The organism is Micrococcus sp. CH7, from assembly GCF_001595485.1.
Lineage (GTDB): Bacteria > Actinomycetota > Actinomycetes > Actinomycetales > Micrococcaceae > Micrococcus > Micrococcus luteus.
In genome coordinates this window covers 1-112,954 of sequence record NZ_LOSQ01000001.1, presented here as the reverse complement: position 1 = coordinate 112,954, position 112,954 = coordinate 1, and the positions used below count along the sequence as shown (strand labels likewise).

Annotated in this window: 103 protein-coding genes, 2 tRNA genes and 1 riboswitch (1 of these 106 cut by a window edge); of the genes, 39 read left to right on the top strand and 66 right to left on the bottom strand. The window is 72.7% G+C overall.

The window, feature by feature from the left end:
- The 10 genes from AUV08_RS00525 to AUV08_RS00480 form a co-directional block, all read right to left on the bottom strand.
- Nucleotides 1-96: the beginning of an SCO6880 family protein gene (locus AUV08_RS00525; protein ID WP_060973428.1), read on the bottom strand. It extends 1,494 nt beyond the left edge of the window; 96 of the gene's 1,590 nt are visible here — the first part of the coding sequence; it begins with the start codon at nt 94-96; its stop codon lies beyond the left edge, outside the window.
- Nucleotides 96-1,136 carry a hypothetical protein gene (locus AUV08_RS00520; RefSeq protein ID WP_060973427.1) on the bottom strand — a complete coding sequence of 347 codons (1,041 nt, stop codon included), beginning with the start codon at nt 1,134-1,136 and terminating at the stop codon, nt 96-98. Before AUV08_RS00520 ends, AUV08_RS00525 begins: the two co-directional genes overlap by 1 nt.
- 32 nt (nt 1,137-1,168) lie before the next feature.
- On the bottom strand, nt 1,169-1,474 hold the full coding sequence (locus AUV08_RS00515; RefSeq protein WP_060774791.1) for a hypothetical protein: 306 nt from the start codon (nt 1,472-1,474) through the stop codon (nt 1,169-1,171).
- Nucleotides 1,475-1,657: 183 nt separating this feature from the next.
- The gene (locus AUV08_RS00510) at nt 1,658-2,320 is read right to left on the bottom strand and encodes a hypothetical protein (RefSeq protein WP_060973426.1); all 663 of its coding nucleotides are present in this window, start codon (nt 2,318-2,320) and stop codon (nt 1,658-1,660) included.
- A gap of 86 nt (nt 2,321-2,406) precedes the next feature.
- Complete coding sequence (locus AUV08_RS00505; protein WP_036340685.1) at nt 2,407-2,703, bottom strand: hypothetical protein; 297 nt, start codon at nt 2,701-2,703, stop codon at nt 2,407-2,409.
- Entirely contained in the window at nt 2,700-3,545 is an 846-nt protein-coding gene (locus AUV08_RS00500) for an RNA polymerase sigma factor (RefSeq protein WP_227449005.1), read from the bottom strand. The genes AUV08_RS00505 and AUV08_RS00500 overlap by 4 nt, the downstream gene beginning before the upstream one ends.
- Entirely contained in the window at nt 3,545-4,603 is a 1,059-nt protein-coding gene (locus AUV08_RS00495) for a helix-turn-helix domain-containing protein (RefSeq protein WP_061873033.1), read from the bottom strand. Before AUV08_RS00495 ends, AUV08_RS00500 begins: the two co-directional genes overlap by 1 nt.
- Nucleotides 4,600-5,733 (bottom strand): DUF2637 domain-containing protein, encoded by a 1,134-nt coding sequence (locus tag AUV08_RS00490; protein ID WP_036340683.1) that lies wholly within the window; start codon nt 5,731-5,733, stop codon nt 4,600-4,602. The genes AUV08_RS00495 and AUV08_RS00490 overlap by 4 nt, the downstream gene beginning before the upstream one ends.
- A complete protein-coding gene (locus AUV08_RS12110; RefSeq protein ID WP_231865114.1) occupies nt 5,730-6,212 on the bottom strand; it encodes a hypothetical protein in 483 nt (160 codons plus the stop codon). The genes AUV08_RS00490 and AUV08_RS12110 overlap by 4 nt, the downstream gene beginning before the upstream one ends.
- A 368-nt stretch (nt 6,213-6,580) precedes the next feature.
- The gene (locus AUV08_RS00480; RefSeq protein WP_060974140.1) at nt 6,581-6,808 is read right to left on the bottom strand and encodes a helix-turn-helix transcriptional regulator; all 228 of its coding nucleotides are present in this window, start codon (nt 6,806-6,808) and stop codon (nt 6,581-6,583) included.
- A gap of 110 nt (nt 6,809-6,918) precedes the next feature.
- On the opposite strand from AUV08_RS00480, the gene AUV08_RS12365 reads away from it, so the two are divergent.
- On the top strand, nt 6,919-7,233 hold the full coding sequence (locus tag AUV08_RS12365; RefSeq protein ID WP_084776563.1) for a helix-turn-helix transcriptional regulator: 315 nt from the start codon (nt 6,919-6,921) through the stop codon (nt 7,231-7,233).
- Here the strand turns inward: AUV08_RS12365 and AUV08_RS00470 are convergent.
- Nucleotides 7,195-7,266: transfer RNA gene (locus AUV08_RS00470), tRNA-Asn, on the bottom strand. The genes AUV08_RS12365 and AUV08_RS00470 overlap by 39 nt on opposite strands.
- A gap of 203 nt (nt 7,267-7,469) precedes the next feature.
- On the opposite strand from AUV08_RS00470, the gene AUV08_RS00465 reads away from it, so the two are divergent.
- Nucleotides 7,470-8,144 carry a PepSY domain-containing protein gene (locus AUV08_RS00465; protein ID WP_061867445.1) on the top strand — a complete coding sequence of 225 codons (675 nt, stop codon included), beginning with the start codon at nt 7,470-7,472 and terminating at the stop codon, nt 8,142-8,144.
- 81 nt (nt 8,145-8,225) lie between these two features.
- On the opposite strand, the gene dnaG is transcribed toward AUV08_RS00465, so the two are convergent.
- The 3 genes from dnaG to AUV08_RS00450 form a co-directional block, all read right to left on the bottom strand.
- Nucleotides 8,226-10,136, bottom strand: a complete 1,911-nt coding sequence (dnaG, locus tag AUV08_RS00460; protein ID WP_061867368.1) for a DNA primase — start codon at nt 10,134-10,136, stop codon at nt 8,226-8,228.
- 30 nt (nt 10,137-10,166) lie between these two features.
- Nucleotides 10,167-10,412: a hypothetical protein gene (locus AUV08_RS00455; protein WP_049146142.1), complete on the bottom strand. Its 246-nt coding sequence runs from the start codon at nt 10,410-10,412 to the stop codon at nt 10,167-10,169.
- A gap of 62 nt (nt 10,413-10,474) precedes the next feature.
- Complete coding sequence (locus AUV08_RS00450) at nt 10,475-11,236, bottom strand: bile acid:sodium symporter (RefSeq protein ID WP_369814506.1); 762 nt, start codon at nt 11,234-11,236, stop codon at nt 10,475-10,477.
- A 53-nt stretch (nt 11,237-11,289) separates the two neighbouring features.
- On the opposite strand from AUV08_RS00450, the gene AUV08_RS00445 reads away from it, so the two are divergent.
- The 5 genes from AUV08_RS00445 (at nt 11,290) to AUV08_RS00425 (ending at nt 17,847) form a co-directional block, all read left to right on the top strand.
- The gene (locus AUV08_RS00445; RefSeq protein WP_061867369.1) at nt 11,290-12,873 is read left to right on the top strand and encodes an anthranilate synthase component I family protein; all 1,584 of its coding nucleotides are present in this window, start codon (nt 11,290-11,292) and stop codon (nt 12,871-12,873) included.
- A 112-nt stretch (nt 12,874-12,985) separates the two neighbouring features.
- On the top strand, nt 12,986-13,864 hold the full coding sequence (locus tag AUV08_RS00440) for an NAD-dependent deacylase (RefSeq protein WP_061867370.1): 879 nt from the start codon (nt 12,986-12,988) through the stop codon (nt 13,862-13,864).
- Between the two features lie 106 nt (nt 13,865-13,970).
- Entirely contained in the window at nt 13,971-15,062 is a 1,092-nt protein-coding gene (locus AUV08_RS00435; protein ID WP_036317448.1) for an iron ABC transporter substrate-binding protein, read from the top strand.
- 77 nt (nt 15,063-15,139) lie between these two features.
- Nucleotides 15,140-16,687, top strand: a complete 1,548-nt coding sequence (locus AUV08_RS00430) for an iron ABC transporter permease (protein WP_010079202.1) — start codon at nt 15,140-15,142, stop codon at nt 16,685-16,687.
- Between the two features lie 5 nt (nt 16,688-16,692).
- Complete coding sequence (locus tag AUV08_RS00425; RefSeq protein WP_231862088.1) at nt 16,693-17,847, top strand: ABC transporter ATP-binding protein; 1,155 nt, start codon at nt 16,693-16,695, stop codon at nt 17,845-17,847.
- Nucleotides 17,848-17,865: 18 nt separating this feature from the next.
- Here AUV08_RS00425 and AUV08_RS00420 read toward each other — a convergent pair whose 3' ends face one another.
- The 3 genes from AUV08_RS00420 to AUV08_RS00410 form a co-directional block, all read right to left on the bottom strand.
- Nucleotides 17,866-19,272 carry a deoxyguanosinetriphosphate triphosphohydrolase gene (locus AUV08_RS00420; RefSeq protein ID WP_084776560.1) on the bottom strand — a complete coding sequence of 469 codons (1,407 nt, stop codon included), beginning with the start codon at nt 19,270-19,272 and terminating at the stop codon, nt 17,866-17,868.
- Nucleotides 19,265-20,560 carry a tRNA dihydrouridine synthase DusB gene (gene dusB, locus AUV08_RS00415; protein WP_231865113.1) on the bottom strand — a complete coding sequence of 432 codons (1,296 nt, stop codon included), beginning with the start codon at nt 20,558-20,560 and terminating at the stop codon, nt 19,265-19,267. Before dusB ends, AUV08_RS00420 begins: the two co-directional genes overlap by 8 nt.
- A 119-nt stretch (nt 20,561-20,679) precedes the next feature.
- On the bottom strand, nt 20,680-21,096 hold the full coding sequence (locus AUV08_RS00410) for an ankyrin repeat domain-containing protein (protein WP_061873031.1): 417 nt from the start codon (nt 21,094-21,096) through the stop codon (nt 20,680-20,682).
- A gap of 139 nt (nt 21,097-21,235) precedes the next feature.
- Between AUV08_RS00410 and AUV08_RS00405 the strand changes: the two genes are divergently transcribed.
- Together AUV08_RS00405 and AUV08_RS00400 are read left to right on the top strand one after the other, a co-directional pair.
- Nucleotides 21,236-22,258: an LLM class flavin-dependent oxidoreductase gene (locus tag AUV08_RS00405; protein ID WP_061867373.1), complete on the top strand. Its 1,023-nt coding sequence runs from the start codon at nt 21,236-21,238 to the stop codon at nt 22,256-22,258.
- Nucleotides 22,255-23,616 (top strand): MFS transporter, encoded by a 1,362-nt coding sequence (locus tag AUV08_RS00400; RefSeq protein ID WP_061867374.1) that lies wholly within the window; start codon nt 22,255-22,257, stop codon nt 23,614-23,616. Before AUV08_RS00405 ends, AUV08_RS00400 begins: the two co-directional genes overlap by 4 nt.
- Nucleotides 23,617-23,742: 126 nt before the next feature.
- On the opposite strand, the gene AUV08_RS00395 is transcribed toward AUV08_RS00400, so the two are convergent.
- On the bottom strand, nt 23,743-24,879 hold the full coding sequence (locus tag AUV08_RS00395; RefSeq protein WP_061867375.1) for a GNAT family N-acetyltransferase: 1,137 nt from the start codon (nt 24,877-24,879) through the stop codon (nt 23,743-23,745).
- The gene (locus AUV08_RS00390; protein ID WP_061867376.1) at nt 24,876-26,258 is read right to left on the bottom strand and encodes a glycine--tRNA ligase; all 1,383 of its coding nucleotides are present in this window, start codon (nt 26,256-26,258) and stop codon (nt 24,876-24,878) included. Before AUV08_RS00390 ends, AUV08_RS00395 begins: the two co-directional genes overlap by 4 nt.
- A 129-nt stretch (nt 26,259-26,387) precedes the next feature.
- On the opposite strand from AUV08_RS00390, the gene AUV08_RS00385 reads away from it, so the two are divergent.
- Complete coding sequence (locus tag AUV08_RS00385) at nt 26,388-26,642, top strand: RNA-binding S4 domain-containing protein (RefSeq protein ID WP_197459302.1); 255 nt, start codon at nt 26,388-26,390, stop codon at nt 26,640-26,642.
- Between the two features lie 52 nt (nt 26,643-26,694).
- Here the strand turns inward: AUV08_RS00385 and AUV08_RS00380 are convergent, their stop codons facing one another.
- Nucleotides 26,695-27,387 carry an alpha/beta hydrolase gene (locus AUV08_RS00380; RefSeq protein WP_061867377.1) on the bottom strand — a complete coding sequence of 231 codons (693 nt, stop codon included), beginning with the start codon at nt 27,385-27,387 and terminating at the stop codon, nt 26,695-26,697.
- Between the two features lie 80 nt (nt 27,388-27,467).
- Between AUV08_RS00380 and AUV08_RS00375 the strand changes: the two genes are divergently transcribed.
- Nucleotides 27,468-28,361, top strand: coding sequence for an SGNH/GDSL hydrolase family protein (locus AUV08_RS00375; protein WP_061867378.1), 894 nt, complete (start codon nt 27,468-27,470; stop codon nt 28,359-28,361).
- Between the two features lie 75 nt (nt 28,362-28,436).
- Here the strand turns inward: AUV08_RS00375 and AUV08_RS00370 are convergent, their stop codons facing one another.
- Both AUV08_RS00370 and AUV08_RS00365 read right to left on the bottom strand, forming a co-directional pair.
- Nucleotides 28,437-29,567, bottom strand: a complete 1,131-nt coding sequence (locus AUV08_RS00370) for a homoserine O-acetyltransferase (protein ID WP_061867379.1) — start codon at nt 29,565-29,567, stop codon at nt 28,437-28,439.
- Nucleotides 29,564-30,931, bottom strand: a complete 1,368-nt coding sequence (locus tag AUV08_RS00365) for a bifunctional o-acetylhomoserine/o-acetylserine sulfhydrylase (RefSeq protein ID WP_061873030.1) — start codon at nt 30,929-30,931, stop codon at nt 29,564-29,566. Before AUV08_RS00365 ends, AUV08_RS00370 begins: the two co-directional genes overlap by 4 nt.
- Before the next feature lie 130 nt (nt 30,932-31,061).
- Nucleotides 31,062-31,177, bottom strand: a riboswitch (SAM riboswitch).
- A gap of 178 nt (nt 31,178-31,355) precedes the next feature.
- Here AUV08_RS00365 and AUV08_RS00360 point away from each other — a divergent pair.
- Nucleotides 31,356-31,991: a VOC family protein gene (locus tag AUV08_RS00360; RefSeq protein WP_369814505.1), complete on the top strand. Its 636-nt coding sequence runs from the start codon at nt 31,356-31,358 to the stop codon at nt 31,989-31,991.
- Between the two features lie 18 nt (nt 31,992-32,009).
- Here the strand turns inward: AUV08_RS00360 and AUV08_RS00355 are convergent, their stop codons facing one another.
- Entirely contained in the window at nt 32,010-32,906 is an 897-nt protein-coding gene (locus tag AUV08_RS00355) for a CPBP family intramembrane glutamic endopeptidase (protein ID WP_061867382.1), read from the bottom strand.
- A 141-nt stretch (nt 32,907-33,047) separates the two neighbouring features.
- Here AUV08_RS00355 and AUV08_RS00350 point away from each other — a divergent pair, with 141 nt between their 5' ends.
- Complete coding sequence (locus AUV08_RS00350) at nt 33,048-34,124, top strand: phosphotransferase (RefSeq protein ID WP_061867383.1); 1,077 nt, start codon at nt 33,048-33,050, stop codon at nt 34,122-34,124.
- Nucleotides 34,125-34,139: 15 nt separating this feature from the next.
- Here AUV08_RS00350 and gatB read toward each other — a convergent pair whose 3' ends face one another.
- The 11 genes from gatB to AUV08_RS00295 form a co-directional block, all read right to left on the bottom strand.
- Nucleotides 34,140-35,645, bottom strand: coding sequence for an Asp-tRNA(Asn)/Glu-tRNA(Gln) amidotransferase subunit GatB (gatB, locus tag AUV08_RS00345; RefSeq protein WP_061867384.1), 1,506 nt, complete (start codon nt 35,643-35,645; stop codon nt 34,140-34,142).
- On the bottom strand, nt 35,642-37,258 hold the full coding sequence (gene gatA / locus AUV08_RS00340) for an Asp-tRNA(Asn)/Glu-tRNA(Gln) amidotransferase subunit GatA (protein WP_197459303.1): 1,617 nt from the start codon (nt 37,256-37,258) through the stop codon (nt 35,642-35,644). Before gatA ends, gatB begins: the two co-directional genes overlap by 4 nt.
- A gap of 8 nt (nt 37,259-37,266) precedes the next feature.
- Nucleotides 37,267-37,563: an Asp-tRNA(Asn)/Glu-tRNA(Gln) amidotransferase subunit GatC gene (gene gatC, locus AUV08_RS00335; RefSeq protein ID WP_049146890.1), complete on the bottom strand. Its 297-nt coding sequence runs from the start codon at nt 37,561-37,563 to the stop codon at nt 37,267-37,269.
- A gap of 204 nt (nt 37,564-37,767) precedes the next feature.
- On the bottom strand, nt 37,768-38,292 hold the full coding sequence (locus tag AUV08_RS00330) for a GNAT family N-acetyltransferase (RefSeq protein WP_061867386.1): 525 nt from the start codon (nt 38,290-38,292) through the stop codon (nt 37,768-37,770).
- Nucleotides 38,289-38,771 (bottom strand): hypothetical protein, encoded by a 483-nt coding sequence (locus tag AUV08_RS00325; RefSeq protein WP_061867387.1) that lies wholly within the window; start codon nt 38,769-38,771, stop codon nt 38,289-38,291. The genes AUV08_RS00330 and AUV08_RS00325 overlap by 4 nt, the downstream gene beginning before the upstream one ends.
- Nucleotides 38,768-39,685, bottom strand: a complete 918-nt coding sequence (locus AUV08_RS00320) for an inositol monophosphatase family protein (RefSeq protein WP_061867388.1) — start codon at nt 39,683-39,685, stop codon at nt 38,768-38,770. The genes AUV08_RS00325 and AUV08_RS00320 overlap by 4 nt, the downstream gene beginning before the upstream one ends.
- Nucleotides 39,682-42,075, bottom strand: a complete 2,394-nt coding sequence (gene ligA, locus AUV08_RS00315) for an NAD-dependent DNA ligase LigA (RefSeq protein ID WP_061867389.1) — start codon at nt 42,073-42,075, stop codon at nt 39,682-39,684. The genes AUV08_RS00320 and ligA overlap by 4 nt, the downstream gene beginning before the upstream one ends.
- Nucleotides 42,076-42,115: 40 nt before the next feature.
- On the bottom strand, nt 42,116-42,874 hold the full coding sequence (locus AUV08_RS00310; protein WP_061867390.1) for a PP2C family serine/threonine-protein phosphatase: 759 nt from the start codon (nt 42,872-42,874) through the stop codon (nt 42,116-42,118).
- An 11-nt stretch (nt 42,875-42,885) separates the two neighbouring features.
- The gene (locus tag AUV08_RS00305) at nt 42,886-44,025 is read right to left on the bottom strand and encodes an adenylate/guanylate cyclase domain-containing protein (protein WP_061867391.1); all 1,140 of its coding nucleotides are present in this window, start codon (nt 44,023-44,025) and stop codon (nt 42,886-42,888) included.
- Nucleotides 44,022-44,549: a PH domain-containing protein gene (locus AUV08_RS00300; RefSeq protein WP_061867448.1), complete on the bottom strand. Its 528-nt coding sequence runs from the start codon at nt 44,547-44,549 to the stop codon at nt 44,022-44,024. Before AUV08_RS00300 ends, AUV08_RS00305 begins: the two co-directional genes overlap by 4 nt.
- Before the next feature lie 30 nt (nt 44,550-44,579).
- Nucleotides 44,580-45,416, bottom strand: coding sequence for a biotin--[acetyl-CoA-carboxylase] ligase (locus AUV08_RS00295; RefSeq protein ID WP_061867392.1), 837 nt, complete (start codon nt 45,414-45,416; stop codon nt 44,580-44,582).
- Between the two features lie 189 nt (nt 45,417-45,605).
- Between AUV08_RS00295 and AUV08_RS00290 the strand changes: the two genes are divergently transcribed.
- The 6 genes from AUV08_RS00290 to AUV08_RS00265 all read left to right on the top strand — a co-directional run bounded on the left by AUV08_RS00290 (nt 45,606) and on the right by AUV08_RS00265 (nt 53,524).
- Nucleotides 45,606-47,189: an acyl-CoA carboxylase subunit beta gene (locus tag AUV08_RS00290; protein WP_020625510.1), complete on the top strand. Its 1,584-nt coding sequence runs from the start codon at nt 45,606-45,608 to the stop codon at nt 47,187-47,189.
- On the top strand, nt 47,186-47,479 hold the full coding sequence (locus tag AUV08_RS00285; RefSeq protein ID WP_084776561.1) for a hypothetical protein: 294 nt from the start codon (nt 47,186-47,188) through the stop codon (nt 47,477-47,479). Before AUV08_RS00290 ends, AUV08_RS00285 begins: the two co-directional genes overlap by 4 nt.
- A gap of 35 nt (nt 47,480-47,514) precedes the next feature.
- Entirely contained in the window at nt 47,515-49,203 is a 1,689-nt protein-coding gene (locus AUV08_RS00280; RefSeq protein WP_061873028.1) for a DUF885 domain-containing protein, read from the top strand.
- On the top strand, nt 49,200-49,895 hold the full coding sequence (locus AUV08_RS00275; protein ID WP_061867395.1) for a nucleoside triphosphate pyrophosphatase: 696 nt from the start codon (nt 49,200-49,202) through the stop codon (nt 49,893-49,895). Before AUV08_RS00280 ends, AUV08_RS00275 begins: the two co-directional genes overlap by 4 nt.
- Nucleotides 49,896-50,059: 164 nt before the next feature.
- Complete coding sequence (locus tag AUV08_RS00270; protein WP_061867396.1) at nt 50,060-51,916, top strand: biotin carboxylase N-terminal domain-containing protein; 1,857 nt, start codon at nt 50,060-50,062, stop codon at nt 51,914-51,916.
- Between the two features lie 171 nt (nt 51,917-52,087).
- A complete protein-coding gene (locus AUV08_RS00265) occupies nt 52,088-53,524 on the top strand; it encodes an MFS transporter (RefSeq protein ID WP_061867397.1) in 1,437 nt (478 codons plus the stop codon).
- A gap of 123 nt (nt 53,525-53,647) precedes the next feature.
- Here the strand turns inward: AUV08_RS00265 and AUV08_RS00260 are convergent, their stop codons facing one another.
- A complete protein-coding gene (locus AUV08_RS00260) occupies nt 53,648-55,078 on the bottom strand; it encodes an NAD(P)H-quinone dehydrogenase (RefSeq protein ID WP_084785984.1) in 1,431 nt (476 codons plus the stop codon).
- A gap of 73 nt (nt 55,079-55,151) precedes the next feature.
- Here AUV08_RS00260 and AUV08_RS00255 point away from each other — a divergent pair, with 73 nt between their 5' ends.
- The 8 genes from AUV08_RS00255 (at nt 55,152) to AUV08_RS00220 (ending at nt 62,295) form a co-directional block, all read left to right on the top strand.
- Complete coding sequence (locus tag AUV08_RS00255; protein ID WP_002854392.1) at nt 55,152-55,997, top strand: purine-nucleoside phosphorylase; 846 nt, start codon at nt 55,152-55,154, stop codon at nt 55,995-55,997.
- On the top strand, nt 55,997-57,727 hold the full coding sequence (locus AUV08_RS00250) for a phospho-sugar mutase (protein ID WP_061867399.1): 1,731 nt from the start codon (nt 55,997-55,999) through the stop codon (nt 57,725-57,727). The genes AUV08_RS00255 and AUV08_RS00250 overlap by 1 nt, the downstream gene beginning before the upstream one ends.
- A gap of 20 nt (nt 57,728-57,747) precedes the next feature.
- Complete coding sequence (gene deoC, locus AUV08_RS00245; protein WP_061867400.1) at nt 57,748-58,437, top strand: deoxyribose-phosphate aldolase; 690 nt, start codon at nt 57,748-57,750, stop codon at nt 58,435-58,437.
- Between the two features lie 58 nt (nt 58,438-58,495).
- Entirely contained in the window at nt 58,496-58,801 is a 306-nt protein-coding gene (locus AUV08_RS00240) for a hypothetical protein (RefSeq protein WP_061867401.1), read from the top strand.
- Nucleotides 58,802-58,879: 78 nt separating this feature from the next.
- On the top strand, nt 58,880-59,947 hold the full coding sequence (locus AUV08_RS00235; protein WP_061867402.1) for an acyltransferase family protein: 1,068 nt from the start codon (nt 58,880-58,882) through the stop codon (nt 59,945-59,947).
- Entirely contained in the window at nt 59,944-60,783 is an 840-nt protein-coding gene (locus AUV08_RS00230; RefSeq protein ID WP_061873026.1) for a low molecular weight phosphatase family protein, read from the top strand. Before AUV08_RS00235 ends, AUV08_RS00230 begins: the two co-directional genes overlap by 4 nt.
- A gap of 302 nt (nt 60,784-61,085) precedes the next feature.
- Entirely contained in the window at nt 61,086-61,973 is an 888-nt protein-coding gene (locus AUV08_RS00225; protein WP_061867404.1) for a nucleotidyltransferase family protein, read from the top strand.
- Nucleotides 61,963-62,295, top strand: coding sequence for a PqqD family protein (locus tag AUV08_RS00220; protein ID WP_061867405.1), 333 nt, complete (start codon nt 61,963-61,965; stop codon nt 62,293-62,295). Before AUV08_RS00225 ends, AUV08_RS00220 begins: the two co-directional genes overlap by 11 nt.
- A gap of 6 nt (nt 62,296-62,301) precedes the next feature.
- On the opposite strand, the gene mfd is transcribed toward AUV08_RS00220, so the two are convergent.
- Complete coding sequence (gene mfd, locus AUV08_RS00215) at nt 62,302-65,958, bottom strand: transcription-repair coupling factor (RefSeq protein WP_061873025.1); 3,657 nt, start codon at nt 65,956-65,958, stop codon at nt 62,302-62,304.
- A complete protein-coding gene (locus AUV08_RS00210) occupies nt 65,955-67,001 on the bottom strand; it encodes a MauE/DoxX family redox-associated membrane protein (protein ID WP_061867407.1) in 1,047 nt (348 codons plus the stop codon). The genes mfd and AUV08_RS00210 overlap by 4 nt, the downstream gene beginning before the upstream one ends.
- A gap of 184 nt (nt 67,002-67,185) precedes the next feature.
- Here AUV08_RS00210 and AUV08_RS00205 point away from each other — a divergent pair, with 184 nt between their 5' ends.
- The gene (locus AUV08_RS00205; protein ID WP_061867408.1) at nt 67,186-67,713 is read left to right on the top strand and encodes a DUF2505 domain-containing protein; all 528 of its coding nucleotides are present in this window, start codon (nt 67,186-67,188) and stop codon (nt 67,711-67,713) included.
- Nucleotides 67,714-67,796: 83 nt separating this feature from the next.
- Nucleotides 67,797-68,372, top strand: a complete 576-nt coding sequence (locus AUV08_RS00200; protein WP_061867409.1) for a low molecular weight phosphatase family protein — start codon at nt 67,797-67,799, stop codon at nt 68,370-68,372.
- Between the two features lie 43 nt (nt 68,373-68,415).
- Here AUV08_RS00200 and pth read toward each other — a convergent pair whose 3' ends face one another.
- From pth to AUV08_RS00185, 3 genes are all read right to left on the bottom strand, one after another.
- On the bottom strand, nt 68,416-68,991 hold the full coding sequence (gene pth / locus AUV08_RS00195) for an aminoacyl-tRNA hydrolase (protein WP_010079281.1): 576 nt from the start codon (nt 68,989-68,991) through the stop codon (nt 68,416-68,418).
- Nucleotides 68,992-68,998: 7 nt separating this feature from the next.
- Nucleotides 68,999-69,622, bottom strand: a complete 624-nt coding sequence (locus tag AUV08_RS00190; RefSeq protein WP_061867410.1) for a 50S ribosomal protein L25/general stress protein Ctc — start codon at nt 69,620-69,622, stop codon at nt 68,999-69,001.
- Between the two features lie 185 nt (nt 69,623-69,807).
- Nucleotides 69,808-71,118: an O-antigen ligase gene (locus tag AUV08_RS00185; protein WP_231862090.1), complete on the bottom strand. Its 1,311-nt coding sequence runs from the start codon at nt 71,116-71,118 to the stop codon at nt 69,808-69,810.
- Nucleotides 71,119-71,286: 168 nt separating this feature from the next.
- On the opposite strand from AUV08_RS00185, the gene AUV08_RS00180 reads away from it, so the two are divergent.
- Nucleotides 71,287-72,690, top strand: coding sequence for a polysaccharide biosynthesis tyrosine autokinase (locus tag AUV08_RS00180; protein WP_061867411.1), 1,404 nt, complete (start codon nt 71,287-71,289; stop codon nt 72,688-72,690).
- Between the two features lie 60 nt (nt 72,691-72,750).
- On the opposite strand, the gene AUV08_RS00175 is transcribed toward AUV08_RS00180, so the two are convergent.
- Nucleotides 72,751-74,166 (bottom strand): bifunctional dTDP-4-dehydrorhamnose 3,5-epimerase family protein/NAD(P)-dependent oxidoreductase, encoded by a 1,416-nt coding sequence (locus tag AUV08_RS00175; RefSeq protein ID WP_061867412.1) that lies wholly within the window; start codon nt 74,164-74,166, stop codon nt 72,751-72,753.
- Between the two features lie 13 nt (nt 74,167-74,179).
- A complete protein-coding gene (rfbB, locus tag AUV08_RS00170) occupies nt 74,180-75,175 on the bottom strand; it encodes a dTDP-glucose 4,6-dehydratase (RefSeq protein WP_061867413.1) in 996 nt (331 codons plus the stop codon).
- 67 nt (nt 75,176-75,242) lie between these two features.
- On the opposite strand from rfbB, the gene AUV08_RS00165 reads away from it, so the two are divergent.
- Nucleotides 75,243-76,241, top strand: coding sequence for a glycosyltransferase family 2 protein (locus AUV08_RS00165; protein ID WP_061873024.1), 999 nt, complete (start codon nt 75,243-75,245; stop codon nt 76,239-76,241).
- Between the two features lie 41 nt (nt 76,242-76,282).
- Nucleotides 76,283-77,428, top strand: coding sequence for a glycosyltransferase (locus tag AUV08_RS00160; RefSeq protein WP_061867415.1), 1,146 nt, complete (start codon nt 76,283-76,285; stop codon nt 77,426-77,428).
- A 45-nt stretch (nt 77,429-77,473) separates the two neighbouring features.
- Here the strand turns inward: AUV08_RS00160 and AUV08_RS00155 are convergent, their stop codons facing one another.
- Nucleotides 77,474-78,505, bottom strand: coding sequence for a glycosyltransferase family 4 protein (locus AUV08_RS00155; protein WP_143739764.1), 1,032 nt, complete (start codon nt 78,503-78,505; stop codon nt 77,474-77,476).
- Nucleotides 78,506-78,848: 343 nt separating this feature from the next.
- On the opposite strand from AUV08_RS00155, the gene AUV08_RS00150 reads away from it, so the two are divergent.
- On the top strand, nt 78,849-79,733 hold the full coding sequence (locus AUV08_RS00150; RefSeq protein ID WP_170079817.1) for a glycosyltransferase family A protein: 885 nt from the start codon (nt 78,849-78,851) through the stop codon (nt 79,731-79,733).
- A 55-nt stretch (nt 79,734-79,788) separates the two neighbouring features.
- Here AUV08_RS00150 and galE read toward each other — a convergent pair whose 3' ends face one another.
- Nucleotides 79,789-80,748: a UDP-glucose 4-epimerase GalE gene (galE, locus tag AUV08_RS00145; protein ID WP_061867418.1), complete on the bottom strand. Its 960-nt coding sequence runs from the start codon at nt 80,746-80,748 to the stop codon at nt 79,789-79,791.
- A 120-nt stretch (nt 80,749-80,868) separates the two neighbouring features.
- Here galE and rfbA point away from each other — a divergent pair, with 120 nt between their 5' ends.
- The 4 genes from rfbA to AUV08_RS00125 all read left to right on the top strand — a co-directional run bounded on the left by rfbA (nt 80,869) and on the right by AUV08_RS00125 (nt 84,437).
- Entirely contained in the window at nt 80,869-81,759 is an 891-nt protein-coding gene (gene rfbA / locus AUV08_RS00140) for a glucose-1-phosphate thymidylyltransferase RfbA (RefSeq protein WP_061867419.1), read from the top strand.
- A gap of 42 nt (nt 81,760-81,801) precedes the next feature.
- Nucleotides 81,802-82,635: a glycosyltransferase family A protein gene (locus tag AUV08_RS00135; protein WP_061867420.1), complete on the top strand. Its 834-nt coding sequence runs from the start codon at nt 81,802-81,804 to the stop codon at nt 82,633-82,635.
- Between the two features lie 75 nt (nt 82,636-82,710).
- Entirely contained in the window at nt 82,711-83,559 is an 849-nt protein-coding gene (locus AUV08_RS00130) for a glycosyltransferase family A protein (protein ID WP_061873023.1), read from the top strand.
- 50 nt (nt 83,560-83,609) lie between these two features.
- The gene (locus tag AUV08_RS00125) at nt 83,610-84,437 is read left to right on the top strand and encodes a glycosyltransferase family A protein (RefSeq protein ID WP_061867422.1); all 828 of its coding nucleotides are present in this window, start codon (nt 83,610-83,612) and stop codon (nt 84,435-84,437) included.
- A 24-nt stretch (nt 84,438-84,461) separates the two neighbouring features.
- Here the strand turns inward: AUV08_RS00125 and AUV08_RS00120 are convergent, their stop codons facing one another.
- From AUV08_RS00120 to AUV08_RS00075, 10 genes are read right to left on the bottom strand one after another with little or no spacing between them, the layout of a single operon-like run.
- Nucleotides 84,462-85,580: a glycosyltransferase gene (locus AUV08_RS00120; protein WP_061867423.1), complete on the bottom strand. Its 1,119-nt coding sequence runs from the start codon at nt 85,578-85,580 to the stop codon at nt 84,462-84,464.
- A 9-nt stretch (nt 85,581-85,589) separates the two neighbouring features.
- Nucleotides 85,590-86,552, bottom strand: a complete 963-nt coding sequence (locus AUV08_RS00115) for a glycosyltransferase family 2 protein (RefSeq protein ID WP_061873022.1) — start codon at nt 86,550-86,552, stop codon at nt 85,590-85,592.
- A gap of 16 nt (nt 86,553-86,568) precedes the next feature.
- Nucleotides 86,569-87,606: a glycosyltransferase family 4 protein gene (locus AUV08_RS00110; RefSeq protein ID WP_061867425.1), complete on the bottom strand. Its 1,038-nt coding sequence runs from the start codon at nt 87,604-87,606 to the stop codon at nt 86,569-86,571.
- A complete protein-coding gene (locus AUV08_RS00105; RefSeq protein ID WP_061867426.1) occupies nt 87,603-88,748 on the bottom strand; it encodes an acyltransferase in 1,146 nt (381 codons plus the stop codon). The genes AUV08_RS00110 and AUV08_RS00105 overlap by 4 nt, the downstream gene beginning before the upstream one ends.
- A complete protein-coding gene (locus AUV08_RS00100; protein WP_231862093.1) occupies nt 88,745-89,884 on the bottom strand; it encodes a glycosyltransferase in 1,140 nt (379 codons plus the stop codon). Before AUV08_RS00100 ends, AUV08_RS00105 begins: the two co-directional genes overlap by 4 nt.
- Nucleotides 89,875-92,118, bottom strand: a complete 2,244-nt coding sequence (locus AUV08_RS00095; RefSeq protein ID WP_061873021.1) for an N-acetylneuraminate synthase family protein — start codon at nt 92,116-92,118, stop codon at nt 89,875-89,877. Before AUV08_RS00095 ends, AUV08_RS00100 begins: the two co-directional genes overlap by 10 nt.
- A complete protein-coding gene (locus AUV08_RS00090) occupies nt 92,115-92,906 on the bottom strand; it encodes a cytidylyltransferase domain-containing protein (protein ID WP_061867428.1) in 792 nt (263 codons plus the stop codon). The genes AUV08_RS00095 and AUV08_RS00090 overlap by 4 nt, the downstream gene beginning before the upstream one ends.
- Nucleotides 92,903-94,024 carry a hypothetical protein gene (locus AUV08_RS00085; protein ID WP_061867429.1) on the bottom strand — a complete coding sequence of 374 codons (1,122 nt, stop codon included), beginning with the start codon at nt 94,022-94,024 and terminating at the stop codon, nt 92,903-92,905. The genes AUV08_RS00090 and AUV08_RS00085 overlap by 4 nt, the downstream gene beginning before the upstream one ends.
- A complete protein-coding gene (locus AUV08_RS00080; RefSeq protein WP_061867430.1) occupies nt 94,021-95,082 on the bottom strand; it encodes a glycosyltransferase in 1,062 nt (353 codons plus the stop codon). The genes AUV08_RS00085 and AUV08_RS00080 overlap by 4 nt, the downstream gene beginning before the upstream one ends.
- A complete protein-coding gene (locus AUV08_RS00075) occupies nt 95,079-96,002 on the bottom strand; it encodes a glycosyltransferase family 2 protein (RefSeq protein WP_061867431.1) in 924 nt (307 codons plus the stop codon). The genes AUV08_RS00080 and AUV08_RS00075 overlap by 4 nt, the downstream gene beginning before the upstream one ends.
- Nucleotides 96,003-96,172: 170 nt before the next feature.
- Here AUV08_RS00075 and AUV08_RS00070 point away from each other — a divergent pair, with 170 nt between their 5' ends.
- Nucleotides 96,173-97,297 carry a PqqD family peptide modification chaperone gene (locus AUV08_RS00070; RefSeq protein WP_061867432.1) on the top strand — a complete coding sequence of 375 codons (1,125 nt, stop codon included), beginning with the start codon at nt 96,173-96,175 and terminating at the stop codon, nt 97,295-97,297.
- A 21-nt stretch (nt 97,298-97,318) separates the two neighbouring features.
- Here AUV08_RS00070 and AUV08_RS00065 read toward each other — a convergent pair whose 3' ends face one another.
- From AUV08_RS00065 to AUV08_RS00055, 3 genes are all read right to left on the bottom strand, one after another.
- A complete protein-coding gene (locus AUV08_RS00065; RefSeq protein WP_061867433.1) occupies nt 97,319-98,194 on the bottom strand; it encodes a glycosyltransferase family 25 protein in 876 nt (291 codons plus the stop codon).
- Nucleotides 98,195-98,266: 72 nt separating this feature from the next.
- The gene (gene lepB / locus AUV08_RS00060; RefSeq protein ID WP_061867434.1) at nt 98,267-99,013 is read right to left on the bottom strand and encodes a signal peptidase I; all 747 of its coding nucleotides are present in this window, start codon (nt 99,011-99,013) and stop codon (nt 98,267-98,269) included.
- 2 nt (nt 99,014-99,015) lie between these two features.
- Entirely contained in the window at nt 99,016-99,996 is a 981-nt protein-coding gene (locus tag AUV08_RS00055; protein ID WP_061867435.1) for a ribose-phosphate diphosphokinase, read from the bottom strand.
- Nucleotides 99,997-100,301: 305 nt separating this feature from the next.
- Here AUV08_RS00055 and AUV08_RS00050 point away from each other — a divergent pair, with 305 nt between their 5' ends.
- Nucleotides 100,302-101,150, top strand: a complete 849-nt coding sequence (locus tag AUV08_RS00050) for a DUF3800 domain-containing protein (RefSeq protein WP_197463612.1) — start codon at nt 100,302-100,304, stop codon at nt 101,148-101,150.
- 37 nt (nt 101,151-101,187) lie between these two features.
- Here the strand turns inward: AUV08_RS00050 and glmU are convergent, their stop codons facing one another.
- From glmU to AUV08_RS00005, 9 genes are all read right to left on the bottom strand, one after another.
- Nucleotides 101,188-102,669 (bottom strand): bifunctional UDP-N-acetylglucosamine diphosphorylase/glucosamine-1-phosphate N-acetyltransferase GlmU, encoded by a 1,482-nt coding sequence (gene glmU / locus AUV08_RS00045; protein WP_061867437.1) that lies wholly within the window; start codon nt 102,667-102,669, stop codon nt 101,188-101,190.
- 37 nt (nt 102,670-102,706) lie between these two features.
- Nucleotides 102,707-102,778: transfer RNA gene (locus AUV08_RS00040), tRNA-Gln, on the bottom strand.
- Nucleotides 102,779-102,842: 64 nt separating this feature from the next.
- Nucleotides 102,843-104,336: a sugar transferase gene (locus tag AUV08_RS00035; RefSeq protein ID WP_061867438.1), complete on the bottom strand. Its 1,494-nt coding sequence runs from the start codon at nt 104,334-104,336 to the stop codon at nt 102,843-102,845.
- 140 nt (nt 104,337-104,476) lie between these two features.
- Complete coding sequence (locus AUV08_RS00030; RefSeq protein WP_061867439.1) at nt 104,477-106,318, bottom strand: ABC-F family ATP-binding cassette domain-containing protein; 1,842 nt, start codon at nt 106,316-106,318, stop codon at nt 104,477-104,479.
- A 65-nt stretch (nt 106,319-106,383) separates the two neighbouring features.
- Entirely contained in the window at nt 106,384-107,352 is a 969-nt protein-coding gene (locus AUV08_RS00025) for a 4-(cytidine 5'-diphospho)-2-C-methyl-D-erythritol kinase (protein WP_061867440.1), read from the bottom strand.
- Nucleotides 107,349-108,272: a 16S rRNA (adenine(1518)-N(6)/adenine(1519)-N(6))-dimethyltransferase RsmA gene (gene rsmA, locus AUV08_RS00020; RefSeq protein ID WP_061867441.1), complete on the bottom strand. Its 924-nt coding sequence runs from the start codon at nt 108,270-108,272 to the stop codon at nt 107,349-107,351. Before rsmA ends, AUV08_RS00025 begins: the two co-directional genes overlap by 4 nt.
- 60 nt (nt 108,273-108,332) lie before the next feature.
- Nucleotides 108,333-110,153, bottom strand: a complete 1,821-nt coding sequence (locus AUV08_RS00015; RefSeq protein ID WP_231865112.1) for an ABC transporter ATP-binding protein — start codon at nt 110,151-110,153, stop codon at nt 108,333-108,335.
- A gap of 24 nt (nt 110,154-110,177) precedes the next feature.
- On the bottom strand, nt 110,178-111,134 hold the full coding sequence (locus AUV08_RS00010) for a TatD family hydrolase (RefSeq protein WP_061867443.1): 957 nt from the start codon (nt 111,132-111,134) through the stop codon (nt 110,178-110,180).
- 118 nt (nt 111,135-111,252) lie between these two features.
- Entirely contained in the window at nt 111,253-112,740 is a 1,488-nt protein-coding gene (locus AUV08_RS00005; protein ID WP_060775308.1) for an NAD-dependent succinate-semialdehyde dehydrogenase, read from the bottom strand.
- Between the last annotated feature and the right edge of the window lie 214 nt (nt 112,741-112,954).

Sequence of the window (112,954 nt, the reverse complement as noted above, 5' to 3'; positions counted from 1 at the left end):
CAGGGTCAGCCCCAGGATCAGTCCCTGAGTCCGTTCCTGGGGGAATCGGACGTCGTCGTACTCCGAGTCCATCGACTCCTGAATCATCGTTGCCATCAGCGGCCTCCTCGCATCACCATCGCCCCGGCACGCTGGCGCATCCGGCCAGCCCGCGCCGAAACGCCCCGCATCGAATTCATTGCTCCACGCCCGGCCCGGCTCGCGGCCATCACGCCCGCCTGCTCAGCCTGGCCAGCACCGCCGGCCAGCCACGCGGTGACTGCAAGCATGAAGATCGGCATGGCCGCGGCCACGAACACCAGCACCATGCCAGCCACGGTCTGCACCCAATCCGTGGACAATGCCGCCATCGCCATGCCCAGCCGCACAACGGCGGCTGCGAGTGGCCCGGCCATGATCAGCCCCAGCATCATCGACAGCCACCGCCCCGCCAGCGCCTTGGCCGGCTCCAGGGCCAACGAGAAGATCGCCGGGGCCGCGAACGAGGCCAAGATCAGAATCAGCACCAGACGGAAGATCATCATCGCCATCAGCACGAAGCAGGCGAAGAAGATCACCAGCGCGATGATCACCGCGACCACGATCATCCCGTTCTCCGAGTTCTCGCTGGCCATCTCCCACTGCGCGAAGTTCTCATCCAGCAGGATCTTGTCGTTGGCGGCGTCGTAGGTCAGACCGAACAGCCCCAGCACGCCGGCCACCGCCTCGTCCTGGCCATCGGTGCCACCGGAACCGACCCGCAAGATCCACAAGGTCAGCTGCTGGGTCGCCCCCATCGCCATCCACACCAGCCCGACCACCACGTAAGTCGCCGGGATGCTGAACACCGCCGCCAGGAACGCGCGCACCATGCCGGCCGTAGACCCGCGCACCGCCGAGAGCACGACCTGCACGGCCACGAAGATCATCAGCAGCGGGATCATCGCCACCACGATGATGTTCAGCATCCCCGGGTGGTCGATCACCGTGCTCTCGCCACCGGCCACCGTCGTAGTGACCTGCCCGCCGACGACCGTGACCCACCACTCCGGGGTCAGCGCACCCACGGAGAAAGCCTGCTCGAGCAGCCCGGAAGCGGCCTTCGCCAGCCCCAGGATCGAACCCCGCATGAACTCCTCGAAGTCCTTCTCCCACATCGTTCTCTCCCTCCGTGAGTGCGCTCAGGACCTCAGAACAGCGGCAGGCCAGCGCCCCAGCCGATCAGGCTCGCAGCACCGGCGATCAGGGCCGCAGCAACGATGCCCCAGACCACGAAGCTGATACCCACGTCCTGCGCGCGGCCGCTCGAGGAGAGCTTGCCGAAGATCCAGACCAGCACGCCGATGCCGACGGCGACGATCAGGATGACCAGGAAGGTGCCCAACGCCAGGCCCGTGATGTTCTGGATGGTGGGCATCCACGGCCCGTTGAAGCTCGGTGCGATGTCCGGGACACCGGCAGCCACCGTGGTGGCCGCGTGAATCAGATTGCTCATCAGAGGTCCTCCCGTAGGGATGTGATGTGACGACGGCCTGGATACCTTCCGGGCCGAACGGGCAACTCCCGCCCGCTGCCAGATGTACGACGCGCCCCACCGCCACGCATGTCACCTGGCCCGCACACGAGAAAGCCCCCACCCGCTGCATCCGCAGCAGGTGGGGGCAACTCGCAGATCAGATTAAGAGCAGTTCTGACCCCGCGTCAGCGTCAGGGTCCGCCCGGTCTGAGCACCGTTGGTCAGCGACTGACGCGCCACGTGCACCTCGACCGGCGAGCACTCGGCCGTGGCCTCGTTCTGTGCCGAGCAGTCCGGCTCACCCGACCCGTTCACCTCGCCCGTGGCGTACCACTTCACCGATGTGACGACCGTGTACGAGGATTCCGTGCCCGTAGCCTCCTTGCCCCACTCGTACCCGTCCAACGCGGGCTGTCCACCGAGCAACGCACTGATCACACGCTCACGCTCTGCCCGATCCGGCGACGGCTCCTCCTTGTCGAAGTCCCGCACCGCCTGCCGGTTGCAGGTCTGCTTCGGGGCGTTCTTCTCGATCGCGACCGACTGTGGCCTGGCCCCGGCGGGCATCAGCTCGCTCGTGCCCAGCCCAGCCCCCCAGCTCGTGCCGGCCGTGCCAGCGCCCAGCACCGTCGCCCCCACCGCCGCCAACGCGACCATCGTCCACCCCTTGCGCATCCCGCCAGGTGAGAACAAGGCCCTGCCCCACACCGCCAGCGCCACGCCAGCCCCCACCGCCAGGATCAGCACGACCAGCGCCGTCCCGACCACCCATCCACTGATCTGTGACCACCCCGACAGCCCGTCCGGGTTGATTCCGTTCAACATGTCCGACTCCTCGCCGCTCGTCTGGCCCGCTCTTGCTTCGTTGCCGTGTCTCGTCCTGGGTTCGCGGTCCCCACCGCGAAGGTCTGTCAGCGCGCCATCGCCTGCACCACCAGCACCCACACCACGAGCACCGCCAGCGCCACGGCCGCGATCACCCACCGACCCCGCGCCGAGTCCCACGCGTCCGGTACCCGCTCCTGCCACGACGTCGGCAGCGGCGCGTCCACGGACTCCGCCACCCACCGCCGCCCGGCCTCGCCTGCGCGCTGGCGCAGTCGCCGCACGGACGCGACCAGTCCCCGGTCCCGCTCTACGTAGACCACGCGCGGCTCCTGACCCTCCGGGACGTCATGGCTCTGCTCGAACTCCGTCTGCTCGCTCACTTCTCTGCCCTCTCGTTTCGGATCACCGTTGTCGCCACCCTCAGCAGGTGCCGTGTCTCGGCCAGGTACTGCCGACTCGTGGAGTGGCTGAACCCGGTGGCCTGCATGACGTCCTCGACCGTGACCGCTTCCATCCGGCCCCCCGCCTGCGCGCAGGCCAACGCGACCTGCCGCGCCCAGTCCCCCGCGTCCCCGTCGTCGGGAAGGCAGCTGATCAGCACACGCATCGTCACCGCCTGCCCCGAACGGGCCACCTCCTGCGCCGCCCGGACCACCCGGGCACAGCGCACCAGCTCACGCCGGGCCTGACGCAGTGCGGTCACCGAGACGCCCATCGCCTCCGATGCCGCCACGACGTCATCCCCGAACGCCAGCACCACGGCCAGGGCACGGGCCGTCATCTCCGAGGACTCCATGACCGACTCGACCACCCGCATCACCTCCGCGACTTCCCGGTGTGCAGCCAGCGCTTCAACCACAGCCTCGGCCGGGTCCTCCATGACCGTCGACACCGCGGTCTTCTCCCGCGCCACCGCGGAAGCCTCCAGCGCCTCCTGGCCCGCCCGCGACCGGCCGACCGCCCGCAGATGATCCACCGCTCGGTTCCGGGCGATGGTGCCGACCCAGGTCCGCAGGGAACCCCGGTCCGGATCGAACCGCTCCCGGGAGTGCCACGCGGACTCCCACGTGCTCTGGAGCACGTCCTCGACGACGTCGCCGTTGCCCGAGGGTCCGAGTACGGCCACCACCGTGCCTCGCACCGAGGCCACCGCTTCCGCCAGCTCGTCACCGGTCACCAGCACCATCCCCGCCGGAGCCACCCGGTCCGCCTGCCCGGTCATCAGTCCACCGCCTCCATCAACGCCCGTGGCATCGCCCGCCGCTCCAGCCGGCAGTGCGGGCAGTCTGCAAGCACGGCCTGCCCGTACGCCGGGATGTGCACGTCCGGGTCCTGGCACGGCTCACCGGTCCGCAGCTCACGCACCTGCCCCGAAGCAGCCGGAGCCTGAGTCACGGCGACCGGCCGGGGCCGGGTCACAGCGACCAATTCCTCGAACTCCGAGGCCAAGGACCGCGCCACGAAGGCCGTGGGCTTGCGCACCGGCCCCGAGGCCCGCGCCAAGACCACGTCCACGATGGACCGCAGCTGCCCGTCTCCGAGGTCCGCAGCCGCCGGCACCCGCTGAACCAAGTCCGCCAGGACCACACCCCGATGGACCAGCCCCACGCCTTCCCCACCGTCGATGACCTGATCGGTCCGTCGTCCGTCGTCCGTCGTCGTCTCCGCGCGCACTGCACCGGACTGACGGACTGACGGACGGACAGATGAGGGTTCTTGAGGGTTAGTCCGCGCGCGATCCTTATAGTCGGCAAAGTCGTGATTGTCGGGTGAGTCCGCCGAAATTGTCGGGTGAGTCGACTCACCCGACAGATTGTCGGGTCGCGTGTTCATGCGGGTCTCAGATTTACCCGACAGATTGTCGGGTCGCGTCTTCGTGCGGGTCTCAGATTTACCCGACAGATTGTCGGGTCGCGTCTTCGTGCGGGTCTCAGATTTACCCGACAGATTGTCGGGTCGCGTGTTCATGCGGGTCTCGGCGTCTTGGACAAGGTCGTTCAGGGCCTCTTCGCGGAGGTAGTACCTCAAGCCGATCCGCCCGCGCCCGTCCCCGTAGCGAGACTCGGTGTCCACCAGGCCCAGGTCTCGCAGGCGGGCGATGTGCCGCTCCACCGAACGCACCGTCTGGGCCGACCGCCGGGCCAACAACTCCTGGCTCGGGTGGCACGACCACGCCTCGTCCGCATGGTCACCCAGCAGCAAAAGCACGAACGCCTGGCCGGTGTTGAGTTGGCCTGTCTCCGCGACTTTCTGCGCCCACTTCATCGCTTCGATGCTCATGCCTGCTCCTCCTCGGTCCCGAATGCCTCGGCGTGCGCCTCACGGGCATCGGCCAAGCGGCGGCGCCCGGTGCGCTCTGAGCACCCGAACTTCTCTGCGACCTCCGCCGCCGAGGGCACCTGGCCCTCCTGCGCGCGGGACACGATCCATGCGGTGATGTCCGCACCCGATGCCTTCTCCACCGTCTTCGTCTCTGCGGCGACCGGCTCTGACGACGCCACGGTCTCGACGACCTCGATCCCCTGGGCGACCTGCGATTCCTCGACCACGGCCTGCGGAACCTCGCGGGCCTCGCGTTCGGTCTCGAGTTTGGCTTGACGCTCCATCCGTTCCAGCTCCTGCCGGTGCCGAGCCTCGGCCACCTCGGCCTCCCGCTCGGCCTCGCGCCGCTGGGCCTCGATCTGCCAGCGGCTCGCTGCGAGTTCGGCCTCCAGCTCCGCGCGCTGACGATCCAGCTCCGCCTGAGCCTTCAGCTGCTCTGCTTCCTCCGACACCTGCGATGCGCGCTCGGCCCGCCGCGAGTCCGGGTTCTCCACCGCGACCCGCGCCAGCTGATCCGTGGCCACGAACACCGCCACCGGAACCATCACCGCGATGAGCGCACCCACCACGGACTGCCACACGCTCGCGTTCTCAGCACTCCACGCATGCGCCCCGTTGGCGATCATCGACAGCCCCGTGAACGCCCCCAGCGCCCACCACGACGCCCGCGCGGACTCCCCTCGAGACTCGTGCACCAGTACGGAGCCTGCGTAGACCAGGATCGCCAGGTCTATGAAGACCGGCACTGCCCAATGCATGAACGGCGGCAGCCCCAGCCACGCCGCGACCTCGTACAGCGCCGCGAACGAAATGGAGAACGCCACCAGCCCGGCCACAGCGGTCCCGGCCACCACGGCCCGGATGAACCGCCCATCGTTCGGGTTGACCCGGCGCGGAAGCGTCCGAATCCCACTGTCCGTGGGCCGCGCCCCGGTGCTATCCTTTGAGTGCTCGACCAGCGTGTTCTTTGGAATGTGCACCGTCTCGGATTGAGCGTTTTCGGAAGCCCCGACAGCCTGCCCGCTGGCCGGGGCTTCCGCCCTTTTCGGCCCAGACGTTCGGGCCTCCCACATCTGCTGCGCGCTCATCGCGTGCCCTCCTCGATCTTCTTCAGCACCTCATCCAGGTCGTCCACCGCGTCCCGCAGCGTCGACCGGATCTCCGCCTGGGACTCGCCCTCGACATGCCCCACGGACCGGATCACGTGCGCCAGCGTCCGCACGCACCGCACCGAGTCCCACACGACCCCGTGCAAGTCCTCGTCTTCGACCAGCGCCTTACCCGTCGCCGGAGACACCAGCGAGGCCACCGGGGTAGCCGCCTTGATCAGCGCTGGCACCGCGGCCGCACCCGACCCGTTGAACGCAGTCAGCACACGACGCGCGCGGTTCTTCTGTTCCTCGTCGTGCCGGACCAAGTCCAGCGGCTCGATCCCGAAGTCTTCGGCCGGCATGTCCAGCACCGAGTCCAGGCCCATCTGGCCCTCGAGCACCGCCTCTGGCCCTTCGGACGACGTCGCGGCTCGCTCGCGCACCGGCTGATAGGTCTTCCCGTCCGTGCCAGTCACCCGCCGAGCGTTTCCAGGTGTCCCATTTGGGACATCTCGACCCGCCGTCGCGTCGAGTTCCCGGTGCACGGTGCTCTTAGACAACTGAGTGGCGGTTGCGATGGCGCGTGCGCTCATGCCGGCCTCACGAAGTGAGAGGACCACGTCCTGCCGATATTCCAAGGGCGGACGGAGGTGGAGGTTTCCGAACTCACGGGTCACGTAGTCGTCCCAGCTGCGGTAGCCAAGAACGGCCCAGGCCCGTCCTCGATATGCCGAACGGATGAGGTGGTAGACCGACTCCATGCCAGTCTTAATCTGGTCCGTGAGGTCACGCGCTGCCGCAGCAGTCATGGACGCGCCGTGGTCAGGGTCAACCACTGTCGCCGTCACGGCTTCCCCTCCTCGGCCTCGAACACGAAGAGGTCTCGCATCGACAACCCAAGAAAGTCAGCGACGGTCTCGAGTTCCGTGAAGGTGAAATCGCGGTGCCCGTTCATACGTGCTGACACCGATGCGCGGCTTAGACCGAGGGCTTCGCCCAGGTCCCCCATGCTTTTGTCGGCCAGGGCCAACCTGGAGCGGATTTGCAGAGTTAACTGCTTCTGTCTCGTCATGGCCACCAGTGTTGTGCTACCCGCAACACTGGTCAAGCCGTATGTTGCTTATGTAGCAATTTTTTTTCGTATCCCATGACGACTGGCCTGCCCTTCGCTACGCTGGACACATGGATGAGTCAGAAATCAAGACCGCGCTCCTCGCGGAAATCCGCGCCTGGATGGGCCGCCGGCAGGTCAACCAGTCCGACATGGCCCGGCACATGGGCCTGACACGCAGCGCGGTCAGCCGGCGGATGAGCGGACAGCAGGACTTCACGTTCCCCGAACTGGCCTCGATCGCGGGGTGGCTCGACATCACGCTCGCTGAACTGTTCGGCCCGGTCGTCCTCCAGGCACGAAGAAGCCCCCGCACCGACATGGTCGGTGCAGGGGCCTCTGCTCGGCTCCCCCGGTTGGATTCGAACCAACAACCCTTCGATTAACAGTCGAATGCTCTGCCGTTGAGCTACGGGGGAATGTGCCGCGAACCGCCGGAGCCGTTCGGACAACGGATGGAACTCTACCAGAGCCCCTGCCTGCGCGCCACCCGCCCGCGGGGCGCCGTCGTCGTCCTACCCACGCCCGGGGACCGGGCCCTTGCCAGGCACGGTTCCGGCGGGCCTACGGTGCGCGGACACCCCAAAACCATCAGGAACGGACCCGAAGGAGAGACGTGTCCATGACCATCACGACCCTCACACGCAAGACCGCCCTGACCGGCACGGGCATGCTCGCCGCCCTCGCCCTCGCGGCCTGCGGCACCACCTCCGACAACGGCGACGACGGCTCCGTCTCGCCGGAGGTCGACGCCTCCTCGGCAGTGGCGAGCACCCCCGCCACGGACGACGCCTCGACCACGTCGGCCTCGGCGTCGTCGTCGGCCTCGTCGACGTCGGCGTCGTCGACGGCCGCCGCGGCCAGCAGCGGCTCGGGCACCGGCCAGGCCGACGACCCCGCCTACGCGGTGATCGACGCGGTCCTGGAGAAGCACGGCGACGGCATCATCGTCGAGGTGGACGCCAACGATGACGACACGACCTGGGAGGTCGACGTCGTGGTGGGCGAGGAGGTGAAGGAGCTGGACGTCACCGCCGACGGCGACATCACCGAGACCGACCGCGAGTCGGATCTCGAGGACGTCCAGAAGGCGAAGGACGCCGAGGTCACCGCCCAGCAGGCACTCGACACCGCCCGGGAGGGCCGTGACGGGGTGACCCTGGACGAGATGGACCTGGAGGACGACAACGGCACCCTCCAGTGGGAGGTCGGGTTCGATCGCGAGGACGGCTCCGACGGCCCCGAGGTCGAGATCGACGCCACGTCCGGCGAGGTGCTCACGGTCGACGAGCGCTGACGCCGCGCGGCCGACGGGCCGCCGTTTCCCGAACGAAAACGCGCCTGGAGCCGCCGTTTCCCGAACGAAAACGGGTGGGGGTCAGTCGTCGGCGCGGAGGGCCCGGCGGCGCGCCTCCAGTTCCATGAGCTCGCTGTTGAGGCGGGTGAACTCGGCGGGGTCGCCCTCGGGGCCGAGCCGCTGCAGGCGCCCGAGCAGCTCCTCCTTGCGGTGCACGATCTGCAGGGCGAACAGGCGGTTCATGATGTCCCGGCAGTACCGGTCCACATCCTCGGGAGTGCGGGCGGGCAGGTCGCGGACGGCCAGTTCGGACACGACGCCGGCCACCTCCTGGGGCACGGCGTCCCGCACGGCGTCCACCCAGCGCTGCGGCGTCGCCCCCGCCGACCCGGCCATCTTCACGCCCTGGTGGACGGCGGCGTACTGCGGGACCGTGAAGCGGGCGGCGTACAGCGCGGTCCACTGCTCCGCGGAGAGCAGGGTCGGATGCTGCAGCACCACCTCGAGGGACTCCCGCTCCCGGCGGGCGACGGGGTCGCGCGGATCCACCGGCACCACGATCCGCGGCGCCGGGGCGGCGGCCTCCCCGTGGTGGCCTTGGGGCCCGAGCGCCTGCCCGTCGTCCGCCGGGGCCGGCCGCGCCTCGGGCTCGGGCCCCCGCCGCGGCGCGCGCCCGGCCGCGGCCACGGCGCGGTGCACGGCGTTCGGGTCCAGGCCGAGCCAGCCGGCCAGCTCCCGCTCGTAGCCGGGACGCAGGACGGCGTCCTTGATGCCCGCCACGATCGGTGCCGCGTGGCGCAGGGCCCCGGCGCGGCCCTCCACGGTGTCGAGGTCGTAGTCCTTGAGCCCGGCCCGGATCGCGAACTCGAAGAGCGGGCGCCGCGAGGCGATGAGCGCGCGCACCGCCTCGTCGCCCTTCTGCATGCGCAGATCGCACGGGTCCATGCCGCTGGGCTCCACGGCCACGAACGTCTTGGCGAGGAAGCGGTGGTCCTCGTCGAACGCCTTGAGCGCGGCCTTCTGCCCGGCCTCGTCGCCGTCGAAGGTGAAGATCACCTCGCCGCCCGTGCCGTCGTCGGAGATCAGGCGGCGGGCCACCTTGATGTGGTCCGCGCCGAACGCGGTGCCGCACGTGGCCACCGCCGTCCCGACGCCGGCCAGGTGGGCCGCCATCACGTCCGTGTAGCCCTCGACGAGCACCAGCTGACGCTCCTTGGCGATGGTCCGCTTGGCCAGGTCGATCCCGTAGAGCACCTGCGACTTCTTGTAGAGCGGCGTCTCGGGGGTGTTGAGGTACTTGGGCCCGGGGTCGTCGTCGTACAGCTTGCGCGCGCCGAAGCCGATGGTCGCGCCGGTCATGTCCCGGATGGGCCAGAGCAGACGGCCGCGGAACCGGTCGTACAGGCCGCGCTGCCCCTCGGACACCAGCCCGGAGGCGCGCAGCTCCTCGTCCCGGAACCCCTTCTGCCGCAGGTGGTCCAGCAGATGCGACCACCCCTGCGGGGCATATCCGAGGCCGAACTGCGCCGCGTGCTCCTGTGTGAATCCCCGCTGGGTGAGGAAGTCGCGGGCGGCCTGCGCCTCGGGCGAGCCGAGGGCACGACGGAAGAACTCGTCCGCCACCTTGTTCGCCTCGAACAGGCGACGACGGCGTCCCGTCTCCGCCTTGTCCGGGCCGGTGCCGCCGTCCTCGTAGTGCAGCTCCACCCCCACGCGGGACGCCAGTCGCTCCACGGTCTCCGTGAAGGTGGTGTGCTCGAGTTCCATCAGGAAGCTGATGACGTCCCCGTGCGCGCCGCAGCCAAAGCAGTGGTAGGTGCCCACGCCGGGGCGCACGTGGAACGACGGCGTCCGCTCGTCGTGGAACGGGCACAGCCCCTTGAATGAGCCCACGCCCGCCGAGCGGAGGGTGACGAACTCCTCCACGACGGCCTTCAGATCCGTGCGCTCGCGGACGAGGTCGATGTCCTTGCGCACGATCAGTCCAGCCATGCGGACCATTCTAGGGACGGGGCGGGGCGGTCAGCCCCGAGCGGAACCGGCCTCCGTGGACGGCTCGGCATCCGCTGCGGCCTGTGCAGGACCGGTCCCCGTCGCGCGGGACGCTTCGGTCCGCGCCGCGCCCGCTCCCTCGGACGCGGGGCGCCCGGTGGCGGGGTCGATGACGGGCAGCGCGCCGGTGGCCGCCTCGACCAGCGGATGGAACAGCGCGGCCGAAGCCAGGCCGCCGTGACGGCGGCGCGCCGAGGACACGAACGAGAGGCTCATGTCGCCCACCATAGCGACCCGGGACCGTGATTCCGGTCACGGGAAGGCAACATTCTGGGCGGTCAGGTCACGGTTCGACGCGCGCCCGCCCCCGCGGACTGCCCGTGCAGCGGCAGCAGCCGGGGCACCAGCCGGACGAGGCTCACCATCGCCCCGAGCTCCACGAGCGTCTGCGTTACCACCACGAGCGGGGCCGGGTCCAGGCTCGCCGGCAGGGCCAAGGCCAGTGGGAGCACCACCAGGGAGTTCCGCGTCGCGCCCGAGAACACGAGCGCCCGCCCGGCGGGCACGTCGAGGCGCGCCCACCGCGCAGCCACCACGCCGAGGGCCACCATCACGGCGGCGAACGCCGCGAACAGGGGCACGACGACGCCCAGCGCGGGCAGCCGCTCCCCCACCCCGCGGATCTGTGAGGCGACCACCGTGAACAGCGTGACGACCATGAGCGGGACCATCGCCGCCGTGAACCCGCGCACCACCCCGGCCGCCGCGCACCGCACCCCACCGCGGCCGCGCGCCGTGCCCCACTGGAGCAGCGCCGCGAGCGCGAGCGGCGCCAGGATCAGCAGGACCAGCGCACGGACGAAGGGCCCGACGTCGACCGCGGCCACGGCAGCCTCGCCGGCGACGACGCGCAGCAGCACGGGCAGCACGACCAGCTGGACGAGCATGAGCAGCGGAGCCGCCGCCAGCAGCCGCTCGGCCGCCCCGCCCGCGAGCGCGGTGAACGCGATGACGTAGTCCACGCACGGGGCCAGCAGCACGAGGAGCACGCCCACGAGCAGCGCGGCGACCAGGGCGCGGCGGGGCGGGGAGGACGGCATGCCGCCAGCGTACGGAGCGATCCGGGCGGGGGCTGACCCCTACGCTGGGGGCCATGCCCACCGCCCCCGCACCGTCCGTGGCCGCTGCCACCCCGTTGCACGTGGCCGTGCGCACGCTCGACGCCGCGGCGCTCGCGGCGGCCGGACACACGGCGGCGACCGCCGTGGCGGCGGTCTACGCGCACGCCGTCGTGCGCGGGGCGGCGTCGTTCTGGCTGGACTCGGCCCTGCCGGACCCGGCCGAGGCCCGCTGGTCCGTGGCCGGAGACGGCCTGGACGTGCTCGGCGAGGAGCAGGGCCGCACGCCCTCCCCCGGCCCGCGGCTGGTCCGGCACGACGACCCTGCCGATCCGGACCGCGCGTGGGCCGACCTCGCGGCCGCGGCCGCGCCCCGGCCGGTGGTCGGCGGCGAGGGGCTGCCGCTGCGCGGCGGCCTGGTCGGCTGGCTCGGCTACGAGCTCGGCCTGGCGGATCTGGGGGTGACACCGCCCTCACCCCGACCCGGGGACCCCGCATCCCTGCCCGCGCAGTTCTGGGTGCGCCCGTCCCGCTACGTGGTGGCGGACCACGCGGCCGGGGTGCTGCACTGCTGCGTCGTCTCCCTCGCTCCGACCGCCGCGGAGACCGGGGCCGACCGCTGGGCGGCGGACGTGCGCCGCGCCCTCGCCGCGGCCCGCCGCGCTCTCGAGACGGCGTCGGGCGACGTCGTCGTGCCCCCGCCGCGGGACGCCGGCCCGGGACCACAGGCCGACGAGGAGGCGCCGGGCACGTGGCGCGAGGACCGGGCGGCGTACGCCGAACAGATCGCCCGCTGCCGCGCCGCGCTGCACGCCGGCGACTCCTACGAGCTGTGCCTGACCACCCGCTTCGACGCCGATCCCGGGCTGCGCGTGGACCCGCTGGTCCTCTTTCACGAGCTCGCCGCGCACCAGCCGGCCCCGTATGCGGCGCTGCTGGAGCACGGCACGGGCGCCCGCCGGTGGGCCGTGGTCTCGGCCTCACCGGAGCGGTTCCTCGCCGGGCGCGCGGGCCGGTACAGCACCAAGCCGATCAAGGGCACCGCCGCCCGCCTGGCCGACCCGGTCGCGGACGCCGAGGCCGCCCGCGCGCTCGCCGCCGACCCCAAGACGCGCGCCGAGAACCTCATGATCGTGGACCTGCTGCGCAACGACCTCTCCCGGGTGTGCGAGCCCGGCTCCGTGCAGGTGCCCTCCCTCATGGCGGTGGAGAGCTACGCGAGCGTCCACCAGCTCGTCTCCACGGTCACGGGGACCGCGCGGGCCGGCGTCGAACCCGTGGACGTGGTGCGGTCCCTGTTCCCCGGCGGGTCGATGACGGGCGCGCCGAAGCGACGCAGCGTCGAGCTGCTGGCCGCGTGGGAGGCCTCCCCACGGGGGGTCTACTCCGGGGCGCTGGGGATGCTGAGTGCGGACGGGACGACGTCGTTGTCCGTCGTGATCCGCACGGCCGTGCTCGCCGGGGGCCGCTGGTCCGTGGGGACCGGCGGGGCGATCGTCGCGGACTCGGACCCGGCCGCCGAACACGACGAGGTCCTCCTCAAGGCCCGCGGCCTGCGCCGGGCCCTCGCCCGCGCCGCCGGAACGGGCCTGCCGACGACGGCGCCCGACGTCGCCTGACCCCACCCTGTGGTTCGGGGGCGATATTCGGCGGTATTCCGACGGAATAACGCCGCAAACCGCCCCCAAACGAGGGGGGCGCCCACCCGTGCGGCCTGCCTAGGCTGGGGACATGGCCGATCCGCACCCCGTCCTCGCCGCCTCCGCCCCCGACCTCGACCCTGACGCGCTGGACGCCGTCCGCGCGCTCGTGGCCGCCGCCGAGCGTCCCGTGGTGCTCTCCGGGGCGGGGATGAGCGCCGAGTCCGGCATCCCCACGTTCCGTGACGCCCAGACCGGCCTGTGGGAGCGCTTCTCCGCGGAACAGCTCGCCACGGAGGAGGCGTTCCTCGCCGATCCCGCGCTCGTGTGGTCCTGGTACCGGTGGCGTGCCCGGATGGTGCGGGCCCGCCGACCGAATCCGGGGCACGACGCCGTCGCCGCCTGGCAGCGCCGCACACCCGACCTGGAGGTGGTCACCCAGAACGTGGACGACCTGCACGAGCGGGCCGGCGCCCGCGTGCTCGCGCACCTGCACGGCTCGCTGTTCGAACACCGCTGCGCCGAGTGCGGGGCCCCGGCGGACGTGGACCCGGGCGCGCCCTCGGACGTGGACGCGGCCGGCTCGGAGGCGGACCTGGAGGCGATGCTGCGTGAGGCGCCGCCGGCGTGCCCGGCGTGCGGGACGGGACGGATCCGGCCGGGCGTGGTGTGGTTCGGCGAGATGCTGCCGCAGGAGCCGTGGGAGCGCGCCTACGAGGCGCTGGAGCGCTGCGACCTGGCCCTCGTCGTCGGCACCTCGGGCCTGATCCAGCCGGCCGCGTCCCTGCCGTTCGTGGCGCTGGGAGCCGGGGTCGCCGTCGTCGAGGTGAACCCCGTGGAGACCGAGCTGAGCGGCGCGGTGACGCACGCGCTGCGCGGCTCGGCCGGGGCGGTGCTGCCCGCGCTCGTCGCCGGCGTCTGGCCCGGGCCGTCGGGGGCCTTGTCGACTGCGAGGCACGTCACATGGTGACGCAATAGACAACACACGCATGACTTAATAGGCTCCCCTTGCCGGCCCGCCAGGAACCCCTGGCCCGCGGCGCCGCCCCCGCCACTCCTCCCGAATCGAGATTGCCATGCCCCAGTCCCGCGCCCTCTCGCGTGGTGTCCGCCTCTCGGCCGTGTCCGCCACGCTGCTGCTCGCCCTGACCGCCTGCGCCGGCGGCACCGGCGGCTCCGGCTCGGACTCCGCGTCCGGCGCGGCGTCCGGCTCCGCCTCCGCCGCCGAGTCGGACAAGAAGGTCACCCTGTACTCGGGCCGCAGCGAGGACCTCGTCCAGCCGATCCTGGACGAGTTCACCGACGAGACCGGCATCGAGGTGGAGGTCCGCTACGACAAGACCCCCGCCATGGCCGCGCAGCTGATCGAGGAGGGCGAGGGCTCCCCCGCCGACGTGTTCCTCTCCCAGGATGCGGGCGCGCTCGGCGCCGTCGCCAAGGAGGGCCTGTTCACGCCCCTCGCCCAGGAGACCCTGGACCGCGTGCCCGAGACCTACCGGGACGACGAGGGCGACTGGGTCGGCCTGACCGGCCGCGTCCGCGTGCTGGCCTACAACGAGGAGAAGGTCCCCGAGGCCGACCTCCCGACGTCGGTCGACGAGCTGACCGATCCGAAGTGGAAGGGCCGCGTCGGCGTCGCCCCCACCAACGCGTCCTTCCAGACGTTCGTCACCGCCCTTCGCCTGCAGAAGGGCGAGGACGAGGCCCGGACCTGGCTCGAGGACTTCGCCGCCAACGACCCGCAGCGCCGCGAGAAGAACGGCGAGATCCTCGCCGACGTGGACGCCGGCACCCTGGACACCGGCCTAGTCAACCACTACTACCTGTTCGAGCTGGCCCGGGAGAAGGGCGTCGCCCCGGAGGAGCTGGGCGCGTCCCTGCACTTCTTCCCCGACGGCGACCTCGGCTCGCTGGTGAACGTGTCCGGCATGGGCCTGGTGGGCGAGCAGGAGGACGGCGACGCCGCCGCCCTCGTGGAGTACCTTCTCTCCGAGGACGGTCAGTCGTACTTCGCCGAGGAGACCGGCGAGTACCCGCTCGTGGAGGGCGTGGAGCAGCCGGCCGGCTTCCCGGAGCTCTCCGAGGTCAAGGCCCCCGACGTGGACCTCAACGACCTGGACGACCTCCAGACCACCATCCAGATGATCCAGGAGGCGGGCCTGCTCTGACCCCCCGAGCACCGGAGCCGGCCGTCCGCCGCACGCGCGGACGGCGCGCTCCCGCGGCGCTGACCGCCGCGGCCCTCGTGGCCGCGGCGGTCGCGCTCGTCCCCATCGGCTACCTGTTCCTGCGCACCGCCCAGGGCGGGTTCGGCCCCTGGCTGGACGCCGTCGTGAGCCCGCGCGTGGGCGCCCTGGCCGCCACCTCGCTCGCGCTCACCGCCGTGGTGACCGCGCTGTGCCTGGTGATCGGCGTGGGCGCCGCCTGGCTCGTCACCCGCACCGACACGCCCGGCCGCGGCCTGCTGGCCGTCCTGCTGGCGCTGCCGCTGGCCGTGCCCTCCTACGTGGCGGCGTTCACGTGGGTGTCCGTCTCGGACCTGCTGCCCGGCGTGGAGGCGGGGCGCTTCGAGGGGTTCTGGGCCGCGGTGACGGTGATGACCCTCTACACGTACCCGTACGTATACCTGCCGGTGGCGGCCGCGCTCTCCCGCATCGACCCCGGCCAGGAGGACGTGGCCCGCTCGCTCGGCCGCGGCCCCGCCGCCACGCTGTTCACCGTCACGCTCGCCCAAGTGCGCCCGGCGATCGCCGGCGGCGCCCTGCTGGTGGCCCTCTACGTGCTCTCCGACTTCGGCGCCGTGGCCATCCTGCGCCTGGACACCTTCACCCGGGCGATCTTCACGGCGCTCGAGGTGGGCTTCAACCGGCAGCTCGCCCTCACCCTGGCCACCGTGCTCGTGCTGCTGACGGTGCTGGTGCTCTGGGGCGAGTCCCGCACCCGCCGGGCCGACGACGGCGTCCGCTCCGGTCGCACGGTCCGCCGGGTCAGCGTGCACCGGCTGGGCCGGTCCCGCTGGGTCGGCACCGGGCTCCTCGCCGTGGTCACGGGCGCCGCGCTGGGCGTGCCCGCGGTGAGCCTGGTCCGCTGGATGGGCGAGGGCACGTCCCTGTCCGCCGTCCGGGACCGCTGGCTCGACGCCGTCTCCGGCTCCGTGGTCCTGGCGGGCGCGGGCGCGGCGCTCACCCTCGCCCTCGCCCTGCCGATCGGCATCCTCGCCGCCCGCCACCCGGGGCGCGTCTCCCGGATCGCCGAGCGCGCCGCGTTCCTCGCGCACGGGCTGCCCGGCGTCGTCGTGGGGCTCTCCCTCGTGTTCCTCGGGGTCTCCCTGGTCCCGGCGCTCTACCAGACCACGTGGATGGTGGCCTTCGCCTACGCCACCCTGTTCCTGCCGCTGGCGGTCACGTCGGTGGCCGGGGCCGTCGCCCAGTCCTCCCCTGCCCTCGAGGAGGCGGCCCGGTCCCTGGGCTCCTCGGGCGCCGAGGTGCTGCGCCGCGTGACCCTGCCGCTGGCGCTGCCGGGGGTGGGCGCCGGCGTCGCGCTGGTGGCCCTCACCGCCATGAAGGAGCTGCCCGCCACGCTGCTGCTGCGGCCCACCGGCATGGACACGCTCGCCACCCGCCTGTGGAACGCCACCAGCGTGGGCCGGTACGCCGAGGCCGCCCCCTACGCGCTCACCCTCGTGCTGCTCGCCGCGGTGCCCACGTGGGTGGTGGTCCACCGCACGGGGATCGTCGCGGCCGTGCGCGGCCGCTCGAGCGCCCCGTCGACCCCGAACGAGGTGTCAGAATGACCGCCATGCCCTCCCCCGCCGCCTCGACCCGCGCGTCCCGCCCGGCCGGTCCCCGGCCCGGCGTCGGCCACGCCGTGTCCGTGGCCGACCTCGGCGCCTCCTACGGGGAGGGGCCCGTCCTGGAGGGCGTGCAGTTCGACCTGGAGCCGGGCGAGCTGCTCGCCGTGCTCGGCCCCTCCGGCTGCGGGAAGACCACGCTGCTGCGCTGCCTGGCCGGCTTCGAGCGCATCGAGTCCGGCCGCATCAGCCTTGCCGGCTCCGTGGTGGCCCTGCCCCGCGTGCACGTGCCCGCCCACCGCCGGCACGTGGCCGTGGTGCCCCAGGACGGCGCCCTGTTCCCGCACCTGAGCGTGGCGGAGAACGTGGGCTTCGGGCTGCGCCGCCGCCGGCCCGGGCGGATGGCCCGCATCCAGGAGTGCCTCGAGCTCGTGGACCTCGCCGGCCACGGCGAGCGCATGCCGCACGAGCTCTCCGGCGGCCAGCAGCAGCGCGTGGCCCTGGCCCGGGCGATGGCCCCGCGCCCGCCGCTGATCCTGCTGGACGAGCCCTTCGGCGCCCTCGACGCCTCCCTGCGCAGCGGCCTGCGCCGGGACGTGCGCCAGGCGCTGAAGGAGGACGGCGCCACGGCCGTGCTCGTCACCCACGACCAGTCCGAGGCCCTGTCCATGGCCGACCGCGCGGCCGTGATGCGGGCCGGGCGCCTGCCCCAGCTGGGCACGCCGGACGAGGTGTACGCGCACCCGGCCGACGCCTGGGTCGCCGCGTTCGTCGGGGAGGCCTCCCTGCTGCCGCTGCTGGACGTGACCGGGCCGGAGCGCGACGGCGGCCGGCGGATCGGGCGCACCGCCCTCGGCCCGGTGCCCCTGCACGGGGCGCGTGCGGCCACGGCTGTGCCCGGGGACCTCGTGGTGGTCCGCCCCGAGCACGTGCGCGGCACCCTCGACCCGACCGTTGACGTGGACGGGGTCGAGGCCGCGCGCGTCTGGACGCCCGCCACCGTGGTGGACGTGGACTACCGCGGCCACGACTCGGTGGCCACGGTCCAGCTGGCCGACGGCACCCGGGCCCAGGCCCGCGTGGAGGGGGCGCTGCCCCCGCTCGACGCCGCCTGCGGGGTCCGGCTCGCGGGCCCGTGCGCCGTCGTCGCCCCGGGCGAGTGACCGGCCCGGGGCGGCCCCTCAGATCCAGACGCGCCGGAACTCCGCGCCCTGCACCAGGGTGTGATGCCACTCGACGGCGGTCGAATCGGTGAGCGAGGCGATCTGGTCGATCACCACGCGCCGCCGGGCGGCGTCGTCGGGGGCCTGCGCCCAGTCGAACGCGAACATCGGCTCGAGGTACCGGTCCCCCGTGGCGTCCAGCAGCGCCACGAGCTCCGCAAGCACCTCGCGCTGCCGCGCGTAGAGCGGCTGACGCTGCTCCGCGGTCATCACGTAGGCCGCCGCGATGCCCTTCATCACGGCGATCTCGGTCTCCGTCTCCTCGGGCACCACGACGTCGGCCCCGTGGCGGGTCAGCGGCTCGTTGCCGAACACCTGGCGCGTGGCGTCGAAGGCGGCGCTGCAGAACCGGCCGATCAGCTGGCTCGTCATGTCCTTCATCGCCGCGAGCGCCCGCCGGGAGCCGTCCATCTCGGAGACCCACACGTCGGTGGCCTCGAGGCGGGCCAGGGCCGCGTCGACCTCGGCCGGGTCCGTGTGCGGCAGGTACCACTGGCGGGTGGTCTCCACGACGCGCTCCCGGTGCTCCGGGATGGCCAGCCACTTGAGCTGGAACACGGCGTTGACCACGCCGTCCTCGACGTCGTGCACGGAGTAGGAGATGTCGTCCGCGAGGTCCATGACCTGGGCCTCCATGGACGTGCGCGTGCCGGGCACCCCGGCGCGGAACCAGCGGAACACGGGCAGGTCGTCCTCGTAGACGCCGAACTTGCGCGACCGCGTGCCGTCCGGACGCAGCGGGGCGTCCTCACGGGTCCACGGATACTTGCACGCGGCGTCGAGGGCGGCCCGCGTGAGGTTCAGGCCCGCGGAGGAGCCGTCCGCGAAGAGCTTCTTCTGCTCGAGGCGGGCCAGCAGCCGCAGGGTCTGGGCGTTGCCCTCGAAGCCGCCGACGTCCTCGCTGAGCGCGTCGAGCGCCTTCTCCCCGTTGTGCCCGAAGGGCGGGTGGCCGAGGTCGTGGGACAGGCAGGCGGTGTCCACGAGGTCGGGGTCGCAGCCCAGCGACCTACCGAGCTCACGCCCCACCTGCGCCACCTCGAGCGAGTGCGTCAGGCGGGTGCGGGCGAAGTCGTCCGCGTCCGGGGCGACCACCTGGGTCTTGGCCCCCAGCCGGCGCAGGCCCGCGGAGTGCAGCACGCGGGCACGGTCCCGCTCGAAGTCCGAGCGGTACGAGGACTTGGGCGGCTCGGGCAGCCACCGCTCCCGGTCCCACGGCGTGTAGCCGGGGGTCTGCACGGCGCGGCCGGCATACGGGGGCCGGCCCTCCGGGCCGAACAGCACCGGCTGGTGGGCGGCGCCGGTCCAGGGCGACGACGGCGCGGCGGGCGCTCCGGCGGCGGGCTCCGGCGTCGTGGGCTCAGCCACCGGAGACGTCCAGCTCGGCGGCCTGGATCATGGCCTGCTGCTCGGCATTGAGCTCGCGGGAGTCGAGCCAGCCGTCCGGCAGGTGCGGGCGCTTGGGGGCGCCGGCCCGGCCGCGCGGGCCCTCGGCGGCCTCGCCCGGGTAGGGCTGGCCCCGGTCCACGCGGGCGAGGATCTCGCCCAGCGTGGCCAGGTCCGGGACGGTGGACAGCGCGGTGCGGATCTCCGAGCCCACGGGGTAGCCCTTGAAGTACCAGGCCACGTGCTTGCGGATGTCCCGCAGCGCCTTGAGCTCGTCGCCGCCGAAGGTGTCCACGAGCAGCTCGGCGTGGCGGTACAGCGTGTCCGCGACCATGCCCAGGGTCGGCTGGAACCGGTCCTGGCGGCCCTCGAAGGCGGCCTGCAGGTCCCCGAACAGCCAGGGCCTTCCCTGGCAGCCGCGGCCGATCACGACACCGTCCACGCCGGTCTGCTCGACCATCGCGATGGCGTCCTCCGCGGACCAGATGTCGCCGTTGCCGAGCACGGGGATGTCCGGCAGGGCCTCGCGCAGCCGGGCGATGTCGTCCCACACGGCGGTGCCCGAGTAGAACTGGCGGGTGGTGCGGCCGTGGAGGGCGACGGCGGCGACGCCGAGGTCGCGGGCCGTGCGGCCGGCGTCGAGGAAGGTCAGGTGGTCCTCGTCGATGCCGCGGCGCATCTTCACGGTCACCGGGATGTCCTTCTTGGCCGCCTCGGTCACGGCCGCCTTGACGATGGAGGCGAACAGCTCCGCCTTCCACGGCAGGGCGGAGCCGCCGCCGCGGCGGGTCACCTTGGGCACGGGGCAGCCGAAGTTCAGGTCGATGTGGTCGCAGCGGTCCTCCTCGACCAGCATCCGCACCGCGGCGCCGGTGGTGACCGGATCCACCGAGTAGAGCTGCACGGAGCGGGGCACCTCGTCCGGGTCGTGCTGGATGATCCGCATCGACTCGGGCTTCCGCTCGACCAGCGCGCGGGCCGTGACCATCTCGTTGACGTAGAGGCCGCCGCCGTACTCGCGGCACAGGCGACGGAACGCCGTGTTGGTGATGCCGGCCATCGGGGCGAGCACCACGGGGACGTCGATGGTCAGCGGCCCCAGCCGCAGCGGGGGCAGGGTCAGGCGGTCCGTCGTCGGGGCGGGGTGACGGGCCTCGTGGAGCTGATCGTCGTCGGCGATGCGTCGACCCGCGCCGGCGGACTTGGCGTAGTGCGCGACGTCGTCGGCGTCGGTCACCGCCGCGGCGGGGAGGGTGTGGGAAGAAGTCATGTCGGACCCCATTCTTCCATTCCGCCCGGCACCCGCGTCACCGTGCCCCACGACGAGGCCCGCTGGGAGGCGATCGCCGAGGCACCCCGCCGGGACGGGCAGACCGTCCTCCCGGCGGGTCAGGCCTCCGACGACGGCGCCGCGTCCCCGCCGTCGAGCACCGCCAGCAGGTCAGCACCGGCGAACATCTGAGCGGTCTGCCGGGCCGACGGCGTGCCCGCGTCCGGGTCCGCACCGGCGGCCAGGAGGTGGCGCATCGAGACGACATCCCGCTTGAACGTGGCGCAGGTCAGGGCGCGCTGGCCGCGATCGTTGGCGTGCTCGATCTCGGCGCCGGCCTCGATCAGCATCGCCACCGTGTCCGGGCGCTCGTGGTAGGCGGCGAGGGTGAGGAAGGAGTCGCCCGCGTGGTTGCGCAGGCGCGTGCTCACCCCGGCGTCCAGGTATGCCTTCAGCTGGGCCGTGTCCCCGTCCCGCGCCATGTCGAAGAGCCGGTTCGCCAGCTCGATGTCCTTCTCGCTCCACTGCTCGCTCATGCCCGCCAGTATGGCGGACGCCGCGGCGATCGACCGCTCCGCAGCGACATCTCCGCGGGTCTGCCCGCAGGTGATGTCGCCGGCCGGCGGTCAGACGAGCACCGGGAACAGCCCCGCCCGCCCCGCGGTTGCACCCGGCATGACCCGCAAACACCTCGGCTTCCTCAACTTCGGCCACTGGATCCACCGGCCCGGCACCGAACCGGACGCGCGGCAGGCCCTGGACGACGTCGTCGCGATGGCCGTGGCCGCCGAGGACGCCGGACTCGACGGCGCCTGGCTCCGCGTCCACCACTTCCAGCGGATGTTCTCCTCGCCGTTCCCGATCCTCGCCGCGATGGCCGCCCGCACCGAGCGGATCAGCCTCGGCACGGGCGTGATCGACCTGCGGTATGAGAACCCCCTGCACATGGCCGAGGCCGCGGCCACCACGGACCTCATCTCCGGCGGCCGGCTCGAGCTCGGCGTCTCCCGCGGCTCACCCGAGGCCGCCCTCGACGGCCAGGCGCAGTTCGGCTACGCCCTCGCCGAGGGGCAGACCTGGGCCGACGTGACCCGCGAGCGCGGACGCCGGTTCCTCTCGGCCGTGCGCGGCGAGGGCATCGCGACGCCGGACCTCACCTCCGGCTGGGCGCACAGCTCGCAGCCGCTGCGGATCGAGCCGCACTCCCCCGGGCTCGCGGACCGGATCTGGTGGGGGTCGGGCTCCGTGGGCTCGGTGGCCGGCGCCGCCGCGGACGGCTACAACATGCTCTCCTCCACGCTCCTGCTCCAGGACGACGGCCGCCCCTTCCACGTCCAGCAGGCCGACCAGATCGCCCGCTACCGGGAGGCCTTCGCCGCGGCCGACCACACGGGCCCGGGCCGCACGGCGGTCACGCGCTCCGCGTTCGTCATCCAGGACCGGGAGGACGAGCTGTACTTCGGCCGGGAGCGGGCCTCGCGCGACTCCTCCGGCATGCTCGAGGGCGGCGCCGCCCGCTCCGGCCCGACCTACGCCGGGTCCGCCGAGGAGGTCGCGGAGAAGCTCGCCGCCGACGACGCCGTCGCCGCCGCCGACTGGGTCCTGTTCGCCAACCCCAATCAGCTCGGGGTCGAGTACAACGCGAAGATCTTCGCCGGCTGGGCGGAGGTCTGGCGCCTACTCGGCTGGGATGCATGACCGAGGCCGCGCCGCCCGTCCCCGCCGCCGACGACGCCGCCCGAGCCCGTCGCGCGCGCTGGGCCGTCACCGCCGCCTTCGCCACGAACGGCGCCCTGCTCGGCGCGCTCATCCCGCACTACCCGGAGGCCAAGGCCGTATTCCGCCTGGACCCGGCCGCCTTCGGCCTGCTCGTCATCGCGCTCGCCGTGGGCGGCACGCTCGCCGGGCCCCTGCCCGCGCCGATCCTGCGCCGGTTCGGCGCCCGACGCGTCATGCTCGCCGGCAGCGTGGCCATCGCCCTGCTCACGACGGCGGCCGGTCTCGTCCTCGACATCGCCGGGGCGGGCGCGGGGGCCGGGCACGGTGCGGGCACGGCCGCGGCCTGGCCGCTGTGGGTCTTCGCGGGCCTCGTCCTGGCCTCGGGCGTGCTCGACGCCGTCGTGGACACCGCCCAGAACGCGCAGGGCCTGCAGGTGCAGACCCGGCTGGCCCGGCCCGTGCTCACGACCATGCACGCCGGCTGGAGCCTCGGAGCGGCCGCCGGTGCCGGGCTCGGTGCGGCGGTCATCACCGTGGGCGGCCCCGCGGCCCTGCACCTGGGGCTCAACGGCGCGGTGTGCGTCGCGGTGCTGCTGGGGGTCCGGCGTCTGTTCCCGGCGGAGGCGCCCACGGACTCGGCCTCGGCCCGCGACGCCTCGGATCAGTCACCCGCGCCGTCGGAGACGTCCGCACCGCCCGCCCCGGCCACCCAAGCCCTGTCCCGCCGCGCCGCCGTGGCCGCGCTCGTCCCCGCCGTGGTGATCGGGATGGCCGGCTTCGGCGTGGAGGAGTTCGGCAACGCGTGGGCCACCCTGTTCCTGATCACGGAGCGCGGCCTGGACCCGGCCGCGGCGGTGCTCGGCGCGTCGACGCTGCTGGGCGCGCAGTTCGTCGGACGCCTCGCGGGCGACCGCACCCTCGCCGCCCTGGGCCGCCGCGGGGCGCTGACGGCGGGGCTGGGCGCCGTCGTCGTGGGGCTGGGGCTGGCTCTGGCGCCGCTGCCGGGGCCGGTGGCCGTGCCCGCCGCGTTCGCGGGGCTGGCGCTGGCGGGGCTGGGCTGCGCCGTGGTGGTGCCCGTGGCCTATGCGCTCGGCGACGAGGCGCCCGGGCTCCGGCCGCAGACCGGGCTGGCGGTGACGAGCTGGTGCATGCGGCTGGCCGGGGTCGGGCTCAGCCCGGCGGTCGGGGCGCTGGCCGGCGCCGTCGGTCTGGCACCGGCGCTGACGGTGTTCCTGGGCCTGGCCGCCGTCGGGGCGGTGCTGGCCGCGCGGCTGCCCGCCGCCCCGCAGAGTGGTCACGACACGCCGTCTCGCGCGGGTGCACGCGGCGTGTCGTGACCACTCTGTGCCGGGGTCCGGGGTACAGGGCCCGGGGTCCGGGGCAGGCAGAAACCGCTCAGTCGTCGTCGACCTCGCCGGCGAGGGCCTGGGCCGCCAGGTGCTCCTCGGTCGCGGCCGCCCGGTTCACGCGCCCGGCGCGTCGTCGACGAACACGTACGTGTCCACCAGCGTCCGCGCCGCGTTGCCGCCGATGAGCCCGTCCACGATCCGTTCCAGCGGGGCCATCGCCTCGTCCACCTCGATCTGCACGGGGTACTGGGCCACGAGCAGGGCGAGCAGGTCGGCCACGGCCTGCAGCGCGTCCTCCTCCCCCAGCTCCGGGTCCCAGCCCACGAGCACGTCGGCCGGCGCGTCCTGGCGCTCCGGGGTGTAGGACACCGCGAACGCGCGGATGCGCCCGCCCTCGGCCTTCGGCGCGTCGCGGAGCACGACGGCGCCCGCGGCCCCGGTGGCCGGGCCCAGCAGCAGCTGCTGGGCGGCCCCGACGCTCAGGGTCGACGGGTCCCAGGCGTGCACGGCGTCGTAGAACGCGGTGACCGCCTGGGTCAGCTCGACGGAGCCGGTCGAGGCCTCCTCGAGGACCACGCCGTCCGGGTGCTCCTCCCCGCGCACGTCCGGCAGGCCGATGGCGCCCGGGGCGATCGCGACGCGGCGGGAGCGCTGCACGGGGGTGAAGCCCTCGGCCACGAGGAACGCCTCGGTGCCGGCGGCCAGCGCGGCGGTCTGGGAGCGCACGGCGTCCGTGTCCACGGGCGGGCGGCCCGTCGCACCGTCGGCCTCGGTCTGCGGGTCGGCGCCGGTCACGCCGGGCACCAGGGCGTCCTTGGCGAACCGGGCCTTCAGGGCCGTCGTCGGGATGGCGCCGGCGGCGTGCGCCTCCGCGGCGAGCCCCCGCAGGGCCGCCACGAGCGCCCGGCCGATGCCCCGGCGCCGCTCGGCAGCCGCGGTCTCGACGTACAGCCACAACCGCCGCGGGTGCACGGACGAGGCGTAGACGACGCCTGCCGCCACCGGCACGCCGGCGTCCTCGGCCACGAGCGCGCGGCGCCAGGGCCGTTCCGCGTCCTCGGCGAGCATCGCCCGGTCCTGGTGCTGCTGCGCGTTGGCCGGGTCACCCCACACCTCGAGCAGGGCCAGGTCGTCCCCGGGCCGCCAGGGACGCAGCACGATCTCCCCGCCGGCGACCGCGGCGGAGTCGAACAGCGCGCCGCCGTCGTCGTGCCCCGCGGCCCCGGCCGCTCCCGTCACGTCCCCGCTCACTTGACCAGGCGCTCCAGCAGGTAGGACTTCACCTGGGACAGGGCCACGCGCTCCTGGGCCATGGTGTCCCGCTCGCGGATGGTCACGGCCTGGTCCTCGAGGGTGTCGAAGTCCACGGTGATGCAGAACGGGGTGCCGATCTCGTCCTGGCGGCGGTAGCGACGGCCGATCGCGCCGGAGTCGTCCGTCTCGATGTTCCAAAGGGTGCGCAGCTCCGCCGCGAGGGACTGGGTGGCCGGCTGCAGCTCGGGCTTCTTCGACAGCGGGAGCACGGCGGCCTTGACCGGGGCCAGGCGCGGGTCCAGCTTGAGCACGGTGCGCACGTCCACGCCGCCCTTGGCGTTCGGGGCCTCGTCCTCGGCGTAGGCGTCCACGAGGAACGCCATCATGGCGCGGGTCAGGCCGAAGGACGGCTCGATCACGTACGGGGTGTAGTGCTCGTTGTTGGCCTGGTCGAAGTACTGCATCTTGGTGCCCGAGTGCTCGGTGTGCCGGCCGAGGTCGTAGTCGGTGCGGTTCGCGATGCCCATCAGCTCGCCCCAGCCGTCGCCGCCGGTGAAGCCGAAGTCGTACTCGAGGTCGATCGTGGCGTCCGAGTAGTGGGCCCGCTCGTCCGCGGGGACGTTGAACTTCCGCAGGTGCGCGGGGTCGATGCCCAGGTCGATGAACCAGTCCCAGCAGTCCTCGACCCAGCGGTCGAAGTGCTGGCCCGCCTCGGCCGGCGGCACGAAGTACTCGATCTCCATCTGCTCGAACTCGCGGGTGCGGAAGATGAAGTTGCCCGGGGTGATCTCGTTGCGGAACGCCTTGCCGATCTGGCCGATGCCGAACGGCGGCTTCTTCCGGGCCGCGCCCAGCACGTTGAGGAAGTTCACGAAGATGCCCTGCGCCGTCTCCGGGCGCATGTAGTGCAGGCCCTCCTCGTTGTCCACGGGGCCGAGGTAGGTCTTGACCAGGCCCGAGAACAGCTGCGGCTCGGTCCAGGCGCCCTGGGTGCCGCAGTCCGGGCACACGATCTCGGCCATGCCCTCGGCCGGCCGGCCCTTCTTGGCCTCGAACCCCTCGAGCAGGTGGTCCTGGCGGTGGCGCCTGTGGCACTGGGTGCACTCCACGAGCGGGTCGGTGAAGGTCTCGACGTGGCCGGAGGCCTCCCACACCGCGCGCGGCAGGATGATGGAGGAGTCCAGGCCCACCATGTCCTCACGGGAGCGCACGAAGGTCTTCCACCACTCGGCCTTGATGTTCTCCTTCAGCTCCACGCCCAGGGGCCCGTAGTCCCACGCGGAGCGCGAACCGCCGTAGATCTCACCGGCCTGGAACACGAAGCCTCGGCGCTTGGCGAGGTTGATGACGTTGTCCAGCGGGGACTTGGCAGCCATGGGGGCATCACTTCCGTACTCATCGGCGGGGCGGGAGGGGATCACGACGACGACGGCACCCGGCCGCCTCCGACGCGGCGGGCCCGTTCCGGCGCGGCGCGCCGGTCGATCCCGTCCAGCCTACCGGCCATGATGGACACCGTGACCGAGACGAACGCACCCGACGCCCAGCCCCTGCCCATCCGTGACGAGTCCATCCGCCTCGGCCAGGCGCTCAAGCTCGCCTCCCTCGTGGACGACGGGGCCATGGCCCGCGACGTCGTCACCGACGGGCTCGTCACCGTCAACGGCGCGGTGGAGACGCGCCGCGGCGCCCAGCTGCACGACGGGGACGTCGTCGAGTTCGCCGGCGAGGCGTTCGTCGTCCAGGCCGAGCAGGCCTGAGCCGGCGCCCCGGCAGGCCGCCGCGGCGCCGTCGTCGAGCGGGCCCGGTGCGTCAGCCGCGGGGCGGCACCATGTGTGCGAGGTACTCCTTCACGTGGCCCAGCTCCTGCTCGTTGATCGCGTGGCCGAGCCCGGCGTAGACGATCTTCATGAGGTCCACGTGGGCGTTCAGCCAGGCATGGGTCTCCTCGACCCGGGGCTCGGAGATGATCGGGTCCTCCTGGCCGCGGCCCCAGAAGACCTTCGGTCGGACGCGGGCGACGTCGTCGTCGCGGGTGAACAGCTCGCGCAGCTGCGGCTCGGTGAGCTCCGGGTCCACCACGAAGCCGGACAGCGCCACGGTGCACGCGTAGGCCTCCGGGTCCAGGCGCAGCAGCGACGTGGCCATGGCCATGCCCTGTGAGAAGCCGAGCAGGGAGACGGTGCGGAAGTCCCCGCGCACGGCCTGCACCCAGGCGTGCAGGGCCTCGACGGCCTCGCGGACCGGCTCGGCGGTGGAGCCCAGCTCGCCCGTGACCGGGTCCTGGGAGAGCGGGAACCAGGCGTGGGAGGCCGGCTGCAGGGGCAGGGGCGCGCGGACGGCGGCCACCGTGACGTGCTCGGGCAGGTGCGGGACGAGGCCGAACAGGTCGTCCTCGTTCGCGCCGTAGCCGTGCAGGACGATCAGCAGGTCCTCGGTGCGCTCGCCCTCGGGGCGGGACCAGCGGACGACGGGCTCGACGGCGGAGGTGGGGTTCGCGTTCACGCCCGCCAGCCTAGCGAGCGGCGCGGTCGGCCCCTCCCGGAGGTTGACCCCTCCCGCGCGACGCGGGCAGAATCCTACCCGTGGGTAACCCATCCTCCTCCCAGCCTCCGCACGCCTCCGACGCGACCCCGGTCGACGACCCCGCCGCCCATCCCTGGCGCCGGTACGTGGCCATCGGGGACTCGTTCTCCGAGGGCATCGGCGACCCGGACCCGGACCGTCCCGGCTACCACCGCGGCTGGGCCGACCGCCTGGCGGAGGAGCTCGCCCGCCTGACGCCGCCCGGCGAGGACCTGGCCTACGCCAACCTGGCGGTCCGCGGGAAGCTGCTGGACCAGATCGCCGAGGACCAGGTGGAGCCGGCGCTCGCCCTGCGGCCGGACCTCATCAGCGTCTGCGCGGGCGGCAACGACATCCTGCGCGGCGCGGACCCGGACGAGATCGCGGTCCGGCTGGACGCCGTCGTCGAGCGCCTGGCCTCCGACGGCGCCACCGTGCTGCTGTTCAACGCGACCGACGTGAAGGGCACGCCCGTCATCGGCCGCATCCGCGGCACCGTGGCGATCTACAACGAGAACGTGCGCACCATCGCCCTGCGACACGACGCGCTGGTGCCGGACATGTGGTCGCTCAAGGACCTTGCCCGGCGCGAGATGTGGGCCGAGGACCGCCTGCACTTCTCTGCGCTCGGGCACCACACGATCGCCGCGATGGTGCTGGGCACCCTCGGCGTGGAGCACGGCCTCGAGCACCTGCGCCTGTCCCCGCCGGCGCCGCGCACGTGGCGCGAGGCCCGCGCGTCGGACGCGGCGTGGGTGCGCACGCACCTGGCGCCGTGGGTGGTCCGCCGCCTCCGCGGCGTCTCCTCCGGCGACGGCGTCACGGCCAAGCGCCCCGTCCCCGAGCCGCTCTTCGGCGCGCCGATGCCGCAGGGCTCGGACCACACCGAGCCGCTGGACGTCGTCGAGTCCTGAGCCCGGCCGGCGGGAGCCGGGGGCCGTTTCCCGAACGACAGTGCCGCGACACGCCGCCGTTTCCCGAACGAAAGTTCAGAGGGCGAGGGTGCGCTTCAGCGTGTCGGCCACCTGGCCGTACTCGGTGAGGAACCCGTCGTGGCCGATGGGCGAGGCGATCGTGTGCACCGGCGGCCGCGCGGGCAGCGCCGCCGCGAGCGCCTCGGACTCGGCCGGCAGGTAGAGCCGGTCCGAGTCGACGGCGGCCACGAACGCCCGCCCCCGATAGCCCGCGAGCGCCGCCGCCCCACCACCGCGTCCGCGCCCGACGTCGTGGCCCATGAGGGCCTCGGTGATCACCAGGTAGGAGTTCGCGTCGAACCGGCCGGAGAGTTTGGCCGCCTGGTGGTCCAGGTAGGACTCCACGGCGTAGCGCCCACGCCCGCCGGGCACCCCGACGACGGCGCCGAACGGGTCCTCGACGCCCTGCGGTTCCCGGCCGAACCGCTGGCCGAGCTCGCCGGCCGTGCGGTAGGTGGTGTGGGCGATGCGGCGGGCGATCCCCAGGCCGGTCACGGGGCCGGGGCCGGGGTAGTAGTCGCCGCCCCGGAAGTCCGGGTCGAGGCGGATGGCCGCGGTCTGCGCCTGCCCCCACGCGATCTGGTCGGCGGAGGAGGCCGCGGTGGCGGCCAGCACGCCCACCCCGGCGACGCGCTCGGGGTGGGTCGCGGCCCATTCGAGGGCGCGGGCCCCGCCCATCGAGCCGCCGATCACGGCGCGCCACGCGCCGATCCCGAGGTGGTCGGCCAGACGCCGCTCGGCCTCGACCGCGTCCCGCAGCGTGAGGAACGGGAACCGGGAGCCCCAGGGCCGCCCGTCAGGGGCCGGCGTCGAGGGCCCGGTGGAGCCGTGGCAGCCGCCGATCATGGCGGGGGCGACCACGAACCACCGGTCCGTGTCCACGGCGCGGCCCGGGCCGACGAGGGCGTCCCACCAGCCCGGCGTCGGGTCCTCCTCGTGCGCGGCCACGTGCGCGTCGCCGGTGAGGGCGTGCAGCACGAGCACGGCGTTGGCGCCGTCGGCGGCGAGGGTGCCCCAGGTCTCGTAGGTCAGCTCGACGTCGGGCAGCAGCCCGCCGGTCTCGGTGCGCAGCTCGCCGACCCGCAGGCGGTGGCGGCCGCCGCGGGGCAGCGCGGTGCGCGACGGACGCGTGGCGACGGCGGTCATGCCCGCTCCCCCGCGTCGTCGTCGCCGCGGCGGGCGGCGGCCGCGAAGCCGCGCTCGAGGTCGGCGAGGATGTCCTCGACGTCCTCCACGCCGAGCGAGAGCCGCACCAGGCCGGGGGTGACGCCGGCGGCGCGCTGCTCGTCGTCGGCGAGCTGGGAGTGGGTGGTCGAGGCCGGGTGCACCACGAGCGAGCGGACGTCGCCGATGTTGGCCACGTGGTGGTGCAGGGTGAGCCCGTCCACGAACGCGGCCCCGGCCTCGCGGCCGCCCGCGATCTCGAAGGAGACGAACGCGCCCGCGCCCTTCGGCAGGTAGCGCTGGGCCCGCTCGTGCCACGGGCTGGACTCCAGGCCGGCGTAGACCACGCGCTCGACGTCGTCGCGGCCCTCGAGCCAGCGCGCGACGGCGGCCGCGTTGGCCACCTGCCGCTCCATGCGCAGGGACAGGGTCTCCAGGCCGAGGTTCACCAGGAACGCGTTGAACGGGGAGATGGCCGAGCCGTAGTCGCGCAGCAGCTGCACGCGCGCCTTGAGGATGAAGGCCAGGTTGGCGCCGAGCGGCGAGCCCACCCCGAGGTCCCGCGCGTAGACGAGGCCGTGGTACGACTCGTCCGGCTCGTTGAAGCCGGGGAAGCGCTCGGCGTGCTGCGCGTAGTCGAACGTGCCGGCGTCGACGATCACGCCCGCGATGGCCGCGGCGTGCCCGCCGAGGTACTTCGTGGCGGAGTGGGTGACGACGTCGGCGCCGTGCTCGATCGGTCGCAGCAGGTACGGGGTGGCCAGCGTGTTGTCCACGATCAGCGGCACGCCGGCCTCGTGGGCGGCGTCGGCGACGGCGCGCACGTCCAGGACGTCGCCGCGCGGGTTGCCGAGGGTCTCGCCGAAGAACGCCTTGGTGTTCGGCCGGACGGCGGCGCGCCAGGACTCGAGGTCGTCCGGGTCGGTCACGAACGTCGTCTCGACGCCGACCTTGGCGAGGGTGTGCTTGAACAGGTTCTGCGTGCCGCCGTAGAGGCTGGCCGAGGCGACCACGTGGTCGCCGGCGCCGGCGAGGTTGAGGATCGCGAACGTCGTCGCCGCCTGACCGGAGGCCAGCAGCAGCGCGCCCACACCGCCCTCGAGCGCGGCGATCTTCTCCTCCACCGGGCCCTGCGTCGGGTTGCCGATGCGGGTGTAGAGCGGGTCGAGGTCCTTGAGCGCGAACCGGTCCGCGGCCACCTGGGCGGACGGGAAGTCGTACGAGGTGGTCTGGAAGATCGGCAGGGCGGTCGCACCGAAGGCGTGCTGGCCGACGGCGACGCCCGCGTGGACCTGCGCGGTGGAGAAGCCCCAGGCGTCGGGGGTCGGGGTGGGCTGGTCGGTCATGGCGGACCCTCCTGAAGGGATCAGGGGCCGGACCCGTCCGCCCCGCCCGCCGGCCGACGTGCCGATCAGGGAACCGGCGTCGTCGAGGTGCCGGAGATGACCCGGCGCCGTCGAGAGGGGCCGTGGGATCGGCCCGCGCTTGCCGGCACCCGTTGTGGGGCCGGCCTGGTCGTCACCCGGGGCACCCCACCGCGGAAGGAGGGTTGCCGGTCAGCATGCCGGGGCCTGTTGCTGACTCTCGTGACCGTGTCTCCGAGTGTAGCCCGCCGCCCCGCCACGATTTCGTCACGCGTGTCACACGCGGATACGCTCTCCGCACGGGGGCACCCGACCCGTCAAGGGCTCGACGCCCCCCGACTCGCACCAGGTCAACCCCCGGGGCAGCCCGGGAACGGAGAGGAACAGCGCAGTGCACACCTGTCGCATGGACCACGTGTCCTACGCCGCCGGCCCCGAGGGCCTGGACGCCACGGTCGCCCGCATCGCCGAGACGCTGGGCATCGAGCGGATCAAGGGCGGTGTCCACCCACGTTTCGGCACCCAGAACGCGCTCTTCCCCATGACGGGGGGGCAGTATCTGGAGGTCGTCGAGGCCCTGGACCACCCGGCCTCCCTCAGCGCGCCGTTCGGCCAGCTCGTGCGCGCCCGCACCGAGCAGGGCGGCGGCTGGATGAGCTGGGCCGTGGCCACCCCGGACATCGGCCGGTTCGAGCGCCGCCTCGGCCGCGAGGCCGTCCCCGGCAACCGTCGCTTCCCGGACGGCCGCGAGCTGTCCTGGCGCCAGATCGGCATCAAGGGCACCCTCGCGGACCCGCAGCTGCCGTTCATCCTGCGCTGGGCCGACGGCCAGGAGGACATGCACCCCTCGCAGGCGGCCGAGCCGCAGGCCACCATCGAGCACCTGAACATCGCCGGCTCCCCCGAGCGCCTCGCCGAGTGGCTCGGCGACGACGAGGACGGCCAGGTCCAGGACGTGGACATCGAGTACGTCGCGCCCTCCGGCACCCCGGGCATCGTCTCGGTCCCCTTCCGCACCCCGAAGGGTGAGATCACGCTCTGAGCGCGGGGGCGGGGCCGCTCAGCCGAGCAGCCCCGCCCGCGCCAGCAGCGGGTAGCCGACGAACCCGACGGCGTCCAGCAGCGCGTGCGCGATGACCAGCGGCATCACCCGGCGCACCCGCAGGAACACGAGCGCGAACACCACGCCCATCAGGGCGTTGCCCACGCCCGGCCCGATCCCCTGGTACAGGTGGTACGCCCCGCGCAGCAGCGCGAGGCCGAGCACCACGACGGCCGCGCGGGTCGGCAGGTACAGCCCCTCGGCGCTCACCCACGACGACGGCACGGCCGGCGCCGGATCGCGCGCCAGGCCCGCGGCGCGGAGCCGCTGCAGATACCCGAGCCGGTCGACGAGCCAGGCGCCCACGATGACCTCCTCCAGCAGTCCATGCCGCAGCGCGGAGAGCAGCAGGACCGGCACCTGGTACCAGCTCTCCCCGAGCGCCGAGCCGACGATCGCCGTCGTGATCCCCAGGGCCCGGCCGGCGGCGTAGACGCCGAGCGTGCCCAGCCCGATGGCCGCGAACAGGCCCAGGCCCCAGGCCAGGTCGCGGCCGGGGCGGCGCAGGTCGAGGCCGAGCACCCGGAACGGGTTCCGGCCGCGCAGGTGCATCAGGTGCAGCACGAGGGCCACCGGCACCAGCGCGAACCCGATGCCGAGCAGCTGGTAGGTCAGGTCGAAGGCCCAGCGGTCGGCCAGGGCCGGGTTGAGGACGGTGGTCTGCTCCCCCAGCGGGGCCTGGGTGGCCTTGTCGATGAGCTGGACGATCGCGTAGACCGCCGACTTCCCCAGGGAGAGGCCGAGGACGATCGCGATCTCCCACCGCACCGTGCGCGCCGAGGGGGCGGGCAGCGCAGGGGCGGGTCGGACGGCCGGGCCGGCCGGGGTGCGGGACGTGCGCGGGGTGGCGGACATGCCCCCCAGTATCCGCCCGCCCCCTCCCCCCGCGCGCGCTTTCGAACGTGAGGAAGGGCCCATCTCCCGTTCGAAAGTCCCCATTCCCCCGATGTCACGTTCGAAAGTCCGGGAGGGCGGAGGGAGGGTTAGCGTGGTCGTGTGGTCTCCCCGCCTGCCCCCAGCGAGCTCGAGCTGGTCCACCGCGCCCTGCAGCACCTCCGCCCCGGTCTCGACCCCGCCCTCGCCCGCCGGCTCCGCACAGCCGACTGGGCCGCGGCGTCCGTGGAGGAGGGCGGGCAGTTCCACCGCGTGCTCGTGCTCGAGGACGTCGGCGTCCTCCGGATGACGCGGGCCCACGAGGTCGGCGCCGCCCCCGCCGCGCGGTGGGCGCCCGAGCGGGACCCCGCGGCGCACCTGCCCCGGCGCCTGGCCCTCCTCGACGGGCTCGCCGCGGCCCTGGCCGAGCGCCGCGTGCCGTGGACCGTGCCGGTCGCCCTCTCGGACCCCGTCCCCGCGGGCCCGAGCGCCGCGGTGCTGCAGCGCTACCTCCCGGGCGGACCGCACCCGCCGCACGAGGGTGATCCGGCCGTGCTGCGCGGCGTCCTCGACGACCTCGCCGCCGTGGACGTCACCGACCCGCGGATCGCCCCGCACCTCGGCCGCCCGTTCGCGTTCCGCGGCCCGTGGACGCCGGAGCGCGCCCGGCACGTCGCGGCGCTGCCGGGGGCGGTCGCCGCGCGCCTGGGCGCGTGGAAGGGGCACGACGTCGACGCGCGGCTGGGCGCCGAGGCGTGGCCAGACGCGGTGGCCGCCCTCGCGGACGCGGTGACGGCGTGGACCGCCGCGCCGCCCGTGCCGCCGTCGCTCGTGCACGGCGACCTGGCCGGGCACAACATGCGCTGGCGTGCCGTGCCCGAGGACGAGGACCCGCGCGCCCCGCTGCGCTGGGCGCTGGCCGGGGTGCTGGACTGGGACTTCGCCTGCGCGTGGGACCCGGCCCTCAACGTCGCCTACCTGGCGCTGTGGCACGGCGAGGAGAAGGTGCCCGACCTGGCCCGGGACGCGGCCGAGGCGCGCCGGGCCCGCGTGTGGCTCGGGGCGATGGCCCTGGAGACGCTCGACGACGCGGCGGCCCGGGACGCGATCGTCGGCGGGCTGGCCGCGGGGTCCTGGCGGCGCCTGCTGCGCAAGACCCTGCCCCGCGTGGCGCGGGCCCTCACCGCCCTGGACGGCTGAGGGCCCGCGCGGTCGTCAGGACACGCCCAGGCGCTCCAGGACGATCTCGCGGACGCGGCCGGCGTCGGCCTGCCCGCGGGTGGCCTTCATGACCGGGCCGATCAGGGCGCCGACGGCGGCCATCTTGCCGCCCTTGATCTTCTCGGCCACGTCCGGGTTGGCGGCGATCGCGGCGTCGACGGCCTCGGTGAGTGCGCCGTCGTCGGACACCACGGCCAGGCCCTTCGCCGAGACGACATCCTTCGGGGCGCCCTCGCCGTCGGCCACCAGGCCGAGCACCTGCTTGGCGATCTTGTCGTTGATCGTCTTCGCGGCGATCAGCTCCTCGACCTCCACCACGTGCGCCGGGGTGATCCCCAGCTCGGCGACGGCGACCTCACGGGCGTTCGCCAGGCGGGCGATCTCGCCCATCCACCACTTGCGGGCGGCCGCCGCGGAGGCGCCGGCCTCCACGGTCGCGACGATCTCGTCCAGGACGCCGGCGTTGACGACGTCGCGGAACTCCTCGTCCGAGAAGCCCCACTCGGCCTTGAGCCGCTTGTTCCGCACGGCCGGAAGCTCGGGCATGGCCGCGCGCACGCGCTCGACCCACGCGGCGTCCACGTGCACAGGCACGAGGTCCGGCTCGGGGAAGTACCGGTAGTCGTCCGCGTCCGACTTCGGGCGGCCCGAGGTGGTGCTGCGGGTGTCCTCGTGCCAGTGGCGGGTCTCCTGCGTCACGGTGCCGCCCGCGGCGAGCACCGCGGCCTGCCGCTGGATCTCGTGGGTGACCGCGTGCTGCACGGCGCGCGTGGAGTTCACGTTCTTCGTCTCGGTGCGGGTGCCGAACTCGGTGGCGCCCTTGGGCATCAGCGAGACGTTCGCGTCGCAGCGGACGTTGCCGCGCTCCATCCGCGCGTCGGAGATGTCGATGGCCTGCACGATATCCCGGATCGCGGTGACGTAGGCGCGGGCCAGCTCGGGGGCCCGCGCGCCGGCGCCGACGATCGGCTTGGTGACGATCTCGATGAGCGGCACGCCCGCACGGTTGTAGTCGACGAGGGACGCGGAGGCGCCCTGGATCCGCCCGGAGCCGCCCACGTGGGTGAGCTTGCCGGCGTCGTCCTCGAGGTGCGCGCGCTCGATCTCCACGCGGAAGACCTCACCGTCCTCCAGCTCGACGTCCAGGTGGCCGTCGAAGACGATCGGCTCGTCGTACTGGGACGTCTGGAAGTTCTTCGGCGTGTCCGGGTAGAAGTAGTTCTTCCGCGCGAACCGGCAGGTCTCGGCGACCTGCGCGTCCAGGGCCACGCCCAGGCGGATCGCGTACTCCACGACCTCACGGTTGAGCACCGGCAGGGTGCCGGGCAGGCCGAGGTCGAGCGGGGTCACGTTGGTGTTCGGCTCGTCGCCGAACGCGTTGGGCGCCGAGGAGAAGATCTTCGTGGCCGTGTTCAGCTCCACGTGCACCTCGAAGCCCAGCACCGGGTCGAAGCGCTCCATCGCCTCCGCGAAGTCCATGGTCTGCTCTGCGTGGCTCATGCCCGGCCTCCTGCCGTGGTCGCGGTGGTGGCGCGCTGTGCGCCCTTCTCCAGCTCGGGGGCCTCGGCCCACACCGGCCCGCCCCGGCGCTGGGCCACGAGGCGTTCGAGCGCGGCGCCCGCCTCGTACAGGCGGGCGTCCTGGCGCGCCGGCGCCATCAGCTGCAGGCCGTAGGGCAGCCCGTCGACGACGCCGCCCGGCACGGACATGCCCGGGATGCCGGCGAGGTTGGCCGGGATGGTGGCCAGGTCGTTGACGTACATGGTCATCGGGTCGTCCGTCTTGGCGCCCAGCTCGAACGCCGGGGTCGGCGCGGTGGGCGTGAGGATGACGTCCACCTGCTCGAAGGCGCGGGCGAAGTCCTCCTGCACGAGCGTGCGGACCTTCTGCGCGGAGCCGTAGTAGGCGTCGTAGTAGCCGGCGGACAGCGCGTAGGTGCCCAGGATGATGCGGCGCTTGACCTCGGCGCCGAAGCCGGCGGCGCGAGTGGCGCCCATGACCTGCTCGATCGTGCCGCCGCCGTCGGGCACCACGCGGTGGCCGTAGCGGACGCCGTCGAAGCGGGCCAGGTTGGAGGAGGCCTCCGAGGGCATGATCAGGTAGTACGCGCCGAGGGCGGCGTCGAAGCTCGGGCAGGAGACCTCCACGATCTCCGCGCCGGCCTCCCGCAGGGCGGCGACGTGCTCGTCGAAGCCGGCCCGGATGCCGGGGTGGAACGCGTCCGCCGGCAGGTCCGTCACGACGCCGACGCGCAGCCCCGCCAGGTCGCGGCCGCGGGCCGCGGCGGTCAGGTCCGCCGGCGCGTCGGCCAGGGACGTGGAGTCCTGCGGGTCGTGGCCGCCGATGACCTGCTGCAGCGCCGCGGCGTCGGCCACGGTGCGGGCGGCGGGGCCGATCTGGTCCAGCGAGGAGGCCATCGCGATCAGGCCGTACCGGGACACGGCGCCGTAGGTGGGCTTCACGCCGACCGTGCCGGTGAACGCGGCGGGCTCGCGCACGGAGCCGCCGGTGTCCGAGCCGAGGGCGAAGGGGGCCAGGAAGGCGGCCACGGCGGCCGCCGACCCGCCGCCCGAGCCGCCGGGCACGCGGTCCCCGTCCCACGGGTTGCGGGTGACGCCGAACGCGGAGTGCTCGGTGGAACCGCCCATCGCGAACTCGTCGAGGTTGGTCTTGCCGAGGATCGGCAGGCGGGCCTCGCGGAGGCGCGCCACCACCGTGGCGTCGTACGGGCTGAGCCAGCCCTCGAGCATGCGGGAGGCGGCCGTGGTCGGCTGGCCGCGCGTGACGATGTTGTCCTTCACGGCCACGGGCACGCCGGCCAGCGGGTGCAGGGCATCGGCCTCGGGGCCGCCGGCGGCGCGGATCGCGTCCACCTCGGCGGCGACGGCGAGGGCCTCGTCCGTGTTCACGTGGAGGTAGGCGCGCACGCCGCGGTCGCCGTCGGCGTCGGCGCGCACGTCGCCGTCGTGGGCCGCGATGCGGTCCAGGTGGGCCTGGACGAGCTCCACGGAGGTGGTGGTGCCGGCGCGCAGGCGCTCGGCCATCTGCAGCGCGGTGAGCCGGACGAGCTCGTCGGCGCCGAGGGTCGCGTTCACGTCGAACGTCTCGGTCATGGGGGTGATCACTCTCCGTCCAGGATGGCGGGGACCTTGAACTGGCCGTCCTCGGAGTCCGGCGCCTGGTCGAGGGCCTCCTCCTGCGTGAGCATGCCGGCGGGCACGTCCTCGCGGAACACGTTCTGCAACGCGATGGGGTGGGACGTCGGCGTCACGTCGTCGCCCGCGGCGGCCTGGACCGCGGAGACGTGCTCCAGGATCTTCTCCAGGTCGCCGGACATCGTGTCCAGCTCCTCGTCGGTCATCCGGATGTGGGCCAGGCGAGCCAGATGCTCCACCTGATCCCGGGTGATCTCAGGCATGGATCTCCTCGTGTGACGGGTCGGGGCGGGGTGGACGACGCCGGCGCGGCGGCGGCCACATCGGAATCGAGTCTAGTGCCGGGGCCTGCCCGGCCGCCGCCACCGCTTCGAGGCGGGAGATCCACCCCACCGCGGCGCTCCGGGCCCGCATGACAGGGATTTCCCGCCCCGAATGGGGTCCCGGCGCCGATCTCCCGCCCGGGGTCAGTCCAGCGCGAGCCGGTAGACGAGGAACGGGCCGGTCTCGTCGGCCGGGTCGAGGTCCGGCACCACGTCCGCGAGGAGCCAGTCCCGCTCGGGGACGCGCACGAAGCCGGCGCGCTCGTACATGCGGTGGGCGTCAGTCATGGAGGGCATGGTGGTCAGCACGACGGCGTCCACGCCCTCCTCGGCGCGGGCCCGCGCCACGATCTCGGCCAGCAGGGCGCCGCCCACCCCGCGGCGGTGGAACCGCGGGTGCACGGCGAGCATGCGGAACTCGTACTCCCCGTCGCCGGAGGTCTCGGCCAGGGGCGAGCCGGGCGGGGTGAGCACCACGGACCCGGCCACCTCGCCGTCGACCTCGGCCACGAGCACCTCCGCGCGGCCGGCCCGGTCGGCCACGTCCCTGAGGGTCTTCACGTAGGCGTCGTCGGGGGCGATGTGGCCGCCGTCGACATAGGACGCCAGGGTGAGTTCGGCGACCGCCTCGTGGTCCTCGGGGCGCAGCGGGCGGACGAGGGCGCTCATGCGTCACCTCCGGCGCGCTGGCGCAGCGTGTCCTTCAGGCGGGCGCGGGTCGCGTCCGTGGCCACGACGTAGTCGCGCCGACGCAGCCAGGCGGTGGGCACGGCCTGGTGGGGGTGGCCGTCGCGCGCCTCGTGCAGCCCCTCGAGGAACGTCGCGGCCGCCGGCTCCTGCCAGATGTTCACCCAGTAGGCGCGCTCCCGCTCCTGCGCCGTCGGTTCCTTGACCAGCCGCCTCGTGAACGAGCAGCCCGGCCGCCAGAACACGACGACGCCGCCGCCCTCGACGTGCGCCTGCGCGCCGGCGAACGGCCGCGAGCGGACCCGCACCGCCCACCGGTACGTGACCGCGTAGCCGGCCAGGACGAGCCCGGCCACGATCATGCCGACCTGTTGCAGGCGCGTCCCCGCGATCATGAACGTCAGGCCGCCGGCCACGAACAGGACCGGGTAGAACCACGGGTCGCCGACGATCCGCCTCATGCCGTCTCCCCCGTCACGGCGACCAGGGCGGCCGCGTCCACGTCGCCGGCCACCATCCAGTCGGGATGGGCCGTGCCGTCCGCCGAGGCGGGCCGCGTCACCGCGACGCCGGCCTCCTCCGCCACCAGCGCGCCGGCGGCCCAGTCGTACTCCTGCGTGCCGAACTCGGCGTAGGCGTCCAGGGTGCCGTCCGCGACCATGCACAGGTCCAGCGCCGCCGAGCCGATCCGCCGCACGTCCCCGAACGCGGGCAGCAGGGCCGCGAGCGCGCGCACCTGCAGGGCCCGGCGAGCGGGGTCGTAGCCGAAGCCGGTGGCGAGCAGCCGCCCCGAGCGCCCCGGCACGGGGCCGGTGAGTCGCACGGGGGCGGCATCCCGGTCGGGCACGTCCACGCCCGCCGTCGTCGCGTCCGCGGTGCTGAAGGCGCCCCGGCCCGCGCTCGCGAACCAGGTGCGCCCCAGCGCGGGCGCCGCCACGACGCCGGCCAGCCAGCGTTCGGTGCCCTCGGCCACCCCCAGCAGATCGGCGGTCTCGGCGTCCACCGGGCCGGTGACGGCCACCGAGGTGCAGAACTGCGGCAGGCCGCGCACGAAGTTGGTGGTGCCGTCCAGCGGGTCGATGGACCAGCGGTACCCGGACGGCTCGGCCGGGTGGGTGGCGCCGTACTCCTCGCCGGTGATCTCGTCCGAGGGGCGGTAGCCGGCGATGACCTCCCGGACGGCCTGCTCGGCGCGGCGGTCGTAGTCGGTGACCCAGTCGGAGCCGGAGGACTTCGTCTCCGCGCCGATCTCCTCGATGCCCAGCGGGACGGCCGGATGGTGACCGGTCCAGCGCCGGGCCAGGACGTCCGCGCCGGCGCGCGCGGCGGCCTTGGCGACCACGAGCAGGCCCGGGACCGTGATGCGCGCGCTCATGCCGAGGCCTCCCCGTCTGCGGCGTCGTCGGTGGCGTCGTCCGTGTCCGCCGGGCGCACGGCGTCCGGGCCGCCGGCCAGCAGCGCCGTGAACCCGGCCTCGTCCAGCACGGGCACGCCGAGGGACTGCGCCTTGTCCAGTTTGGAGCCGGCGGCCTCGCCGGCCACGAGGAAGTCGGTCTTCTTGGACACGGACCCGGAGGCCTTGCCGCCGCGCACGAGGATCGCCTCCTTCGCGGAGTCGCGGGAGAAGCCCTCGAGCGAGCCGGTGACCACCACGGTCATGCCCTCGAGCGTGCGCGGGGTGGACTCGTCCTGCTCGTCCTCCATGACCACGCCCGCCGCGGCCCACCGGTCCACGATCTCCCGGTGCCAGTCCTCGGCGAACCACTCGATGAGCGCGTCCGCGATGATCGGGCCGACGCCGTCGATCTCGGCCAGCCGGTCCCGGTCGCCGGCCTCGGCCGCCGCGCGCAGCGCCGCCATCGAGCCGAACGCCGTGGCCAGCGAGCGGGCCGCCGTCGGGCCCACGTGCCGGATGGACAGCGCCACGAGGGTGCGCCACAGCGGCTGGGACTTGGCCTTCTCGAGCTCGTCGAACAGGCGCAGCGTGTTGGCCGTGGGCGCGGACGGCCTCTTCGCGGTGCCGGCGGTGAAGAAGTACGGCTTGAGCGTGAACACGCCCGAGGGCACCAGGCGGCCGTCCACCTTCGTGCGGCCCTCGCGCCACACGCGCACCGCGCCGAGGGAGCGCTGCAGGTCCGTCAACCCGTCCTCGCCCCGGGGGCCCGTGATCTCCTCCGGCGTGCCGGAGGCGAGGTCGAAGATCTGCGCCTCCGCCGTGATGGGGCCCGGGCCCTCGGGCCGCACGTGCCCCTCGTGCTCGGCCGGGTCCTCGCCGGGGCCCTGGACGAGCCAGCGGGCGGCCTCCTCGCCGAGCGCCTCCACGTCGAAGGCGCCGCGGCTGGCCAGGTGCTCGACGCGGCCGGCCAGCTGGGCCGGGCAGGAGCGGGCGTTGGGGCAGCGCAGGTCCACGTCCCCCTCCTTGGCGGGGGCCAGCGGCGTGCCGCATGACGGGCAGTGCGCGGGCATGACGAACTCGCGCAGCTCCCGGCCCGCCTCGATCGCCTTCTCGCGCAGCGGCAGCACGGGGCCCACGACCTCGGGGATCACGTCCCCGGCCTTGCGCACCACCACGGTGTCCCCGATCAGCACGCCCTTGGCCTTGACCACGTCCTGGTTGTGCAGGGTGGCCAGGGAGACGGTGGACCCGGCCACGGTGACCGGCTCCATCACCGCGAACGGGGTCACCCGCCCGGTGCGGCCCACCGAGACCGCGATGTCCCGCAGCAGCGTGTGCACCTCCTCCGGCGGGTACTTGTACGCCGCGGCCCAGCGGGGCACGCGGGAGGTGTGGCCGAGGTAGCGCTGGTCCGCGAACGCGTCCGCCTTCAGCACGATGCCGTCGATCTCGTGGATCAGCTCGTGCCGACGCCGGCCGTACTCCTCGATCACCGCGACGACGGCGGCCACCGCCTCCTCGTCCGCGCCCTCCACCCGGCGGGTGTAGGGGCTCACGGGCAGGCCCCAGCCCGCGAGCGCGTCGTACACCTCGTGCTGGGACTCCAGCCCGAACGCCTCGACCGAGCCGATGCCGTGCACGAACATGGCCAGCGGGCGTTGCGCGGTGACCGCGGGGTCCTTCTGACGCAGGGCGCCGGCGGCGGCGTTGCGTGGGTTCGCGAACGGCGTCTGGCCCTCCTCCGCACGGCGCGCGTTGAGCTCGGCGAAGGCGGCGGAGGACATGAACACCTCGCCGCGCACCTCGAACTCGGCGGGCCAGCCCTCGCCGGAGAGCTCGTGCGGGATGTCCCCGATGGTGCGCACGTTGGCGGTGACGTCCTCGCCCGTGACGCCGTCGCCGCGGGTGGCGGCCTGCACGAGCCGCCCGTCCCGGTAGCGCAGGGCGACGGCGAGCCCGTCGATCTTCACCTCCACGAGCCAGCGGGGCGCCACGCCCGGCCGCACCTGCGTCAGGGCCTGCGCCGCGCGGCGGAACCAGACCTCGAGCTCCTCGACGGAGAACAGGTCCTCGAGCGAGTACATGCGGGCCCCGTGCCGGACGGGGGCGAACGCCTCCGAGACCTCGCCGCCGACCTCCTGGGTGGGCGAGTCGTTGGACACGAGCTCGGGGTGCAGGGCCTCGAGGTCCTCGAGACGGCGGTACAGCGCGTCGTACTCGGCGTCCGAGATCTCCGGGGCGTCCCGCTGGTAGTAGGCGGTCCGGGCGGCGCGGACCCGCTCCACGAGGTCCTCGTACTCCTCCCGCAGGTCCGCGGCGGGGATGTCCTGCGGATCGGGCTGGGCGGCGGATTCCTTGGGGGTGCTCACCCGGCCCAGCGTAGTCGGCGTCCCGGACGGCGCACCCGGGTCAGGGGATGCGCACGAGCACCGCCGTGACGTTGTCCCGGCCGCCGCGCCACAGGGCGGCGCCGATGAGCTTCTCGAGGGCGTCCTCGAGGGTGTCGGCGTCGTCGATCAGCGCGCGGATCTCCTCGTCCAGCAGCTCGCCGGTCAGGCCGTCGCTGCACAGCAGGACGAGGTCCCCGGAGGCGAGGGGGATCTCGGCCACGTCCACCGTGAGCGCCTCGCGCGAGCCGAGCGCGCGGGTGATGACGTTGCGGCGCGGGTGGACGCGGGCCTCGGCGGGGGTGAGCTCCCCCGCGTCGACGAGCATCTGGACCGCCGAGTGGTCCACCGTGAGCTGCTGGAGCACCGGCGAGCCGACAGGCCGCAGGTACACCCGGGAGTCGCCGACGTTCGCCACGGCCCAGCGGCCGCGCTCCGTGTCCAGGCAGGCCAGGACGGTCAGAGTGGTGCCGGAGCGCCCCAGCCCGGCCTCGACGACGGCGGCGTCCGCCTCGTGGATCAGGTGGCCGAGCTCCTGGGGCGTGTGGGCCGTGCCCGGGGCGAGCACCTCGGGGGCGCGGCGGCGCAGGGCCTCGATCGCGGCGGCCGAGGCCACCTCGCCGGCCTCGTGCCCGCCCATGCCGTCGGCCACGGCGGCGAGCACCAGCGGCTCCCCGACGAGGGTCCACGCGTCCTCGTTCAGGTCGCGGACGGCGCCCACGTGGGTGGCGCCCGCGGCCTGGGGCCGCGGCGCGGACGGGGTCTCGGGGCGGGGGTCCACGGGGTCCTCGATCAGTCGGCGAGCAGGGTCTGGGCCGACCCGTCCAAGAGCAGGGAGGGGCGGACCTCTCCGAACCCGCGGACGATCCTGGGCGGCTGCGGGACGAGCACGAAGCGCTCGTCCCGGGACAGGGCCGCAGCGGTCATGGCGTCCACGAGCACGGTACCCGGATCGGCCAGGGACGTCAGCCGCGCGGCGAGGTTCACGGTGGGCCCGTAGATGTCCCCCATGCGGGAGAGCACCCGTCCCCATGTCAGGGCAACGCGCGCCGAGGGCAGCTCCTCGTCCGCGGCGATGGTCTCGGCCAGGGAGAGCGCGATCGCGGCGCCGGCCTCGGGGGTCTCGGCGTTGAACATGACCTCGTCGCCGATGGTCTTCACGAGCCAGCCGCCGCCGGCCGAGATGGTCTCCGCGGCGAGGGACTCGAAGCGCAGCACCATGCGGGCCAGCGTCCGGTCGTCCATGGTCCGGGAGAGCGTCGTGTAGGAGACCATGTCCGCGAAGCCGACGGCGCGGGCCAGCGGCAGCGGCGCATCCGACTCGGAGCCGTCGCGGCCCTGGGCGCTGGCCGCCAGCCCGGCCTCCACGCGCACGGTCAGGCGCTGGACGGCGCGGTTGAGCTGGCGCCGATAGACGATCCGCATGGCCTTCTCGAGCGGTCCGACCATGTCCGGGAGCATGTCGACGACGGCCCGCCGTGCCTCCGGGTCCGTCAGGCCCTCGGAGGCGATCTTGTCCTCCACGAGCGCCTCGATCTGCCACACCACCATGCGGTCCGTCATCTGCCCGATCGAGCGGGCCAGCGAGATGGCGGTGTCCTCGTTCAGCGTCCCCGAGCGTACGAGCGTGAGCACGGACTCGAACGCCTCGATGTCCGCCTCGGTGAAGGCCTTGTGCCCCTCCGGCGACGTCGGATAGCCCAGCGCACGCCAGATCTTCCGGGCGGAGGCCATCGAGACGCCGAGGCGCTGCGCCACCTCCCGCGAGGTGTAGGCGCGCGGGCCCACCACCAGGCCGGCGTCGAGCGTGCGCATCGCGCTCGTCCAGCCGGCGGGCTCGGCGGACCGCTCCTGGGCGCCGCGGGCGGTCTCGTCCTCGGCCGGCGGGACGATCGGCAGCGGTGCGGTGTCCGGTGTCTCCCGACGGCTCATCGGAGGTCTCCTGTCGGGACGGGGGCGGGCCAGGTCGCGGTGCGGGCCTGGCGGGTGAGGTGGGCCAGGGCCTCCTCGAAGCGCGCGGCCTCGGGGACGTCGCGCAGCCGCCAGTGGACCTGGCGGGCGGGCTTCTGGAAGAGGATGTGCAGGTCTCCGGCACCCGAGCCGCGGCGGCGCCGCTGCACGTCCGCGATGGACACGAGCGGCATGGCGGCACCGGAGCCGCCGATGCCGGCGCCCTGGAGGATGCGGCGGTCGGTGAGCACGGTGCGCCGGAAGACCCAGCGCCACAGCGGGCGGACGGTGCCGGGGAGCAGGACGAGCGCCGCGACCACCCACGCGGCCGCCTCGAGCACGGCGCGGTTCGCGGCGACGAGCCCGGGCAGGTCGGGGCGTGCGAGCACGCCGACGGCCAGGCCGAGCAGGAACGCGACGGCCACGAGGACCGCGGCGGGGCGCAGCAGCGCGCGCGGGTGGGTGCGGGTGCGCACCATCACCTGCTCACCGGGCTCGAGCCGCACGGCGGTCACCTCCTGGCCGGGACGGGTGTGTCATGCGCCGCGATGGACGTCTCCGCGCAGGTGGGCCACGTCCCCCGCACTGACCTCGGTCTCGATTGTGCCATGATCCGGTGTGACGTGCCTCACGCGCAGGGTGCCGCCGGGGCCGAGGCCCACGGCCGTGCCCTCCAGCACGCCGCCGCCGGGCAGCTCGGCGCGCACCGCGCGGCCCAGCGTGGAGAGCCGGTCCGCCACGGCCGCCACGGCCGGGTGACGCCCGTCCACGGCCGCCGTCTGCCCCGCCACGCCCGCCGCGAAGCGGTCCACGGCCGCCACGACGGCGTCACGCAGCTCGACCGCGAGGTCCCGGGGCGCGGGCACGGCGTCCGCGCCGATCCACTCCGCCAGGTCCGAGGCGGTGTCCACCGGGGCGGCCCCGCGGTGGTCCAGGTTCACGCCCATCCCGACGACGACGCCGGGCCCCTTGCCGTCCGAGGACAGCGCCACCGTGGCCAGCACGCCGCACAGCTTGCGCCCGTCCGTGGCGAGCACGTCGTTCGGCCACTTCACGTGCGTCGGGACGCCCCGGGCCGCGAGGCGCTCGGCGACCGTGGCGGAGGCGACGAGCGAGAGCCAGCTCAGGTGGGCCGGAGAGACCGGCACCCCGCCGGACTCGGGACGCAGGTACACGGACAGGGCGAGCGCCGCCCCCGGCGCGGCGCTCCACACGCGGGAGTGCCGACCCCGGCCGGCCCGCTGGTCCGCGGTGGCCACGGCCGCACCGTGCCGGTGCCCCTCGCGGTCCAACCGTGCGAGGAGCTCATCCTGCGTGGAGCCGGCGGAGTCCAGCCAGGTCAGATCCGGTGTGGGGGCGTCGTCGGGCTGCATGCCCCTAGATATACACGGCGTTCCCGGGGGCGGGCTGGGCGGGCCGATCCGCCGCCGGGGCGCGCGGACGGGCAGTCCGGGCCGACGTCCTCGCCGTTTGTGGGCTTCCTCCAACCGTGGGCGTCCGCGGTGGCCCGTACACTGGCCGACTGAGCCTCCGCATCTGGCGGACCACCACAAGGAGGACGTGTGACCGATCCCGACCTGACCACCACGGCCGGCCGGCTGGCCGACCTGCATCGGCGGCTCGAGGCGACGGCCGCGCCCGGCGGCCCGGACGCCGTCGAGCGCCAGCACGCTCGCGGCAAGCACACCGCGCGCGAGCGGATCGACCTCCTCCTGGACGAGGGCTCCTTCGTGGAGCTGGACGCGCTGGCCGTGCACCGCACCACCGCGTTCGGCATGGACGCCAAGCATCCGGCCGGCGACGGCCTGGTGTCCGGCTTCGGCACCGTGGACGGGCGCCAGGTGGCCGTCTACTCGCAGGACTTCACCGTGTTCGGCGGCTCGCTGTCCGAGCGCAACGGGCAGAAGATCGTGAAGGTCCAGGAGTTCGCCGCGCGCAACGGCTGCCCCGTGATCGGCATCCTCGACGGCGGCGGCGCGCGCATCCAGGAGGGCGTGGCCTCCCTCGCCCAGTTCGCGGACATCTTCCGGAACAACGTCCTGGCCTCGGGCATGATCCCGCAGATCTCGCTGATCATGGGCCCCTCCGCCGGCGGCGCGGCCTATTCGCCGGCCCTGACGGACGTCGTGGTGATGGTGGACCGGACCTCGCACATGTTCATCACCGGCCCGGACGTGATCAAGACCGTCACGGGCGAGGACGTGGACATGGAGACCCTCGGCGGCGCCCGCTCGCACAACGCCACCTCCGGCACCGCCCACTACATGGCCTCCTCGGAGGAGGACGCGATCGCCTACGTGCAGGAGCTGCTCGAGCTGCTGCCCTCCAACAACCTCGCAGAGGCCCCGACCTTCGAGGCCGCGGACCCGGAGCCCACGGACGAGGACCTCGCCCTGGACGAGATCATCCCGGACTCCGCCAACCAGCCCTACGACATGCTCGAGGTCATCGCCTCGATCGTGGACGAGGGCCACCTGCTGCAGCTGCAGGAGCTGTACGCGCCCAACGTGATCACCGGACTGGCCCGCCTGGACGGCATGAGCGTGGGCGTCGTCGCGAACCAGCCGCTGCAGTTCGCCGGCACCCTGGACATCGCCGCCTCGGAGAAGGCCGCGCGGTTCGTGCGCTTCTGCGACGCGTTCAACATCCCGATCATCACCCTCGTGGACGTGCCCGGGTTCCTGCCCGGCACGGACCAGGAGTTCAACGGCATCATCCGCCGCGGCGCCAAGCTGATCTACGCCTACGCCGAGGCCACCGTGCCGAAGCTGACCGTGATCACGCGCAAGGCCTTCGGCGGCGCATACATCGTGATGGGCTCCAAGAAGCTCGGCGCCGACCTGAACCTGGCCTGGCCGAGCGCGCAGATCGGCGTGATGGGCGCCCAGGGCGCCGTGAACATCCTGTACCGGCGCGACCTGAAGGCGACGGCGGAGGCGGGCGGCGACGTCGATGCGCGCCGGGCCGAGATCGTGGCCGACTACGAGGCCGAGCTGCTCAACCCGTACCAGGCCGCCGAGCTGGGCTACGTGGACGCCGTGGTGCCCCCGCACGCCACCCGCGGCCAGCTCATCCGCGCCCTGCGCGCCACCCTGCACAAGCGCGAGGCCCGCCCCGCCAAGAAGCACGGGAACATGCCGCTGTGAGCGCCCCGCTGGGTCCGGGCGCCCCGGACGAGAACGACGCGTCCACGCAGGCCACGCCGGCGTCGGCCGACCCGCTGCAGCTCAACGGCCCGGAGTTGGAGCCGGAGGAGATGGCCGCGCTGGCCGCCGTCCTCGAGGCGGCCGCCGCGGCCCGTGCCGAAGCCGCCCGACTCGCCGCCGAGGCCGCCGACCCCCGCCCCCTGGACCGCACGCTCCGCCGTCGCGGCGACCTGGGCCTGTGGGCCCGGCCCGGCCGCGGTCAGTGGCGTCAGGGCGCGGGCCCGCAGTGAGCCGGGACGCGGGCGCCAGCGCCTAGAGTGCCGGTATGACCCAGCACACCTCCGAGGCCGCCGCCGACGGCGCCCGCACCCCGTCCGCCATCGACGCGCTCGCCGAGCGCTACGTGACCGACCTCCTCGCCCTGCATCCGGACACCGCCACCGAGCTCGGCTTCCCGGGCCGAGAGACCGAGTACACGGACTTCTCCCCCGCCGGTGCCCGCGCCGACGACGAGCTCAACGCCCGCCTGCTCGAGGACTTGGCCGCGCTCGAGCCGCAGGACGAGACGGACCGCGTCACGAAGGCGGCTATGCAGGAGCGCATCGGCCTCGAGCGCGAGATCCACGCGACCGGCCGCACCGAGCTGAACAACATCGCCTCCCCTGCCCAGGGCATCCGCGCGGTCTTCGACCTCATGCCCACGGACACCGCGGAGCAGTGGGGCCACATCGCCGGCCGCCTCGAGAACCTGCCGGCCGCCCTGCGCGGCTACACGGAGTCCCTGCTCGCCTCCCGCGACGCCGGCCACGTGGCCGCGGTGCGCCAGGTGGACATCGTGGTGGAGCAGGCCCGCGCCCACGGCGCCGCGGGCGGGTTCTTCCCGGGCCTGGTCGAGCGGGCCGAGGCAGCCGACGTCGTGGACGGCGCCCTGGCCGCCCGCATCCGCTCCGGCGCGGACACCGCCGCGCAGGCCTACCGCGACTTCGCGGACACGCTCGAGGCCGAGCTGCGCCCGCACGCCCCGGAGGCGGACGGCGTCGGGATCGAGTACTACCGGCTGGCCTCCCGCGTCTTCCTCGGCGCCGAGATCGACCTCGAGGAGACCTACCGCTGGGGCCAGGAGGAGCTGGCCCGCATCATCGCCGCGCAGCAGGCGGACGCCGAGCGCATCCGACCGGGCGCCACGATCGAGGAGGCGCGCGCGATCCTGGACGCGGACCCGGAGCGCACCCTGAAGGGCACCGAGGCCCTGCGCACGTGGATGCAGCGGCTCTCCGACGACGCGGTCGAGGCCATGAAGGAGCACTTCGAGATCCCGGCCCCGATGGACCGGCTCGAGTGCATGATCGCCCCCACCCAGGAGGGCGGCATCTACTACACCGGCCCCTCGGACGACTTCTCCCGGCCCGGCCGCATGTGGTGGTCCGTGCCCCCGGGCGAGGACGAGTTCACCACGTGGGCGGAGACCACCACGGTCTACCACGAGGGCGTGCCGGGCCATCACCTGCAGATCGCCACGGCCATGATGAACCGGGAGAACCTCAACCTGTGGCGCCGCAGCTTCTGCTGGACGTCCGGCCACGGCGAGGGCTGGGCGCTGTACGCGGAGAAGCTCATGGAGGAGCTCGGCTTCCTCGACGACCCGGGCGACCACCTCGGCATGCTGGACATGCAGCGCATGCGCGCGGCCCGCGTGGTGTTCGACATCGGCTACCACTGCGGCTTCGACGCCCCCGAGTCCGAGGGCGGCGGCGCGTGGACCCCGGAGAAGGGCTACGCGTTCCTGGCCAAGCACCTGATGATCTCCGAGGGCCAGCGCCGCTTCGAGTTCACGCGGTACCTCGGCTGGCCGGGGCAGGCGCCGGCGTACAAGGTGGGCCAGCGCATCTGGGAGCAGATCCGCGCCGAGCACGAGCAGGCCGAGGGCGCCGACTTCGACCTCAAGGCCTTCCACACGCGGGCCCTGCGCCTGGGCGGCATGGGCCTGGACACCCTGCGGGAGGCGCTCGCGTGATCCCGCACGACGACGGCGCGGCCGGCCCCGGCACGGGCCTGCGGCTGGTGCTCGGTTCGGCCTCCCCCGGCCGGGCGGAGGTCCTGACCCGGGCGCGGGTGCCGTTCCGCGTCGTCGTCTCGGGAGTGGACGAGGCGGCCGTGGGCGCCGCGGCGGGCGACCCGTCGCCGGCGGAGCTGGCGGGCCTGCTGGCGGAGGCCAAGGGCCGCGACGTGGCCGCCCGTGTGGCGGCCGCCGGCGTCGAGGCCCCCACGCTCGTGCTCGGCTGCGACTCCGTGTTCGAGTTCGAGGGCCGCGCCCACGGCAAGCCCTACGAGCCCGAGGTCGCCGTCGAGCGCTGGCGGGCCCAGGCCGGCCGGGAGGGCGTGCTGCACTCGGGCCACTGGCTGGGCCTGGTGCTGCCGGAGCCCGGGGTCGGGTCCGGGGTGGCCGCGGAGGCGGGCGTGGTGTCCGCCGTCGTGCGCTTCGGCGCCGTCACCGAGGCCGAGATCCAGGCCTACGTGGCCACGGGCGAGCCGCTGCACTGCGCGGGCGCGTTCACGGTGGACGGCGCGGGCGCGGCCCTCGTGGACAGCGTGGACGGGGACCCCAACGCGGTGATCGGCCTGTCCGTGGCGTGGCTGCGGCGGGCCACGGCGGCCCTGGGCCAGGACTTCACCCGGTTGTGGGAACCCTCCAACGCGCAGCGCTGATCCGGCGCGACAGGGCCGCGTGCCTCGGAGGGTTCCGCCACAACGAGTAGGGTGCTGGTCAGAGTCGGCGCCGTCCCGCGCCTTTCGCCCCACCGGGTGAGGGGCACGACCCCGGATGTGGCGCCCGCACCCCCAGCCGTGATCGTCCGAGGAGTCCATCGCCCATGAGCATCGCCGACGCACCGCAGGCCTCGGTCGTCCCGCCCGTCGACCCCGCGGCGGAGCGCCGGTTCTCCCGGGTGCTGATCGCCAACCGCGGCGAGATCGCCGTGCGCATCATCCGGGCCTGCCAGGACGAGGGGCTGACCTCCGTGGCCGTCTACGCCGAGCCGGACCGGGACGCCCTGCACGTGACGCTCGCGGACGAGGCCGTGGCCCTCGGCGGGGAGACCGCCGCCGACTCCTATCTGGTGATCGGCAAGATCCTCGACGCCGCCGAGCGCGCGGGCGCGGACGCCGTGCACCCCGGCTACGGCTTCCTCTCCGAGAACGCGGACTTCGCGCGCGCCGTGGCCGACGCGGGCCTCGTGTGGATCGGCCCGCCTGCCGAGGCGATCGATCGGCTGGGCGACAAGGTCTCGGCCCGCCAGCTGGCCACCAAGGTCGGCGCCCCGCTGGCGCCGGGCACCACCTCCCCCGTGACCGGCACGGAGGAGGTCGTCGCGTTCGCGGACGAGTTCGGCCTGCCGGTGGCCATCAAGGCGGCCTACGGCGGCGGCGGCCGCGGCATCAAGGTGGCTCGCACGCGCGAGGAGATCCCCGAGTTCTACGAGTCCGCGGTCCGTGAGGCCGTGGCCGCGTTCGGCCGGGGCGAGTGCTTCGTGGAGCGCTTCCTGGACAAGCCGCGCCACGTGGAGACGCAGTGCCTGGCGGACGTGCACGGCGACGTCGTCGTGATCTCCACCCGCGACTGCTCGCTGCAGCGCCGCAACCAGAAGCTCGTGGAGGAGGCCCCGGCGCCGTTCCTCACGGACGAGCAGAACGCCCGCCTCGTGGAGTCCTCCAAGGCGATCCTGCAGGAGGCCGGCTACGTCGGCGCGGGCACGTGCGAGTTCCTCGTGGGCCAGGACGGCACCATCTCCTTCCTCGAGGTGAACACGCGTCTGCAGGTGGAGCACCCGGTCTCCGAGGAGATCACCGGCATCGACCTCGTACGCGAGCAGTTCCGCCTGGCCCGCGGCGAGGCCCTCGGCTACACGGACCCGCAGCCCCGCGGCCACTCGATCGAGTTCCGCCTCAACGGCGAGGACCCGGGCCGCAACTTCCTGCCCGCCCCCGGCCGGCTCACCACGTTCCGCATGCCCAGCGGCCCGGGCGTGCGCGTGGACTCCGGCGTGGTGGAGGGCGAGACCGTGTCCGGGGCCTTCGACTCCATGGTCGCCAAGCTGATCGTCACCGGTGCGGACCGCCGCCAGGCCCTGCAGCGCGCCGCCCGCGCCCTGCGCGAGGCCGAGATCGTCGGCATGCCCTCGGTGCTGCCCTTCCACCGCGCCGTGGTGCGCGACCCCGCCTTCGCCCCCGAGATCGCCGGCTCGGAGGAGCCGTTCTCGGTGCACACCCGGTGGATCGAGACGGAGTTCGCGAACCGCATCGAGCCGAGCGCCCTCACCCCGGCCGAGCCGGCCCCCCGCGAGGCGCGCCACACCGTGACCGTGGAGGTCAACGGCAAGCGCGTGGACGTCACCCTGCCCACGTGGGGCGAGGCCCTGCACACGATCTCCGGCGCCGCCCAGCGGGCCGGTGCGGGACGACGCCGGCCCCGCGGCAAGCGCGGCGCACCGGTGGCCGCGGCCGTCAGCACGGACGCGCTGACCGCCCCGATGCAGGGCACCGTGGTGAAGGTCGCCGCCGAGAACGGCCAGACCGTGGCCGAGGGCGACCTGATCGTGGTCGTGGAGGCCATGAAGATGGAGCAGCCGCTCGCGGCCCACCGCGCGGGCGTGGTCAGCGGTCTCGAGGTCGAGCCGGGCCAGACGGTCACGGCCGGCACGGTGATCGCCACCATCGCCGACGCGGAGTGAGCCGCCGGCGACGACGGCGGGGAGCGCCGGCGTCGCGGACTGGTTCCACATGGTGGACGACGAGGATGTGACTCTCGCAGATCGGCGCGACGAGGCTTAACCTGACACGCATCTTCGTCTCACATCGTGGTCGCTCGCGACCCCCTGTGCCCGTCATACCAGGGAGACACCATGTCCCACTCCACCCCGCCCGTGAACCCGGGCGCCCCCACCGATCTCACGTCGGACGCGGTCGCCACCGCGGAGGAGGTGCCCCGCTCGCGGGTCATCATCGCCTCCCTCGTGGGCACCTCGATCGAGTTCTACGACTTCTACATCTACGCCACGGCCGCCGTCTCGGTGTTCCCGCTGATCTTCTTCGCGGGCGGCGACGACAACACGGCCCTGCTGGCCTCCATGGCCACCTTCGGCGCGGCGTTCGTCGCCCGGCCGCTGGGCGCCGTCGTCTTCGGCCACCTGGGCGATCGCGTGGGCCGCAAGACCACGCTCATCGGCTCGCTGCTGACCATGGGCATCGCGACGTTCCTCATCGGCCTGCTGCCCACGTACTACCAGATCGGCCTGTGGGCGCCGGCCATGCTGACGCTGCTGCGCTTCTTCCAGGGCCTGGGGCTCGGCGGCGAATGGTCCGGCGCCGCCCTGCTGGCCACCGAGTACGCCAAGGACGGCAAGCGCGCGCAGGCGGCCATGTGGCCGCAGCTCGGCGCGCCGATCGGCTTCCTGCTGGCCAACGGCCTGTTCCTCGCGCTGGTGCTCGGCTTCGGCCACGACTCCACGAGCCCGGTGCTCGACGGCCCGTTCCTCACGTGGGTGTGGCGCGTGCCGTTCCTGCTCTCGATCGTGATGGTGGCCGTGGGCCTCTACGTCCGCGTCAAGCTCGAGGAGACCCCGGTCTTCCAACGCGCCCTCGACCGCGACCAGCGTGTGAAGGCGCCGCTGGGCGAGGTGTTCCGCCGCAACTGGTGGGAGCTGATCCTGGGCACCTTCGTCATGTACGCCACCTACGTGCTCTTCTACCTGATGACCACGTGGATCCTCTCCTACGCGATCGGCAAGCCGGCCAACGGCTTCCTGGGTGTCCCCTACGCCGAGTTCCTCGTGCTGCAGCTGGTCGGCATCCTGTTCTTCGCGGCGTTCGTGCCGGTCTCCGGCCTGCTGGCGGACCGCTTCGGCCGCCGCCCCACCCTGATCGTGATCTCGGTGCTCATGGTGCTGTTCGGCCTCTCGTTCGGCCTGTGGCTCTCGCCGGAGAACATGGGCGTGGGCGCGGAGCTGAACGTGCCGCTGATGCTGGCGTTCCTGGCCACGGGCATGACGCTCATGGGCCTGACCTTCGGGCCGATGTCCGCGGTGCTGCCCGAGCTGTTCCCCACGAACACGCGCTACACCGGCTCCGGCATCGCCTACAACGTGTCCTCGATCCTCGGCGCCGCGCTGACCCCGTTCATCGCCGCCTGGCTGGTGCAGAAGTTCGACGTCGCCTACGTCGGCTACTACCTGGCCGCCGCGTCCGCGATCACCGTCATCGCACTGGCGCTCTCCCCCGAGACCCGCCACACGGACCTCGACACCGTCACCTCGGCCCGCGAGCGCCGCGCCGCGCGCTGACCCCGGCCCGCCCCCGGCGCTCCCCCCGCGCCCCACGCCCGCACTTTCGAACGTGACATCGGGGGAATGGACGCTTTCGGTCGTGAGATAGGCCCTATCTCACGACCGAAAGTCGTCTCTGGGTCAGATGCGCACGTGCAGGCGGCGCGCCGCCTCCGCGATCGACCCGGACATGGACGGGTACACGGTGAAGGTGTCCGCGAGGTCGTCCACGTGCAGCTTGTGCGTGACCGCGAGCGCGAGCGCGTAGATCAGCTCGGAGGCGCGCGGCGAGACCACCACGCCGCCGATCACGGTGCCGGAGCCCTGACGGGCGAAGATCTTCACGAACCCCTCCTCCGCGCCGGACATCTTGGCGCGAGGGTTGGTGTGGAAGTCCAGGCGCAGCACGTCCGCCTGGTACTGGCCGGAGTCCACCTGCGCCTGCGTGACGCCCACGGTGGCGATCTCCGGGGAAGTGAAGATGTTCGAGGCCAGCAGGTGCGGGCGCAGCGGCTTGAGGGCGTCGCCGAGCAGGTGGGCGACGGCGATGCGCCCCTGCATGGCCGCCACCGACGCGAGCGCGAGCTTGCCCGTGCAGTCGCCCGCCGCGTAGATGCTCGGCACGGACGTGCGGGAGACGCCGTCCACGAGCACGTGGCCGGAGTCGGCCAGCTTCACGCCCACGTCGTCGAGACCGAGGCCCGCCGTGTTCGGCACTCCGCCGACGGCCACCAGCGCGTGGGAGCCCTCGATCCACGGAGTGTCCTCGGCTCCCTCGCCGGAGAGATGGACGCGTACGCCGGTCTCGGTCCGCTCGACGGACTCGGCCCGGGAGCGGGCGATCACCCTGAGGCCGTTGTCCTCGAAGACCTTCTCGAGCAGCTCGGCGGCGTCGGCGTCCTCCCCGGGGAGCACGCGGTCGCGCGAGGAGACGAGGGTGACCTTGGCGCCGAGGCGGTTGTAGGCCGAGGCGAACTCGGCGCCGGTGACGCCGGAGCCCACGACGATCAGGTGCTCGGGCAGCTCCTTGAGGTTGTAGACCTGCTTCCAGTTGAAGATCCGCTCGCCGTCCGGGACGGCGGTGGGCAGCTCGCGGGGGCTCGCGCCGACGGCCACGAGGATCGCGTCCGAGGTGATGATCTCGGGCTCGGCGCCGGCGTCGGCGTCGTCGAGGGCGCGGACGGACACCTCGTGGGGGCCGACGACGCGGCCCACGCCGTCGATCACCCGGACGCCGACCCGCTCGAGGCCCGCGCGGATGTCCGAGGACTGCTCGTGGGCCAGGTTCAGGATGCGGTGGCCGACCCGGCCCATGTCCGCGTGGACGTCGCCCCCGCCGAGGTCGACGCCCAGGTCCACGGAGGCGCCCACGCGGCGCATCGAGTCGGCGGCGGCGATCAGCGTCTTGGAGGGGACCACGTCCGTGAGGACGGCCGCGCCGCCCAACCCCTGGCGCTCGACCAGGGTCACGCGGGCGCCCAGCTTCGCGGCCACCATGGCGGCCTCGTAGCCGCCGGGGCCGCCGCCGATGATGGTCAGGGACGGGATGAAGGTGCTGTTTTCCTCGGTCACGGGCTCCATTGTGTCCGCCGCGGACGGGAAAGTCCTAGCCCGCGCCCACGGGACACCGCCTAGACTCCACGACGTGACCGACCAGACCAGCATCCCCTCCCCCGACTCCCCCTTGACCGGCGACCATCCGGGCTTCGCCGAGGCCCGCGCGGCCGCCGACACCATCGCCCGGGCGACGGGCGTGGCGGAGCACCGCGTCGCCGTCGTCCTCGGCTCTGGCTGGGGCGAGGCCGCCGGCCTGATCGGCGACGAGGTCGCCGCCGTGCCGCTGGCCGAGGTGCCCGGCTTCCACGCCCCGAAGGTGCCCGGCCACAACGCGGTGATCCGCTCGGTCCGACTGCCGGACGGCACGCACGCCCTCGTCTTCGGCTCGCGCACGCACTTCTACGAGTCCCGCGACGCCCAGGCCGTGGCGCACACCGTCCGCACCGCCGCCGCCGCCGGGGCGCGCACCGTGGTGCTGACCAACGGCTGCGGCGGCCTGGACCCGGAGATCGCCCCGGGCACCCCCGTCCTGATCGCGGACCACATCAACCTCACCGGCGCCACCCCGCTCGCCGGCGCCACGTTCGTGGACCTGACCGACCTCTACTCCCCGCGGCTGCGCGCGATCGCCCGTGAGGTGGACCCGTCCCTGCGCGAGGGTGTGTACGTCCAGTTCGCCGGCCCGCAGTACGAGACCCCCGCCGAGGTGCGGATGGCGCGCACCCTCGGCGGCGACCTCGTCGGCATGTCCACGGCACTGGACGCGATCGCGGCCCGTCACGCCGGGCTGGAGGTGTTCGGCATCTCGCTGGTGACCAACCTCGGCGCCGGCATCTCGGAGACGCCGCTGTCCCACGCCGAGGTCGTCGAGGCCGGCCAGGCCGCCGGCCCGCGCATCGCGCGTCTGCTCGCGGACATCGTGGGGCGGCTCTGATGCCCGCGCATCCCCCGCACGACGACGTCGCCGCGCTCCCGGAGGACGTCCTCGCCCGGGCTGAGCGGTGGGCGGCGGAGGACCCCGACCCCGCGCACCGGGACACCCTGCGCGCCGAGCTCGACGCGGCCGCCGGCGTCGGCCCGGAGGCCGCGGCCGCCCGGGCGGTGCTCGCCGCGCGCTTCGCCGGGCCGCTCGCCTTCGGCACCGCCGGCCTGCGCGCCGAGGAGGGCCCGGGCGAGTCCCGCATGAACCGGCTCGTGGTGCGCCGCACCGCGGCGGGTCTGGCCGCCCACCTGTGGGACGGCGTCGGACGGGACGCGGCCCCGCCGCTGGCCGTCGTCGGGTACGACGCGCGGCGCGGTTCGGCCGCCTTCGCCGCGGACACGGCCGCCGTCCTGACGGCCGCGGGCGTGCAGACCGTCCTGCTGCCGGACCCGCTGCCGACGCCGGTGCTCGCCTTCGCGGTGCGCCATCTCAGCGCGGACGCGGGCGTGATGGTCACGGCCAGCCACAACCCGCCCGCGGACAACGGCTACAAGGTCTACCTCGGCGGGCGGCTCACGGACGAGGCGGGTCGCGGGGCGCAGATCGTCTCCCCCGCGGACGCGGAGATCGCCGCCCGCATCGACCACGCGGCGTGGGCCGCGGACATCCCGCTCGCCGACGACGGCTGGACCGTGGCCGGGCCGGACCTGCTGGAGGCCTACCGCGCGGCGGCCCTCGGCGTGCTCGACGACGACCGGCACGGCCACCGCGACCTGCGCGTGGTCTACACGCCCCTGCACGGGGTGGGCGGCGCCGTGGTCCCGGGCCTGCTCGAGGACGCCGGCTTCGGCCCCGTCCACGTGGTGGCCGAGCAGGCCGCCCCGGACCCGGCCTTCCCCACGGTCGCGTTCCCCAACCCGGAGGAGCCGGGGGCGATGGACCTCGCCCTCGCCCTGGCCGCCGAGGTGGACGCGGACCTGGTGATCGCCAACGACCCCGACGCCGACCGCCTGGCCCTGGCCGCGCCCGTCACCGACGCGGACGGTGTCCGCACGTGGCGGATGCTCTCGGGCGACGCCGTCGGGACGCTGCTGGGCGCGCACGCGATGCCGGCCCTGCACGCAACCGGCCGCAGCGCCGCGAACTCCGTGGTCTCCTCCCCGCAGCTGGCCGCCCTGGCCGAGGCGAAGGGGGTGACGCACCACGTCACGCTGACCGGCTTCAAGTGGATCTCCCGCGCCCCGGACCTCGGCTTCGGCTACGAGGAGGCCCTCGGCTACTGCGTGGACCCGGACATGGTGCGGGACAAGGACGGCATCACGGCCGCCCTCATAGCCGCGGAGCTGGCCGCCGCCCTCAAGGCGCAGGGACGCGGCCTGACGGACGCGCTGGCCGACGTCGACGCGGTCACCGGCGCCATGCCCAGCGCCCAGGTCTCGGTCCGCGTGGCGGACCTGTCCCTGATCGCCCGCACCATGGCGGCCCTGCGTCAGCAGGCGCCGGCCACGCTCGCGGGCGAGCCGGTCACCGTGCGCCGGGACCTGGCCGCCGGCGGGGACGGGCTGCCGCCGACGGACGCGCTGCTGTTCGCCACCGACTCCGGCACCCGCGTCCTCGTGCGCCCCTCCGGCACCGAGCCGAAGCTCAAGTGCTACCTCGGCACCCGGGACGCCGACCCGGCCGCGGCCGCCGAGCGGCTCGAGGCGCTGCGCGCCGAGGTGACGGCCCTCGTGGGCGGCTGAGCCTCGGTAGGCTGGCGGACATGACCGTCTCCCTCACCACCGCCGAGCTGGCGAAGTACATCGACGCGACCGCCCTGAAGGCCGACACCTCGGAGGCGGACGTGCGCCGCCTCGTGGCCGAGTCCCGCGCGGCCGGGGTCAAGAGCGTCTGCATCAACCCCGTGTGGGTGCCGCTGGTGGCCGCCGAGCTCGCGGGCTCGGACGTGCTGACCTGCACCGTGATCGGCTTCCCCCTCGGCGCCAACGCCTCGGAGGTCAAGGCCTTCGAGGCCCGGCAGGCGATCGACGCCGGCGCGGACGAGGTGGACATGGTCCTCGACGTCGCCGCGGCCCGTGCCGGGGACCGCGCCCGGCTCGTCGCGGACGTCCGCGCCGTGGCCGAGGCCGCGCACGCGGACGGCCCCGCGGGCGACGGCGGGGCGCTGCTCAAGGTGATCGTGGAGACCGCCCTGCTGGACGACGACGCGATCGTCCTGGCCTGCGAGGCCGCGGTCGAGGCCGGGGCGGACTTCGTGAAGACCTCCACGGGCTTCTCCACCGCGGGCGCCACCGTCGAGCACGTCGCGCTGATGCGCCGCACCGTGGGCGAGGGCATCGGCGTGAAGGCCTCCGGCGGGGTGCGCACCCGCGCGGACGCCCTGGCGATGATCGAGGCCGGCGCCACCCGGATCGGGGCCAGCTCCGCGCTTGCTATCCTGGGATCCGACTGACTCGCATCATTTCGGCCGGGCGTCCGCCCCGGCCGGGACCGCACCGAAGGAGCATCACGTGATCCGCAACGGCAAGGCCATCGACCACTCCAACGTGGGCGGCGTCTGGGGTTCCCTGATCGCCTTCATCGTCGCCTTCGGCGCGTTCCTCGGCTGCCTCTACGCCATGGGCTTCTGGTCGCTCGAGTCGGTCTGGATCCCCGGCCTGATCGCGCTGGCCCTGGCCACTGTGGCCTTCATGATCCCCCAGGCGTTCCTGGGCCGCAGCGACACCGTGGACACCACCGCCATCCACACCCGTCCCGTCGTCGAGCACGCCGCCTCCGGCGCCCACGCCGTCGAGACCGGCGCCGCGCACCGCTGAGCCGTCCCGGAGCCGAGGATCGCTGACACAGGTCGTCCGGCCGCCGCGCGCCGAAGGGCGTCCACCCGCAACACGGGGGTGGACGCCCTTCGGCTTGTCTCCATCGCGGCGGTGGTGCTGGGTCACGCGTACCTGACGGACCTCACCTTCAGCCGGTACCTGGAGATCTGGCGGATGCCGCTGTTCTTCTTCCTCACCGGCTACTTCTGGACGCGCGGCCGCCCCTGGGCCACGGACGTGCGGGGCCGCTTCCGGAGCCTGATGGTGCCGTACCTGGTGTGGGCGGCGCTCATGTCCGTGGCCGCGTTCGCGTGGTTCGCCGACGACCCCGACCTCCTGAGGCGCCTGATGATCACCGGCTGGTACGGGGGCGCGGACCAGGAGCCCCCGTGGTGGGCGTTCTGGTTCATCTCCGTCCTGTTCTTCACCACGGTGCTGCGCCGATTCCTCGAGCGCTTCCCGTCCGCCGTCGCCTGGGCCGTGGGCCTGGCCGGGCTGGCGTGGGCCCACTTCGTGCCGGACTCCGCGATCGCCCGCACGCCTCTGGGCGTCGGGCTGGCCCTGCCGTGCCTGCTGTTCGTCCTCAGCGGCGAGACGTTCCGCCGCCGCGTCCAGCCGCACGTGCGGCGCCATCGGACGCTCATCGGCGTCGGCCTGGTGCTGCTCGGTCTGGTCGCGGTCCGGCTGGGCCTGGAGCCGCCCAACATCAAGTTCGGCGGCTTCGGCACGCCGGTGCTCACCCCTGCCGTGGGCGTCCTGATGTCCGCGGGGATGGTGCTCGTGTTCGGTTCCACGGTGGAGGGGCTGCTGCGCTCCTTCGCCCGACGCACCGGGACGGGGCAGGCCCTGCGCCGCGCCATCACCGCCCTGGTCCGGACGGGCACGGTGGTGGTGCTGCTGCACGGCTGGGTGCTGATGTGGGTCACGCGCCACGGCGTGGAGGACAACGCCGTCAAGTTCGCCCTCGCGCTCGCCCTCAGCTGGCTGGCAGGCCTCGCCCTGCTCGCCACCCCCCTGTCCAAGCCGTTCACGGGGGCGCGCCGCCGCTGGCACCCGGTGCACCGCCTGCGACGCGTGGAGCCCCCGCACCCCGTCACGTCCGCGCTGCCGCGCGTCACGACCGCCTCGGAGAGGACACAACCATGAGCAGGGATCATCGCCCCCCGATCCGCAATCCGTTCCTGCCGCCGACGCCGCAGGAGCCCGAGGTGCCGGCCCGCGACGGCGGCCACCCGGCGGGTGACGGCGGTGACGCCGGCGCCCCGGCGGCCTCCACGGGGCGGGAGGATCGCCTCGCCGAGTTCCGGCTCGGCCCGGCGTTCCGCCCCCACCCGGCCGACCGTGTCCCCGGCCCCGTGCCGAGCGCCCGCGTCCTCGTCGTGTGCACGGGCAACATCTGCCGCTCCGCCTACGTGGAGTACGCGCTGCAGGCGCAGCTCAACGCCCTGCTCGGCGACCGGGGCCGCGCGGTGGTCACGAGCGCGGGCACGGAACCGAACCAGGCGCTGACCGTCCCCGGCCCGCTGCTCGACCTCGCACCGAGCCGCCGAGTCCGCGCCGCGTTGACGCAGCATCGACCGCAGCAGCTGACCGGGCGTTCGCTGGCCGACCAGGACCTCGTCCTGACCGCGACGGACGACCACCTGGACGAGGTGCTGCGCGAGGACCCCGCGGCGGTGCGCCGGACCTTCACGATCCTCGGCATGGGCACCCTCCTGCGCGACCACGGCGAGGAGCTCGCCGCGGCGGTCCCTCCGGGCGCGGGCGTCACCGCGCTCGTCACGGCGCTGGCGGAGCTGCGCTCCCGCCTGATCGCCCACGGGGAGCGGCCGGACGCGGATCTGCCGGACCCGTTCCGCGGCCCCGCCGAGGGCTACGCCGCGATGGCGCAGACCGCGCAGCCGATCGTCGAGCTGCTGGCGTGGGAGATCGCCCGGGCCCTCGACGGGGACGTCGTGGACGAGGAGCCGACGGGCGCCTGACCGGCCGGCGTCAGAGATCGGGGACGGGGCCGCCTCCACTGCCACGCGCAGGGGTGCGCAGCCGGGGGGCGGACAGGCGCAGCCTAAGAATGCGTAGGCGCCGAGGATGGCGAGGACGAGCACGACGCCACCCCCATCTGCGGCGTCGACCAGAGCCACAGGACGGCGCACGCCAAGCCCGCCATGGAGGTACGGGTCTCGCGCCGTCAGTCCACGAATCCACCTGAACCCCCTTTAACTTTGCACCGGGCATCCGGCACAGTCACCGCCGGGCCTCCTTTGGGTCGACTAAGCTCGCGGCCATGGGAGAACGAGCGACGGGACAGCGACCGGCCGCCCCGCCGTCCCTGGACCTCGAGGTCCGCGTCCGCCTCGCCCACGCCCGCATCACGCATCTGCTGGACCGGGTCGGCATTCGCGGCCTGCACGTCAAGGGCTACGCCACGGAGCCCGGCGTCTACCCGGAGCACCGCCGCAGTTCGGACGTGGACCTGCTGGTCCATCCGGCCGATGCCACCGCCGTCATCGAGCTCCTGCACGCCCACGCCTGGGAACCGGTCGCTGACTTCTCGGAGGGGTCGATCTTCCAGCACGCGGCCACGCTCTGGCACGACCAGCTGGGGTATGTGGACGTGCATCGGCTCTTCCCCGGCCTCGGCGCGTCCCCCGAGGCGGCCTTCGACGCCCTGTGGAGCGAGCACGCCCACCTCGTGATCGCGGGCCGGCCCGTTCCGGTGCCGAGCCCGCGCCACCAGCGGCTCGTCGTGATCGTCCACGCGGCCCGCGACCCGTTCCGCGGTGGCCTCGACGTCCGGCACATTCGGGAATCCCTCACCGCCGAGAGCTGGGTAGCCTTGCGCGAGGAATCCCACCGGCTTGACGCGGGCGCGGCCTGGCACGTCGCCACGGGCGAGGCCGCCGACGGCGTCGACACCCGGCAGCTGACCCTCTTCGCGGCGCTGCACGAGAGCCAGAGCGGTCTCGAGCTGTTCCGCACCCGGTGGCAGTCGGCCGCCACGGCGCGGGAGCGGGCCGTCCTCGTGGCCCGCACGATCCCGGTGAACCGCCCCCATCTGCAGATGCGCCTGGGCCGGCCCGTCACCCGCGCGGACCTGTGGCGCGAGCAGCGCGCCCGGCTCGGCGCACTCGCCGGCTGGGCCTGGGCGAAGGCGGTGCGCCGTGACCGTTGAGACCACCGAGGGCTGGGCCCTCGCCCCCGACATCGCGTGGGCCCGCACCGCCGGCGGCCAGGCCGTCGTCATGACGCTCGAGGCCGGTCAGCCGCTGCTGTTGAGCGCCTCGGGCGACGTGATCTGGGACGTCCTCGTGGGCGGCCGCACCCCGGCGGACGACCTGGTCGCGGATCCGCCGGCGCCGCTGTCCGCGTCGGACGTCACGGTCCAGGTGGCGGAGGCGTTCGGCCTCGACCCCGCCGACGTCGCAGCCGACGTCCACGCCTTCCTCGAGATGCTCGAGGCGCACGGCGTCCTCGTCCGCGTGCGGACGGCCTGACCCGCCTCAGCCCTCCGGCGCGAAGATCGCGTCGACCACCTGTTGCGCCCACTCGAGCAACGGGACGTCCACGAGGTCCTGACCCATGACCGGCTTGGTCTTGGGACGCGGGATGAGGACGCCGTTCAGGGCCGGCTTGACCTGGGCGCCCTTGTACATGCGGGTCAGGCGCATCTGACGGGACTCCGGCAGGTCCGCGGCGGGGCCGAACTTCACGTTCTGCCCCAGCAGCATCACCTCGGTGACGCCCGCGGCCCGCGCCCGGTTGCGGAACCGGGCGACGGCGACGAGCGCCTCCACCGGCTCCGGCAGCGGGCCGTAGCGGTCCTTGAGCTCCTCCACCACGGCGTCCACGGCGGCGTCGTCCGCGGCCTGGGCGAGGTTGCGGTACATCTCCAGGCGCAGCCGCTCCCCCGGCACGTAGTCGTGCGGCAGATGGGCGTTGACCGGCAGCTCCACCTTCACCTCGGCGGGCGCGGTGTCCTCCTCGCCCTTGAAGTCGGCCACGGCCTCGCCCACCATCCGTAGGTAGAGGTCGAAGCCCACGCCGGCGATGTGGCCGGACTGCTCCCCGCCCAGCAGGTTGCCGGCGCCGCGGATCTCCAAGTCCTTCATGGCCAGCTGCATGCCCGCGCCGAGCTCGTTGTGGGTGGCCACGGCCTTGAGGCGTTCGAGGGCCACCTCGCCGAGGGGCTTCTGCGGGTCGTACAGGAAGTGCTCGTACGCCCGCTCGCGGCCACGGCCCACGCGGCCGCGCAGCTGGTGCAGCTGCGAGAGGCCGTAGCGGTGGGCGTCCTCCACGATCAGGGTGTTGGCGTTGGCGATGTCCAGGCCGGTCTCGATGATCGTGGTGGAGACGAGCACGTCGAACTTCCGCTCCCAGAAGTCCACCATGATCTGCTCGAGCCGGGCCTCGCTCATCTTGCCGTGGGCGACGGCGATCCGCGCCTCCGGCACCAGCTCGGCGATGCGCTTGGCCACCTTGTCGATGGTGGTGACGCGGTTGTGCACGTAGAACACCTGGCCCTCGCGCATCAGCTCGCGGCGGATGGCCGCGGTGACCTGCTGGTCCGAGTACGGGCCCACCGAGGTGAGCACCGGGTGGCGCTCCTCCGGGGCGGTGGCCAGCGTGGATGTCTCGCGGATGCCGGTGAGGGACATCTCGAGGGTGCGCGGGATGGGCGTGGCGGACATGGCGAGCACGTCCACGTTGGTGCGCATCTTCTTCAGCGCCTCCTTGTGCTCGACGCCGAAGCGCTGCTCCTCGTCCACGATCACCAGGCCCAGGTCCTTGAACTGCACCTGGTCGGAGAGCAGCCGGTGGGTGCCGATCACCACGTCCACCTCACCGTGCGCGAGCCCCTCGACGACCTCCTTGGACTCCTTGGCGGTCTGGAACCGGGAGAGCGCGGCCACCTTCACGGGGAAGCCGGCGAACCGGTCGGAGAACGTCTGGTGGTGCTGGCGGGCGAGCAGCGTCGTCGGGACGAGCACGGCCACCTGCTTGCCGTCCTGCACCGCCTTGAACGCGGCGCGCACGGCCACCTCGGTCTTGCCGAAGCCGACGTCGCCGGAGACGAGCCGGTCCATGGGGACGGCCGCCTCCATGTCCTTCTTGACGTCCTCGATGGTGGTCAGCTGGTCCGGCGTCTCGATGAACGGGAACGCCTCCTCCAGCTCGCCCTGCCACGGGGTGTCCGGGGCGAACGCGTGGCCGCGCGAGGCCATGCGGGCCGAGTACAGACGGATGAGCTCGCCGGCGATCTCGCGGGTGGCGCGCTTGGCCTTGGACTTGGTCTGCGCCCAGTCCGAGCCGCCCATCTTGGACAGCGACGGCGTCTCCCCGCCCACGTAGGTGGAGATCAGGTCGAGCTGGTCGGTGGGCACGAACAGCCGGTCGCCGGGGGCGCCGCGCTTCGAGGGCGCGTACTCCAGCACGAGGTACTCGCGGTAGGACTCCTCGGCGCCGGGGGCGGTGCGCGGGCCGCCGGTGACCTTGCGACGCTGCAGCTCCACGAAGCGGGCGATGCCGTGCTGGGAGTGCACCACGTGGTCGCCGGGCTGCAGGGTCAGCGGGTCGACGGCGTTGCGCCGCTTCCGGGCCAGCCGCGCCCCGGGGGCGCGCGTGCCCGCGGTGCGGTGCCGGCCGAAGAGGTCGTGCTCCGTGATCAGGGCGATCTGCGCGTCCGGGATCGTGAAGCCGGAGCCGACGGGCGCCGTCGCGATGGAGACCCGCCCCGGGGCGAGGTCGGCGGGCAGGGGCCCGTCCACCACGGAGGCCGTGAGGCCGGCCTCCGCGTTGAGCTCGGCGAGACGGCGGGCGGAGCCGGGACCGTCGGTGAGGACCACGGCATGCCACCCCTCCGCGAGCCGGACGCGGGTGTGCGCGACCATGGCCTCGATGTCGCCCGAGAAGGTCTGCGCGACGCCGAGGGTGGCGCGCAGGGTGGCGGCGTCGGGCAGCAGCTCGGCGTCCGAGACCAGCGCGGTGACGGACCAGAACCCCTGGTCCTGCTCGAGCGCGGCCGCGCGGAGTTCGGCCACCGTGAGGAAGCCGCCCGCGGCGGACTGGTCCGCCCCGGCCACGTCCACCGGGGCGACCGCGCCCTGCGCGGCGCCGGCCCACGCGGCCTGGAGGAACTCCTCGTTGGTGGCCAGCAGGTCGTCGGCGCGGCCGCGCAGGCGCTCGGGCTCCACGAGGACGGTCAGCGACCCGGTGGGCAGCATGCGGGGCAGCGACGTCATGGCCTCGGCCAGCAGCGGGGAGAGGGACTCCATGCCCTCCACGGCCACGCCCTCGGCGATCCGGTCCAGCATGTCCGCGGCGGCGGGCATGGCCGGGATCAGCTCCTTCGCGCGCCGGCGCACGTGGTCCGTGATCAGCAGCTCGCGGCACGGGGGCGCGTACAGCTCGGAGGGGTGGCCCGAGCCGTCCTCCGTGGTGTCCTCGAGGGAGCGCTGGTCCGCCACGGAGAACCAGCGCATCTGCTCCACCTCGTCGCCGAAGAACTCGATGCGCACGGGGTAGTCCTCGGTGGGCGGGAACACGTCGATCAGCCCGCCGCGCACGGCGAACTCGCCGCGGCGGCTGACCATGTCCACGCGCGAGTAGGCGGCGTCCGCGAGCGCGGCCACCACGCCGTCGAAGTCCCGTTCCTCCCCCGTCCGCAGGGTCACGGGGCTCAGCTCGCCGAGCCCGGCCACGAGGGGCTGCAGCACGGCGCGCACGGGGGCGACGACGATCCGCAGCGGGCCCTCCGCGTGCTCCTCGGGGTGGGCGAGGCGGCGCAGCACGGCCAGGCGCGCGCCCACGGTGTCCGAGCGCGGGGACAGGCGCTCGTGGGGCAGCGTCTCCCAGGACGGGAACAGCGCGGCGGCACCGGCGGGGGCCCAGGCGGCCAGGTCGGTCACGAGGTCCTCGGCCTCGCGGGTGGTGGCGGTGACCACGAGGACGGCGGCGCGCTCGCCGTGGCCCTCGGCCAGCGCCTCGGCGAGGACGGTCAGCAGGGGCGCGCGGGCGCCGTCGGGCAGACCGATCTCGAGTTCGACGCCCCGGGACTCGAGCGGCCGGGAGGCGGAGGCGGCGGCCGCCTCGAGCGCGCGTTCGGCGCGCAGGCGCGGCAGCAGCGGGGCGAGGACGGGGGTGGTCTCGGGGGCGCTCATGCGCGGACCTCCGGGGTGGCGGCGGGCAGTTCGGTGGTCATGATCTCCCGGATCTCTTCGAGGAAGGCAAGGACGTCGTCGGCGCCGCCCACCGGGCCGCCGGCGGTGAGCCGGTCCGTGCCGAGCAGCACCGCGGTGGGGAACGAGTGCAGGCCGAGGGCCTGCGAGGCGGCGCCGGCCGGGTCGGCGAGCACGAGCGACGCGTCGACGGCGCCGCTGTGGATCGCCCCCTCGGCGCCGGGGGCGCGCTGGGGCATGAGGACCCGCAGCCGCACCGGCCCGAGCGCGTCCTTGAACTCGTCCAGCCGCTCGATCACCCGCGTGCAGGAGCCGCACCCCGTGGACAGGCGCAGGGCCACCACGGCCCCGTCCGCGACCAGCCGGTGCAGACCCGTGTACGCGCCGTCCGCGACCACGACGGCGTCCGGGAACGGGTGGCGTTCGGGCTCGGCGCCGTCGGCCGGGTCGAGGGCGGCCGGGGCCTCGGGCGTGGGCGTCGCCGGGGCGGCGTCGGGCGTGGCCGGGACGGACTCGCGGCCGGCCAGGAACGCGGCGGTCGCGAGCAGCACGGACACGAGCAGGGCCCACGCCCACGCCCCGGCGCCGAAGGCGGTGAGCGGCTGCCAGGCCAGGCCCGCGCCGTGCACCGCCAGCGAGACGATCCCCTCGGCCAGGGCCAGGACGGCGAGGACCAGGAAGACGACGTTGCGGACCACGGTGGTGCGGGAGATCGGGGCGGCCGAGGCCTCGCCGAAGCAGCCGCACGAGACGCCGTCGTCCTGGGCCCGGACCACGAGCGCGAGGAAGGCGGCGAAGAGGGCCACGGCCACCAGGCCGACGACCGGACGCAGCAGGGTGAAGGGCTGCAGGAGAGCGGCGGCGAGCAGCAGCTCGAGCCAGGGGAACGCGCGCGCCAGGGCGGGGGCCGCGAACGGACGGGGCACCCTGAGTCGGGTGAACGTGGCCTGCACGTCCTCGCCGGAACGGAGCTTCGCCGTCCCGCTCAGGAGCATGATGAGGGCCACGGCCCAGAGTGCCGACATGGCGGACACACCTTCCAGGGGGTTCACGAGGGGTCGCGCGGCCGGTCCCGGCGCCGTGCACGGGACCCGGGTCGCGGAGGCCAGCATATAAGGTGAGGGATGGACGCCCATCGCCGTCGGCGAACCGGTGCCGGCCCTCTCACGGCCCGCCGGGCGCGGCCCGACTTGACCCCGAGGAGACACCGTGGCCTTTTCCGCCCAGCAGTCCATCCCGCACCCGCCGGCGGCCGTGGCAGCCGCCCTGGCGTCCGAGGACTTCCACCGTTCCGTGGTCGAGTCCTTCGGCGGCTCCCTGGTCTCGTTCTCCGTGGAGGGCTCCCCGGAGGGAGCGATGACCGTCACCGCCGTGCGCTCCCTGCCCGCGGACCGGATCCCGGACCGTGTCCCGGACATGGCCCGCAAGCTCATCGGCTCCGCCCTCCAGGTGGAGCAGGTGGAGCGCTGGGACGCGCCCGCCGCGGACGGCTCCCGCGCCGGCACCACCACCATCACCGTTCCCTCCGCCAAGACGACGGCGGACGGCGCCCTCCGCCTGACCGCCGCCGGTGAGGGTTCCCAGTTCTCCGTGGACGGCACCCTCGTCTGCCGGATCCCGCTGGTGGGCTCGAAGCTCGCCGCGAAGGCCGAGCCGATGGTCGGCAAGCTCGTCAATCACCAGGCCCGGGCGCTGTCCTCGTGGCTCGAGCGTGACGGCGGAGCCGCGCGCGGTTGATCTCGTTCTCCCGTCGCCCGGCGCTGTCGAGCTCGGCTCCGCCTGCCCGGCGGGGGCGCCGGGCCCTCCCCTCGCCGGACGCCGTGCTCATCGTGTGCACCGGCAACGTGTGCCGCTCGGCCTATGCGAGCCGGGCCCTGCAGGGCCGGCTGGCGGCTCTGGTCCCCGGCCGGGTGGAGGTCGGCAGCGCCGGCTCCCAGCCGAACCAGGCCCTGACGGTGCCGCCGCCGCTCGTGCGGCTCGGCGCCGAGGCCGGCGTCACCGGGCTGGAAGGCCACCGTCCCGCCGCGTTGCAGCCGTTCATGGTGGCGGAGGCGGATCTCGTGTTGGCCGCGGCTCAGGACCACATGCGCTTCGCACTCCAAGAAGTGCCGCAGGCCGTCGCGCGGGTGTTCACCGTGCTGGAGCTCGCGGCGCTGGTCCGCGCGATGGACCAGCGGGACGGGCGGGACTGGATCCCCGCCGGTCGCGGAGTGCGTGCCTTCGCCGCCGAGGCGGCCCGCCACCGGGCCCTCGCGCGGTCGACCGCCCAGCCCCTCGACGTCGTGGACCCGTTCCGCGGGCCGGTGGAGGGGTACGCGGAGATGATCCAGATCATGGATCCCGCCCTGGAGACCATCGCGGACGCTCTGGCCCGTGCCGTGACCCCGGCCCCCTGAGCGTGGGGCTGAGCCCCCGTCGAGGATGTCGCGGGGCGGGAGGTCAGTGGAACGCCTGCTGGGCGGGCTCGAGACCGTCCGTGACGAGCTTCTCGACGGCGTCCGCCGCGCGGTCCACGTGCAGCGGCAGGACGTCCTGCTCGGGCTTGGTGAAGGGGCGCAGCACGAAGTCAGCCACGTCCATGCGGCCCGGGGGGCGGCCGATGCCGACGCGCACGCGGGCGTAGTCCTTCGTGCCGAGCGAGGCGGTGATGGACTTCAGGCCGTTGTGGCCGCCCTCTCCCCCGCCGCGCTTGAGACGCAGGGTGTCGAACGGGATGTCCAGCTCGTCATGGACCACCACGAGGTCCTCGGGGCCGATCCCGTAGAAGGACGCCAGCGCGGAGACGGGGCGTCCGGAGACGTTCATGTAGCCGGTGGACTTCGCGAGCACGACCCGCGGTCCCCCGATGCCGAGGCGACCCGTGGCCACCACGGCGCCGGCCCGGTGGCGGGTGAACCCGACCCCCATGCGGGAGGCGAGCTCATCCGCCACCATCTGGCCGACGTTGTGACGGGTGCGCTCGTACTCGGGCCCGGGATTGCCGAGCCCGACGATGAGCGTGGTCCCCGTCGTCATGGCGTGATCAGTCCTCGGAGCCCTCGGACTCGCCCTCGGCAGACTCGGCGGCCTGCTCCTCCTGCACGGACTCGTCGCCGAGGTCCTGCTCGAGGACCTCGTTGACGGTGGCGATGGCGATGTCGTCCTCGAGCTGCAGCGTGGCGCCGGCGGGGACCTGCACGTCCGTGGCGTACACATGGTCGCCGGCCTCGCGGCCCTCGATGGAGATGGTGACGGCCTCGGGCAGGTCGGTGGCCTCGGCCTCGACCGGCACGGTGACGTAGTCCAGCACGTACTCGTTGCCGGGGGCGACCTCGCCCTCGACCTGCACGGTGACCTCGACGACGACCTTCTCGCCGCGACGGACCGCGATGAGGTCCAGGTGGTCCACGGTGTCCTTGATGGCGTGGCGCTGGATGTCCTTGGGCAGGACCAGGTGCTCCTCGCCGGCCTCGTTCACGACGGTGAGCAGGGCGTTGGGGTTCCGGACGGCCAGGGTGGTCTCCTGGGCCGGCAGCAGCAGGTGCACGGGCTCCTGGCCGTGGCCGTAGACGACGGCGGGGATCAGGCCGGCGCGGCGGGCCTGGCGGGCGGCGCCCTTGCCGAAGTCGGTGCGGCGGGTGACCTTGATCTTGAGCTGGTCAGACATGATGCGTCCTCCTGTGGGGGTCTCGGCCGCGCAGCCGGGGGCGGCGCGGGATGCGGCCAGGAGGGGGCTTCAGTGCCGCAGCGGGTCAGCATGCTGACGCGCGGCGGCGGCCTCGTCGATCACGGAGCGCACGCTCCCTCGCCTGGGCAACCCGGACAGGATAGCACCGGTGGTGCTCGACGCGTTCAGCGGCCCGCGCGTCGGGACCGCTCGATGATGCGGTCCAGCTTGCGGCGGTGGGCCCGGTCCTTCGCGGGGGCGCCATGGTCCTCCTCGTCCTCCTGGGCGCTCAGCAGGAGTCCGCAACCGAGCACGATGGCGCCGAAGATCGTGATGAACACCTCCCCCAGCTGGAGCGAGGCCACGAGGATGATGAGGGCGGCCGCTTCGACGGCGACACGGGAAGGCGAGCGGTGCGTCCGGGCGAAGGGCCGCAGGCACAGCCAGAGGTAGGCGCCGACCACCACGACCAGGAACGGCCAGCCGCCCTCCACGAGGAGCCCCAGGTAGGAGTTGTGGAAGAACATGGACACGTGGTCCAGGTCCACGAATGCCGTGGAGAGGCCCTGGCCGAAGAAGGACGTCTCCGCCACCTTCTCCACGGACGCCGCCTGGATCTGCGCCCGGAACCAGTCCGTGCCCGTGCGGTCTCCGAAGATGCCGAGGTCGGCCAGGTTCTCCTCGGCCCAGCTGACGAACCAACCCATGACGACCCCCAGTGCGATCCGCAGGACCCGCCCCAGGTAGGGGCTCACGAGGATCCACACGACCGCGCAGAACAGCGCGGCCATCGAGGTCCGCGAGCCGGTGAGGAAGGTCAAGACGGAGCCGGCACCCAGCACGAGGAGTTTCGGGCCCATGCGTTGCATGGTGGCCACGAGCAGCACCGGCAGGAGCGCATAGAAGAGGCCGGAGACGTTCTTGTCCCCGAGGAAGCCGGTGAGGTAGCCCCCGTAGGCGTCCGGGACCAGGCCCGCGTAGAAGAGGGGCACGTTGATCAGTGCACCGGCCGTCATCCCGTAGAGGACGCCCTTGATGTCGATCCTCTCGCTGGCGATGGCGTAGATCAGCAGGATCAGGAGCGTGATCCTCGTGGCGCGACGCGTGGGGTCGAGGTCGTTGTGCACGGTCACCGCGACGAGATACGCCACCAGGGCCAGTGCGACGAGGGCCAGCACGCCGTAGTGGGAGAGGTCCCGGCGGGGCTCTCGGAACGAGGCGAGGAGCAGCAGAAGGATCGCGGAGAACTCTGCGAACGGGATCGGCAGGCCGGGAGCGCTGAACGCCTCCACCACCAGGCCGGTGGCCAGCACGGCCTCGAACAGCCGCGGTGAGGCCGACGTGACCAGCGGGTTCCACGGAGAGCGGGTCCACGCGGCCTGACCGTCCTCGACGAGGCCGAGCGAGGCGTGGCGCCTGGCCGGCCGGGCCTCGGGTGGCGCGACGGCCCCCATAGCGCGGGCAGCCGTCCGGTTATGGGGCGTGCTCGAGCGCATGGTGCGGAACCTTTCATGGACGCCGGGCGATACGCGGCTCAGCGTAGCGCGGTGGCGGGCGTCGTCCCCGGGTCCTCAGACCGTGCGGCGGGTCTTGATACCGTGGACCTGTGCGTTTCCTGGCCACAACGGCCCGCGCATCCCCGTCCATGACCCCCGAGGTGCTCCGTGACGATCGTCGACTTCTTCCGCCTGCTGCGCGCCAACCTCCTCCTGCTGCTGGCGGCCGCCCTCGTGGGGGGTCTGCTGGGCTGGGGCTACTCCGCGCTGCAGCCCCGGATCTACGCGTCCGAATCTCAGGGGCTCCTCGCCGCGCGGAACGCGGATCAGAGCCTCATCGCCGGCAACGGACCCGCCGAGAGCCGGGCTCAGGCCTACGTCGCCCTGATCAACAGCCAGGCCGTGCGTGAACGCGTGGCACAGGACACGGGGCAGGACGGCGACGGCTCGCTCTCCGCGGCGCTCGTCCCCGGGTCCAGCATGATCAAGGTGACCGCCACCTCGACGGATCCCGAGACCGCCGCGCAGCTCGCGAACAGCGCCCTGCAGGCGACGGCGGACGTGGCGGCGGAGGTGGACAAGAACAGCCCCCTGGAGGTCGTGCCCCTGTCGGACGCCCGCGTGCCCTCTGCTCCCGTGAGCCCTGACACCCGGCGCAACGTCCTCGTGGGCGTCGTGGCCGGACTGGGTGCGGGACTCGCCATCGCGGTGCTCCGTCGTCTCCTCGATGTGAAGGTGCGCAGCCGCGCCGACGTGAAGGAGGTCACCGGCGCCGGCGTGATCGGCGCCGTCCCGGAGAACGCCTCCCTGACCCGCACAGGCGAGGAGGCCGTAGACCTCGACCCCCGGGCCGGCGAGGCCATCCGGGCGCTGCGCACCAACCTCAAGTTCGTCTCCGTCGACGAGCCGCCGCGCGTCGTCTCGTTCACGAGCGCGGACCCCTCCGAGGGCAAGTCGACCATCGCCTCGAATCTGGCCCGCGCCCTGGCCCTGGCCGGCGAACGGGTGCTCGTGGTGGACGCCGACCTGCGGCGCCCCCGGCAGCACGACCTCTTCCAGGTGGCGGGCGACGTGGGCCTGTCCGAGGTGCTGGCCGGTGAGGTGCAGCCGGACGACGCCCTCGCGGCCACCGGCATCCCGAACCTCACGCTGCTCCCCGCCGGCCGGACGCCCCCGAACCCGTCGGAGCTGCTGGGCTCGAAGCGCATGCGGGCCCTGCTGAAGCTGGCATCGGAGGACTTCTTCGTCATCGTCGACTCCCCTCCCCTGCTGCCCGTCACGGACGGCTCCCTCCTGGCCACGGCCGTGGACGGGACTGTGCTCGTGGTGCGTCAGGGGCGGACCCGCAAGGACCACCTGGAGGCGGCTGTGGAGAATCTCGCCGCGGTGGACGCGCATCTGCTGGGCGTCGTCATGAACGGCGTCGCGCGCTCCCAGCGCGGCGGCGGCTACTCCTATGGCTACGGGTACGAGAGCACGTACCACAAGTCCTACGAGAAGTACCTGTCGAGCGTCGGCTCGTCCGCGAGGAAGGGGCGGCGTTCACGCCGCAAGGCCCGCACGCGCAGCTGATCGCCCCCACGCACGAAGCCCCCGCCGAAGCCGGCGGGGGCTTCGTCGTGCGAGACGCGGTCAGCGCCTCAGGTACGTCCGCAGGCGTTCGCGCTGGTCCGGGGCGGTGTAGCCGACGGCGGCCAGGGGCCCGAGGTCGAGGGCGCTGTTGGTCGGCCGCGGGGCCACGCCCTCCTTGCCGGCCAGGTACGCGGCGGTGGTCGTGGCGGAGACGCGCGCGGCGTCGTGGCCGGTGTCCTCGAAGACCCAGCGGGCGACGTCGTGCCAGGTGACCACGTCACCGCTGTTGGTCATGTGGAACGTGCCCGTGGGCGCGTCCGTGGTGACCAGGTGCAGCAGGGCGTCGGCGAGGTCGTCCGCGAAGGTGAGACGGCCGTGCTGGTCCGCGACCACGGCCGGGTCGATCCCGCGCTCGGCGAGGGAGGCCATGGTGGCCACGAAGTTCTTCCCCTCCCCGATCACCCAGGACGTGCGGACGATCCAATGCCGCGGCACGGTGCGCACCGTGGCCTCGCCGGCGGCCTTCGACTGGCCGTACACGCCCAGCGGCGCGAGCGGGTGGTCCACCGGGTGCTCCTGCCCCACGGGGAGGGCGCCGTCGAACACGTAGTCCGTGGAGACGTGGGCCAGGGGGACGCCGGCCTCGGTGCAGCGGCGGGCCAGCTCGGCGACGGCGGTCGCGTTGACGGCCCAGGCCTGGGCCCGGCCCTCGGGCGTCTCGGCGGCGTCCACCGCGGTCATGGCGGACGCGTTGACCACGGCGCGCAGGCCGCGGAAGTGCTCCCGCGGCCACGAGGCCGGATCGGTCATGTCCCAGGTGTCCCGGCCATGGGCCTCGACCGGGATCCCCGCGGCCTCGGCGCGGGCCACGAGGGCGCGGCCGAGCTGGCCGCCGGCGCCGAGCACGAGGATCGGGGCGGGCGGCATGGGAGTGACGTCCGCGAGCATCGGGTGGGCGCGGTCCTTGTCCGAGAGCTCGGCGTCCTCGAGCGGGATGGGCCAGGTGATGGCCGCCGTCGGGTCCGCGAGGTTGAGGAACGTGTACTGGCCCTGCGCGTCGGCGGACCAGTGGTCGTTCACCAGGTAGGTGTAGGCGGTGTCCGGCTCGAGCGTCTGGTAGGAGTTGCCCACCCCGCGCGGCACGAAGACGGCCTTCTCCGGGCCGAGCTCCACGGTGGCGACGGCGCCGAAGGACGGCCCCTCGCGCAGGTCCACCCAGGCGCCGAAGATCCGGCCGTGGGCGACGGCCACGTACTTGTCCCAGGGTTCGGCGTGGATGCCGCGCGTGGTGCCGACGGCGTCGTTGAAGGAGATGTTGTTCTGCACCGGGGCGAGCGAGGCCAGGCGGGGGTGCTCGGCGGCGAGGGCGCGGATCTTCTCCCGCTGCCAGTTCTCCTTGAACCAGCCGCGGTTGTCCCCGTGGACGTCGAGGTCGAGGACGAGCAGGCCGGGGATGGCGGTCTCGGTGATGTGCATCAGCGGTGTCCCCTCACTGACCCTGGGCGCGGTACGTGGCCTCGACGGCGGCCTTGGCCGGGCGCCACCAGGCCTCGTTCTCGCGGTACCAGCGGACCGTGTCCGCCAGACCGGCCCGGATGTCCGTGAACTGCGGCTCCCAGCCGAGCTCGGTGCGCAGCGCGGTGTTGTCGATCGCGTAGCGCAGGTCGTGACCCGGACGGTCCGCCACCAGGTCGTAGTCGTCCGCAGGGCGGTCGAACAGCTCCAGGAGGATCTCCACGACCTCCCGGTTGTTCCGCTCCCCGTCCGCGCCGATCAGGTAGGTGCGCCCGATCTCGCCGCGCTCCAGGATGCGCAGCACGGCGGAGGAGTGGTCCTCGGTGTGGATCCAGTCCCGCACGTTCACCCCCTGACCGTAGAGGCGGGGGCGGACGCCGTCGATCAGGTTGGTGATCTGGCGCGGGATGAACTTCTCGATGTGCTGGTACGGCCCGTAGTTGTTGGAGCAGTTGCTCAGGGTGGCCTCCACGCCGAAGGAGCGCACCCACGCACGCACCAGGTGGTCCGAGCCGGCCTTGGAGGACGAATACGGGCTGGAGGGGTTGTAGGGGGTGGTCTCGGTGAACTTCGCCGGATCGTCGAGCTCGAGGTCGCCGTAGACCTCGTCTGTGGAGACGTGGTGGAACCGCTTGCCGTGCTTGCGGACCGCCTCCAGGAGAACGAAGGTTCCGACGATATTCGTCTGGATGAACGGCGAGGGATCGTTCAGCGAATTGTCGTTGTGGGACTCGGCCGCGTAGTGCACGACGGCGTCCGACTCGGCGACCAGGCGGTCCACCAGGGCCGTATCGCAGATGTCCCCGACCTCGAGAGTGACGCGGTCCTCGGGCAGGCCGGCGAGGTTCTCCCGGTTGCCGGCGTAGGTCAGCTTGTCCAGGACGACGACGTCGTGCCCGGTCTCGCGGACGACGTGGTGGACGAAGTTCGAGCCGATGAACCCGGCGCCGCCGGTGACGAGGAGGTGCATGGGGTCAGGTTACAGACGTGGCAGGGGCGCCCGCCTGACCTGCGGGTTGCCCAGGAAGTAGAGTTCCATGCAGGCCCAGAACGCCACCCTGCGCCGCGGACAGACCCAGGAAGGGGCCATGACTGTTCCAGAGCTCACCGTCATCATTCCGTGCCATCGCAGTGGGCCCCGGCTCGACCTGCAACTTCGAGCGTTGAACGAACAGGTGGACCCACCCGCCTTCGAGGTGGTGCTCTGCGACAACGGTGGCAACGAGGATCTTCCGGATCGTCTGGCCGCCGCAGGCCCATTCCGTCACCCTATGCGGATCATCAAGGCCGACGAGCACCCCGGTGCCGCGTATGCCCGCAACCGAGGGCTGGCATCGACGACTGCCCCGCTGGTGGGATTCGTAGACGACGACGATCTCGTCCATCCGCATTGGGTGCGCCGCGCCGTCGAGGTTCTGGAGAACCATGCCGTAGTGAGCGGCGGTGTGGTTCTCCGCACCGACGACGAGCTGGATGGGCTGGACTACGGACGCCTTCTGGAGATCCTCGTCGCCGGCACGGGTCCCGTCCCTCCCGCGCCAGCCGGCAGGGGGTCCATGGGGCCGGCCCTGTTGGGAGGGAATTTCGTGGCGCGACGGGAAGCGGTCCTCCGCGTGCACGGGTTCGACGCGGCATTGGTCCGCGGCGCGGAGGACAACGACCTTGCGTATCGCCTCACCCACGCGGGATACACGATCATGGACTACGGAGCCATGAGCATCTTGTACTGCGTGCCGGGGCCCGGACGCTCTCGGCTGAAGAAGCGCTTCCGCGCTGGGTCGGCCTTGGCCCAGGCCGTGGCAGCTCGCGGAGCATGGACCGAGACGGCGGAACTACGCCGTCCCCCGATGGGTGAGCTGGCGCGCAGCCTCGGAGGGCTCGCCCGCATGGCCCTCGGCCTGACCGAGCGGGACGTCGACGGCGCCCTCACTCGCGCCTCGACCGCCGTCGGCCTGAGCGAGGGATGGGTGCGATATCGTCTTCTCCGCCGACCCGCGGACACCCTGATCGGGCTCGGGCTCGAGGAGTCCGCGTGAGAGGTGGTGCGACGGCGGCGCCTCCTAGCCGCCGAACAGTCATGATCTCCCCGCTCATCCCCGCGATCGGATCGCAGGAATCGGCCGGCGAGAAGCTGGCCCTCGAGGTTGTCAATACGCTCGCGACACGAGGGCCGGTCACGGTCATCTCCCGAGACGGGGGTGCGAACCGGCGCGCCATCGCACGCGGAGTCGATGTCGACCATCTGCTGACGCGGGAGGACCGCACCCCGAACAGGGCCGACCGCCTCCGGGCGGCGGCCCGCCTCCAGCCGCCCGTCAGCCACGCGGTCCTGCCGAGCCATCGGGACCTGCTCACCGCAGCGGACCTCATCGATCTCCAGTGGGAGGAGTCCGGCCTCCTCGCACCCGCCCTGCGCCGTCTCGCCCCTCAAGCCCAGGTGGTCGTCACGCTGCATGACGTGCTGTCCCAGCGCTTCAGCCGCCATGCCCGCAGTCTTCCTTCTGCGGCCCGCCGCGCCGCCTGGTCAGCGCGGGCCGCGATGGCCCGGGCAGCGGAGCGCCGGATCCTTCGGTACGCGGACGACGTGATCGTGCTCAGCGAGAAGGACCGCGACCTCCTCCCATCCCCGCGGGGCCGAGCGCGCGTCCATGTGATCCCGCCCCCCATCCCGGGCGAGCTCCGTCCCCCACGCGACACAGACTCGAGCCGGCCCCCGACGTTGCTCTTCGTCGGGTACATGGCCCGGTGGGAGAACCAGGACGCCGTGCGCTGGTTCACGGACGAAGTGCTCCCCGGCGTGCGTCGCTCCCGACCGGACGCGCGGGTCGTGGTGGCCGGCGGGGGAATTCCAGAGGCCCTGGCCGCCCATCTGAACGAGTGCGGCGTCGAGACGCCGGGCTTCGTGGAGGATCTTGACGCTCTGTATCGCGACTGCACGGCGGTGATCGCACCATTACGCCTGGGAGCGGGAGTGAAGTTCAAGGTCGTGGAAGCGATGATCCGGGGTATCCCGACCGTGACGACATCCGTCGGGCACGAAGGCATCGAACCCAGGGACGGGACCATGGTGGCAGACGATCCTGCTGCATTCGCCGAGGCGACGCTCTCCCTGCTGGCCGATGTCGGCGCCGCCGACCAGGCAGCGCGAGCGGGAGCTTCTCACGTCGCCGATCAGTATGGCCCCATCGCCTTCCGCCGCCGACTCTTCGAGGTGTACCGCTGAACTTCTGCCCTCTGCCGACCGTATGGGCCGCCCTTTCCCGACGGGTCAGGCTACGGCCCACCCCCGACGCCGGATGGCTCCATCCACCTGCTTCCACATATGGGTGTAGGTGAAATGCCCCGTTGCCAAGGTGGCGGCGTTGTGGCCCAGACGACGGCGTCTCTCCGGATCAGTGGAAAGCTCGGTGAGCACCCTCTTCCATCCCTGCACGTCACCCGGCTGCACGAAGACGGCGGTGTCATCTGTGAAGTACTCCCTCATCGCCGGCGTGTCCGTCAGGACCAGACACGCTCCCGTCCCCGCAGCCTCGAGAGCGACCGTCTGGCCGCTCGGGTAGGCCATGACGTGGGTGGGGATCGCCACCACAGCGGCAGAGGCGACGACCTCGCGGTACCGCTCGAACGGCACGCGTCCGTGGAAGACGACCTCTGAAGGCGGCTCGGCACCATCCAGGTACCCGTCGCCGGTGTACATGTGGAGCTTCAGTCCCGAACCCCTCACGCTCTCGACGAGTGTGGGGAAGTCTCGTCCGCGGTCGACCCCGACGGAGACGATGCCCTGACGATTTTCGAATGAGGCGACCGGAAACTGCCCCGGGTTATAACCGAAACTGACGGCCTCGACCCTTTTTCTGTCGAAACCCGCCTCGACCAGGATTTCCACCTGATTCCGCGAGAGCACGATGATCAAATCCACCCCGCTGTACGCCGCCACCACACCTGACCGCTGCGCGGTGGGCATCCGCTGGAGTTCATCCGCAAGCCAGCAAGCGATCATGACGAGAGGCCTCCCGGCGTAAGGCGCCACGCCGCGACGCTTGGCCCAGGAGGCCGCGAGTGCCTCCTTCTCCAGGAAGGCGAGAACCAGGTCGGAGCGCCAGGCCTTCCAGATCGACCGGACGGCCTTGTCCATCGGTCGCCCAGATCTGTGCTCCACGACATCCCGGACCTTCCGGTGAACACGATTCCCCGCTGGCCCGACTTCGACGAGGTCATAGCCGAACTGGCAGAGCTGGTCGATCCCGTAGGGGCCGTCCGCCGCCCGACCAGAGGTTAGGACCAGACAACGGGTGTTCACGGGTGCCTCCCGGGTGGCATCGCGGATGGGGAGCAGTTCCTTCGCAGACTCGACTAGGGACCGTCGGTGAAGAACTGGCCTCAGCGTACCTGCACCACCCCGCCCTAGGATGGGACTACCGACGATCCCGGGGCCTGATCCGGGTTAGTCATGACCATGAAGAAAATACTGCGCGAGCTACCCGACGTGATGGAGTCACCCCGTTCAGGCGGCGGGATGCAGCCCTCGCAACTGGGAGGCCGCTTGCCGCGACCACTCCCGAAGGGGCCACCCCCGTGGCTCGCGAATTCGGCCCCGATCGATTCCGTGCCCGCTTCCAGGAGGTGTACCGATGAAGCCCACCGTGAGCGTCATCATCCCGTGCTATAACGCCGAGGCATGGGTCACCAAGCAGGCGACCGCCGTCCTCGCTCAGCTCGATCCTTCGGACGAGCTGGTGCTCGTGGACAATCGCTCCACCGACGGCACCCCCGCACTGCTCGCTGAGGCGTCGGCTGCCGACCCGCGAGTGCGTGTCGTTGAGGCTACCGAGCGTCAGGGTGTCAATCATGCTCGCAATACCGGTCTCGCCGCAGCCGGCGGTGACATCCTCCTCATCTGCGACGCCGATGATGCCCTCCACCCGGGCTGGGTCGAAAGCTTCCGCCGCGTGTTGGCCGAGGATTACCTTGCCGGAGGGGCATCGACGCCTGTCGACGTCGATGGACGACGGCTTGGACCCGATCTTGGGCTCCTGCGGGTCTTTGGTGGCCCCCCCTATCCCTTGGGGGCCAATATGGGGATGACTCGTGTCGTTTACGAGACAGTGGGTGGATTCGACGAATCCTTCACCGGGGGACACGATGAAGCAGATTTCGCCTGGCGCGCCGCCGCGGCAGGGTTCCCCACGCAGTTCGTCCCCGAGGCACGCATCGACTATCGGCAGCGCTCTGATGCCCAGGGCCTCACCGCTCAGCGCCGCAACTACGCTCGCACCTCCATCCAGCTGTGGACCCGGCATCAGGCGGTTGCCGACCCACAGGGGGTGAGTTTCAAGGGCGCCCTACGGGGGGTCTTGACCTCACTCCCCCGGCTAGTGCGCTCCCGTCGCAACAAGGGCGCCACCCTGGAGGATGCGGCCGCCTGGGGATGGAACCTGGGCCTCCTGGAGGGCCACCTTCGATACCGGGTATTCGGTCGCCCACCCCAGGCACTCATCCCCCCAGCCATAAGGACGCCTACTTCCTGATATCGGCCGATCTCACGCGGGGGCGGTCCGCTCCTCGAACACGGATGAAGTCGAATCATCCCGCGCGGCGGGCTGCCCACGCCGTCCGTACCATCTCATCGAGGGAGTGACGGTTCCTCCAGTTGATGTCCCTCGCGGCGAGGGATCCATCTGCCACGATCCGCGCAGGGTCGCCCTTCCGGCGGGCCTCGACCTTCGGGGAGATGTCCCTCCCGGTTACGCGGGAGACAGCCTCCACGATCTGCCGCACTGAAGTTCCCTCCCCGGAGCCAAGGTTGTAAACCGGCGCAAGTTCAGCCTCCCGCCCCAATGCGAGGGCAGCCGAGACGTGAGACGCCGCTACATCCTGCACGTGCACGTAGTCCCGCACACAGGTTCCGTCCGGGGTCGGGTAGTCGGTGCCGAAAATATGGGGTGACACCCCTCTTTCAATGGCGGCGAAGACCAATGGAAAGAGGTTGTGGGGACTCAGGTCTGAGATCGCGCAGGGTCCGCTGCCGACCACGTTGAAGTATCGGAGACTGGTGTGCCGGAGGCCAGTGGCTGATCCCTGGGCTGCGATCATCCACTCTCCGATCAGCTTGCTCTCTCCGTAGGGGGACTCAGGGGCCGTCGGCGTCTTCTCTGTCACGATTTCGACTGCAGGTGTTCCGTAAACGGCTGCCGAAGAGGAGAAGACGAGGGCATCTACCCCGCTTTCGCGCATTGCTTCCAGGACGCTCAAAGTCCCCTGCACGTTGGTCCGATAGGTATGGAGAGGCTCACGCATCGAGACTCCCGCGTACTTGAAACCCGCCACGTGCACCACGCCGCTTACGTCATACCCGCGCATGATTGCCGAGAGGGCAGGGGTGTCGAGGATGTTCTCCCGAACGAGCGGGACGTCGGACGGCACGAATCGCGCACGCCCCGTAGAGAGGTCGTCCACAACGACGGCAGGAATCCCTGCTGCACGAAAGGCGTATGCCACATGCCCGCCGATGTATCCGGCCCCACCCGTGATCAACCAGGTCATTTTCTCCCACTCGTTTCATTCAGAGAAAGCCACCCATCAACGGTGTGCGACCTACCTCGTACTCTGGCGCCTCCCTGATTCTGCCGCCAGAGACCCAGGAAAGCCACTAGAGTCGGCGCTATGAAGGGCATCATCCTCGCCGGCGGCACCGGGTCGCGTCTGCACCCCATCACGCACGGCATCTCGAAGCAACTGGTCCCGGTGTACGACAAGCCGATGATCTACTACCCGCTCTCCACGCTCATCCTGGCGGGGATCAGCGACATCCTGGTGATCACCACCCCGCACGACGCGGAGCAGTTCCAGCGGCTCTTGGGGGACGGTTCCCAGTTCGGCGTGAGCCTCTCCTACGTCCAGCAGCCCTCACCGGACGGCCTCGCGCAGGCGTTCATCCTCGGCGACGAGCACATCGGCGACGACCGGGTGGCGCTCGTGCTCGGGGACAATATCTTCTACGGGCCCGGCATGGGCCAGCAGCTCCGCCGGCACACGGAGGTGGACGGAGCCACGGTCTTCGGCTATTGGGTGGCCGATCCCACCGCCTACGGCGTCGTGGAGTTCGATGAAGCCGGCAAGGCAGTGTCGCTGGAGGAGAAGCCCAGGGACCCCAAAAGCAACTACGCGGTCCCCGGCCTTTACTTCTACGACAACGACGTGGTGCAGATCGCGAAGAACCTCAAGCCCTCCCCCCGCGGCGAGCTGGAGATCACCGACGTCAACCGCGTGTACCTCGAGCGAGGCACGCTCAACGTCGAGGTCCTGCCCCGGGGCACAGCGTGGCTGGACACCGGGACGTTCCATGACCTCAACGACGCGTCCAATTTCATCCGCACGATCGAATCCCGTCAGGGCCTCAAAGTCGGCTCCCCCGAGGAGGTCGCCTGGCGCCAGGGGCTGCTCACCGATGAGGAACTGCGCCAGCGCGCCGAGCCCCTGGTGAAGTCCGGCTACGGCCGCTACCTGCTCGGCCTGCTCGACCGGGCAGATCCCATCGGCGGGGTCTCCCGCTGATCTTCACCGTCCCATCCGACTGTCCTCCTGAAGAGGTGTGAGATGACCCCCCGGATCTCCTTCGTGATCCCCACGTTCAACGACGACCCGGCTCATCTCCGCCAGGCGATCGCTTCGGCGGCGGCGCAATCCGTGCCGGCCGAAGAGATCATCGTGGTCGACGACGGGTCCACGCGGGCCGATCTGCTCGAGTTCCTAGGAACGACGGAGGAGAGGATCCAGGTCCTCCACCAGCCGAACGGCGGACCGTCAGCGGCTAGGAACGCGGGGATCACCCGTGCCACAGGGGACTGCATCATCACGCTGGACGGCGATGACTGGATGGACCCTCATTTCGCGGCGGAAGCAGTGCGTGTTCTCGAGGACCCGTCCGTGGAGATCGCCTTCCCGTCCACGCGGCACTTCGGCCGCGAGGAGTCCGTGCGCCATGTCAGCACGGACTACGTCCTCAAGGACTTCATGGAGATGAACAAGGTCCCCTCCGCCGCCATGTTCCGGCGAGGCCGCTGGGCAGAGGTCGGCGGCTACCTGGAGTCCCTGCGACACGGGATGGAAGACTACGAGTTCTGGGTACGGATCCTCCGCGACGGCGGAGTCGCCCGCCCCGTCCCCACCGCCCACCTGCATTACCGCGCGAAAGAGAATTCCCGCCTCGCCACCCTCGGGACGCATGCGGTGCGAGACACCCATCAGGCCATTGTGGAAGCGAACCCGCAGCACCACGCGATCCTCCTGGAGGCGGCTTTCCTCCGTCTGGAAGAGATGTACGCCCTCCACCTTGAATACCGCTCCTATGTGCACAAGTGGCAGGACCGATTCCGCCCCCTCATCCGTGCGAGGGACCTGGCAAAGAAGACTGTTCGGCGAACGCGCTAGGCATTTCGGCGATGAGTTCCTGCCCCCGGTCAGATCCGCGATACGCCCCCGGTCGCCCAGGCTAGGATTCGACGCATGGAGAACACCCCGCCCGTTCCTCCGCCGTCTGACGGACGTGTAGGGATCGTCATCCCGGTATACAACACCGGGGCCCTGGTGCTTGGGGCAGCCCACAGCGCCCGCGTTGCTCTGGGCAACACGGAGAACGTCGTCATCGTGGATGACGGGAGCAGAGATCCGGACACACTCGCTGTCCTCGACTCACTCCGCCAGGAAGGCTTCCACGTCATTCGGCAGTCCAATGGGGGGGTCAGTTCAGCCCGCAATACGGGCGTCCGACAGCTGGTGACGCCCTACGTCATCGCGCTGGACAGCGATGATGAGGTCATGCCCGAAGCGCCCCGTGCGATGGCGGAGATCCTCGACCGCCGAAGCGACGTCGCCATCGTCACGGGGGGCGCCTTCGAAGTGGTCGACGGACTCGAGCGTCTGAGCCCCCCGCCCCCTCGTCCTGTCACCCGAGTCGCCATGCTCGGCGGCTCCCTATTGGCGATGGCCTCGATGTTCCGGCGCTCCGGATGGGAAGCCGTAGGAGGCTTCCCGGAGGGTCTCTCGATGGGCGAGGACTGGGTCTTCTGGATGCGCCTTCTCCGTGCCGGCGGGAAAGCCGAGATCCTGGACACCCCTATCGCGCGTCGTCACCTCGGCGAACACCAGGTGACGCGCGGCTATATCGATCCCCGGCAGAGTGCCCGGGCTGCCGCGATGGTGCGCACCGAGAACCCCGACCTCTACGTGGGCCGCAAGGCCGAACTGATCGAGAGCCTCAACGCGGCGGAGCTCCAACTGGCCGCCTACCGCCACGCTTACCGCCATGTCGACCGACTCAAAGCCAGAATTCGCCGCGGCCTCGGACGTCACTGATTCATCCCGACATCGTTTCACCGTTCTACATTTCCGCTCAGAGGAGAGACATGTCCACGGTCAGTGTGATCATCCCCTGCCATCGCGAGGGGCCCTTCCTCCGGGAGACCGTGGACTCCGCGCTCAACCAGACCCATCAGGGGACCGACGTCATCGTGGTGGCCGACGGGGTGAGCGACCCGGAGACCAGGCTCGTTCTGGACGAGATCTCCACACAGGAGAGAGTCCAGGTGCTTCACAAGCACCAGGGCGGCGTCTCATCGGCCCGGAACGCGGGGATCCGCCAGTCGGACGCCGAGTACCTCATCTTCCTCGACGGCGACGATCGGCGCGATCCGAGCTTCGCCGAATCCGGGCTCGCGATCTTCCGCGACCACCCGGCCGCGTACATCGCGGGCGGTCAGACCCTCATGTTCGGGACCATCACCGGCCTCTACGGGCCGGAATTCAGTCTCGGCCAGTTCCTGAACGAGAGCCTTCTGCAGGTGGGCCAGATGGTGCGCCGAGAGGATGCCCTTCGCGCGGGCGGTTTCGACGAATCCCTGCGCCGCTATGAGGACCAGGACTTCTTCATGAAGATCCTGTCCCTCGCCCCGGATCCCCACCATGCTGTGGTCCAGGTGCCGCGTCCGCTCTACTACTACCGCAAGCATGACCAGTCTGAGACCGCCTCCGGGGACTACGCCGTGGACCTGCAGTGCCAGGCCACTGTCTTTTGCAACAACGCCCGGTTCATCGCGGAGCCCGCCGAAGAATTCATCGAGTGGCGCGTCGGCAAGGTGTCCATGCTGAACCATTTCCGTCACCGGTACGGGCGCATGGAGAACCGGATCTCCCGCCTCGGAGGGATCGTCCGGCGCCTTCGGCACCCCCGCTGACGCTGCGCGAGGCGTGGACTCCCGTCACGGGGTGATCCGCGCCAGCTCCTCATGGATCCGACGTGCGAAATCGCCCTCGGAGAACCGGGCGGCGTGCGCCCGCATGCGCGCAGGGTCCCAGGGGTGCGCCAGCGCCCGCGTGATGCCGCCGGCCACCGCCTCCACCGTCGGCTCGTCCACGAACACCCCGTTGACGCCGTCCACGATGGTGTCCAGATAGCCGCCCGCGCGCAGCGCCACGGTGGGCACGCCCCACGCGCTCGCTTCAAGCGGCGTGATCCCGAAGTCCTCGTGGCTCGCGGCGATCAGTGCCGTCGCGTGCGCGTACGCCCAGCGCAGCTGCGCGTCGGTGAGGTCCTGGCCGAACACGACGTCCTCCCCCGCCATCGCCCTCAGCCGGGCCTCCTCGGGGCCCTTGCCGATCACCACGAGCGGCCGCCCCGCGCGGGCCGCTGCCTCGATGGCGACGTCCACGTGCTTGTACGGCATGAGTCGCGCGACCGACAGCAGGAAGCCGTCCTCCGCCAGCCGCTCGGCACCGGGGATCGGCTCCTGCGGGCCATCCGTGCTCACGGAGTGCGGCGGGAACACGAGGTCCACGCCCTCGAGCCCGTAGACGTCTTCGATCCTCTTCTTCACTACCGTGGAGTTGGCCACATAGCGTGATCGGCGCCGGACGGCCGCGCGGTCCCACATCTGCAGGCCCGGCCGCAGCACGCGGGCGATCCGGCCCTTGATGCTGTTCCGACCGCCCTCGCCCAGGTAGTCATCCAGCAGGTAGACCCAGCGCGCCGGGGTGTGGCAGTAGACGAGCGTGGCGCCGTCGTAGCGGAATCCGTGCGCCCAGCCGGACGTCGAGACGACGGCGACCGGCTCCTTCACGTGCATCAGCGAGGAGGCCAGGGGCAGCAGCGGTAATGCTCTCCGCGGGTCCTTCCGCAGCAGCCCCACCCGGTTGAGGGGCGAGGTGATGATGTGCGCGTCCTTGAATTCGGGGAACGTGCCCTCGGGGTCGTAGAACGTCGTGTAGATGGGCGCGTCCGGCCACATCCGGTGCAGGGCGAGCACCACCCGTTCCGCCCCGCCCTTCTGGGTGAGGTAGTCGTGGGCGATGGCGATCGTTGCGGGGGTCTGTTCCGACATCGTGTCTCCTCAGATGGCCCGTTGCGCGCGGTGGGGACGGGCCCGTCCGGCCTCGGCGGCACCCTCCACCTGGAGGGCGATGAGTCGACGGGCGAGCCCCCGGGGCAGGTGGTCCGCGACGGCGTCGATCAGCGCACTGGAGCGCGTGAGCGTGGCTTCGGTGGCGCCCAACGCCACCAGGCGCACGGCAGCACCCCACACGCCTCGCGGAGCACCGATGGTGCCGAGCGGTGCCGCCCCGTGCTTGCTCACGAACAGGTTCCGCGCGGCCGTGCCGTGCAAGGCCCGCACCGCCTTCGAGTGCGTCGTCACGGCGGCAGCGTGGTGCCGGGTCTCCAGCTCGGGGCGGATCACCACGGGATAGCCTGCCGCGTGCAGCCGGTAGCCGTAGTCGATGTCCTCCCACCCGTACTGCCGGTAGTCCGGGTCGTAGCCGCCGATCTGCTCGTGCAGGGCACGGGGGACGGACACGTTGCCGGCCCAGTGCCGCCACTGCCGATCCGCTGGCAGCGCATACGCGTGCTCGCGGTGCAGGATGTCCTGGGCGTCACCGTAGGCGCGCTGATACGGGGTGGGCTCCAAGACGTTCACGTAGAGTCCGATCGCTCCGCCAGGCCCGCCCGCGTGCGCGGCCACGTGATCCCGGATGTAGTGGGGCCCGGGCTCCAGGTCGTCGTCGGCCCGGATGAGGATGCGGCCGGACGTCGCGTCGGCGCCGGCGTTGAGCGCGGCGACCCGTCCGCGGTTCTCGCCGAAGACGGTCCAGCTCAGGTCCAGGCCCGGATACTCCGCGGCCAACTGGGCGAGCACCGCTTCCGACCCGTCCACGTCCCCGTCCACGACCAAGTGGACCTCGAACGGCGGGGCGTCCTCCTGCGCGGCGAGGGCGCCGATCAGGCGCGGCAACCGCTGGGCGCCGCCTCGGCTGGGGACGATCACGCTGGCCTCGGGGGTCAGGGGCGTCTCGGTCATGAGTCCTCCGCGGGGGTCATAGGGACAGGTCATCCAGGAGCTCGGCAACGGCGGCGCGGCCGGCCTCAGGTGAGAACAGCGACTCCCAGCGGTGCCGCTGGGAATGGGCCACCGTCCCCAGATCGATCGCTCGTACCGCCCGCAAGCAATTCGCGAGCGCGGCAGCGTCCCGCTGCGGAACAACGAAGGGGTGTTCGCTGCCGACCACCTCGGGAACGGCCCCCGCATCGGAAGCCACCACCGGAACGCCCGCGGCCATCGCCTCGGCCGCCACGAGGCCGAAGACCTCGGCACACTGCGACGGCACGGCCAGCACGTCCACGGAGGACAGGAACTCGGCGGTGTCCTGCCAGCCGAGCACCTGGACGTCCTCACCCGCCGCCTTCAGGGCGGTGGCGAGCCGCTCGGCTTCGTCATCCGCCACGAACCGGCTCTCCCCCGCGACGCGGAACACGAAAGCACCCGGGTCGGTCTTCCGCAGCAGCGCGGCGGCCTCCAGCAGGGTGACGATGCCCTTGTCCTCGGACAGCCGGCCGAGGAATCCCACGGTCACCGGCTCATCGGCACCGCGGGCCCGCCCTGCCTGCGGCGCCGTCGGGGCCGGAACCCAGTTGTGGAGCACGCGGGCCCCGCGGATGCGGTCCGCCGCGAACCGGGACGGCACGAGGACCACGAGCGCGCCGGGACGCGCCAGGACGGAGAACACGCGCAAAACCGGCTTCTCGGGCACCTGGTGCAGGTGCACGATCCGGCGCGGCCGTCCGGCCAGCGCCGTCGCCGGCAGCAGCCCGTTGCACCACGCGATGTCGTCCCCGCCTCGGCCACGGTCCCAGGCCCGGAGAGCCCGCATGTACCCCAGGCGTCCGGTCCCACCCATGCGGGCCACGTCGAAGCCGTCCGCGGCGAGGCGATCGGCGGTCTCGGCCGGGTGCGCCGGGGCCGCGACGCCCACGTCTCGCCCGAGCTCGCGCAAGGCCGTGGCGAGGTGGTGGAGCATGACCTCGCCGCCGCCCACCTCGCCCTGGTTCGCCAGGATCCAGATGCGTCCGGTCATCGGGCCGGCTCCAGGGATCGGGGATGTCCGGTCCGCGCGTCCACGACGGAGCGGACGCGGGTCAGCCCCCGCTTGGCCGCGCGGCCGAGGTGCTCCTCACCGTACTTCTGCAGGGCCCAGGCGAGCACGGAGACCACGGCCAAGGCCACGAGCATGGCCATGTTCCGGCCCGCGTACGGCCAGATCGCGTGGATGATGATGTATCCGGGGATGGCGTGGAGGATGTAGAGGGAGTAGCTGATCTTCCCATACCACTGGACAGGGGCCAGGAGCAGCACGGACGTCCTCTTCCGCAACATCACCGTGACTGCGAGGAGCACCACCACGAGGACCTCGAGGGCCAAGGGCATCCCCCGCATGACGAACGTGCTGCCCACCGCGGACCCCGCGGCCGCCGCGACCCAGCCGCGGTGCCGCCCCGTCTGCCGCGCGATGTACAAAGCCATCCCCAGCACGAACAACGGGGCGTACTCGGCCACGGTGGCGTTGTTGAGGAGTTTCACCCACATGGGGTCCCGCTGAGGGTCCGAGCCCACGTGCGGCGCGGTGAACAACACAACGGCCCACGAGATCACCGACCACGCGAGGCTCCCCCACAGCACCACGCGGTCCGAAAGGCGGCAGCGTGTGAGATACAGGAGGACCAGGATGATCACGTAGAACTGCATCTCCACCGCGAGCGTCCAGTAGACGTCCACCACGTTGTCCACGCCGACCCACCGCTGGACCATCGTCAGGTTGACGAGGGCCTGGCCCCACGTGAAGGGGAAGCCGGGCACCGGGTGCAGCAGGAGCAGCACCACGGCGAACACCAGGGAGATCCAGTACGGCGGATAGAGCCGGGCGGCCCGGGAGATGGCGAAGTCGCTCGGCCGGTCGGCCCGCCGGGCGGACATGAAGATGACGAACCCGGAGATGATGAAGAACAGCTGCACGCCCGCCGCACCCCAGGCCGCGTCGTGGAACGCGGCGGGATCCTGCGGATAGTGCGAATTGTGGGCACCTGTGTAGTGCGAGAACACCACGGCCAGCGCCGCGATCCCCCGAAGGCCGTCCAGCTCCCGGAACCGGGGCCCCGGCACTCGCTTCTCGGCCGGAACCACCGAGGCCGCCCCCGGCTCGTTCGGGCTCGCCGCGGTCATCGGGTACCCGCCTTCCCCACCCGGCGCCCGAGCACCTCGAGGGTCGCCTCGGCGGTCGCCCGGGCCATGGTCTTCACGTCGTCCACGCGCACCTCACCCGGGCCGTCGGCGGCGGCACGCACGACGGCGTCGGCGATGGCCGCCGGCGTGGTCTCGCGGACCAGGCGCTCGGGGGGCAGGATCTCCCCGTTGCCGCCCACGTCCGTGGCGACGGCGGGCAGGCCGGCGGCCGCGGCGTCGAGCAGGGTGTAGCTGAGGTTCTCCCACGCGGAGAGCTGCACCAGCACGTCGTGCTCGGCCATGGTCTCCCACGGCTCCACGAAGCCGGGCAGGTCGACCGCATCCGCGACACCGAGGTCCTCGGCCTGCGCACGCAGCGCCGCCGCGAGCGGCCCGGTGCCGGCCAACGTCAACCGCGCCCCGGGGTCGCGCTCCAGCAGGGCGGGCAGTGCGGCGATCAGCCGGTCGAGGTTCTTCTCGGGGGCCAGCCGGGACAGGGAGAGGATCCGCAGCCCTTCCCCCGGTGCGCGCCGCCGCCCCGCGGCCGCGGCGCGCACCGCGGGCACGTCCACGCCGTTGCGCACCACGGTGAGAGGCGCCCCCGCACCCCATTTGCGGCGGAGCACGTCCGCGGTGGACTGCGCCACCGCGATCACGAGGTCCGTGCCGCGCAGCCGGGCGCGGTGCGCGGCGTTCTTCACCCGGGCCGCCGCGGCGCGGTTGTACAGCCCATCGTCCGGGGCGATCCCGTGCTCGGTGCTGAGCAGCGCCGGAGCACCGGGCCGCCGCACGGCCCGCTCCGCGCCCAATGCGGTGAAGGCCGCAAGGTCGGCGTAGGCCAGGTGCGTGTGGACCGCGGCCGGGCGCAGGGTGCGCACCGCCGTCCGGAGCGTGCGCACCGAGGCGGCCAGACCGGCGTCGGGCCCGACGGCCCCGGTGAACACCGCCGCGCCCTGCTCGCGCAGGCGCTCGGCGAGCGGCCCCTCGGGGCAGAGCACCGCCAGACGCAGACCGGGCAGGCCCACGCGCGCGACGTCGAGGACGTGCCGGGCCACGCCGCCGAGGTCGGCGACGGGCACCACCCAGAGCGTCAGCGGGGCCGGGGTGGTCGTCGCGGCCTCGGGGATCACAGCCACTGCTCCAGGCGGTCCAGGGCCGTCCAGAAGCCCTCGCCGTTGTTGATGTGGCCCTGCCAGATCTCCGGGATGAAGCTCACCCCGGGGGCCAGGCGGTCCAGCTGCTCGCACAGCACGGGCCAGTCGACGTCGCCCTCGCCGATCTGCGGTCCCTCCCCGTCCACACCGGTGGCGTCCACGAGGTGCAGGTGGATGGTGTGCGGGGCCAGCTTCTCCACCATCTCCGAGAAGGGGATCCCCAGGAACGTGGCCGAGAGCTTGGAGTGGGAGATGTCCAGGCACAGCGGCACCCCCGTGGCCTCCACGAACGCCACGGTGTCGTCCGGGTCCATGAAGAGGTTGTGGTACTGCTGACCGCCCATCAGCCACGGGAACGGCGGCAGCGTCTGCGCGGCGATCCGGATGCCGGAGGTGTCCAGGCGCTGCACGGCCTCGGCGATGCGCTCGTACTTCGGCAGCCGCTCCTCCGGGCGGATGTGCCGGTCCAGGGTGAACCCGCCCATGGTGATGACCATGATGGGCTCCTCCTCGTTCGGGAACCAGCGCTTCAGGTCCCGGGTGATGTCGATCGTGCGCTGCACCTCGGCGATCGAGCGCTCCCATACGGCGTCGTCGTCGCTGGCCAGATCCACGAGGAAGTCGCCGGAGAAGATGTCCGGCAGGTGGGTGGTGAAGCCCATCGGCATGGGCTCGCGGAACACCGAGTCGATGTCGATCTCGAGGTCCTTGTAGGAGAAGTGAAACTCCAGGAAGTCCGGGGTGCAGTCCTTCGTCAGCGCCTCGACGTCGTGATAGCGCACCGGCAGACCCCAGGGGCGCCGGAACTGGAACTGGCGACCGGTGGGCACCGTGTCCGTGAGGTCGCCGGCGAAGAAGAAGTCGCCCTCGGCCATCTCGCGGTGCAGCGTGCGGCCGACCAGGCGCGGCAGCTCGTTGGGCTGCAGGCCGCGGCCCGGGGACTTCACGGTCACGTCGTCGGCGGTGATCGTGGCGCCGGCCCGCAGCGGACGGGCCGCCACCAGGGACTTGGCCAGGTTGATGCGGTTCATCGCCTCGCCCGTGGAGACCACGCGCTCGGTCCCGACGCCGATCGACTCCTCGATGTCCCGGGTCTGCCGGACCATCTGCGCGAACTCCTCCGGCAGCAGGGAGACCTTGTGGTCGTTGCCCTCGAGCCCGCGGTCCACGGTGAAGTGCTTCTCGATGATCGAGGCCCCGCGGGCCACCGCGGCCAGGGCCACGTGGAAGCCGCGCTCGTGGCCCGAGTAGCCCACCGGCGTCTGCGCGATCTCCGCGAGCCGGTCCAGGTAGGCCAGGTTCACGTCCTTGTAGGGGGCGGGGTACGTGGACTGGGCGTGCAGCATCGCGAAGGGGACGCCGGAGGAGCGCACGAGGGCCACCGACTCGCGGATCTCCTCCTCCCGGGACATGCCGGTGGAGAGCACCATCGGCAGGCCGGAGGCGGCCGCGTCCCGGAGCAGACCGTGGTTCGTCAGGTCCGCCGAGGCGATCTTCACGCCGTCCACCGGGTACTCGCGCAGCACCCGCATGGACGGGGCGTCCCACGGGGTGCACATCAGGGCGACGCCGGCGTCCCGGACGTGGTCGAACACCCGCACCATGTCCTCGGCGGAGAGCGAGAACTTGGCCAGCTCGTCCAGGGTGCGCTGGGCCCCCAGGTCCTCACCGGCGGTGGCCGCACCGGACTGCCGGTACAGGGCGTCCATGTCCCGCAGCTGGAACTTCACGGCATCCGCGCCCGCCTCGACGGCCAGGTCCACGAGACGGCGGGCCAGGTCCACATCGCCCTGGTGGTTGTTGCCGATCTCCGCGATCAGGAACGCCGGGTGGCCCTCCCCGATCCGGTGCCCGCCGATCCGCAGCTCCGCCTCCCGGTTGATCGCCAGGGCTGTCAGGCGGCCGCGCTCGTCCAGGAGCGGCAGGTGCAGCGCCCCGGCGGGCAGGGCCTCGCGCATCTCGGCCGGGGAGGCGCCCAGGGGCGCCGTCGCCGGGTCGCGATGGGCGACGTCGGCCGCGGCCACATCCAGCGACGCCTCCGGATGCGCCACGAGCCAGCGGCGCACATCCCCGTCCGTCAGGGAGCCGACGAGGAAGCCGTGGGAGTCCACCACGAACACGGTGCGCTCGCGGTTGTCGGTCATCTTCTGCAGGGCGGCCAGGAGCGAGTCCTCGGGGAAGACGAGGTAGGGGGTGAGCCTGCGTTCGATGATCACTGCGCGCCTCCGGGGGTGCGGTTCGGGCCGGTGGTGGGGGTCTCGGCGGTGCGCGGGGCACCGAGGTCGGAGCGGTGCCGGAGCACCTTGTGGACCGCCAGGTACTGGTCCATCTGCTGCTCGGCCAGGGCGAAGTCCAGCTCGGTGTCGATGTCCACGCCCTCGAGGTCGTCGAGCTCCAGCAGGCCGATCCGGCCGCCGAGCCGGTTGTGCAGCCGGTCATAGACCCAGGGGCGCGTCACGTAGAGGGACCCGTTCTCGCGGAACCGCAGGTCGGCGCGCGACATGTCCTGCCGGCGCTTGCGCGCCGTGACGTCGAAGTCCGAGATCGGCTCCCCGTCGGGGTCCTCGGCGTGGCGCCACAGGAACGGGGACACCGGGACGACGCCGACCAGCGAGTCCACCCCCGTGTCCCGGAACTGCCGCACGGCGCGGTCCAGGGTGCCGGGCAAGCGCAGCGGGCTCGTGGCCTGGAGCAGCATCACGCCCTCGGGTTCGACGCCGGCCGCGCGCTCGGCCGCGAGCACGTGCTCGATCACGGGCTCGGTGGGGGTCGAGTCCTGGGCCAGGTGGGCCGGACGCAGGCCCGGCACGTCCGCGCCGTAGCGGAGGGCGACCTCGGCGATCTCGGCCGAGTCCGTGGAGACCACCACGTGCAGGTCCTCCTCCGCCTCGAGGGCGGCCTGGATGGTCCAGGCCACGAGCGGGTGGCCGCCCAGGAGGCGGATGTTCTTGCCGGGCAGCCCCCGGGACCCGCCGCGCACGGGGATGACGCACAGGATGCTCACGCGGACTCCTTCCAGACGTGCTCGGCGATCGCGGCCGCGGGGTCCGCGGTCGGCGAGGCCAGGGGCGAGGTGGGCTCCGGGGTGCGGCCGGGCCGCCACCGGGTCATGCCGTAGCGCCGCCAGAACCCCTCGAGCCAGGCGGGCGGGTCCGGGTGGACGGCCCACGCGGGTCTGCCGGCCTGCGCGGCCTCGAGGATCCCGGTGGAGAAGACGGCGGCCACGGGCCCGCGCGTGGCGACGAGGGGCGCCCCGGCGTCGTCGATCCGCACACCGGCCCTGCGCCAGGCCGCGTGCTGGCCGCGGGAGAGGCGGTCCCGCTCGGCCGGGTGGGGGCGGTAGGCGGCGCCGGTGGCCCGCACGTACTGTTCGGCGGCCGCGGCGAAGTCCCGGCGGGGCAGCTCGGCGCCGTGCAGCTGGCCGAGGAACACCCCGGGACCGTCGTCCCCGGCACCCGAGAGCGCGGGCGCGGTCCGGCGGGCCTGCTCCAGCAGCGCCGAGCCCACGGGGACGGACTCCACATCGGCGCGGCCCTGGGTCCACCAGTGCGCGTCGGTGCTCGTGAAGGCGTACAGGGTGGCGTCCTGCGGGACGGGCGGCGTGGACACGGCCAGCAGCCCGTGCTGGACGACGCCGACCCGCGCCCCCCGCTGCCGGGCCCAGCGCACGGCGGCGCGGCCCGAGGGCAGGTACTCCCCCGCCACCAGGACGCGGCGGAGCCCGGACAGGCGATCCGTCACGACGTCGGCGGTGGCGGCGTGCTCCCGGTGGCCCGCGGCCCCGGGCAGGGCGGGTGCGTCTCCGGCGGGCAGCACCCAGCCGACCCCGGTGGCGGCCTCCGGCCGCGCGGTCGCCAGGGCGGCCACGGGCGAGGCCAGCGCGGCCAGCTGCGTCGGGCCGAAGGACTCGAGGGCGACGAGGGTGTGCACGTCCCCCGGCGGCAGGAACAGGCGGGGGGCGCCGTCGCCGGTGGACCGGCGGCGTGCCAGGGCGCCGGCCACGCCGCGCACGGTCGAGCGTGCGGTGTCCGCGGCCCGCCGGGTCAGCGGCCACTGGGCGCGCTGCCACGCGTGCCAGCGCGGCAGGTCCTCGGAGCGCCAGAAGAGGGGCGCATCGGTCATGCCCACCACCCCTGGGCCATGGCCGCCCGGTGCGCGAACGTGTGCTCCGCGTGCGACCGACGGCGGCCGGCCTCCCGGATACGCGCTCCCCAGGCGGGGTCCGCGACGATCCGGCGGCCCAGCTCGATGAGGTGGTCCGCATCCTCGAAGACGAGCACCTCCTCGTCCGGGACGTAGAACTCGGCCACGTCGGCCCGATCGACGAGCTGGAGTCCGCCCATGCCGGGCACCTCGAAGGTCCGCATCGCGTGGCCGGCCTGCAGGCCGTGGATGTTGATGGCGCCCGCGGCGGCCGCCTGCACGGCGTACGCCTCCTCGAGGGGGATGTCCCGTTCGGCCGGCAGGTCCGGCCGGGTCAGCTCCCACGTGCGCAGGCGGTCCACCGGGTGGTGGCTCCACTGACGCCCGTAGGCGCGCACCGGCACCCCGGCCGCGGCCAGGCGGGTGAGCAGCTCCACGCGGTTCGGGTAGCGCGAGCCCACGAAGACCAGTTCGTCACGCCGCGGCACCTGGGGCAGTGCCATCGCCGGGTCGAAGCCGTTGGGCATGTAGTGGGCGTCCACGCCCTCGCCGGCCAGCAGCTCGGCCTCGGAGCGGGCGTAGCTGAGCACCGGCCCGACGGAGCGCAGGAACTCGATCGAGTAGTCGTGCCGCGCGAGGTCGTCGTACAGCCAGAGCATGCGGGGCAGGCCCGCATCGAGGATCTCGGACCAGAAGTCCTCGCCCAGCGAGTCCCCCTTGATGACGAGCACGCGGTCCGGCCGGGCCTCGCGCAGCGCGGCCACGGCCCGCCCCGTGTCCCAGGCGACCCGCGCGGCCGTGCGGTCCACGCCCGCCTTCTGCGGCAGCTCGAGCAGCCCCTTGTTCCGCAGCTTCATCCCGAGCGTGGCGTAGGCGTCGTAGCAGTGCACCGTGACGTCGAAACCCTGGGCCGCCCACGCCGCTGCGATGGAGCGGTGATAGCCGTGGAACGCCGGCGAGACGAGGAACAGCCGTTCCGGTGAGCGGCCGCCCCGCGCGTCGGGCGGGGCCGGCACGGTGTAGCCGGTGGCGCTCATCGGCGCTGTCCCTTCCAGACCAGCGCGTGCTCGTCCCGGAGCACGGCGCGGGCGTCCACGTCCACACCCCGGGCCTGCCGGAGCGCGTTCACGGCGAAGTTCGCCCCCGTCGCCGCGGTGAGCGCGGCCTTGAGGACCCGGGGGTGACCGAACTTCCGGGCGTAGCGGTACCGGGAGTCCACCAGCCAGCCACGTCGGCGCAGCGGATCCGAGGAGCCGTGCAGCCCGTGCGGCACACGGACGGCCGGGACCACGATCGACGGCACGCCGCGCTCGCGCAGGCGGCGCTGCAGGTCGACCTCCTCGGAGTTCATGAAGTACTCCTCGTCGAACCCGCCGACGGCGCGGACCTGCGCCATCGGCAGGAGCAGCACGGCGCCCATCACCCAGTCGACCGCCACGGGCGAGGCGGACCGGGCCGCCGCGACGTCGTGCCCCACGGCCTCGTGAAGCACGTCCAGGTGACGGAAGCGGGCCAGCGGAGTCAGCCACTCGACGGTCTGGTGCAGGACCGTGGGGAAGTGCCGGCCGGACCACTGCGGCGTGCCGTCCTCGTTGACGACCTGCGGGCTGACCACGGCCGGCTGATACGGAGCGGCAGCGGCCACCAGCGCGTCGATCTGCGCCCCCGTGATCTCGGCGTCCGAGTTGAGGACCAGGGCCAGCTCGGTGGTGACCGCGGCCAGGCCGGCGTTCACGTTCGCCCCGAAGCCGCCGTTGCGCTCGCGGCGCACCACGGTCAGACGCGGATCGTGCGCCTCGGGGTACGGGGTGGGCGAGGCGTCGTCCGAGACCACGACGGCGGCCAGCGCGTCCCCGGGATCGGCCAGCAGGCGGTCGACGAGGGCGAGGGTGGGGGCCGGATCGCCGTAGTGCGGGATCACCACGGTGACGGCCGCCGTGGTCGGCTGCGCTGCCATGCGGGCTCCTCCCTCGGCTCAGATGGAGGGCGCACCCAGCGCCCGAGAACCTGCGACGAGTATAGAGAGCGTCTGGCGAGGGCCCGTGCCGTCCGGCGGGGCGGCGCCATGGCCGCCCGCACGGCTCTCAGTACACTGACCGGACGGCCACGGGAGGGAAAGGGTGAGCCATGCCCGGCACCCAGGGGGAGGACGAAGCCATGCGCGAGACGACCGCGTTGCGCATCGGCGCCGGACTCGATGCTATGACGGTCAGCGGCCTCACGGGAGACGAGCGGGCGGAGGTGATCGAGTCCTGGGCCCGATGCGGTGTGGAGGCCGTGGAGTCGCCCGCCGACGCGGATGCGCACCGCGACGCCGGCGCCGCGCGTCCGTGGCTCCAGTGGCACGAGGACCTGGTGTTCCTGGCGACCTCACGGGCGATCGAATCCGCGCGCGGCACCCACCTGATGTTCCACGCGGCGTGCCTCGCCGCACCGGACACCGGGGCGGCGATCGTCCTGGTGGCGGCGTCCGGGACGGGCAAGACGACGGCCACGCGCCGGCTGGGACCCCATTTCGCCTACCTCACCGACGAGACGGCGATCATCGCACCAGACGGCCTGACCGTCACGCCCTACCCCAAACCGCTGTCCCTGCTGGGGTCACGAGGGGTGCGCCCGAAGACCCAGCGAGGCCCGGACGACCTCGGTCTCGGTCCGACCCTCCCCGACGCCCGGCTGGCCCGGATCGCCGTGCTGGACCGCGTGCGGGATCCGGCAGGCCCGGTGACGCCGCGAGCGGAGGCCATAGAACTCGTGGCCGCGCTCGCGGCGCTCGTCCCCCAGACCTCCTCCCTCTCCCTGCTCCCCCGCGGCCTCGTGACGCTCTGCCGTGCGCTCGACGCGGTCGGCGGCGCCCAACGCCTCGTCTACGCCGAAGCCGATGACCTGCGGGGCGTCGTCGACGGCCTGCTGGCGGCCCCGCCCACGCCCGTCACCCCCGCCTGGGAGGCACTCACCGAGGAAGAGCTCTCGGCCTCCGTCGGAGTGGCAACCCCGGGCGCGGTGTCCCGCTGCGCCGTCGACGACGGCATCCTGACCGACCACGGCCGCCTGGTCCTGCTCGCCTCGGACCGCCTGGTCGTGCTCGAAGGTCTGGGCCCGTCCGTCTGGCTCCTGCTGGACGAGCCGCGGACGGCCGCCGACGTGGTGGCCTGCCTCCGCACCGAAGGACCCGTGCCCGAGGACGCCGAGGCCCGGGTGCGGGAGGCGATGGACGCCCTGATCACCGCGCAGCTGGCCACGACCGGCTGAGCCGGCACGGGCGTTCGCTCCCTATGGGGTCTTCCGCAGGCGCCAGAGGAGATCAAATTTCGTCGACTGTGCCTTACGGAGCGCCCGGTAGCGCCACTCCTTCAGGAAGACACCCAAGCCGACGTGTGAGGCTTCCCTGTCATTCACAGCGCGCCATCCCACGTGGTCGTCGTCCTGGATGGACGACTCCCCCTCCCAGCCAGCGAGATTCGGGCGCACGGCAAGGACATCGATGCCCAGTTCGTCCCGATAGAACCCGTGGTAGTCGGCTACCCACCACGGCCTCCCCCCGAAGTCCTCGTCGAGCGCCCGTGTGATGAGACGCGCTGTTGCCCGGGTGACCATGTAGTACCCCGTGCCGGTCAAACCAGCGCCCCAGCGACCGAAGGTCACGACACCAAGGCGGGATGGGTGCCGAAGTCTGCGCGCAAGGAGCGAGAGTTGAACGAAGTGCTCGGACTGGCTCGCGACAGATCGATCGCGCCGCCCGCCCGGCCCGTAGGGATCAGCCAGGATGACGAGGGACGTCGTGGAAACATATGGTGCGATTCTTCGCACCACCGCTTCCGCATCCTCGGCAAACCGCGCGTCGTCTTCCGCGACAAGCAACAGATCACGGTCAGCTCCGGTCTCCTCGGCAAAACTTCGCATGACCCCCATGTGGCTTAGGGTGCAGCCGATCTCACCGGGACGCGGTTCACGCTGGAAAAAGTCCCGGAACCGCTCCACATCGAAACGCTCTGTCACCGAACCCGAACGATTGTCGATGGCGTCGAACACCTCAAAGTCCTCGCCCCCCGGCTGGGCTCGGAACCCGGACAGGCGCGTGCTGTCCGGCAAGGCGATGACGACACGACGGATGATGCGGGACCTCGGAGAGCGCGGCTTGACTGCCACTGATCGCTCACCCCTTTCCCTTCTCCTAGCCGTTGCGTATGCGCCGACCCGACGCCGCCACCACGATGTATCTCAGTGCCCGCCCCAGTGCGTGGGCGGCCAGACGGTCACGAAGACCTCGCCCACGATGTCCTCGCGGGTGACGAAGCGGGCGCAGTCCCCGGCCTGGTCGGCGGGGATGCCGCGGCACGCGATCACGGAGTCGGCCGAGTTCGAGCGGTGGTCGCCGAGCACGAGCATCGAGTCCTCCGGCACGGTGACCGGGCCGAAGCAGCGCGCGGACATCACCTCGGACTCGCAGTCCAGCTCGTCCCGGAGGAACGGCAGGTCGTTGTGGATGTACGGCTCGTCCAGGGGCTCCCCGTCCACCGTGACGGCGCCCTCGGCGGTGCAACACTCCACGGTCTGCCCCGCGGTGCCGACCACGCGCTTGACCAGCGCCTGCTCGTGCGAGCGGCCGATGCCGGTGAGGTCGCCGAACGTGCGGACGGCGTTCTCCACGGCCCCCTCCGACGACGTGGGGGTCGCCCAGTCCTCGTTCGCCGTGAAGACCACCACGTCCTGAGAGTCGGCCATCCCGTCCGGGTAGGCGGTGCGGTTGACCAGCATGCGGTCCCCCACCTCGAGGGTGTTCTCCATCGAGCCGGACGGCACCGAGTACACCTTCACCCACAGGGCCTGCACCACGGCGACGACCGCGAGGGCCACCACCACGTTCAGCAGCAGGGAGGCCCAGAACGGCAGGCGCGGACGGTGAGGCTGCGGCGCGGCCACCGCGCCGCCGTCTTCCCCGTGGGCCGGCTCGACGCGCTCGGCCATGGTCAGGCGACGCCGTCGAAGAGGCTGGTGACCGAGCCGTCCTCGAAGACCTCGCGGATCGCGCGGGCGATCAGCGGGGCGATCGAGAGCACCGTGAGGGTCTCGAAGCGCTTCTCCTCCGGGATGGGCAGGGTGTTGGTCACCACGACCTCACGGGCGCCGCACTCGCCGAGACGCTGGGCGGCCGGGTCCGAGAACACCGCGTGCGTGGCGGCGATGATGACGTCCTTGGCGCCGGCGTCCTTGAGGATCTGCACGGCGCCGGCGATGGTGCCGCCGGTGTCGATCATGTCGTCGATCAGCACGCAGACGCGGCCCTCGACGTCCCCGACCACGGTCTTGGACTCGGCCTTGTTCGGAACGGTGAGGTCCCGGCTCTTGTGCACGAAGCCCAGCGGCACGCCGCCCAGGCGGTCCGCCCACTGCTCCGCCACGCGCACGCGACCGGTGTCCGGGGAGACGACCGTGACCTCCTCGCCCGCCACACTGGAGCGGATGTGGTCCGCCAGCAGCGGGATGGCGAACAGGTGGTCCACCGGGCCGTCGAAGAAGCCCTGGATCTGGGCGGTGTGCAGGTCCACGCTCATCACGCGGGAGGCGCCGGCGGTCTTGTACAGGTCCGCCACGAGACGGGCCGAGATCGGCTCGCGGCCGCGGCCCTTCTTGTCCTGGCGGGCGTACGGGTAGAACGGCGAGACCACCGTGATGCGGCGGGCGGAGGCGCGCTTCATGGAGTCCACCATGATCAGCTGCTCCATGAGGTGGTTGTTCAGCGGCGCCGGGTGCGACTGGATGATGAACACGTCCTTGCCGCGCACCGACTCGCCCGAGCGCACGTAGATCTCGCCGTTGGCGAAGTCGTAGGCGCTCATGGGGAGCAGCTCGGTGCCCAGCTCCTCGGCGATCTCCTGCGCGAGCTCGGGGTGGGCGCGGCCCGTGGCCAGCACCAGTCGCTTGTCTTCGCTGCGGCTCAGCTCCGTCATGACGTCCTCATCATCCTTCGTGGTCTCGCGTTCCAGGGCCGACGGCGTCCGGCGTCGGTGTCGGCCGCCCGGGGCGGCCCGGTCCTCGCACCCATCCTAGGGCGCGAGGGATCAGCCCTGCGTGTCGGGCAGGCAGGGCCGCCGAAGAGGGCTGGCCATCACCACCCCCGACACAGAATTCCACTTCCAGGTTGTCAACCGGCTTCCTTCCTGCCAGACTGGAGACGCGTCAATGACGCAGTAGTCGTGCACAGGCACTGCGAGTCCTACGGCCACCCTCGAGTGGCCGTAGTTGTATGTACGACATGGTGCACATGTGTTTTGTCGACGAAGCGGGCGATGCAGCAGCCTATGGGCCCGCCATACCCGACGCTCCGCCCGCGTTCGTACTGGTCGGGATGACCGTCCCACAGCCGTCCGCAAAGGATCTGACCTGGGGCTTCCGTCAGCTGAAGAAGGAATTCGAGCCGGCGCTTCGACACGTCGCCTTGAGTGACCTCGTCCGTCACGAACTCAAAGGGGCGACCCTCCGCAAGGACATCCGTACGCAGAACCGGAACGGGCGCCGCCGCTCCCTGGGCATCCTCGACAAGACGCTTCGGCTCCTCGAGGACAACAACTGCGTACTGTCAGGGAAGATCGTGATCAAGGAGCCGGAGCTCGCAGTCCAAGACCGGGCGGTCTATGCGAAGGCCGTCCAGTACCTCGCTACAACGCTCGAGGCGGGACTCCAGGCCGCGAATGAACCTGGGCTGCTGATCCTGGACTCACGGACCAAAGTGAAGAACGAAGGCAACGTCCACTCCATCACGACCCAGCGCTTCCGCACGGGCGGAGACGCCTATCCGCACCTGCTCGAGGCGCCGGTTTTCGGGCACAGTGACACCCACGTCCCGCTTCAGATCGTGGACATCGTGGCCAGCGCGCTGGTCTTTCCCATCGCATGCTCAGTGTATTGCCCCACATTGACGTGGTCTCGGCATCTGGCCGGCGCAGAACACTACGACGCGTTGCGCGAGACCTTCGGCCCACGTCTCCAGGCACTGGAGTATCGGTACATCGGGCCCGACGGCCGACGCGTGGGCGGCGTCCACGTGGAAGATCGGCTGGCGCAGCAGCCTACCCACCACTTCTTCCAGGGCGGTCGGGCATGAGCCTGCCGGGTGATGTCCGTCGCCCGGGGCGGGCGTTTCAGGCGTCGGCCGCCCCGGCCGCCTCAGCGGCCTGCGCGGACGTGCTGCCGGGGCGCTTGGCGGGCACCCAGCCCTCGATGGTGCGCTGCGCCACGGCGTTCAGCGCCAGGGCGCCGGCCGGGACGTCGTCGCGGACCACCGCGCCGGCACCGGTGTAGGCGCCGTCGCCCACCGAGACCGGGGCCGTGAACACCGTGTTCGAGCCGGTGCGCACGTGCGCGCCGATCACGGTGCGGTGCTTGGCGACGCCGTCGTAGTTGGCGGTGATGTTGCCGCAGCCGATGTTGGTGTACTCGCCGATCTCGGCGTCCCCGGCGTAGCCCAGGTGGGAGAGCTTGGCACCGCGGCCCACGGTCACGTTCTTGGTCTCGTAGAACGCGCCGATCTTGCCGTCCTCCCCCAGCACCGTGCCCGGGCGCAGGTAGGTGAACGGGCCGACGGTCGCGCCCGCGCCGATCACGGCCTCCGTGGCGTCGGCGCGCTTCACCACGGCGCCCTCCCCCACCTGCGTGTCCGTGAGCGTGGAGTCCGGGCCGACGACGGCGCCCGTGGCCACCGACGTCGCCCCATGCAGCTGGGTGCCGGGCTTGAGCGTGACATCCGAGGCGAGGGAGACGGTGACGTCCACCCACGTGGAGGACGGGTCGACGACCGTGACGCCCTCCTTCATCCAGCCGCGCAGCACGCGGTCGTTGAGCTGGCGGCCCAGGTCGGAGAGCTGCCGCCGGTCGTTGGCGCCCTCGACCTCCCACACGTCGTCCGTGCCCACCGAGGCGACGCGGCCACCCTCGGCGCGGGCCAGGCCGAGCACGTCCGTGAGGTACTTCTCACCCTGCACGTTGTCCGTGGAGATCTCCGGCAGGGTGCGGCGCAGCAGGGCGGCGTCGAAGGCGTAGATGCCGGAGTTGACCTCGCGGATCGCCACGAAGGAGTCGTCCCCCGTGGACTCGGCGTGGGCGAGGGCGTCCTTGTGCTCCATGATCCGCTCCACGAGGCCCTCGGCGTCGCGGACGATGCGGCCGTAGCCCGTGGCGTCCTCGAGGGTGGCGGTGAGCACGGTGACGGCGTTGCCGTCCGATTCGTGGTCCGCGACGAGCCGGGCGAGGGTCTCCGGGGTCAGCAGCGGGACGTCACCGTAGGTCACCACGACGGTGCCCTCGAGGTCCGCGGGCAGGGCGGCCAGGCCCAGCTCGACGGCGCGGCCGGTGCCCGGCACGTCGTCCTGGTCGGCGATCGCCAGCGCGTCGATGCCCAGCTGGGCCGCCACCGTCTCGAGGTGCTCGGCCACGCGGGCCCGCTCGTGTCGGACCACGGCCACGAGGTGCTCCGGCGCGAGCGACCACGCCGCCGCGAGCGCGTGGCCCACGAGGGAGCGCCCCCCGATCGCATGCATGATCTTCGGCGTCGTCGACTTCATGCGGGTGCCCTGGCCCGCGGCCAGGACGATCACGGCGGAGGGACGGGCGGACGGCTGGGACATGGGGGCTCCTGCACCGGTGGGGGTCAGAGGACGGGTGTTCCGCCCCTAGGATTCGAACCTAGACCGCACGGCTCCAAAGGCCGGCGTGCTGCCATTACACCAGGGCGGAGCGCCGAGCCCCAGGGGGCGGCGACGACGGCCCATTCTTCCACACAGGTCGCGCGTATCCAGGGTCAATAGGCACCGTCGGCGGCGACCACGGCCTTGACGGTCCGCCCCAGGATCACGAGGTCGCCCAGGATGGACCAGTTCTCCACGTAGTAGAGGTCCAGGCGGACCGCCTCCTCCCACGGGAGGTCGGACCGGCCGGAGACCTGCCAGAGGCCCGTGATGCCGGGCTGCACCAGGAAGCGGCGGTGCACGTACTGCTCGTAGGCCTCGACCTCGTGCGGCAGGTGGGGCCGCGGGCCCACGAGGGACATGTCCCCCCGCAGCACGTTCACGAGCTGGGGCAGCTCGTCGATGCTGGTGCGGCGGATGAGCTTGCCGACCTTCGTGATGCGCGGGTCGTCCTTCATCTTGAACAGCACGTCCGCATCCCCGCCGTCCGAGACGAGCCGCTGCCGGATCTCCTCGGCGTCCACCACCATGGAGCGGAACTTGAGCATGGTGAACGGCCTGCCGCCGAGACCGATGCGCTCCTGCCGGAACAGCACCGGCCCGCCGTCCGTGGCCTTGACCGCGATCGCGACGGCGATCAGCAGCGGCGAGATGGCAATCAGGCCCAGACCCGACGCGACGACGTCGAACGCCCGCTTGACGAACGCCTTGCCCTCGGAGAGGCGCGGGGTGGAGAGGTGGATGAGCGGCAGACCCGCGAGGGGCTGCGTGTGGAGGCGGGGTCCGGCGACGTCCACGAGGGCGGGCGCCATGATCAGGGAGACGCCGCGCTCCTGCAGCTCCCAGCCCAGTCGGCGGACGTCTCCGGGGACGAACGGGTGGCCCGAGGTGATCACCACGGCTTCGACGTCGCGCTCCTCCACGAGGGCGACCACGTCCTCCACGGTGTCCAGGTCCGTGGAGACCGGTATCGGGAGGTAGTCCTCCCGCCGGGCCTTGTATCCGACGAGAGCCGCCGCCACGGGGGCGTAGCCGGCGCCGGCCTCGGAGTCGAGGGTCTGGAAGATGTGCCGGACGGCCTTCGGGCCGCCGACGAGCAGGAGCCGCCGCCGGAACCTGCCGCGGTGTCGCTGCCGCGCCACCCACCCGCGCACGAGGAACCGGCCCAGCAGGAGCAGGAGGACACCCAGCGGCAGAGCCAGGCCCACGTAGCCGCGCGCCACGTCGAGACCTGCCGCATAGGCGAGGATCGCGAAGGTGCCGAAGAGATAGAGAGTGCCCTGCAGGACCCGCTTGTACTCCTCGCTGCCCGCCCCCAGGATCCGGATGTCCCGCGACCCCTGGATGCTCAGCGCGAGCACCCACGCCGCGCTCAGCGTGAGGCTGATGGTGCCGTAGTCGATGAGTTCGGCGCCGGGGAGGGTGATGCTTCGCGAGGCGCCGAAGCGGAGCTGGGCCGAGACGAAGGTGGCGAGCAGCACCGCGACGAGGTCCACGATGAGGACGAGCAGCGGGAGGCCCCGCTCCCAAGGCCGGCCCAGGACACGGCCGCGGGCGGTCGAGCCCATGCGGAGCGCGGTCGACTCATCACCGGGACTCCCGATCACGCTCTGCTCCTCCGTCCTGACGCGGGGGACGGTCCACGTCATGTGGGTCGGGCATGGTGCTGTGCCCCGGCCCCCGATTGTAGGCCGGAAACAGCCTTCAGCTGTGCCACCTGCCACACTCTCCTGTGCGCGCCCGCCGGTCAGTCCCCTTCGGCGAGTTCAGCGGCCTGCAGCCACTCCTCCTCCAGGACGTCCAGCTGCGCGTCGAGGTCCTTCAGGTCGGCGGAGGCCGCGGTGAGGGCGTCGAAGTCCTGCGCCTGCCCCAGCTCGGCCATCCGCGCCTCGAGGCCGGACCTGCGGTCCCGGAGCCGGGTCATCTGCTTCTCGAGCCGGGCCATCTCCTTGCGGGCCAGCCGACGCTCCGCCTCGGTGGGTCCGGTGTCCTCCTCCGGCCCGCCCATGCCCGCGCACGTCCCGACGACGTCGTTGCGGCCTCGGGCCGCGCCGGCTCCCCGGGCCGGGCCGCCGGCCTCGTCCATCGCGGCGCGCAGCTCGAGGTACTGGTCCACCCCGCCGGGCAGGCCGCGGACCTTGCCGTCCCCGAGCAGGGCGACCTGGTGGTCGGTGACGCGCTCGAGCAGGTAACGGTCATGGGAGACCACCACGAGGGTCCCCGGCCACCCGTCCAGCACGTCCTCGACGGCGGCCAGGGTGTCCGTGTCCAGGTCGTTGGTCGGCTCGTCGAGCATGAGGACGTTGGGCTCGCCCACGAGCAGGCGCAGCAGCTGCAGGCGCCGGCGCTCGCCGCCCGAGAGCTCGGAGACCTGAGTCCACTGCCGGGAGGTGCCGAAGCCGAGCATCTCGAGCAGCTGGCCGGAGGACATCTCGCGGTCACCGACCTGGAAGGACGAGCCTTCGCGGGCCATGACTTCGGCGACGCGCAGGTGGGCGACGTCGTCGAGCTCCTTCACGTCCTGGGTGAGGGTGGCCGAGACCACCGTCTTGCCGCGCTTCACGCGCCCGGAGTCCGGGACGATCCCGCCGTCGAGCAGGCGCAGCAGGGTCGACTTGCCCGCACCGTTGACGCCGACCACGCCGAGCCGCTCGCCGGGCGCCAGGCGCAGGGTGACGTCGTCGAGGATCGGCTTCTCCCCCAGCGTCAGGCTCACGTGCTCGAGGTCGAGGACGTCCTTCCCGAGCCGGGCCGTGGCCATCTTCGCCAGGGACACCGAGTCACGCGGGGCCGGGACGTCCTCGATGATGGCGTTGGCCGCCTCGATGCGGAACTTCGGCTTGGACGTGCGCGCCGGGGCGCCACGGCGCAGCCAGGCGAGCTCCTTCTTCACGAGCTGTTGACGCTTCTGCTCCGTCACCGCCGCCTGCCGGGAGCGCTCCGCTCGCGCGAGCACCCACGCCGCGTAGCCGCCGTCGAACGGGTCCACCGTGGCGTCGTGCACCTCCCACGTGCGCGTGCAGACCTCGTCGAGGAACCACCGGTCGTGGGTGACCACCACGAGGCCGCCGTCGGTGGGGCGCCAGCGCTGCGTCAGGTGGCGGGCGAGCCACGCGACGCCCTCGACGTCCAGGTGGTTGGTGGGCTCGTCGAGGAAGAGGACGTCGTCGTCCCCGGCGAGCAGACGGGCCAGGGCCACGCGACGGCGCTGGCCGCCGGAGAGGCCCCGCACGGACTGCTCGAGGTCGAAGCCGTCGAGGAGTCCGCCCAGGACGTCCCGGACCTTGGGGTCCGAGGCCCACACGTGGTCGTCCACGTCCCCGACCACGGCCTGACGCACGGTGTGCTCCGGGTCGAGCCGGTCCTGCTGGTCCAGCACGCCCACGCGGACGCCGCCGCGGCGGGTGACGCGGCCCGTGTCGGGTTCCTGGAGGCCGGCGAGGATGCGCATGAGCGTGGACTTGCCATCGCCGTTGCGGCCCACGAGTCCGATCCGGTCCCCCTCATCCACGCCGAGGGAGAGGCCCTCGAGGACGGTGCGGGTGCCGAAGGCGATGCCGATGTTCTCGGCGCCGAGCAGGTGGGCCATGGAGGAGGTGGTCCTTTCCGGACGGAGGAGGGGTGGTCGGGTGCGGCGGGGTGCGCCGCCGGGTGTCAGAGCACGTGGGCGCCGGGCACGGGGCCGTGGACGGGGAGGGCGCGCACGCCCGTGCGCTCCTCGATGGCCGAGGCCAGCCGCAGCGCGGAGGCCTCGTCCTGGGCCACGAAGAGCAGGGTGGGGCCGGAGCCGGAGACCATGCCGCGCAGCGCGCCCTCGTCCATACCGAGGTCGAGGACGTCCGAGAGCTCGGGGAACAGGACGACGGCCGGGGTCTGCAGGTCGTTGTCCATGGCGGTGGCGAGTTCGAGCGGGTCGGCCGCGGTGAGGGCCCGCAGGACGGCCTCGTTCACCTCCGGGCGCGTCGGCCCGTCGGGCAGGTGGCCCTCCCGGCGCAGCTCGTCCAGGGTCTGGAACACCACGGGGGTGGACAGCCCGGCGTCCGCCGGGACGAGGACGAGGTGCACCGGGGTGCGAGCCGCGACGGGGGTCAACTCCGCCCCGGTCCCGAGCCCGACGGCGGCGCCGCCCAGCACGCTGAAGGGCACGTCCGCGCCCAGCGGGGCGGCCAGCTCGGCGAGCTCGGCGCGGGTGTGCCCGGTCTCCCACAGGGCGCTGCACGCGAGCAGCGCGGCGGCCGCGTCGGCGGAGCCGCCGCCCATGCCGCCCGCGACCGGGACCTGCTTGGCGACCTCGAGGTGGACGCCGTGGGTGTCAGGATCGAGCCCGAGGGTGCGCCGCAGGTGCGCGGCGGCGCGGTGCGCGAGGTTGCGCTCGTCCCAGGGCACGTCCTGGGTGTCCACCAGACTGATGTGGCGGCCCGACGGGCCGACGGTGATCCTCCCGTCCGTGCGCGTGATCGCCGTGACGGTCTCCCGCAGGCTGACGGCCAGGTACACGGTGGCCACGGGGTGGTAGCCGTCCGCGCCGGGTGGTCCCACCCGCAGGGACAGGTTCACCTTGCCGGGGGCGCTGACCGTGACGTGCCGGGCCGTGGGGTCGAGGCCGAGGCCCTCCGTCGTCATGCGCCCACCTCCTCCGCCGCACGCCGCGGGCCGTGCTCGGCGATCCGCGCGAAGGCCGCGATGTCCAGGGCCTCACCGCGGGCGCGCGGGTCCACGCCGGCGGCCACCAGGGCGTCCTCCGCCGCCTGCGGCGACCCCGCCCAGGAGGCGAGCGCGGCGCGCAGGGTCTTGCGGCGCTGGGCGAAGGCGGCGTCCACCACGGCGAAGACCTCCCGGCGGGACGTGCTGCCCGCCGGCGGCTCGCGCCGGGTGAAGGCGACCAGCCCGGAGTGGATGCGCGGAGCCGGCCAGAACACCTGGGTGCCGATGGTGCCCGCCTTGCGCACGTCCGCGTACCACGCCGCCTTGGCGGACGGCACGCCGTAGACCTTGGAGCCGGGCCCGGCCGCGAGACGGTCCGCGACCTCCTCCTGCACCATCACCAGGCCGTGCCGCAGCCCCGGCAGGACCGCGAGCGCGTGCAGCAGCACGGGCACGGCCACGTTGTAGGGCAGGTTCGCCACGAGCGCGGTGGGGCCGCCGGCGGCGGCGGCGGGCCGGACCTCAGCCAGGGCCTGCTCGCTCAGCGTCATGGCGTCCGCGTGCAGCACGGCGAGGGCGTCCTCGGCCCCGGGGCGGAACTCGGCGGCGGTGAGCGGCAGGCGGGCGGCGGTGACCGGGTCGATCTCGACGGCGGTGACGGCGGCGGCCGCGTCCAGCAGGCCGAGGGTGAGCGAGCCCAGCCCGGGGCCGATCTCCAGCACGTGCTCGTCCGCGGCCACGTCCGCGGCCTGCACGATGCGTCGGATCGTGTTCGGGTCGATCACGAAGTTCTGGCCCCACTGCTTGGTGGGACGCAGGTCCAGCTCGGCGGCGATGCGCCGCACGTCCGCGGCGCTCAGCAGCGGGGCGGGGGCGGGGTGCGGGGAGGGCTGGACCATGCCCGCGAGTCTATCGGGGCGCCGGACGGGGTAGCCTGGACGCAGCGGCGCGGGCTCCGCTCAGGTGGAGAGGTCACCGAGCCGGACGAGCTCGCGGAACTCGGGGCTCGTCTCCTGCAGCCCGGCGAACGTGCCCTGGCCGATGATCCGCCCCTGGTCCATCAGCACGATCTGATCGCAGCGCTTGACCGTGGAGAGACGGTGGGCGACCACGATGACCGTGATCCGTCCGCGCAGCGACTCGATCACCTCGGTGACCCGGCGTTCCGTGAGGTTGTCGAGGGCCGACGTCGCCTCGTCGAGCACGAGGAGGCGGGGCCGCCGGAAGAGCGCGCGCGCGATGCCCAGGCGCTGGCGCTGGCCGCCGGAGACGCCCACGGCCCCTTCGCCGATCACGGTGTCCAGGCCGTCGGGGAGCTCGTCCAGCCACTGCCCCAGCTGGGCTTCGCGCAGCACGCGCTCCACCTCGGCCCGGTCCGCCGTCCCGGCGGCCTCGACGTCCAGGAGCACGTTGTGCAGCACCGTCCCGTTGACCACGGTGACGGACTGCGGGACGAACGCCACGTTGTCCCACCAGCCCCGCGGGTTGGCCTCGAGCTCCACCCCGTCCACGTAGACCCCACCGCACTGGGCGTGGTGGAAGCCGATGACCAGGTCCACCAGGGTGGTCTTGCCGGCACCGCTGCCGCCCACGAAGGCGTACGAGGAGCCGAAGGGGATGCGCAGGTCGATGTCGCGCAGGACCGGTTCGGCCTTGCCGGGGTAGGTGAAGGACGCGTCCCGCACCTCGATGGACTCCTCGAACGTGATGCGCTCGTAGGGCCGGTCCGCCGCGTGCAGGACCGGCTGCGCGGCGGCGAGTTCCGCCGTCGTGCGCTCGAAGGCCGGCCAGGAGGTGCGGATCTCGTTGGTGGTGGCCATGAGCGCGGCCATGGACGGCAGCACGCGGAAGCCGGCCATCGCGAGCAGGGCGAGCGAGCCGAACGCCTCCCCGCCGCGGCCCTGGATGAAGGCCACGGCCACGAGCGCCGCGATGGCGGCCACGAAGGCGACCTCGAGCACGTAGCGCGGCATCATCGTGAGGATCATCTTGAGCCGCGTGGCTTCCGCGCTCTCCGCGCGGGCGGCCCGGTACTCCTCCATGAAGGCCGAGTCGTTGCCGCGGATCTTCACGTCCTTGTAGTTCTCCAGGCCCTGCAGCGCCGCCGTGTTGGCCCGCTCCCCCGTGGTCACCAGGGTCCAGCCCAGACGCGAGGCCGGGCGGCGGATCACCATCTTGATCACCCAGGCGACGGCGAGGAAGTACAGGGCCATCCCGAGCCCCGTCAGAGGCATGGAGACGCCCACCACGACCGCCACCGCGACGAGCGTCACGGCCTCCGTGAGGAACGTGACGGACGCGTTCACCACGCCCGTGTAGGCCATGCTGGAGGTGCCGGTGACGTTGTTGACCAGGGTGCCCACGGTGCGCGTCAGGTGCAGGCCGTAGTCGGCCCGGAGGTAATAGCGCAGCAGCGTGGCGGACGTGCGGATGAGGTTCTGGTTGGTGAACCCCATGGTCCACCAGCGGAACGCGAGCACCAGGATCGCCTTGAGCAGGAAGGCCACCACGATCACGACGGCGAAGGCCACCGTCTGCTCCGGCACCGTCACGGCCCCGAACCGGGCCAGCAGCCCTTCGATCACCGGGGAGCCCAGCTCACCCGAGGTCAGCAGGCTGACCAGCGGGATGATCGAGGCGAGCGCCACCATCTCGAGGCCGGCCACGAGGACGGACCCGAGGACCACGAACACGAGGCGGATCCGCATGGGGCGGTCCACCAGGTACTGCGTTCCCTCGGGCAGCCGGGCTTTGAGGAGTCGGGTCAGCACGTCGCTCATCCTAGGGGCCGGGTCTGGATCGGCTTAGAACGCCCCGTACACCCGGGCGGTGTTCTCGCTCACCGCGCGGGCGAGGGCCGCCACGTCGTCTCCGCGCGTCTCCGCCATGCCCCGCAGTGTGACCGGGACCAGGTAGGGCGCGTTGGGGCGGCCCCGATGCGGATGCGGCGTGAGGAAGGGCGCGTCCGTCTCCACGAGCAGCAGCTCGGCCGGGGCGATCCGCAGCGCCTCGCGCAGCTCGTCGTTGGCCTTGAAGGTGACGGGGCCGGCGAAGGACATGTGCCAGCCGTGCTCGGCGCACGTGCGGGCCAGATCGGGGCCGCCGGAGAAGCAGTGGAACACCACGTGCGGGGGCAGCCCGCCGTCGGCCGCCTCCTCGAGCAGGATCCGGACGACGTCGTCGTGCGCGTCCCGGTCGTGGATCTGCAGGGCCGTGCCGAGTTCGCGGGCGAGTCGGATGTGCCGGCGGAAGGACTCCTGCTGCGCCGCGTGGCCGGCCTCGTCCTGCGTCCGGAAGTAGTCGAGGCCCGTCTCTCCCACCGCGCGCACGCGGGGGTGGCGGGCGAGCTCCGCGATCTGCGCGAACGCCTCCTCGAACTCGCCGCGCTCGGCCAGGCGGGCCGCGTCGTTGGGGTGCAGCGCCACGGCGCCGAGCAGGCGGGGCTCGGCCTCGATCGCCGCGATCGTGAACCGGGCCGAGGCGACGTCGCAGCCCACCTGGACCGCGCCGGTCACGCCCACGGCCTCCGCCGCGTCCATCGCCTGGTGGACGTCCACGCGGACCAGGCCGTCGCGGAAGTCGAGGTGCGTGTGGTTGTCCACGACGGGCACCGGCAGCGGCTCGGGTGCGGGCGGGTACTCGAGACGACGCTTGCGGCCCGACTTCTCCTCGCGGGCGTCCCGGCGCGGGCCGCCGCCGTCGTCGTCCGGCTGCTGGGCGGGGGCGCGGTAGGCGAGGGGGGTCTCGGATGTGTGGGCCATGCACCCCACTCTAGGGAGCCGGGCCCGGGCCCTTGATACGCCCCGGGGGCGGTGCCGGTGGCGTCCGAGACGAACACCACCCGACACCGCCCCCGGAGGACACGGCTCGACGCGAGGGTCAGGCCTTTGCGGCCGCCCACGGGTCGGCGATGCCGATGTACTGCACCGAGGTGTACTCCTCGATGCCCTCGGCGCCGCCCTCGCGGCCCAGGCCCGACTGCTTCACGCCGCCGAACGGCGCGGCCGGGTTGGAGATGACGCCCACGTTGTAGCCCATGAGGCCGAACTCGATGCTCTCGGCCACGCGGTACATCCGGGCCTGATCCTTCGTGAACACGTAGGAGGCGAGGCCGTACTCGGTGTCGTTGGCCATCTCGATGGCCTCCTCCTCGGAGGAGAAGGTCACGATCGGGGCCACCGGGCCGAAGATCTCCTGCTGGAGGATCGGGTTGCCCTTCTCCACCTTGATCGCGGTCGGCGCGTAGAAGTAGCCGTCGCCCTCGATCTTGTGGCCGCCGGTGAGCACCTCGCCGCCGGCCGCCACGGCGTCCTGGACGAGCTGGTCGATGTCGTCGCGCGCGCCCTCGTCCACGATCGGGCCGAGGGTGGACTCCGGGTCGGTGCCGCGCAGGGGCTTGAGCGCCTCGAGCTTGGCCACGAACTTCTGCGTGAACTCCTCGGCCACGTCCTCGTGCACGAGGAAGCGGTTGGCGGCGGTGCAGGCCTCACCCATGTTGCGCATCTTCGCGGCGAAGGCGCCCTCGACGGCGGCGTCCAGGTCAGCGTCCTCGAAGACGATGAGCGGGGCGTTGCCGCCGAGCTCCATCGAGGTGCGCAGCACGTTGTCCGCCGCGTCCTTCATGAGGCGCACACCGACCGGCGTGGAGCCGGTGAAGGACACCTTGCGCAGCCGCCGGTCCTGCAGGATCGGACCGGAGATCGACGAGGCGGAGGAGCCCGCCACGACGTTGAGCACGCCCTTGGGCAGGCCGGCCTCCTGCATCACCTGCGCGAACAGCTGGGTGGTCAGCGGGGTCAGCTTGGCGGCCTTGAGGACCATGGTGCAGCCGGCGGCGACGGCGGGGCCCACCTTGCGGGTGGCCATGGCCAGCGGGAAGTTCCACGGGGTGATCAGCAGGCACGGGCCCACCGGGCGATGGTGCACCTGCATGCGCAGGGTGCCCTCGGGCACGGTGAGGGTGCGGCCGTAGTGGCGGCCGGCCTCCTCGGAGAACCAGCGCAGGAAGCCGTTGCCGTACGTGACCTCGCCGCGGGCCTCGGCGAGCGGCTTGCCCATCTCGAGGGTCATCAGCAGCGCGAAGTCCTCGGCGCGCTCGTTGATCAGGTCGTAGGCGCGGCGCAGGATGTCGGCGCGCTCCTTGGCCGGGGTGCGGGCCCAGTCGGCCTGCGCGGCGCAGGCGGCGTCGAAGGCGGCCATGGCGTCGTCGGAGTTCGCGTCCTGCAGGCTCGCGATGACCTTGCCGGTGGCCGGGTCCTTCACGTCGAAGGTCTTGCCGGAGGAGGCATCGCGCCACTCGCCGTCGATCAGCAGGCCGGTGGGGACGGACTCCAGCAGCGCCTTCTCGCGCTCAGCGGTCACGGTCATGATGCACCTCTTTCGGGGTCGGTGGTCGGAGGCGGCACGCCCCGCGTCCCTCAGGGGAACGGGTGGACGGCCACGGGTATTCCGACGCCGTCCGGCGGCGGTCGGCAGCGGCTCCACGGCTGATCCTAGCTGTTGTGGGTCATGAGGTTCTTGCCACGGGGTACGGGCTGAGATGAGACGAGCGGGCCTCTCCCGCAGGATGGAAGTTCCTCAA

What these genes read in the sequence shown, in the direction of transcription:
- AUV08_RS00230 (WP_061873026.1), top strand. Translation starts at nt 59,944, where the DNA reads ATGAGCAGGGATCATCGCCCCCCGATCCGCAATCCGTTCCTGCCGCCG.
- AUV08_RS00270 (WP_061867396.1), top strand. Translation starts at nt 50,060, where the DNA reads ATGAGCATCGCCGACGCACCGCAGGCCTCGGTCGTCCCGCCCGTCGAC.
- AUV08_RS00080 (WP_061867430.1), bottom strand. Translation starts at nt 95,082, where the DNA reads ATGAGCGCCACCGGCTACACCGTGCCGGCCCCGCCCGACGCGCGGGGC.
- AUV08_RS00125 (WP_061867422.1), top strand. Translation starts at nt 83,610, where the DNA reads ATGTCCACGGTCAGTGTGATCATCCCCTGCCATCGCGAGGGGCCCTTC.
- AUV08_RS00355 (WP_061867382.1), bottom strand. Translation starts at nt 32,906, where the DNA reads ATGTCCGCCACCCCGCGCACGTCCCGCACCCCGGCCGGCCCGGCCGTC.
- AUV08_RS00070 (WP_061867432.1), top strand. Translation starts at nt 96,173, where the DNA reads ATGCCCGGCACCCAGGGGGAGGACGAAGCCATGCGCGAGACGACCGCG.
- glmU (WP_061867437.1), bottom strand. Translation starts at nt 102,669, where the DNA reads ATGTCCCAGCCGTCCGCCCGTCCCTCCGCCGTGATCGTCCTGGCCGCG.
- AUV08_RS00110 (WP_061867425.1), bottom strand. Translation starts at nt 87,606, where the DNA reads ATGACCGGACGCATCTGGATCCTGGCGAACCAGGGCGAGGTGGGCGGC.
- AUV08_RS00405 (WP_061867373.1), top strand. Translation starts at nt 21,236, where the DNA reads ATGACCCGCAAACACCTCGGCTTCCTCAACTTCGGCCACTGGATCCAC.
- AUV08_RS00175 (WP_061867412.1), bottom strand. Translation starts at nt 74,166, where the DNA reads ATGCACATCACCGAGACCGCCATCCCCGGCCTGCTCGTCCTCGACCTC.
- AUV08_RS00030 (WP_061867439.1), bottom strand. Translation starts at nt 106,318, where the DNA reads ATGGCCCACCTGCTCGGCGCCGAGAACATCGGCATCGCCTTCGGCACC.
- AUV08_RS00160 (WP_061867415.1), top strand. Translation starts at nt 76,283, where the DNA reads ATGATCTCCCCGCTCATCCCCGCGATCGGATCGCAGGAATCGGCCGGC.
- rfbA (WP_061867419.1), top strand. Translation starts at nt 80,869, where the DNA reads ATGAAGGGCATCATCCTCGCCGGCGGCACCGGGTCGCGTCTGCACCCC.
- AUV08_RS00480 (WP_060974140.1), bottom strand. Translation starts at nt 6,808, where the DNA reads ATGACGAGACAGAAGCAGTTAACTCTGCAAATCCGCTCCAGGTTGGCC.
- AUV08_RS00325 (WP_061867387.1), bottom strand. Translation starts at nt 38,771, where the DNA reads ATGAGGCGGATCGTCGGCGACCCGTGGTTCTACCCGGTCCTGTTCGTG.
- rsmA (WP_061867441.1), bottom strand. Translation starts at nt 108,272, where the DNA reads ATGGTCCAGCCCTCCCCGCACCCCGCCCCCGCCCCGCTGCTGAGCGCC.
- AUV08_RS00015 (WP_231865112.1), bottom strand. Translation starts at nt 110,153, where the DNA reads ATGAGCGACGTGCTGACCCGACTCCTCAAAGCCCGGCTGCCCGAGGGA.
- AUV08_RS00320 (WP_061867388.1), bottom strand. Translation starts at nt 39,685, where the DNA reads ATGAGCGCGCGCATCACGGTCCCGGGCCTGCTCGTGGTCGCCAAGGCC.
- AUV08_RS00050 (WP_197463612.1), top strand. Translation starts at nt 100,302, where the DNA reads ATGGTGCACATGTGTTTTGTCGACGAAGCGGGCGATGCAGCAGCCTAT.
- gatC (WP_049146890.1), bottom strand. Translation starts at nt 37,563, where the DNA reads ATGCCTGAGATCACCCGGGATCAGGTGGAGCATCTGGCTCGCCTGGCC.
- AUV08_RS00055 (WP_061867435.1), bottom strand. Translation starts at nt 99,996, where the DNA reads ATGACGGAGCTGAGCCGCAGCGAAGACAAGCGACTGGTGCTGGCCACG.
- AUV08_RS00185 (WP_231862090.1), bottom strand. Translation starts at nt 71,118, where the DNA reads ATGCGCTCGAGCACGCCCCATAACCGGACGGCTGCCCGCGCTATGGGG.
- AUV08_RS00455 (WP_049146142.1), bottom strand. Translation starts at nt 10,412, where the DNA reads ATGAGCCTCTCGTTCGTGTCCTCGGCGCGCCGCCGTCACGGCGGCCTG.
- AUV08_RS00105 (WP_061867426.1), bottom strand. Translation starts at nt 88,748, where the DNA reads ATGACCGCGGCGAGCCCGAACGAGCCGGGGGCGGCCTCGGTGGTTCCG.
- mfd (WP_061873025.1), bottom strand. Translation starts at nt 65,958, where the DNA reads ATGAGCGCCCCCGAGACCACCCCCGTCCTCGCCCCGCTGCTGCCGCGC.
- pth (WP_010079281.1), bottom strand. Translation starts at nt 68,991, where the DNA reads ATGACGACGGGGACCACGCTCATCGTCGGGCTCGGCAATCCCGGGCCC.
- AUV08_RS00085 (WP_061867429.1), bottom strand. Translation starts at nt 94,024, where the DNA reads ATGACCGATGCGCCCCTCTTCTGGCGCTCCGAGGACCTGCCGCGCTGG.
- AUV08_RS00400 (WP_061867374.1), top strand. Translation starts at nt 22,255, where the DNA reads ATGACCGAGGCCGCGCCGCCCGTCCCCGCCGCCGACGACGCCGCCCGA.
- AUV08_RS00295 (WP_061867392.1), bottom strand. Translation starts at nt 45,416, where the DNA reads ATGCAGCCCGACGACGCCCCCACACCGGATCTGACCTGGCTGGACTCC.
- gatA (WP_197459303.1), bottom strand. Translation starts at nt 37,258, where the DNA reads ATGACCGAGACGTTCGACGTGAACGCGACCCTCGGCGCCGACGAGCTC.
- dnaG (WP_061867368.1), bottom strand. Translation starts at nt 10,136, where the DNA reads ATGGCTGGACTGATCGTGCGCAAGGACATCGACCTCGTCCGCGAGCGC.
- AUV08_RS00500 (WP_227449005.1), bottom strand. Translation starts at nt 3,545, where the DNA reads ATGACCGGGCAGGCGGACCGGGTGGCTCCGGCGGGGATGGTGCTGGTG.
- AUV08_RS00010 (WP_061867443.1), bottom strand. Translation starts at nt 111,134, where the DNA reads ATGGCCCACACATCCGAGACCCCCCTCGCCTACCGCGCCCCCGCCCAG.
- AUV08_RS00370 (WP_061867379.1), bottom strand. Translation starts at nt 29,567, where the DNA reads ATGACCGCCGTCGCCACGCGTCCGTCGCGCACCGCGCTGCCCCGCGGC.
- AUV08_RS00025 (WP_061867440.1), bottom strand. Translation starts at nt 107,352, where the DNA reads ATGACGACGGAGGGCCTCGGCCTCGACCCCACGGCCCGGCACGTCACG.
- AUV08_RS00490 (WP_036340683.1), bottom strand. Translation starts at nt 5,733, where the DNA reads ATGAGCGCGCAGCAGATGTGGGAGGCCCGAACGTCTGGGCCGAAAAGG.
- AUV08_RS00305 (WP_061867391.1), bottom strand. Translation starts at nt 44,025, where the DNA reads ATGAGCCGTCGGGAGACACCGGACACCGCACCGCTGCCGATCGTCCCG.
- AUV08_RS00390 (WP_061867376.1), bottom strand. Translation starts at nt 26,258, where the DNA reads ATGGCTGCCAAGTCCCCGCTGGACAACGTCATCAACCTCGCCAAGCGC.
- AUV08_RS00435 (WP_036317448.1), top strand. Translation starts at nt 13,971, where the DNA reads ATGCCCCAGTCCCGCGCCCTCTCGCGTGGTGTCCGCCTCTCGGCCGTG.
- AUV08_RS00280 (WP_061873028.1), top strand. Translation starts at nt 47,515, where the DNA reads ATGACCCAGCACACCTCCGAGGCCGCCGCCGACGGCGCCCGCACCCCG.
- AUV08_RS00120 (WP_061867423.1), bottom strand. Translation starts at nt 85,580, where the DNA reads ATGTCGGAACAGACCCCCGCAACGATCGCCATCGCCCACGACTACCTC.
- AUV08_RS00115 (WP_061873022.1), bottom strand. Translation starts at nt 86,552, where the DNA reads ATGACCGAGACGCCCCTGACCCCCGAGGCCAGCGTGATCGTCCCCAGC.
- lepB (WP_061867434.1), bottom strand. Translation starts at nt 99,013, where the DNA reads ATGGCCGAGCGCGTCGAGCCGGCCCACGGGGAAGACGGCGGCGCGGTG.
- AUV08_RS00450 (WP_369814506.1), bottom strand. Translation starts at nt 11,236, where the DNA reads ATGCCGTCCTCCCCGCCCCGCCGCGCCCTGGTCGCCGCGCTGCTCGTG.
- AUV08_RS00165 (WP_061873024.1), top strand. Translation starts at nt 75,243, where the DNA reads ATGCAGGCCCAGAACGCCACCCTGCGCCGCGGACAGACCCAGGAAGGG.
- AUV08_RS00495 (WP_061873033.1), bottom strand. Translation starts at nt 4,603, where the DNA reads ATGAGCATCGAAGCGATGAAGTGGGCGCAGAAAGTCGCGGAGACAGGC.
- AUV08_RS12365 (WP_084776563.1), top strand. Translation starts at nt 6,919, where the DNA reads ATGGATGAGTCAGAAATCAAGACCGCGCTCCTCGCGGAAATCCGCGCC.
- AUV08_RS00075 (WP_061867431.1), bottom strand. Translation starts at nt 96,002, where the DNA reads ATGGCAGCGCAGCCGACCACGGCGGCCGTCACCGTGGTGATCCCGCAC.
- AUV08_RS00225 (WP_061867404.1), top strand. Translation starts at nt 61,086, where the DNA reads ATGGGAGAACGAGCGACGGGACAGCGACCGGCCGCCCCGCCGTCCCTG.
- galE (WP_061867418.1), bottom strand. Translation starts at nt 80,748, where the DNA reads ATGACCTGGTTGATCACGGGTGGGGCCGGATACATCGGCGGGCATGTG.
- deoC (WP_061867400.1), top strand. Translation starts at nt 57,748, where the DNA reads ATGACCGTCTCCCTCACCACCGCCGAGCTGGCGAAGTACATCGACGCG.
- AUV08_RS00440 (WP_061867370.1), top strand. Translation starts at nt 12,986, where the DNA reads ATGGCCGATCCGCACCCCGTCCTCGCCGCCTCCGCCCCCGACCTCGAC.
- rfbB (WP_061867413.1), bottom strand. Translation starts at nt 75,175, where the DNA reads ATGCACCTCCTCGTCACCGGCGGCGCCGGGTTCATCGGCTCGAACTTC.
- AUV08_RS00130 (WP_061873023.1), top strand. Translation starts at nt 82,711, where the DNA reads ATGGAGAACACCCCGCCCGTTCCTCCGCCGTCTGACGGACGTGTAGGG.
- AUV08_RS00520 (WP_060973427.1), bottom strand. Translation starts at nt 1,136, where the DNA reads ATGTGGGAGAAGGACTTCGAGGAGTTCATGCGGGGTTCGATCCTGGGG.
- AUV08_RS00250 (WP_061867399.1), top strand. Translation starts at nt 55,997, where the DNA reads ATGCCCGCGCATCCCCCGCACGACGACGTCGCCGCGCTCCCGGAGGAC.
- AUV08_RS00265 (WP_061867397.1), top strand. Translation starts at nt 52,088, where the DNA reads ATGTCCCACTCCACCCCGCCCGTGAACCCGGGCGCCCCCACCGATCTC.
- AUV08_RS00385 (WP_197459302.1), top strand. Translation starts at nt 26,388, where the DNA reads ATGATGGACACCGTGACCGAGACGAACGCACCCGACGCCCAGCCCCTG.
- AUV08_RS00190 (WP_061867410.1), bottom strand. Translation starts at nt 69,622, where the DNA reads ATGTCTGACCAGCTCAAGATCAAGGTCACCCGCCGCACCGACTTCGGC.
- gatB (WP_061867384.1), bottom strand. Translation starts at nt 35,645, where the DNA reads ATGAGCCACGCAGAGCAGACCATGGACTTCGCGGAGGCGATGGAGCGC.
- AUV08_RS00360 (WP_369814505.1), top strand. Translation starts at nt 31,356, where the DNA reads ATGGACCACGTGTCCTACGCCGCCGGCCCCGAGGGCCTGGACGCCACG.
- AUV08_RS00510 (WP_060973426.1), bottom strand. Translation starts at nt 2,320, where the DNA reads ATGTTGAACGGAATCAACCCGGACGGGCTGTCGGGGTGGTCACAGATC.
- AUV08_RS00330 (WP_061867386.1), bottom strand. Translation starts at nt 38,292, where the DNA reads ATGAGCGCCCTCGTCCGCCCGCTGCGCCCCGAGGACCACGAGGCGGTC.
- AUV08_RS00410 (WP_061873031.1), bottom strand. Translation starts at nt 21,096, where the DNA reads ATGAGCGAGCAGTGGAGCGAGAAGGACATCGAGCTGGCGAACCGGCTC.
- AUV08_RS00445 (WP_061867369.1), top strand. Translation starts at nt 11,290, where the DNA reads ATGCCCACCGCCCCCGCACCGTCCGTGGCCGCTGCCACCCCGTTGCAC.
- dusB (WP_231865113.1), bottom strand. Translation starts at nt 20,560, where the DNA reads ATGACTTCTTCCCACACCCTCCCCGCCGCGGCGGTGACCGACGCCGAC.
- AUV08_RS00425 (WP_231862088.1), top strand. Translation starts at nt 16,693, where the DNA reads ATGCCCTCCCCCGCCGCCTCGACCCGCGCGTCCCGCCCGGCCGGTCCC.
- AUV08_RS00515 (WP_060774791.1), bottom strand. Translation starts at nt 1,474, where the DNA reads ATGAGCAATCTGATTCACGCGGCCACCACGGTGGCTGCCGGTGTCCCG.
- AUV08_RS00210 (WP_061867407.1), bottom strand. Translation starts at nt 67,001, where the DNA reads ATGTCGGCACTCTGGGCCGTGGCCCTCATCATGCTCCTGAGCGGGACG.
- AUV08_RS00365 (WP_061873030.1), bottom strand. Translation starts at nt 30,931, where the DNA reads ATGACCGACCAGCCCACCCCGACCCCCGACGCCTGGGGCTTCTCCACC.
- AUV08_RS00465 (WP_061867445.1), top strand. Translation starts at nt 7,470, where the DNA reads ATGACCATCACGACCCTCACACGCAAGACCGCCCTGACCGGCACGGGC.
- AUV08_RS00135 (WP_061867420.1), top strand. Translation starts at nt 81,802, where the DNA reads ATGACCCCCCGGATCTCCTTCGTGATCCCCACGTTCAACGACGACCCG.
- AUV08_RS00005 (WP_060775308.1), bottom strand. Translation starts at nt 112,740, where the DNA reads ATGACCGTGACCGCTGAGCGCGAGAAGGCGCTGCTGGAGTCCGTCCCC.